This window comes from Streptomyces sp. GDS52 (assembly GCF_052246875.1).
Taxonomy (GTDB): domain Bacteria; phylum Actinomycetota; class Actinomycetes; order Streptomycetales; family Streptomycetaceae; genus Streptomyces; species Streptomyces cathayae.
Map to the genome: position 1 here is coordinate 6,245,001 of NZ_CM125966.1, position 110,735 is coordinate 6,355,735.

General features: G+C 71.7%; 109 protein-coding genes, 2 rRNA genes, 4 pseudogenes and 1 riboswitch (2 of these 116 cut by a window edge). Of the genes and pseudogenes, 71 read left to right on the forward strand and 44 right to left on the reverse strand.

Going from position 1 to position 110,735, the window contains the following annotated elements; translation table 11 throughout:
• The 12 genes from ACTWJ9_RS28510 to ACTWJ9_RS28565 all read left to right on the forward strand — a co-directional run.
• Nucleotides 1-2,649: ribosomal RNA gene (locus ACTWJ9_RS28510) — 23S ribosomal RNA — on the forward strand; it begins 474 nt to the left of the window's first position.
• Between the two features lie 88 nt (nt 2,650-2,737).
• Nucleotides 2,738-2,854 (forward strand): 5S ribosomal RNA (gene rrf / locus ACTWJ9_RS28515).
• 109 nt (nt 2,855-2,963) lie between these two features.
• The gene (locus ACTWJ9_RS28520; protein ID WP_279337133.1) at nt 2,964-3,572 is read left to right on the forward strand and encodes a CDP-alcohol phosphatidyltransferase family protein; all 609 of its coding nucleotides are present in this window, start codon (nt 2,964-2,966) and stop codon (nt 3,570-3,572) included.
• 115 nt (nt 3,573-3,687) lie between these two features.
• Nucleotides 3,688-6,183, forward strand: coding sequence for a mannose-1-phosphate guanyltransferase (locus ACTWJ9_RS28525; RefSeq protein ID WP_279337134.1), 2,496 nt, complete (start codon nt 3,688-3,690; stop codon nt 6,181-6,183).
• A 119-nt stretch (nt 6,184-6,302) separates the two neighbouring features.
• The gene (locus ACTWJ9_RS28530) at nt 6,303-7,217 is read left to right on the forward strand and encodes a DUF881 domain-containing protein (RefSeq protein WP_279337135.1); all 915 of its coding nucleotides are present in this window, start codon (nt 6,303-6,305) and stop codon (nt 7,215-7,217) included.
• Nucleotides 7,214-7,546: a small basic family protein gene (locus ACTWJ9_RS28535; RefSeq protein WP_003988855.1), complete on the forward strand. Its 333-nt coding sequence runs from the start codon at nt 7,214-7,216 to the stop codon at nt 7,544-7,546. The genes ACTWJ9_RS28530 and ACTWJ9_RS28535 overlap by 4 nt, the downstream gene beginning before the upstream one ends.
• A gap of 5 nt (nt 7,547-7,551) precedes the next feature.
• The gene (locus tag ACTWJ9_RS28540; protein WP_279337138.1) at nt 7,552-8,463 is read left to right on the forward strand and encodes a DUF881 domain-containing protein; all 912 of its coding nucleotides are present in this window, start codon (nt 7,552-7,554) and stop codon (nt 8,461-8,463) included.
• A gap of 61 nt (nt 8,464-8,524) precedes the next feature.
• A complete protein-coding gene (locus tag ACTWJ9_RS28545) occupies nt 8,525-9,448 on the forward strand; it encodes an FHA domain-containing protein (RefSeq protein WP_443294921.1) in 924 nt (307 codons plus the stop codon).
• Between the two features lie 46 nt (nt 9,449-9,494).
• Nucleotides 9,495-10,238: a transcriptional regulator FtsR gene (ftsR, locus tag ACTWJ9_RS28550; RefSeq protein WP_443294922.1), complete on the forward strand. Its 744-nt coding sequence runs from the start codon at nt 9,495-9,497 to the stop codon at nt 10,236-10,238.
• Between the two features lie 84 nt (nt 10,239-10,322).
• A complete protein-coding gene (locus ACTWJ9_RS28555) occupies nt 10,323-10,796 on the forward strand; it encodes a bifunctional nuclease family protein (RefSeq protein WP_003988851.1) in 474 nt (157 codons plus the stop codon).
• Between the two features lie 218 nt (nt 10,797-11,014).
• Nucleotides 11,015-11,701 carry a MerR family transcriptional regulator gene (locus ACTWJ9_RS28560; protein ID WP_443294923.1) on the forward strand — a complete coding sequence of 229 codons (687 nt, stop codon included), beginning with the start codon at nt 11,015-11,017 and terminating at the stop codon, nt 11,699-11,701.
• A gap of 108 nt (nt 11,702-11,809) precedes the next feature.
• Entirely contained in the window at nt 11,810-13,246 is a 1,437-nt protein-coding gene (locus ACTWJ9_RS28565) for a DNA polymerase IV (protein WP_388708213.1), read from the forward strand.
• 37 nt (nt 13,247-13,283) lie between these two features.
• On the opposite strand, the gene ACTWJ9_RS28570 is transcribed toward ACTWJ9_RS28565, so the two are convergent.
• Entirely contained in the window at nt 13,284-13,661 is a 378-nt protein-coding gene (locus tag ACTWJ9_RS28570; protein ID WP_279337143.1) for a PRC-barrel domain-containing protein, read from the reverse strand.
• A 118-nt stretch (nt 13,662-13,779) separates the two neighbouring features.
• Nucleotides 13,780-13,876, forward strand: a riboswitch (glycine riboswitch).
• 172 nt (nt 13,877-14,048) lie between these two features.
• On the opposite strand from ACTWJ9_RS28570, the gene gcvP reads away from it, so the two are divergent.
• Nucleotides 14,049-16,934: an aminomethyl-transferring glycine dehydrogenase gene (gene gcvP, locus ACTWJ9_RS28575; RefSeq protein ID WP_387040475.1), complete on the forward strand. Its 2,886-nt coding sequence runs from the start codon at nt 14,049-14,051 to the stop codon at nt 16,932-16,934.
• 96 nt (nt 16,935-17,030) lie between these two features.
• Here gcvP and ACTWJ9_RS28580 read toward each other — a convergent pair whose 3' ends face one another.
• From ACTWJ9_RS28580 to ACTWJ9_RS28590, 3 genes are all read right to left on the reverse strand, one after another.
• Nucleotides 17,031-17,426 (reverse strand): TOBE domain-containing protein, encoded by a 396-nt coding sequence (locus tag ACTWJ9_RS28580; RefSeq protein ID WP_388708209.1) that lies wholly within the window; start codon nt 17,424-17,426, stop codon nt 17,031-17,033.
• Nucleotides 17,427-17,482: 56 nt separating this feature from the next.
• Entirely contained in the window at nt 17,483-17,686 is a 204-nt protein-coding gene (locus ACTWJ9_RS28585; RefSeq protein WP_279337146.1) for a DUF5999 family protein, read from the reverse strand.
• A gap of 403 nt (nt 17,687-18,089) precedes the next feature.
• Nucleotides 18,090-18,674, reverse strand: coding sequence for a hypothetical protein (locus ACTWJ9_RS28590; protein WP_279337147.1), 585 nt, complete (start codon nt 18,672-18,674; stop codon nt 18,090-18,092).
• A gap of 554 nt (nt 18,675-19,228) precedes the next feature.
• Between ACTWJ9_RS28590 and ACTWJ9_RS28595 the strand changes: the two genes are divergently transcribed.
• Both ACTWJ9_RS28595 and ACTWJ9_RS28600 read left to right on the forward strand, forming a co-directional pair.
• Nucleotides 19,229-20,746 (forward strand): glutamate-cysteine ligase family protein, encoded by a 1,518-nt coding sequence (locus ACTWJ9_RS28595; RefSeq protein ID WP_279337148.1) that lies wholly within the window; start codon nt 19,229-19,231, stop codon nt 20,744-20,746.
• A gap of 92 nt (nt 20,747-20,838) precedes the next feature.
• The gene (locus tag ACTWJ9_RS28600) at nt 20,839-21,639 is read left to right on the forward strand and encodes a CPBP family intramembrane glutamic endopeptidase (RefSeq protein ID WP_279338127.1); all 801 of its coding nucleotides are present in this window, start codon (nt 20,839-20,841) and stop codon (nt 21,637-21,639) included.
• Nucleotides 21,640-21,708: 69 nt separating this feature from the next.
• Here ACTWJ9_RS28600 and ACTWJ9_RS28605 read toward each other — a convergent pair whose 3' ends face one another.
• Complete coding sequence (locus tag ACTWJ9_RS28605) at nt 21,709-22,524, reverse strand: PhzF family phenazine biosynthesis protein (protein WP_279337149.1); 816 nt, start codon at nt 22,522-22,524, stop codon at nt 21,709-21,711.
• Nucleotides 22,525-22,699: 175 nt separating this feature from the next.
• Between ACTWJ9_RS28605 and ACTWJ9_RS28610 the strand changes: the two genes are divergently transcribed.
• The 4 genes from ACTWJ9_RS28610 (at nt 22,700) to ACTWJ9_RS28625 (ending at nt 26,345) form a co-directional block, all read left to right on the forward strand.
• A complete protein-coding gene (locus tag ACTWJ9_RS28610; RefSeq protein ID WP_279337150.1) occupies nt 22,700-23,329 on the forward strand; it encodes a PadR family transcriptional regulator in 630 nt (209 codons plus the stop codon).
• A 185-nt stretch (nt 23,330-23,514) separates the two neighbouring features.
• The gene (locus ACTWJ9_RS28615; protein WP_279337151.1) at nt 23,515-24,054 is read left to right on the forward strand and encodes a Clp protease N-terminal domain-containing protein; all 540 of its coding nucleotides are present in this window, start codon (nt 23,515-23,517) and stop codon (nt 24,052-24,054) included.
• 75 nt (nt 24,055-24,129) lie between these two features.
• Nucleotides 24,130-25,143 (forward strand): EamA family transporter, encoded by a 1,014-nt coding sequence (locus ACTWJ9_RS28620; RefSeq protein ID WP_387037893.1) that lies wholly within the window; start codon nt 24,130-24,132, stop codon nt 25,141-25,143.
• Between the two features lie 248 nt (nt 25,144-25,391).
• Entirely contained in the window at nt 25,392-26,345 is a 954-nt protein-coding gene (locus tag ACTWJ9_RS28625) for a DMT family transporter (RefSeq protein WP_279337153.1), read from the forward strand.
• Between the two features lie 54 nt (nt 26,346-26,399).
• Here ACTWJ9_RS28625 and ACTWJ9_RS28630 read toward each other — a convergent pair whose 3' ends face one another.
• A complete protein-coding gene (locus ACTWJ9_RS28630) occupies nt 26,400-27,086 on the reverse strand; it encodes a pyridoxamine 5'-phosphate oxidase family protein (protein ID WP_279337154.1) in 687 nt (228 codons plus the stop codon).
• A 35-nt stretch (nt 27,087-27,121) separates the two neighbouring features.
• Here ACTWJ9_RS28630 and ACTWJ9_RS28635 point away from each other — a divergent pair, with 35 nt between their 5' ends.
• Complete coding sequence (locus tag ACTWJ9_RS28635; protein ID WP_387037890.1) at nt 27,122-28,459, forward strand: aminotransferase class I/II-fold pyridoxal phosphate-dependent enzyme; 1,338 nt, start codon at nt 27,122-27,124, stop codon at nt 28,457-28,459.
• Between the two features lie 34 nt (nt 28,460-28,493).
• Here ACTWJ9_RS28635 and ACTWJ9_RS28640 read toward each other — a convergent pair whose 3' ends face one another.
• Nucleotides 28,494-28,964, reverse strand: a complete 471-nt coding sequence (locus ACTWJ9_RS28640) for a pyridoxamine 5'-phosphate oxidase family protein (RefSeq protein WP_279337156.1) — start codon at nt 28,962-28,964, stop codon at nt 28,494-28,496.
• Nucleotides 28,965-28,994: 30 nt separating this feature from the next.
• The gene (locus ACTWJ9_RS28645; protein WP_443294924.1) at nt 28,995-29,492 is read right to left on the reverse strand and encodes a Rieske (2Fe-2S) protein; all 498 of its coding nucleotides are present in this window, start codon (nt 29,490-29,492) and stop codon (nt 28,995-28,997) included.
• A gap of 630 nt (nt 29,493-30,122) precedes the next feature.
• Here ACTWJ9_RS28645 and ACTWJ9_RS28650 point away from each other — a divergent pair.
• From ACTWJ9_RS28650 to ACTWJ9_RS28675, 6 genes and pseudogenes are all read left to right on the forward strand, one after another.
• The gene (locus ACTWJ9_RS28650) at nt 30,123-30,428 is read left to right on the forward strand and encodes a Chromate resistance protein ChrB (protein ID WP_443294925.1); all 306 of its coding nucleotides are present in this window, start codon (nt 30,123-30,125) and stop codon (nt 30,426-30,428) included.
• 32 nt (nt 30,429-30,460) lie between these two features.
• The gene (locus ACTWJ9_RS28655; protein WP_387037900.1) at nt 30,461-31,621 is read left to right on the forward strand and encodes an MFS transporter; all 1,161 of its coding nucleotides are present in this window, start codon (nt 30,461-30,463) and stop codon (nt 31,619-31,621) included.
• A gap of 232 nt (nt 31,622-31,853) precedes the next feature.
• A pseudogene (locus ACTWJ9_RS28660) lies at nt 31,854-32,348 on the forward strand (IS630 family transposase); the annotation flags it as partial.
• A gap of 58 nt (nt 32,349-32,406) precedes the next feature.
• Nucleotides 32,407-32,766 (forward strand): transposase, encoded by a 360-nt coding sequence (locus tag ACTWJ9_RS28665; RefSeq protein WP_387037885.1) that lies wholly within the window; start codon nt 32,407-32,409, stop codon nt 32,764-32,766.
• A 38-nt stretch (nt 32,767-32,804) separates the two neighbouring features.
• The gene (locus ACTWJ9_RS28670; protein ID WP_387037883.1) at nt 32,805-33,473 is read left to right on the forward strand and encodes an RNA polymerase sigma factor; all 669 of its coding nucleotides are present in this window, start codon (nt 32,805-32,807) and stop codon (nt 33,471-33,473) included.
• Nucleotides 33,470-34,567: a CU044_5270 family protein gene (locus tag ACTWJ9_RS28675; RefSeq protein WP_279337161.1), complete on the forward strand. Its 1,098-nt coding sequence runs from the start codon at nt 33,470-33,472 to the stop codon at nt 34,565-34,567. Before ACTWJ9_RS28670 ends, ACTWJ9_RS28675 begins: the two co-directional genes overlap by 4 nt.
• A 244-nt stretch (nt 34,568-34,811) precedes the next feature.
• Here the strand turns inward: ACTWJ9_RS28675 and ACTWJ9_RS28680 are convergent.
• Nucleotides 34,812-35,063 (reverse strand): annotated as a pseudogene (locus ACTWJ9_RS28680) (IS5/IS1182 family transposase); the annotation flags it as partial.
• 9 nt (nt 35,064-35,072) lie between these two features.
• The gene (locus ACTWJ9_RS28685) at nt 35,073-35,396 is read right to left on the reverse strand and encodes a hypothetical protein (RefSeq protein WP_279337162.1); all 324 of its coding nucleotides are present in this window, start codon (nt 35,394-35,396) and stop codon (nt 35,073-35,075) included.
• A 275-nt stretch (nt 35,397-35,671) separates the two neighbouring features.
• Here ACTWJ9_RS28685 and ACTWJ9_RS28690 point away from each other — a divergent pair, with 275 nt between their 5' ends.
• Complete coding sequence (locus ACTWJ9_RS28690; protein WP_387037898.1) at nt 35,672-36,070, forward strand: MerR family DNA-binding protein; 399 nt, start codon at nt 35,672-35,674, stop codon at nt 36,068-36,070.
• Nucleotides 36,071-36,160: 90 nt separating this feature from the next.
• Here the strand turns inward: ACTWJ9_RS28690 and ACTWJ9_RS28695 are convergent, their stop codons facing one another.
• Nucleotides 36,161-36,358, reverse strand: a complete 198-nt coding sequence (locus ACTWJ9_RS28695; protein ID WP_279337163.1) for a hypothetical protein — start codon at nt 36,356-36,358, stop codon at nt 36,161-36,163.
• A 205-nt stretch (nt 36,359-36,563) separates the two neighbouring features.
• Between ACTWJ9_RS28695 and ACTWJ9_RS28700 the strand changes: the two genes are divergently transcribed.
• On the forward strand, nt 36,564-37,328 hold the full coding sequence (locus ACTWJ9_RS28700) for a HipA family kinase (RefSeq protein WP_279337164.1): 765 nt from the start codon (nt 36,564-36,566) through the stop codon (nt 37,326-37,328).
• Nucleotides 37,325-37,708, forward strand: coding sequence for a DUF3037 domain-containing protein (locus tag ACTWJ9_RS28705; RefSeq protein ID WP_279337165.1), 384 nt, complete (start codon nt 37,325-37,327; stop codon nt 37,706-37,708). The genes ACTWJ9_RS28700 and ACTWJ9_RS28705 overlap by 4 nt, the downstream gene beginning before the upstream one ends.
• 37 nt (nt 37,709-37,745) lie before the next feature.
• On the opposite strand, the gene ACTWJ9_RS28710 is transcribed toward ACTWJ9_RS28705, so the two are convergent.
• Nucleotides 37,746-38,240: an excalibur calcium-binding protein gene (locus tag ACTWJ9_RS28710; protein ID WP_279337166.1), complete on the reverse strand. Its 495-nt coding sequence runs from the start codon at nt 38,238-38,240 to the stop codon at nt 37,746-37,748.
• A gap of 538 nt (nt 38,241-38,778) precedes the next feature.
• Between ACTWJ9_RS28710 and fabG the strand changes: the two genes are divergently transcribed.
• The 5 genes from fabG to ACTWJ9_RS28735 all read left to right on the forward strand — a co-directional run bounded on the left by fabG (nt 38,779) and on the right by ACTWJ9_RS28735 (nt 43,641).
• Entirely contained in the window at nt 38,779-39,543 is a 765-nt protein-coding gene (gene fabG / locus ACTWJ9_RS28715; protein WP_279337167.1) for a 3-oxoacyl-ACP reductase FabG, read from the forward strand.
• Nucleotides 39,544-39,555: 12 nt separating this feature from the next.
• A complete protein-coding gene (locus ACTWJ9_RS28720) occupies nt 39,556-40,314 on the forward strand; it encodes an SDR family oxidoreductase (RefSeq protein ID WP_443294926.1) in 759 nt (252 codons plus the stop codon).
• Nucleotides 40,315-40,592: 278 nt separating this feature from the next.
• On the forward strand, nt 40,593-42,185 hold the full coding sequence (locus ACTWJ9_RS28725) for an ABC transporter substrate-binding protein (RefSeq protein WP_279337169.1): 1,593 nt from the start codon (nt 40,593-40,595) through the stop codon (nt 42,183-42,185).
• 127 nt (nt 42,186-42,312) lie between these two features.
• Nucleotides 42,313-42,996, forward strand: coding sequence for a uracil-DNA glycosylase (ung, locus tag ACTWJ9_RS28730; RefSeq protein ID WP_279337170.1), 684 nt, complete (start codon nt 42,313-42,315; stop codon nt 42,994-42,996).
• A 108-nt stretch (nt 42,997-43,104) separates the two neighbouring features.
• Entirely contained in the window at nt 43,105-43,641 is a 537-nt protein-coding gene (locus ACTWJ9_RS28735) for a hypothetical protein (protein WP_279337171.1), read from the forward strand.
• Nucleotides 43,642-43,693: 52 nt separating this feature from the next.
• Here ACTWJ9_RS28735 and ACTWJ9_RS28740 read toward each other — a convergent pair whose 3' ends face one another.
• From ACTWJ9_RS28740 to ACTWJ9_RS28750, 3 genes are all read right to left on the reverse strand, one after another.
• Nucleotides 43,694-44,167: a hypothetical protein gene (locus ACTWJ9_RS28740; protein ID WP_279337172.1), complete on the reverse strand. Its 474-nt coding sequence runs from the start codon at nt 44,165-44,167 to the stop codon at nt 43,694-43,696.
• Between the two features lie 145 nt (nt 44,168-44,312).
• Entirely contained in the window at nt 44,313-44,822 is a 510-nt protein-coding gene (locus ACTWJ9_RS28745; protein ID WP_279337173.1) for a DinB family protein, read from the reverse strand.
• A gap of 44 nt (nt 44,823-44,866) precedes the next feature.
• Nucleotides 44,867-45,457 (reverse strand): TetR/AcrR family transcriptional regulator, encoded by a 591-nt coding sequence (locus tag ACTWJ9_RS28750; RefSeq protein ID WP_279337174.1) that lies wholly within the window; start codon nt 45,455-45,457, stop codon nt 44,867-44,869.
• A 129-nt stretch (nt 45,458-45,586) separates the two neighbouring features.
• Between ACTWJ9_RS28750 and ACTWJ9_RS28755 the strand changes: the two genes are divergently transcribed.
• A complete protein-coding gene (locus ACTWJ9_RS28755) occupies nt 45,587-46,825 on the forward strand; it encodes an FAD-dependent monooxygenase (protein WP_387037875.1) in 1,239 nt (412 codons plus the stop codon).
• Nucleotides 46,826-46,891: 66 nt separating this feature from the next.
• Nucleotides 46,892-47,800 (forward strand): Gfo/Idh/MocA family protein, encoded by a 909-nt coding sequence (locus ACTWJ9_RS28760; RefSeq protein WP_279337176.1) that lies wholly within the window; start codon nt 46,892-46,894, stop codon nt 47,798-47,800.
• Here the strand turns inward: ACTWJ9_RS28760 and lnt are convergent.
• Nucleotides 47,721-49,298 carry an apolipoprotein N-acyltransferase gene (gene lnt, locus ACTWJ9_RS28765; RefSeq protein WP_279337177.1) on the reverse strand — a complete coding sequence of 526 codons (1,578 nt, stop codon included), beginning with the start codon at nt 49,296-49,298 and terminating at the stop codon, nt 47,721-47,723. The genes ACTWJ9_RS28760 and lnt overlap by 80 nt on opposite strands.
• Before the next feature lie 245 nt (nt 49,299-49,543).
• Between lnt and ACTWJ9_RS28770 the strand changes: the two genes are divergently transcribed.
• Nucleotides 49,544-50,284 carry an SDR family NAD(P)-dependent oxidoreductase gene (locus tag ACTWJ9_RS28770; protein WP_279337178.1) on the forward strand — a complete coding sequence of 247 codons (741 nt, stop codon included), beginning with the start codon at nt 49,544-49,546 and terminating at the stop codon, nt 50,282-50,284.
• Between the two features lie 65 nt (nt 50,285-50,349).
• On the opposite strand, the gene ACTWJ9_RS28775 is transcribed toward ACTWJ9_RS28770, so the two are convergent.
• The 4 genes from ACTWJ9_RS28775 to ACTWJ9_RS28790 all read right to left on the reverse strand — a co-directional run bounded on the left by ACTWJ9_RS28775 (nt 50,350) and on the right by ACTWJ9_RS28790 (nt 54,350).
• On the reverse strand, nt 50,350-50,529 hold the full coding sequence (locus tag ACTWJ9_RS28775) for a hypothetical protein (RefSeq protein WP_279337179.1): 180 nt from the start codon (nt 50,527-50,529) through the stop codon (nt 50,350-50,352).
• A gap of 90 nt (nt 50,530-50,619) precedes the next feature.
• Nucleotides 50,620-51,495 (reverse strand): undecaprenyl-diphosphate phosphatase, encoded by an 876-nt coding sequence (locus tag ACTWJ9_RS28780; protein ID WP_279337180.1) that lies wholly within the window; start codon nt 51,493-51,495, stop codon nt 50,620-50,622.
• 226 nt (nt 51,496-51,721) lie between these two features.
• A complete protein-coding gene (locus tag ACTWJ9_RS28785) occupies nt 51,722-52,537 on the reverse strand; it encodes a TVP38/TMEM64 family protein (protein WP_279337181.1) in 816 nt (271 codons plus the stop codon).
• A 571-nt stretch (nt 52,538-53,108) separates the two neighbouring features.
• Nucleotides 53,109-54,350: an RNA-guided endonuclease InsQ/TnpB family protein gene (locus ACTWJ9_RS28790; protein ID WP_443294927.1), complete on the reverse strand. Its 1,242-nt coding sequence runs from the start codon at nt 54,348-54,350 to the stop codon at nt 53,109-53,111.
• Nucleotides 54,351-54,658: 308 nt separating this feature from the next.
• Here ACTWJ9_RS28790 and ACTWJ9_RS28795 point away from each other — a divergent pair, with 308 nt between their 5' ends.
• The gene (locus ACTWJ9_RS28795; RefSeq protein WP_387042389.1) at nt 54,659-55,504 is read left to right on the forward strand and encodes a spermidine synthase; all 846 of its coding nucleotides are present in this window, start codon (nt 54,659-54,661) and stop codon (nt 55,502-55,504) included.
• Here ACTWJ9_RS28795 and ACTWJ9_RS28800 read toward each other — a convergent pair.
• Both ACTWJ9_RS28800 and ACTWJ9_RS28805 read right to left on the reverse strand, forming a co-directional pair.
• Nucleotides 55,466-56,758: an MFS transporter gene (locus ACTWJ9_RS28800; RefSeq protein ID WP_387042386.1), complete on the reverse strand. Its 1,293-nt coding sequence runs from the start codon at nt 56,756-56,758 to the stop codon at nt 55,466-55,468. The two genes, ACTWJ9_RS28795 and ACTWJ9_RS28800, sit on opposite strands and share 39 nt — an antisense overlap.
• Before the next feature lie 106 nt (nt 56,759-56,864).
• A complete protein-coding gene (locus tag ACTWJ9_RS28805) occupies nt 56,865-57,890 on the reverse strand; it encodes a hypothetical protein (RefSeq protein WP_443294928.1) in 1,026 nt (341 codons plus the stop codon).
• A 180-nt stretch (nt 57,891-58,070) separates the two neighbouring features.
• Between ACTWJ9_RS28805 and ACTWJ9_RS28810 the strand changes: the two genes are divergently transcribed.
• Nucleotides 58,071-58,508: a DUF4442 domain-containing protein gene (locus ACTWJ9_RS28810; protein ID WP_279338129.1), complete on the forward strand. Its 438-nt coding sequence runs from the start codon at nt 58,071-58,073 to the stop codon at nt 58,506-58,508.
• A gap of 43 nt (nt 58,509-58,551) precedes the next feature.
• Here ACTWJ9_RS28810 and ACTWJ9_RS28815 read toward each other — a convergent pair whose 3' ends face one another.
• On the reverse strand, nt 58,552-59,016 hold the full coding sequence (locus tag ACTWJ9_RS28815; protein WP_279337185.1) for a cyclic nucleotide-binding domain-containing protein: 465 nt from the start codon (nt 59,014-59,016) through the stop codon (nt 58,552-58,554).
• A gap of 274 nt (nt 59,017-59,290) precedes the next feature.
• On the opposite strand from ACTWJ9_RS28815, the gene ACTWJ9_RS28820 reads away from it, so the two are divergent.
• Nucleotides 59,291-60,199: a universal stress protein gene (locus ACTWJ9_RS28820; RefSeq protein WP_279337186.1), complete on the forward strand. Its 909-nt coding sequence runs from the start codon at nt 59,291-59,293 to the stop codon at nt 60,197-60,199.
• A 47-nt stretch (nt 60,200-60,246) separates the two neighbouring features.
• Here the strand turns inward: ACTWJ9_RS28820 and ACTWJ9_RS28825 are convergent, their stop codons facing one another.
• Nucleotides 60,247-60,780 (reverse strand): gamma carbonic anhydrase family protein, encoded by a 534-nt coding sequence (locus ACTWJ9_RS28825; RefSeq protein ID WP_387040849.1) that lies wholly within the window; start codon nt 60,778-60,780, stop codon nt 60,247-60,249.
• A gap of 108 nt (nt 60,781-60,888) precedes the next feature.
• Between ACTWJ9_RS28825 and ACTWJ9_RS28830 the strand changes: the two genes are divergently transcribed.
• The 3 genes from ACTWJ9_RS28830 to ACTWJ9_RS28840 all read left to right on the forward strand — a co-directional run bounded on the left by ACTWJ9_RS28830 (nt 60,889) and on the right by ACTWJ9_RS28840 (nt 63,029).
• Entirely contained in the window at nt 60,889-61,716 is an 828-nt protein-coding gene (locus tag ACTWJ9_RS28830) for an acyltransferase (RefSeq protein ID WP_388708164.1), read from the forward strand.
• A gap of 139 nt (nt 61,717-61,855) precedes the next feature.
• Nucleotides 61,856-62,428, forward strand: a complete 573-nt coding sequence (locus tag ACTWJ9_RS28835; protein WP_279338130.1) for a helix-turn-helix domain-containing protein — start codon at nt 61,856-61,858, stop codon at nt 62,426-62,428.
• A 43-nt stretch (nt 62,429-62,471) separates the two neighbouring features.
• Complete coding sequence (locus ACTWJ9_RS28840) at nt 62,472-63,029, forward strand: YbaK/EbsC family protein (RefSeq protein ID WP_443294929.1); 558 nt, start codon at nt 62,472-62,474, stop codon at nt 63,027-63,029.
• Between the two features lie 45 nt (nt 63,030-63,074).
• Here ACTWJ9_RS28840 and ACTWJ9_RS28845 read toward each other — a convergent pair whose 3' ends face one another.
• Complete coding sequence (locus ACTWJ9_RS28845; protein ID WP_279337190.1) at nt 63,075-64,100, reverse strand: cation diffusion facilitator family transporter; 1,026 nt, start codon at nt 64,098-64,100, stop codon at nt 63,075-63,077.
• A 61-nt stretch (nt 64,101-64,161) separates the two neighbouring features.
• Between ACTWJ9_RS28845 and ACTWJ9_RS28850 the strand changes: the two genes are divergently transcribed.
• From ACTWJ9_RS28850 to pspAB, 3 genes are all read left to right on the forward strand, one after another.
• Entirely contained in the window at nt 64,162-64,512 is a 351-nt protein-coding gene (locus tag ACTWJ9_RS28850; protein WP_388708160.1) for an ArsR/SmtB family transcription factor, read from the forward strand.
• A 146-nt stretch (nt 64,513-64,658) separates the two neighbouring features.
• Nucleotides 64,659-65,573 carry a zinc metalloprotease HtpX gene (gene htpX / locus ACTWJ9_RS28855; protein ID WP_279337192.1) on the forward strand — a complete coding sequence of 305 codons (915 nt, stop codon included), beginning with the start codon at nt 64,659-64,661 and terminating at the stop codon, nt 65,571-65,573.
• Between the two features lie 30 nt (nt 65,574-65,603).
• Nucleotides 65,604-66,206, forward strand: a complete 603-nt coding sequence (pspAB, locus tag ACTWJ9_RS28860; RefSeq protein WP_279337193.1) for a PspA-associated protein PspAB — start codon at nt 65,604-65,606, stop codon at nt 66,204-66,206.
• Nucleotides 66,207-66,235: 29 nt separating this feature from the next.
• On the opposite strand, the gene ACTWJ9_RS28865 is transcribed toward pspAB, so the two are convergent.
• On the reverse strand, nt 66,236-66,643 hold the full coding sequence (locus ACTWJ9_RS28865; RefSeq protein WP_279337194.1) for a CoA-binding protein: 408 nt from the start codon (nt 66,641-66,643) through the stop codon (nt 66,236-66,238).
• 114 nt (nt 66,644-66,757) lie between these two features.
• Here ACTWJ9_RS28865 and ACTWJ9_RS28870 point away from each other — a divergent pair, with 114 nt between their 5' ends.
• The 9 genes from ACTWJ9_RS28870 to ACTWJ9_RS28910 all read left to right on the forward strand — a co-directional run bounded on the left by ACTWJ9_RS28870 (nt 66,758) and on the right by ACTWJ9_RS28910 (nt 73,773).
• The gene (locus ACTWJ9_RS28870) at nt 66,758-67,522 is read left to right on the forward strand and encodes a hypothetical protein (protein WP_279337195.1); all 765 of its coding nucleotides are present in this window, start codon (nt 66,758-66,760) and stop codon (nt 67,520-67,522) included.
• A 23-nt stretch (nt 67,523-67,545) separates the two neighbouring features.
• Nucleotides 67,546-68,085 (forward strand): SixA phosphatase family protein, encoded by a 540-nt coding sequence (locus tag ACTWJ9_RS28875; protein ID WP_279337196.1) that lies wholly within the window; start codon nt 67,546-67,548, stop codon nt 68,083-68,085.
• A 9-nt stretch (nt 68,086-68,094) separates the two neighbouring features.
• Nucleotides 68,095-68,721: a YigZ family protein gene (locus tag ACTWJ9_RS28880; RefSeq protein WP_387040864.1), complete on the forward strand. Its 627-nt coding sequence runs from the start codon at nt 68,095-68,097 to the stop codon at nt 68,719-68,721.
• 1,051 nt (nt 68,722-69,772) lie between these two features.
• Nucleotides 69,773-70,129 carry a rhodanese-like domain-containing protein gene (locus tag ACTWJ9_RS28885; RefSeq protein WP_279337198.1) on the forward strand — a complete coding sequence of 119 codons (357 nt, stop codon included), beginning with the start codon at nt 69,773-69,775 and terminating at the stop codon, nt 70,127-70,129.
• Nucleotides 70,126-71,526, forward strand: coding sequence for an MBL fold metallo-hydrolase (locus ACTWJ9_RS28890; protein ID WP_443294930.1), 1,401 nt, complete (start codon nt 70,126-70,128; stop codon nt 71,524-71,526). Before ACTWJ9_RS28885 ends, ACTWJ9_RS28890 begins: the two co-directional genes overlap by 4 nt.
• The gene (locus ACTWJ9_RS28895; protein ID WP_279337200.1) at nt 71,523-72,104 is read left to right on the forward strand and encodes a rhodanese-like domain-containing protein; all 582 of its coding nucleotides are present in this window, start codon (nt 71,523-71,525) and stop codon (nt 72,102-72,104) included. The genes ACTWJ9_RS28890 and ACTWJ9_RS28895 overlap by 4 nt, the downstream gene beginning before the upstream one ends.
• A 5-nt stretch (nt 72,105-72,109) precedes the next feature.
• Nucleotides 72,110-72,970, forward strand: a complete 861-nt coding sequence (locus tag ACTWJ9_RS28900) for a sulfite exporter TauE/SafE family protein (protein WP_279337201.1) — start codon at nt 72,110-72,112, stop codon at nt 72,968-72,970.
• Nucleotides 72,971-73,142: 172 nt separating this feature from the next.
• Nucleotides 73,143-73,511: a thioredoxin gene (trxA, locus tag ACTWJ9_RS28905; protein ID WP_443294931.1), complete on the forward strand. Its 369-nt coding sequence runs from the start codon at nt 73,143-73,145 to the stop codon at nt 73,509-73,511.
• A 19-nt stretch (nt 73,512-73,530) separates the two neighbouring features.
• Nucleotides 73,531-73,773 (forward strand): metal-sensitive transcriptional regulator, encoded by a 243-nt coding sequence (locus tag ACTWJ9_RS28910; protein WP_443294932.1) that lies wholly within the window; start codon nt 73,531-73,533, stop codon nt 73,771-73,773.
• Nucleotides 73,774-73,793: 20 nt separating this feature from the next.
• Here ACTWJ9_RS28910 and ACTWJ9_RS28915 read toward each other — a convergent pair whose 3' ends face one another.
• Nucleotides 73,794-74,189 (reverse strand): DUF302 domain-containing protein, encoded by a 396-nt coding sequence (locus ACTWJ9_RS28915; RefSeq protein WP_279337204.1) that lies wholly within the window; start codon nt 74,187-74,189, stop codon nt 73,794-73,796.
• Between the two features lie 563 nt (nt 74,190-74,752).
• Between ACTWJ9_RS28915 and ACTWJ9_RS28920 the strand changes: the two genes are divergently transcribed.
• The 3 genes from ACTWJ9_RS28920 to ACTWJ9_RS28930 all read left to right on the forward strand — a co-directional run bounded on the left by ACTWJ9_RS28920 (nt 74,753) and on the right by ACTWJ9_RS28930 (nt 80,043).
• Nucleotides 74,753-75,916: an exonuclease SbcCD subunit D gene (locus ACTWJ9_RS28920; protein ID WP_443294933.1), complete on the forward strand. Its 1,164-nt coding sequence runs from the start codon at nt 74,753-74,755 to the stop codon at nt 75,914-75,916.
• Nucleotides 75,913-78,906, forward strand: a complete 2,994-nt coding sequence (locus tag ACTWJ9_RS28925) for an SMC family ATPase (protein WP_279337206.1) — start codon at nt 75,913-75,915, stop codon at nt 78,904-78,906. Before ACTWJ9_RS28920 ends, ACTWJ9_RS28925 begins: the two co-directional genes overlap by 4 nt.
• A gap of 291 nt (nt 78,907-79,197) precedes the next feature.
• Nucleotides 79,198-80,043 (forward strand): SDR family oxidoreductase, encoded by an 846-nt coding sequence (locus ACTWJ9_RS28930; protein ID WP_443294935.1) that lies wholly within the window; start codon nt 79,198-79,200, stop codon nt 80,041-80,043.
• Nucleotides 80,044-80,053: 10 nt separating this feature from the next.
• Here ACTWJ9_RS28930 and ACTWJ9_RS28935 read toward each other — a convergent pair whose 3' ends face one another.
• Together ACTWJ9_RS28935 and ACTWJ9_RS28940 are read right to left on the reverse strand one after the other, a co-directional pair.
• A complete protein-coding gene (locus ACTWJ9_RS28935) occupies nt 80,054-81,742 on the reverse strand; it encodes a DUF885 domain-containing protein (protein ID WP_279337208.1) in 1,689 nt (562 codons plus the stop codon).
• Between the two features lie 32 nt (nt 81,743-81,774).
• Nucleotides 81,775-82,266, reverse strand: coding sequence for an Lrp/AsnC family transcriptional regulator (locus tag ACTWJ9_RS28940; protein ID WP_279337209.1), 492 nt, complete (start codon nt 82,264-82,266; stop codon nt 81,775-81,777).
• A gap of 60 nt (nt 82,267-82,326) precedes the next feature.
• Between ACTWJ9_RS28940 and ACTWJ9_RS28945 the strand changes: the two genes are divergently transcribed.
• On the forward strand, nt 82,327-83,553 hold the full coding sequence (locus tag ACTWJ9_RS28945; protein ID WP_279337210.1) for a trans-sulfuration enzyme family protein: 1,227 nt from the start codon (nt 82,327-82,329) through the stop codon (nt 83,551-83,553).
• Between the two features lie 74 nt (nt 83,554-83,627).
• On the opposite strand, the gene ACTWJ9_RS28950 is transcribed toward ACTWJ9_RS28945, so the two are convergent.
• From ACTWJ9_RS28950 to ACTWJ9_RS28960, 3 genes are all read right to left on the reverse strand, one after another.
• Nucleotides 83,628-84,938 carry a GNAT family N-acetyltransferase gene (locus ACTWJ9_RS28950; RefSeq protein ID WP_279337211.1) on the reverse strand — a complete coding sequence of 437 codons (1,311 nt, stop codon included), beginning with the start codon at nt 84,936-84,938 and terminating at the stop codon, nt 83,628-83,630.
• A gap of 94 nt (nt 84,939-85,032) precedes the next feature.
• Entirely contained in the window at nt 85,033-86,619 is a 1,587-nt protein-coding gene (locus tag ACTWJ9_RS28955; RefSeq protein ID WP_443294936.1) for an alkaline phosphatase D family protein, read from the reverse strand.
• Nucleotides 86,620-86,854: 235 nt separating this feature from the next.
• Nucleotides 86,855-87,685: an alpha/beta fold hydrolase gene (locus ACTWJ9_RS28960; protein ID WP_279337213.1), complete on the reverse strand. Its 831-nt coding sequence runs from the start codon at nt 87,683-87,685 to the stop codon at nt 86,855-86,857.
• Between the two features lie 169 nt (nt 87,686-87,854).
• Between ACTWJ9_RS28960 and ACTWJ9_RS28965 the strand changes: the two genes are divergently transcribed.
• A complete protein-coding gene (locus tag ACTWJ9_RS28965; RefSeq protein ID WP_279337214.1) occupies nt 87,855-88,745 on the forward strand; it encodes an RNA polymerase sigma-70 factor in 891 nt (296 codons plus the stop codon).
• Between the two features lie 186 nt (nt 88,746-88,931).
• The gene (locus ACTWJ9_RS28970; protein ID WP_279337215.1) at nt 88,932-89,693 is read left to right on the forward strand and encodes a GntR family transcriptional regulator; all 762 of its coding nucleotides are present in this window, start codon (nt 88,932-88,934) and stop codon (nt 89,691-89,693) included.
• An 85-nt stretch (nt 89,694-89,778) separates the two neighbouring features.
• Here the strand turns inward: ACTWJ9_RS28970 and ACTWJ9_RS28975 are convergent, their stop codons facing one another.
• From ACTWJ9_RS28975 to ACTWJ9_RS28985, 3 genes are all read right to left on the reverse strand, one after another.
• On the reverse strand, nt 89,779-90,936 hold the full coding sequence (locus ACTWJ9_RS28975) for an ROK family transcriptional regulator (protein ID WP_279337216.1): 1,158 nt from the start codon (nt 90,934-90,936) through the stop codon (nt 89,779-89,781).
• Between the two features lie 127 nt (nt 90,937-91,063).
• Nucleotides 91,064-91,726, reverse strand: coding sequence for a response regulator transcription factor (locus ACTWJ9_RS28980; RefSeq protein ID WP_279337217.1), 663 nt, complete (start codon nt 91,724-91,726; stop codon nt 91,064-91,066).
• 14 nt (nt 91,727-91,740) lie between these two features.
• Entirely contained in the window at nt 91,741-92,910 is a 1,170-nt protein-coding gene (locus tag ACTWJ9_RS28985; RefSeq protein WP_443294937.1) for a sensor histidine kinase, read from the reverse strand.
• Between the two features lie 109 nt (nt 92,911-93,019).
• Between ACTWJ9_RS28985 and ACTWJ9_RS28990 the strand changes: the two genes are divergently transcribed.
• The 4 genes from ACTWJ9_RS28990 to ACTWJ9_RS29005 all read left to right on the forward strand — a co-directional run bounded on the left by ACTWJ9_RS28990 (nt 93,020) and on the right by ACTWJ9_RS29005 (nt 97,223).
• A complete protein-coding gene (locus ACTWJ9_RS28990) occupies nt 93,020-93,940 on the forward strand; it encodes an ABC transporter ATP-binding protein (protein ID WP_279337219.1) in 921 nt (306 codons plus the stop codon).
• A 2-nt stretch (nt 93,941-93,942) separates the two neighbouring features.
• On the forward strand, nt 93,943-94,665 hold the full coding sequence (locus tag ACTWJ9_RS28995; RefSeq protein WP_279337220.1) for an ABC transporter permease subunit: 723 nt from the start codon (nt 93,943-93,945) through the stop codon (nt 94,663-94,665).
• A 605-nt stretch (nt 94,666-95,270) separates the two neighbouring features.
• Nucleotides 95,271-97,037, forward strand: a complete 1,767-nt coding sequence (locus tag ACTWJ9_RS29000) for a sodium:solute symporter family protein (protein ID WP_279338131.1) — start codon at nt 95,271-95,273, stop codon at nt 97,035-97,037.
• 57 nt (nt 97,038-97,094) lie between these two features.
• Nucleotides 97,095-97,223, forward strand: coding sequence for a putative transporter small subunit (locus tag ACTWJ9_RS29005; protein ID WP_279337221.1), 129 nt, complete (start codon nt 97,095-97,097; stop codon nt 97,221-97,223).
• A gap of 45 nt (nt 97,224-97,268) precedes the next feature.
• Here ACTWJ9_RS29005 and purB read toward each other — a convergent pair whose 3' ends face one another.
• From purB to ACTWJ9_RS29040, 7 genes and pseudogenes are all read right to left on the reverse strand, one after another.
• Entirely contained in the window at nt 97,269-98,711 is a 1,443-nt protein-coding gene (purB, locus tag ACTWJ9_RS29010; RefSeq protein ID WP_384209990.1) for an adenylosuccinate lyase, read from the reverse strand.
• A 133-nt stretch (nt 98,712-98,844) separates the two neighbouring features.
• A complete protein-coding gene (locus ACTWJ9_RS29015) occupies nt 98,845-99,621 on the reverse strand; it encodes an SGNH/GDSL hydrolase family protein (RefSeq protein ID WP_279337223.1) in 777 nt (258 codons plus the stop codon).
• A 58-nt stretch (nt 99,622-99,679) separates the two neighbouring features.
• The gene (locus ACTWJ9_RS29020; RefSeq protein WP_279337224.1) at nt 99,680-100,693 is read right to left on the reverse strand and encodes a hemolysin family protein; all 1,014 of its coding nucleotides are present in this window, start codon (nt 100,691-100,693) and stop codon (nt 99,680-99,682) included.
• Complete coding sequence (locus tag ACTWJ9_RS29025; protein WP_387036658.1) at nt 100,690-102,144, reverse strand: hemolysin family protein; 1,455 nt, start codon at nt 102,142-102,144, stop codon at nt 100,690-100,692. The genes ACTWJ9_RS29020 and ACTWJ9_RS29025 overlap by 4 nt, the downstream gene beginning before the upstream one ends.
• Before the next feature lie 150 nt (nt 102,145-102,294).
• Nucleotides 102,295-102,615, reverse strand: a pseudogene (locus ACTWJ9_RS29030) (GNAT family N-acetyltransferase); the annotation flags it as partial.
• 33 nt (nt 102,616-102,648) lie between these two features.
• Nucleotides 102,649-103,068, reverse strand: a complete 420-nt coding sequence (locus ACTWJ9_RS29035; RefSeq protein ID WP_279337226.1) for a GNAT family N-acetyltransferase — start codon at nt 103,066-103,068, stop codon at nt 102,649-102,651.
• A 159-nt stretch (nt 103,069-103,227) separates the two neighbouring features.
• On the reverse strand, nt 103,228-103,761 hold the full coding sequence (locus ACTWJ9_RS29040; RefSeq protein ID WP_279337227.1) for a nucleoside-triphosphatase: 534 nt from the start codon (nt 103,759-103,761) through the stop codon (nt 103,228-103,230).
• Nucleotides 103,762-104,783: 1,022 nt separating this feature from the next.
• On the opposite strand from ACTWJ9_RS29040, the gene ACTWJ9_RS29045 reads away from it, so the two are divergent.
• A complete protein-coding gene (locus ACTWJ9_RS29045; protein WP_279337228.1) occupies nt 104,784-105,431 on the forward strand; it encodes a CBS domain-containing protein in 648 nt (215 codons plus the stop codon).
• A 60-nt stretch (nt 105,432-105,491) separates the two neighbouring features.
• Here ACTWJ9_RS29045 and ACTWJ9_RS29050 read toward each other — a convergent pair whose 3' ends face one another.
• Both ACTWJ9_RS29050 and ACTWJ9_RS29055 read right to left on the reverse strand, forming a co-directional pair.
• Complete coding sequence (locus ACTWJ9_RS29050; RefSeq protein ID WP_279337229.1) at nt 105,492-105,878, reverse strand: hypothetical protein; 387 nt, start codon at nt 105,876-105,878, stop codon at nt 105,492-105,494.
• 308 nt (nt 105,879-106,186) lie between these two features.
• Nucleotides 106,187-106,633, reverse strand: coding sequence for a DUF1772 domain-containing protein (locus ACTWJ9_RS29055; protein WP_279337230.1), 447 nt, complete (start codon nt 106,631-106,633; stop codon nt 106,187-106,189).
• A gap of 91 nt (nt 106,634-106,724) precedes the next feature.
• Here ACTWJ9_RS29055 and ACTWJ9_RS29060 point away from each other — a divergent pair, with 91 nt between their 5' ends.
• The 5 genes and pseudogenes from ACTWJ9_RS29060 to ACTWJ9_RS29080 all read left to right on the forward strand — a co-directional run.
• Nucleotides 106,725-107,303, forward strand: a complete 579-nt coding sequence (locus ACTWJ9_RS29060; RefSeq protein WP_279337231.1) for a TetR/AcrR family transcriptional regulator — start codon at nt 106,725-106,727, stop codon at nt 107,301-107,303.
• Between the two features lie 918 nt (nt 107,304-108,221).
• Nucleotides 108,222-109,178: a zinc-binding dehydrogenase gene (locus tag ACTWJ9_RS29065; RefSeq protein ID WP_279337232.1), complete on the forward strand. Its 957-nt coding sequence runs from the start codon at nt 108,222-108,224 to the stop codon at nt 109,176-109,178.
• A gap of 154 nt (nt 109,179-109,332) precedes the next feature.
• On the forward strand, nt 109,333-109,527 hold the full coding sequence (locus tag ACTWJ9_RS29070) for a hypothetical protein (protein WP_279338174.1): 195 nt from the start codon (nt 109,333-109,335) through the stop codon (nt 109,525-109,527).
• Nucleotides 109,509-109,619, forward strand: a pseudogene (locus ACTWJ9_RS29075) (IS6 family transposase); the annotation flags it as partial. The gene ACTWJ9_RS29070 and the pseudogene ACTWJ9_RS29075, both read left to right, overlap by 19 nt.
• A gap of 665 nt (nt 109,620-110,284) precedes the next feature.
• On the forward strand, nt 110,285-110,735 hold the 5' portion of the coding sequence (locus tag ACTWJ9_RS29080; protein ID WP_279337233.1) for a Ppx/GppA phosphatase family protein. The gene runs 449 nt beyond the window's last position; only the first 451 of its 900 coding nucleotides appear in the window; its start codon is at nt 110,285-110,287; its stop codon lies beyond the right edge, outside the window.

A 110,735-nucleotide genomic window follows, 5' to 3' on the forward strand; every position in this document is an offset into this window, starting at 1 on the left:
AGAAATCCCGTGTGAATCCGGCGGGACCACCCGTCAAGCCTAAATATTCCCTGGTGACCGATAGCGGACAGTACCGTGAGGGAATGGTGAAAAGTACCGCGGGAGCGGAGTGAAATAGTACCTGAAACCGTGTGCCTACAAGCCGTGGGAGCGTCGCATGCAGGCTTGCCTGCATGTCGTGACTGCGTGCCTTTTGAAGAATGAGCCTGCGAGTTTGCGGTGTGTTGCGAGGTTAACCCGGGTGGGGAAGCCGTAGCGAAAGCGAGTCCGAACAGGGCGCTTCAGTAGCACGCTCAAGACCCGAAGCGGAGTGATCTAGCCATGGGCAGGTTGAAGCGGAGGTAAGACTTCGTGGAGGACCGAACCCACCAGGGTTGAAAACCTGGGGGATGACCTGTGGTTAGGGGTGAAAGGCCAATCAAACTCCGTGATAGCTGGTTCTCCCCGAAATGCATTTAGGTGCAGCGTCGCGTGTTTCTTGCCGGAGGTAGAGCACTGGATAGGCGATGGGCCCTACCGGGTTACTGACCTTAGCCAAACTCCGAATGCCGGTAAGTGAGAGCGCGGCAGTGAGACCGTGGGGGATAAGCTCCATGGTCGAGAGGGAAACAGCCCAGAGCATCGACTAAGGCCCCCAAGCGTACGCTAAGTGGGAAAGGATGTGGAGTCGCACAGACAACCAGGAGGTTGGCTTAGAAGCAGCCATCCTTGAAAGAGTGCGTAATAGCTCACTGGTCTAGTGATTCCGCGCCGACAATGTAGCGGGGCTCAAGCGTACCGCCGAAGTCGTGTCATTGCGATATCAACCCCCAACGGGGATCGTGATGGGTAGGGGAGCGTCGTGTGCCGGGTGAAGCAGCCGCGGAAGCGAGTTGTGGACGGTTCACGAGTGAGAATGCAGGCATGAGTAGCGATACACACGTGAGAAACGTGTGCGCCGATTGACCAAGGGTTCCTGGGTCAAGCTGATCTGCCCAGGGTAAGTCGGGACCTAAGGCGAGGCCGACAGGCGTAGTCGATGGACAACCGGTTGATATTCCGGTACCCGCTGTGAAGCGCAAGACATCGAACCAGGCGATGCTAAGTCCGTGAAGCCGCCCCGATCTCTTCGGAGTTGAGGGGAGTGGTGGAGCCGACGGACCAGACCTGCAGTAGGTGAGTGATGGGGTGACGCAGGAAGGCAGTCCAGCCCGGGCGGTGGTTGTCCCGGGGTAAGGGTGTAGCCCGAGTGGTAGGCAAATCCGCCACTCATCCAGGGTGAGACCCGATGCCGAGCCGATTGTGGCGAAGTGGATGATCCTATGCTGTCGAGAAAAGCCTCTAGCGAGTTTCATGGCGGCCCGTACCCTAAACCGACTCAGGTGGTCAGGTAGAGAATACCGAGGCGTTCGGGTGAACTATGGTTAAGGAACTCGGCAAAATGCCCCCGTAACTTCGGGAGAAGGGGGGCCATCACCGGTGAGCACTCTTGCAGTGTGAGCTGGGGGTGGCCGCAGAGACCAGCGAGAAGCGACTGTTTACTAAAAACACAGGTCCGTGCGAAGCCGTAAGGCGAGGTATACGGACTGACGCCTGCCCGGTGCTGGAACGTTAAGGGGACCGGTCAGCTCCATTTCGGTGGGGCGAAGCTGAGAACTTAAGCGCCAGTAAACGGCGGTGGTAACTATAACCATCCTAAGGTAGCGAAATTCCTTGTCGGGTAAGTTCCGACCTGCACGAATGGCGTAACGACTTCTCGACTGTCTCAACCATAGGCCCGGTGAAATTGCACTACGAGTAAAGATGCTCGTTTCGCGCAGCAGGACGGAAAGACCCCGGGACCTTTACTACAGTTTGATATTGGTGTTCGGTTCGGCTTGTGTAGGATAGCTGGGAGACTGTGAGCCCGCCACGCCAGTGGTGGGGGAGTCGTCGTTGAAATACCAGTCTGGTCGTGCTGGATGTCTAACCTGGGTCCGTGATCCGGATCAGGGACAGTGTCTGATGGGTAGTTTAACTGGGGCGGTTGCCTCCTAAAGAGTAACGGAGGCGCCCAAAGGTTCCCTCAGCCTGGTTGGCAATCAGGTGGTGAGTGTAAGTGCACAAGGGAGCTTGACTGTGAGACCGACGGGTCGAGCAGGGACGAAAGTCGGGACTAGTGATCCGGCGGTGGCTTGTGGAAGCGCCGTCGCTCAACGGATAAAAGGTACCCCGGGGATAACAGGCTGATCTTCCCCAAGAGTCCATATCGACGGGATGGTTTGGCACCTCGATGTCGGCTCGTCGCATCCTGGGGCTGGAGTCGGTCCCAAGGGTTGGGCTGTTCGCCCATTAAAGCGGTACGCGAGCTGGGTTTAGAACGTCGTGAGACAGTTCGGTCCCTATCCGCTGCGCGCGCAGGAGTCTTGAGAAGGGCTGTCCCTAGTACGAGAGGACCGGGACGGACGAACCTCTGGTGTGCCAGTTGTCCTGCCAAGGGCATGGCTGGTTGGCTACGTTCGGGAGGGATAACCGCTGAAAGCATCTAAGCGGGAAGCCTGCTTCGAGATGAGGGCTCCCACCCACTTGATGGGGTAAGGCTCCCAGTAGACGACTGGGTTGATAGGCCGGATATGGAAGCGCCGTAAGGTGTGGAGTTGACCGGTACTAATAGGCCGAGGGCTTGTCCTCAGTTGCTCGCGTCCACTGTGTTGGTTCTGAAACCACGAACGACCCCATGCCGGGCCACGGCGTGGTGCGGTTGAGTGTTTCATAGTGTTTCGGTGGTCATAGCGTAGGGGAAACGCCCGGTTACATTCCGAACCCGGAAGCTAAGCCTTATAGCGCCGATGGTACTGCAGGGGGGACCCTGTGGGAGAGTAGGACGCCGCCGAACTTCTTTTAGAGCTCTGGCTCTTGGGCACGCAGCCCAAGAGCCAGAGCTTTTTTGTATTGAGGTAGGGTCAGTGAGCATCATTGGTACGTTTCCCACAGGAGGCCCCCGGGTGGAGGTCCAGGAGACTCGCGTCCAGACGGACCGTGTCCTCACCATCCCGAACATCCTCAGCATGGCGCGGCTTCTCGGCGTCCCTCTCTTCCTGTGGTTGATCCTCAGGCCTGAGTTCGGCGGCCCGAAGAGCGACGGCTGGGCGCTTCTGGTGCTCGCGCTGAGCGGTGTCAGTGACTACCTGGACGGCAAACTCGCGCGACGGTGGAATCAGATCAGCAGCCTCGGCCGGCTTCTTGATCCTGCGGCCGACCGACTCTACATCCTGTCGACTCTGCTCGGACTCACCTGGCGCGAGATTCTTCCGCTCTGGTTGACGGTCGTACTACTGGCACGTGAGCTGGTTCTGCTGGTGATGGTGGGTGTCCTCCGGCGGCACGGCTATCCGCCGCCGCAGGTGAACTTCCTCGGGAAGGCGGCCACCTTCAACCTGATGTATGCCTTCCCCTTGCTTCTGCTCAGCGACGGCAGCGGCTGGATCTCGTCACTTGCCGCTGTTTTCGGATGGGCGTTCGCCGGATGGGGTACAACGCTGTACTGGTGGGCAGGAGTCCTCTATGTGGTTCAAGTCCGCCGCCTGGTGCGTGCGGACGCCATGGCCGGCTGAACTCGCTGACTGGCACGCGCAGAGTGGCGCGATGGCCCGCAGTCGAAACGTGCGGGACAATCTTGGTGGGTGAAGTCGGCTAGACCGTCGTCTCTTAGAGGAGGGCGCTTCCGACATGAAGGCCGTCGTGATGGCCGGGGGTGAAGGCACACGCCTTCGCCCCATGACCTCAAGCATGCCCAAGCCGCTCCTGCCGGTGGCCAACCAGCCGATCATGGAGCACGTTCTGCGGTTGCTCAAAAAGCATGGGCTCAACGAAACCGTTGTGACCGTCCAGTTCCTGGCATCGCTGGTCAAGAACTACTTCGGTGACGGCGAAGAGCTCGGAATGGAGCTCACCTATGCCAATGAGGAGAAGCCACTCGGTACCGCGGGAAGCGTCAAGAACGCCGAAGAGGCATTGAAGGACGACACCTTCCTTGTCATCTCCGGTGATGCTCTGACGGATTTCGACCTCACTGAGCTGATCAATTTCCACAAGGAAAAGGGCGCGCTGGTCACGGTCTGCCTGACCCGGGTGCCCAATCCGCTGGAATTCGGTATCACCATCGTGGACGAGCAGGGCAAGGTCGAGCGTTTCCTGGAGAAGCCGACCTGGGGGCAGGTCTTCTCCGACACGGTGAACACCGGGATCTACGTCATGGAGCCCGAGGTCTTCGACTATGTCGAGCCGGATGTGCCCGTCGACTGGTCCGGTGACGTCTTCCCGCAGCTGATGAAGGAAGGCAAACCCGTCTACGGCTTTATCGCCGAAGGCTACTGGGAAGATGTCGGCACCCATGAGAGCTACGTGAAGGCACAGGCCGACGTCCTGGAGGGCAAGGTCGACGTCGATATCGACGGTTTCGAGATCTCGCCGGGTGTATGGGTGGCCGAGGGTGCCGAGGTGCATCCCGATGCCGTCTTGCGCGGTCCGCTCTACATCGGTGACTACGCCAAGGTCGAGGCCGGCGCCGAGATCCGTGAGCACACGATCGTGGGATCCAACGTCGTCGTGAAGAGCGGGGCCTTCCTGCACAAGACCGTCGTCCACGACAACGTGTACGTCGGCCCGCACAGCAACCTGCGGGGCTGTGTCCTGGGCAGGAACACCGACGTCATGCGCGCGGCGCGGATCGAGGACGGCGCCGTCATCGGCGACGAATGCCTGATCGGCGAGGAATCGATCGTCCAAGGGAATGTGCGGGTCTACCCGTTCAAGACGATCGAGGCGGGCGCCTTCGTCAACACCTCGGTCATCTGGGAGTCCAGAGGGCAGGCACATCTCTTCGGAGCCCGTGGGGTCTCCGGAATCCTGAACGTCGAGATCACTCCGGAACTCGCCGTGCGGCTGGCCGGTGCCTACGCGACGACGCTGAAGAAGGGGTCGACGGTCACCACGGCCCGGGACCACTCCCGTGGTGCCCGTGCCCTGAAGCGTGCGGTCATCTCCGCGTTGCAGGCCAGTGCCATCGACGTACGGGACCTGGAGAACGTACCGTTGCCCGTGGCCCGGCAGCAGACCGCGCGGGGCAGCGCGGGCGGCATCATGATCCGCACCACACTCGGCGTGCCCGACTCGGTCGACATCATGTTCTTCGACGGACAGGGCGCCGACCTCTCGCAAGGCAGCCAGCGCAAACTGGACCGGGTGTTCGCGCGACAGGAGTACCGGCGTGCGTTCCCGGGAGAGATCGGTGATCTGCACTTCCCGGCGAGTGTCTTCGATTCGTACACCGGGTCACTGCTGCGGAACGTCGACACCACGGGAATCGCGGAGTCCGGGCTGAAGGTCGTCGTGGACGCGTCGAACGGCAGCGCGGGGCTCGTCCTGCCGAGTCTGCTCGGCAAACTCGGTGTCGACTCGCTGACCATCAACCCCGGCCTGAACGAGTCCAGGCCGACCGAGACGGCCGATATGCGACGCTCGGGGCTGGTGCGGCTCGGTGAGATGGTGGCGTCCTCCGGTGCCGCGTTCGGTGTGCGGTTCGACCCCGTCGGCGAGCGGCTGTCCCTGGTCGACGAGAAGGGGAGGATCGTCGAGGACGACCGGGCGCTGCTCGTCCTGCTCGACCTCATCGCGGCCGAGCGGCGCAGCGGCAGGGTCGCGCTCCCCGTGACCACCACCAGGATCGCCGAACAGGTGGCGGCCTACCACGGCACGCAGGTGGAGTGGACGACCACCTCGCCCGACGACCTGACGCGCGTGGGCGGGGAAGAGGGGACGATCTTCGGCGGTGACGGCAAGGGCGGTTTCATCGTCCCGGAGTTCAGCCGGGTCTACGACGGCACTGCGGCCTTCGTCCGGCTCATCGGTCTGGTGGCGAGGACGCAGCTCACGCTCAGCCAGATCGACGCGCGGATCCCGCGCGCGCACGTGATCAAGCGCGATCTGGCGACTCCGTGGGCCGTCAAGGGACTGGTGATGCGGCGGGTCGTCGAGGAGGCCGGTGAACGCTTCGTGGACACCACGGACGGTGTACGCGTGGTGGAGCCCGACGGCCGCTGGGTGATGGTGCTGCCCGACCCGGCGGAGGCGGTCACCCACCTGTGGGCGGAGGGACCCGACGACGCCTCCGCCCAGGCCCTGCTCGACGAGTGGGCGGCCGTCGTGGACAGCGCGGGACGATAGGCGGAACGGCAGAACCAGCGGTACACGTGCGTGCCGGACAAGTGCCCCCAACGGGGCCTGTCCGGCACGCCGGTAGGGCCGTTCGGAGGTAGTGGCCGTGGCGTGCGACGATGTGCGGCATGCCGCAGCAATCCCCCGTTCGGAGCACACCCCAGCGGCCTCCGCGCCCGGACGCGTCCATGTCGTTGCTCACCAACGTGATGGACCACAGCCTCGACGAGGGATACGCCGAGGCCGCCGCGCGAAAGCAGGCCGACGGCAGCGGCGGTATGCCGAAGACCCTCAGGGCGAAACTGGGGCTCGCCGGTGGTCTGGTGCTCGCCGCTCTGGTCGTGACCGTCGGAGCCGCGCAAGCCAGGGTGGCGGCCCCCGTCGTCGCCAAGGAGCGCGAGGAACTGATCGACAGGATCGACCGCGAGACCGAGGCGGCGGACAAGCTCAAGGACGGCGTCGACGCACTCCGTGACGATGTGGGCGCGCGGCAGCGCGAGGCGCTCAGGCACAGCGGTGAGGGCGACCGCACCGAACTGGTGGGCGTCCTGGCGGGTGCCGTCGCGGTGCACGGCCCCGGAGTGAAGCTCGTGGTGAACGACGCCAAGGACACGAGCGTGGGCGGGGACGGCGACGCGCGGTCGACCTCCGGTTTCTCCGACACCGGGCGGGTCCGCGACCGTGACATGCAACGCGTGGTCAACGGGCTGTGGGAGTCCGGTGCCGAGGCCGTCTCGATCAATGGGCAGCGGCTGACCGCTCTGTCTGCGATCAGGGCCGCGGGAGACGCGATACTGGTCGACAACAGGCCGCTGGTACCGCCGTACACGGTGCTCGCGGTGGGGGACGGCCGACAGCTGAGCAGCCGGTTCCAGAACAGTGCGGACGGGCTGTATCTGCAGGCCCTGGAGGAGAGCTACGACATCCGCACCGAACTTTCGGTGGAGGACGCCCTCCGGCTGCCCGCCGCGCCGAGTGTGATCGTACGAACCGCACAACCGATGACCGAGACGACATCTGCAACTGAGAAGGGCACATCGTGATCGCCGTACTGGGCCTCGTCGTGGGAGTCGTGGCCGGCCTGTTGGTCCGGCCCGAGGTTCCGGCAGTCGTCGAGCCTTACCTGCCGATCGCCGTCGTGGCGGCGCTCGACGCCGTCTTCGGCGGGCTGCGGGCCATGCTCGACGGCATCTTCGACGACAAGGTCTTCGTGGTGTCGTTCCTGTCGAACGTGGTGGTGGCCGCGCTGATCGTCTTCCTCGGCGACAAGTTGGGCGTGGGAGCCCAGCTGTCCACCGGGGTCGTGGTCGTCCTCGGCATCCGGATCTTCTCCAACGCCGCGGCGATCCGCCGGCACGTGTTCCGGGCGTGAGGGCGATGAGCGATCACGAGCACGACAGGACGACGCCCGAGCCGGCAGCCGGACCACACTCGGTACCCGGACCACGCCCGGCAGCCGGTGGCAGCCTCCGCAAGGAGCTGCCCGACGAGGTGCCCGCGCCCGTGTCCGCGCCCACGCCGACGGTCGAGGACGGGGGGACACCGCCGGAGCCGCCCGGATCCGATCTGACCGGACGGCAGCGACTGGTGAAGGGATTGTGGCCGCCACGGATCACCCGGGCTCAACTCATCGTCGCCGTGTTGCTGTTCGGCCTGGGTTTCGGCCTGGCCGTCCAGGTCGCCTCGAACAGCGAGGGTGACAGTGCGCTGCGCGGCGCTCGTCAGGAAGATCTTGTCCGTATCCTCGATGAACTCGACGACCGCACGGAGCGTCTTGAGGATGAGAAGCAAGGGCTCGAGAAGCAGCGTGACGAGCTGGAGAACAGCTCGGACCAGGCCGAGGAGGCCCGGAGACAGACAGCCGAGAAGGAACGGCAACTCGGCATCCTGGCGGGCACCGTGGCCGCGCAGGGGCCCGGCATCACGTTGGTCATCGAGGACACGAAGGGGATGGTGAAGGCGAACATGCTGCTCGACGCCGTCCAGGAGCTGCGCGCGGCCGGTGCCGAGGCCATCCAGTTGGACGGCGTGCGGGTCGTGGCGGGCACCTACCTGTCCGATTCCGGCAATGGGGTGAGTGTCGACGGGAACAAGATCACTGCCCCCTATCGTTTCAAGGTCATCGGCAAGCCGCAGGATCTCGAACCGGCGCTCAACATCCCAGGAGGTGTGGTGCAGACTCTCGAGAAGGAACAGGCCACCGCCTCCGTGGAGAGGTCGGCCAAGATCGTCGTGGATGCCTTGCGGCCGGCGAAGCAGCCTGACTACGCTCGGTCGTCCTCCCCGTGAACCGGGGGTGCATGGGGGGTGACCGGCGAGGGCAAGAGGTTGCGGGGGGTCGGCGCACCGAATGGGTGGTGCGTGGTGGAAACTGTCTGGTGGATACGGACGTTGTGAAGATGTCCGGGTCGGCCAATGTGTTCAGTCAGGGTTCGTCCTGCCCCACGGGCGGGTCTGTTTCGGTCAAGGGGAATCGCCCGTGAAGTTGTTTGGGAAGTTGTTCGGCAAGAGCGCACGAGAAGGCCGCGACAGTGAGGCTGCCCGGCATCGTGCCCAGCCGGAGACGGAAGGTTCGCGTCCGCTGTTCCGGGACCAGGTGGACGGCCAGGGCGCGCCGTCGGTTGACCTTGCGCAGTCGAGCGGCATAGGTTTCGGGCAACCGTCAACCTCAGGTACGGGTGGAGGGTTCTCCGACCCGTACGCGTCCCAAGCCCCCGGTGGGCAGGAGGATCCGTCCATGTCGGTCCTGGTATGTGCGAGGTGCGGTAACCGCAACCCGGAGAACAGCCGGTTCTGCTCCAACTGTGGAGCTCCGCTCCGGCCCGGAGTCGCCCCGGAGCGCCCCTCCGAGACGACCTCCACCATCTCCATCTCCGGTCTCGAGGCCTACGACGCGGAGGTCACCGGCCAGACGCAGATGCCGATGCTGTCGCCCGAGGCGCAGGCGGCCGTCGACGCTCTGCCGGTGGGTTCGGCGCTCCTGGTCGTGCGCCGCGGGCCGAACTCGGGAAGCCGCTTCCTGCTGGACGGAGATCTGACGACGGCCGGCCGGCACCCGCAGAGCGACATCTTCCTGGACGACGTGACGGTCTCGCGTCGGCACGTGGAGTTCCGCCGCGGCCAGGACGGTTCCTTCACCGTGGCCGACGTGGGCAGTCTGAACGGCACGTACGTCAACCGTGAGCGCATCGATCAGGTCGGTCTGTCGAACGGTGACGAGGTGCAGATCGGCAAGTACCGGCTGGTGTTCTACGCGAGCCAGCGGGGCTACTGACCCTCCCCGGGTTCCGTCCGGGGCACCCTGACCCCAGGGAAGGTCCATGCTTCACACACCGAGCGGCGGTGCCGGGCACGGCGCCGCCGCAGCGGAAACCGGACTGATGAGCATCGGCACGGTGCTGAACACGCTGCGCGAGGAATTCCCCGAAGTCACCATCTCCAAGATCCGCTTCCTGGAGTCGGAGGGGCTCATCGAGCCGCGGCGGACCCCCTCGGGGTATCGCAAGTTCAGCGCGGCGGACGTCGAGCGGCTCGGTCATGTCCTGAGGATGCAGCGGGACCACTACCTGCCGCTCAAGGTGATCCGTGAGCACGTGGAGGCGATGGAGCGCGGCGAGGCCCTCCCGCTGCCGGTGCTGTCCCGGCAGCGGGAGGGGGAAGCCGGCCCCGAGCCGTCCGCCGATCCTGCCTCCACGGCGGCCCGGATCGGGCGGGCGCAGCTGCTGGCGGCCGCCGGCATCGACCAGGAGCAGCTCGCGGAGTGGGAGTCGTACGGGCTGCTCGCTCCCGTCGAGGGCGAGGTGTACGACGCCGAGGCGGTCACCGTCGCCGGTCTCATCACCGAGTTGGGGCGGTTCGGGATCGAGCCGAGACACCTGAGGGCGATGAAGGCCGCCGCGGAGCGGGAGGCCGGGCTGGTGGACCAGGTCGTCGCCCCGCTCAAACGCCACCGCAATCCGCAGACCAGGGCTCATGCGCAGGCGCGTGCGAAGGAGCTCGCCGGTCTCACGGTGAAGCTGCACGCCGCGTTGGTGAGCTCGGCGCTCGGAGTGCGGCTGCCCTGAGGGGCACGGGGCCGGGGGACCGGATCGGCCACCTGATCCCGGCCCGACTACCCAAACGTCCCGGGCACGGCCTAGGGTTGCTGTGTGAACGAGCTCGATGTCGTAGGTGTCCGGGTCGAAATGCCCTCGAACCAACCGATCGTGCTGCTGCGCGAAGTGGGAGGCGACCGGTACCTCCCCATCTGGATCGGGCCGGGGGAGGCGACGGCCATCGCCTTCGCCCAGCAGGGCATGGCTCCGGCGCGCCCGCTGACCCACGACCTCTTCAAGGACGTGCTGGAAGCCGTCGGTCAAGAGCTCACGGAAGTGCGCATCACGGATCTGCGCGAGGGGGTCTTCTACGCGGAGCTGGTCTTCGCCAGCGGCGTGGAGGTCAGTGCCCGGCCGTCCGACGCCATAGCGCTGGCGCTGCGCACGGGGACGCCGATCTACGGCAGTGACACGGTCCTCGACGACGCGGGGATCGCCATTCCGGACGAGCAGGAGGACGAGGTGGAGAAGTTCCGCGAGTTCCTCGACCAGATCTCGCCGGAGGATTTCGGCTCCAGCAGTCAGTGAGCGGCGGTGACCGTCCCGCCGGATTCCCGCTCGGGCCGGGGGCGCGCGAGGGCGTCGCACGGCCCGCACAGAAGGCATTCGGCTAGCCTTTCCCCGCGGTGGGACACGGGAAACCACTCTTAGGGTGATTATCACTCGGCGTGCCGAGTGTGGCGATCGTTGACGCACCCTTGGTGACTGCCTACCGTCGAGGAGGCAGGTCGAGGACGGAGGTCGGCGTGAGAAGCACCGGCGACGGTACGGCCGGGGGTGCCCCCGGACACGGTCTCGGGGCGAGAGGTCCGTACCCTCACCCAGGCCCTCAGCTCCGCGCGAGCGGGGCGTATGCCCATTACGGCAGTGTGGCCGATCATGCTCCGCAGCGGCCGTCGGCCGTGCCGAGCAGCGGAGGGGCGACGACGTCCATGGTGTCCGAGGAGATCGGTTATCGCGGCCCCACGGCCTGCGCGGCCGCCGGTATCACCTACCGGCAACTGGACTACTGGGCCCGCACGGGACTGGTCGAGCCCAGTGTGCGGCCCGCGCACGGCTCCGGGACGCAGCGGCTGTACAGCTTCCGGGACGTCGTCGTCCTGAAGATCGTCAAGCGGTTCCTGGACACCGGCGTGTCGCTGCAGAACATCCGTACCGCCGTCCAGCATCTGCGGGAGCGAGGCTTTCGTGATCTGGAGCGCATGACGCTGATGAGCGACGGCGCCACGGTCTACGAGTGCGACACGCCGGATGAGGTCCATGCCCTGCTCCAGGGTGGCCAGGGGATCTTCGGGATCGCCGTCGGTGTGGTGTGGCGGGACGTCGAGAGCGCGCTGTCCCAGTTGCACGGGGAGCGTGTCGACACCGGGGAGACGCTTATCGGGCCCAACCCGGCGGACGAGCTGGCGCGGCGGCGGAACCGAGCCGTTTGAGCCGTCGGTGCCGCTGAGCGGTCCGTGTCGTCCGGGACGCGTCCGGGGCGGCCGGTGGCCGGCCCGGGTGGCAGGGCATTGTCAGTGGCGTAGGGCAGCATCGAAGATGTGAGATCCGCGCCCACCATCCTGCATCTCGACATGGATGCCTTCTTCGCCTCGGTCGAGCAGGCGTCCAAGCCGAGCCTGCGGGGGAAAGCCGTGGTGGTGGGCGGGCTCGGGCCACGTGGAGTGGTCGCCACCGCTTCGTACGAGGCCCGGCTCTTCGGCATCCGTTCCGCGCTGCCCATGGCGCAGGCGCGACGGCTCGCGCCGAACGCGGCGTATCTCGTGCCGCGCTTCGCGTTCTACCGGTCGATCAGCGACCAGGTGATGGGGCTGCTGCGGGCGCTGTCGCCGCTGGTGGAGCCCTTGAGCCTGGACGAGGCGTTCGTGGACCTGGAGGCCGGCGGGGCGGCCTGGGACGAGCGGTCGGCCCGGCTGGCCGGGGCGAGACTGCGCGCGGACATACGGGCGGTCACCGGGCTCACCGGGTCCGTCGGGCTCGCCGCCTCCAAGATGCTGGCGAAGATCGCCTCGGAGCAGGCGAAGCCCGACGGGCTGGTGCTCATCGAGCCGGGGAGGGAGCGGTCCCTGCTGGCACCGCTCCCGGTCCGGACGCTGCCGGGGGTGGGGCCCGCCACCGGTGACCACCTGCGCAGGGCCGGGATCCACACGATCGACGAGCTCGCCGAGGCCGGGGAGGACGAGCTGGTGCGGTTGCTCGGCAAGGCACACGGACACGCGCTGTACGCCATGGCCCTGGCACGGGACGAACGGCCCGTGGTGGCCGAGCGGGAGACGAAGTCGGTGTCGGTCGAGGACACGTACGACGTGGACATTCACGACCGGGTGCGGGTCGGGACGGAGGTGCGGCGGCTCGCCGATCGCTGTGTGCGCAGGCTGCGGGGAGCAGGGCTGGCGGGACGGACCATCGTGCTGAAGGTGCGGCGCTACGACTTCTCGACGCTCACCCGGTCCGAGACGCTGCGGGGCCCCACGGACGATCCGACGGTGGTGCGTGAGGCGGCGGCGCGGTTGCTGGGGTCGGTCGACACGACGGGCGGAGTACGGCTGCTGGGGGTGGGGGTCAGCGGGCTCGCGGACTACACCCAGGAGGACTTGTTCGCGCAGGCGGCGGGGGGCCGGGGGGAGGAGTCGCCGGGCGAGGAGGCGCAGATGGCCGCACCCGCGGAGGAGGAGCGGCGGACGAGCGTGGAGCGGAGCTGGCCGGCCGGGCACGATGTACGGCACACCGAGTACGGGCACGGGTGGGTCCAGGGCAGCGGCCTGGGCCGGGTCACGGTCCGGTTCGAGACACCCGGCTCGGCGGTGGGACGGGTGAGGACCTTCCGCACCGACGACCCGGCCCTGCAGCCGGCGGATCCGCTGCCCCTGGTGGATCGAAGCCTCGGCGAGAGCGAGAGGCCGCAGGGTGGTGCGGAGACGAGCGATGGCTCGGGGGCGGGTCCCGGGGGCATGGATCCGGGGCACTCACAGGTGTGAGTGGGCCGCGGGCTTCGTGCTCCGGTTCCGGGGGCTCTCAGGCGTGGCGGTCGTCGCGGTCGGCGAGTTTGCCGAAGTCGCGGTCCGGAAGCGGGGGAGGCGCGGAGATGTCCAGACCGTAGTGGTGGTAGAGCTGGAGTTCCTGCTCCGGGGAGAGGTGGCGGCCCACGCCGAAGTCGGGGGCGTCCTTGATCAGGGCGCGTTCGAAGGGAATGTGGAGGCTGCCGTCGATCAGCTCGCTCGGCTCCAGGGGGACGAAGGCGTCCCTGCTGAACAGGCCGGTGCGTATCGCCGCCCACTCGGGTATGCCGGTGGCGTCGTCGAGATAGACCTCGTCGATGGTGCCGATCCGGGTCCCGTTGCGGTCGAAGGCCTTGCGGCCGATCAGGTTGCGCGGATCGATGTCGGTCTGCACGGGCCCTCCACTGGTCGCAATCCGCAGTCATTCGTCAGCACTACGAAACGGCACAATCGGTCCGGCGGCCACTCGAAGGTCCGGGGGTTGCCCTCGCTGGTACGCTGGCAGCGGCTGCTGACCCCGTGCGGGAGAGTCCTCCGGACACCATCGGAGGGCGCCGAAGGAGCAAATCCTCCCCGGAAACTCTCAGGCCCACGTACCGCATGGACGAGGTCACTCTGGAAAGCAGGGCGGGTGTCGACGGCTCCCGCTCTCACCGACGGTGAAAGCCGGACGCCCTGCGGCGGTCCGGTGAAGCTCTCAGGTTGAGATGACAGAGGGGGAGGCCGTCCGGGCACCCGTCATGGTGCCCCTCGAAGGTCGTCAGACCAGGAGGCCTCCACAATGACCGCCCACCGCATTCCCCTCTCCGAGCTCGAACAGGGAACGCCCTTCGAGCAGCGTCACATCGGCCCCGACCACGAGGCCCGCGCCAAAATGCTCGCGCAGGTCGGCTACGGCTCGCTCGACGAGCTGACGGCCGCGGCGGTCCCGGATGTGATCAAGAACGCCGACGCGCTCGATCTGCCGGGCGCCCGGACCGAGCCCGAGGTGCTGGCCGAACTCCGGTCGCTGGCCGACCGCAACGAGGTGCTCGGCTCCATGATCGGGCTCGGGTACTACGGGACCTTCACGCCGCCCGTCATCCTGCGCAACGTGATGGAGAACCCCGCCTGGTACACGGCGTACACGCCGTACCAGCCGGAGATCTCGCAGGGACGGCTCGAGGCGCTGCTGAACTTCCAGACCATGGTCGCCGAACTGACCGGCCTGCCGACCTCTGGGGCCTCACTGCTCGACGAGGGCACGGCCGCCGCCGAGGCGATGGCGCTGTCGCGGCGCATGGGCAAGAACAAGAACGGTCTGTTCCTGGTCGACGCGGACGCGCTGCCGCAGACGATCGCCGTGATCGAGACCCGTGCCGAGCCGACCGGCGTCGAGGTCGTCGTCGCCGACCTGAGCGAGGGCATCCCCGCCGAGATCGCCGAGCGCAAGATCAACGGCGTGCTGATCCAGTACCCGGGCGCCTCCGGAGCCGTACGCGACATCAAGCCGGTGATCGACCGGGCGCACGAGCTGGGCGCGCTGGTCACCGTCGCCGCCGATCTGCTCGCCCTCACACTGCTGACGTCGCCCGGCGAACTCGGCGCGGACATCGCGGTCGGCACGACCCAGCGCTTCGGTGTGCCCATGGGCTTCGGCGGGCCGCACGCCGGATACATGGCCGTGCACGAGAAGATGGCGCGCAGCCTGCCCGGACGGCTCGTCGGCGTCTCCGTCGACGCGGACGGCGACCGGGCCTACCGGCTCGCGCTCCAGACCCGTGAGCAGCACATCCGCCGGGAGAAGGCCACCAGCAACATCTGCACCGCCCAGGTGCTGCTCGCCGTGATGGCCGGGATGTACGCCGTCTACCACGGTCCCGAAGGACTGCGGACCATCGCGTGGCGCACCCACCGTTACGCGACCGTCCTGGCCGAAGGGCTCCGGGCCGGCGGCGTGGAGATCGTCCACGGCTCCTACTTCGACACACTGACCGTGCGGGTCCCGGGGCGGGGTGCCGAGGTCGTCGCCGCCGCGCGGGACAACGGGGTCAACCTGCTCCTCGTCGACGCCGACCACGTCTCGATCGCCTGCGACGAGACCACCACACGGGCCCGGCTCGCCGCCGTGTGGAGTGCTTTCGGGATCGAGGCCGACATCGCAGCTCTGGACGCGGCGGCGCCCGACACCCTGCCGGACGCCCTGCTGCGCACCGACGAGTACCTGACGCACCCCGTCTTCCACCAGCACCGCTCCGAGACCGCGATGCTGCGCTACCTGCGGCGGCTCGCCGACCGTGACTACGCGCTGGACCGCGGGATGATTCCGCTGGGCTCCTGCACCATGAAGCTCAACGCGACCACGGAGATGGAGCCGATCACCTGGCCCGAGTTCGGGCAGCTGCACCCCTTCGCGCCGGCCGAGCAGGCCCAGGGCTACCTCACGCTCATCCACGAACTGGAGGAGCGTCTCGCCGAGGTCACCGGCTACGACAAGGTGAGCCTCCAGCCCAACGCGGGTTCCCAGGGCGAACTGGCCGGGCTGCTCGCCGTGCGCGGCTACCACCGGGCCAACGGCGACGAGCAGCGCACCGTCTGCCTCATCCCGTCCTCCGCGCACGGCACCAACGCCGCCAGCGCCGTCATGGCCGGGATGAAGGTCGTCGTCGTGAAGACCGCCGAGGACGGCGAGGTCGACATCGACGACCTGCGGGCGAAGATCGAGCAGTACCGCGACGAGCTGTCGGTGCTGATGATCACCTACCCGTCGACGCACGGTGTGTTCGAGGAGCACGTCGCCGACATCTGCGCGGCGGTGCACGAGGCCGGCGGCCAGGTGTACGTGGACGGCGCGAACCTCAACGCGCTGGTCGGGCTGGCCAAGCCCGGACACTTCGGCGGCGACGTCTCGCACCTGAACCTGCACAAGACCTTCTGCATCCCGCACGGTGGCGGCGGTCCCGGTGTCGGCCCGGTCGGGGTGCGGTCGCACCTGGCGCCGTACCTGCCGAACCACCCGCTCCAGCCCGAGGCCGGGCCGAAGACGGGGATCGGGCCGGTCTCGGCCGCCCCGTGGGGTTCCGCGGGCATCCTGCCCATCTCGTGGGCGTACGTCCGGCTCATGGGCGGCGAGGGGCTCAAGCGGGCCACCCAGGTGGCGGTGCTCAGCGCCAACTACATCGCCAAGCGCCTCGAGCCGCACTACCCGGTGCTCTACACCGGCCCCGGCGGGCTGGTCGCGCACGAGTGCATCATCGACCTGCGCCCGCTGACCAGGACGACCGGTGTGAGCGTGGACGACGTGGCCAAGCGGCTGATCGACTACGGCTTCCACGCGCCGACGATGTCGTTCCCGGTGGCGGGAACGCTGATGATCGAGCCGACCGAGTCCGAGGACCTGGCCGAACTCGACCGGTTCTGCGAGACGATGATCGCGATTCGCGCGGAGATCGAGAAGGTCGGCTCCGGCGAGTGGCCCGCGGACGACAACCCGCTGCGCAACGCCCCGCACACCGCCGCCGCGCTCGGCACGGAGTGGGAGCACCCGTACAGCCGTGAGGAGGCCGTCTTCCCGACCGGTGTGAGCGCGGCCGACAAGTACTGGCCGCCGGTGCGCCGTGTCGACCAGGCCTTCGGCGACCGCAACCTGGTGTGCTCCTGCCCGCCGCTGGACGCGTACGACGACTGACGCGGAGGGCCCGGTCACCGGGACCGAGGAGTGGAAGGGCTCCGCTTCGGCCGCAGGGCCGAAGCGGAGCCCTTCGGCGTACCGCTTCCGCTTCCGTCAGACGCGATCGATATGGACGTTTGTCGACTTCACACGGGCGGTGGCCTCCATGCCGATCTCCAGTCCGAGCTCCTCGACGGCCTCGCGGGTCAGCAGCGAGACCAGGCGGTGCGGACCCGCCTGGATCTCGACCTGGGCCGCCACGTCGCCGAGTGTGATCGCGGTGACGATGCCGGGGAAGGCGTTGCGGGCCGAGGTGTACGGCGTGCCCTCCTCGGTGGCGCCGGCCTTCGCGAGGCCGACGGAGAACGCGGCCAGGGCCCGCCCCTCGATGAGCCGTCGTCCGCCTTCGTCGCGGTGGGTGGTGAGCCGGCCCGCGTCCGCCCAGCGTCGGGCGGTGTCCGGGCTGACGCCGAGCAGCCGTGCTGCCTGGCCGATCGTGTAGGACTGCATGCCGATCACGATAGGCGGCGAGCGGAACCGGGCGGCGCGGAGCCGCCCGGTGGAGCTCAGGCGGAGGTCATCACCGCGGGGCCCCCGGGACGCTGCGGGGCGATGCTCCTGCCGTCGGGCAGGAGTTCACCGGTGTCCTCGAAGAGCACGACACCGTTGCACAGCAGGCTCCAGCCCTGCTCCGGGTGGTGCGCCACGAGACGGGCGGACTCCCGGTCGGCGGATTCGGCTGAGGGGCACGGTGACGGATGCTGGCACATGGATGGGATCTTTCGCTCTGTGGTGACCTGTGGGTTGGCTGTTGTCTCTGTTGCGCGGCGTGAAACCTCGTTCATGGCCGCCCCCCGTTGTCCTAGGTCGGTCGGAAACAAGTGTTGCCCTCCGGACGGCGATCCGCAGGGATTTCGCGGCACCGCCCCTCACAGGTCGATGACGCGTCACCCGCGCGGACGGTTCACCTCAACTGCACTGTCACTTCGGGTGGTTCCGTATGGCCGGATGAGGCTAGTCCGAGGGCTCGGAGCGCTCGGAGCGCTCGGAGCGCTCGGGGCAGCTCGGGCCGGGGAGGCTCGGGGCGTGCGCGTGCCCCGCCGCGGGGATCGGGCGGCGGGGCACGGGAGTGGTCGTGCGGGAGGGGCGGGGACGCGTGCGATCGCGTGTCGGTCAGGCGGGTGAGCCGAGCAGGCGGTCGGGCGTCGCCCGGTGGGTCAGCACCGGGAGGAGTTCCGCGACCAGGTGCGGGCGGTGGGCCGCGATACCGGGCGGCGCGGGGGCGAGCGGGACGAGCAGGTCGGTGGCGGCGGGATGGCCGGTGGCGCCGTCCGCGGTGCGGTCGCCGTGCAGCCAGAGGGTCAGCATGTAGAGGCCGGGCACCGACAACAGCCGGGGCTGGTACGGCTGCGACAGGGACTCGGCCTGGCGCAGGGCCAGTTCGGTGGAGGCGATGTACGGACCCTCGAAGAAGCGGGAGAAGGTCCAGCCGTCGGGGGTCAGTACGGTGTCGGCCGCGGCCACCGCCCGGTCGCCGCAGCGGATCAGGAAGCGCCAGCCGGCCAGTCGCGTCGCGGACACGCCCTCGGCGGTGATCCGGTCCAGGACGTGCACGGGCAGAGGCAGTTCGGGTGAGACCGGACCCTGGGCACCGAGGAGGGAGGGGGTTCGGGCCTCGCTGACCGCGGTGGGGGAGGAGAGTGCGGTCAGGACGGAACGCAGTGCGGGCGCGGGGGCCGGGGGGACATGAAGGGGCATGGTGGGTCGCCTCTCATTCGAAGGCACGGTGGCACGAGGGCGGGGCGGACGACGCTGTCAGCTCGCGAAGGGTCGGAAGGCAGGGGCCGGGGGCCTGAGCGCGGGAGGTGGGGGTGAGGACTGCCGCACGTCACCTCGAGGGCTGGATCACTCGACCGTGGGCGCCAACCTTCTGCCCTGTCCACGGAGTTTATACGAAGCGTGTTCGGGCTGTGTTTCCACTAGCTGTTTTCGACCCGTTGAACAAGGGTACTTCTGGTCGACGAAAAGGGGGAATCATCCCGATTTAGAGCCGGGTGCACAGCGATGACCTCGATAAACGGCTGTGAAGTGGTAGGCCTATTTTCATCGGCGTTTTTCACGAGTCAGTCATCGCGTTGTTGCGTGCCCTGTCGGCCATGCCGCGTGAATGTGCCAGTGGACACATTCGACCAGCGTAGCGGTCCGCAGATCGGTCCGGGGCGTTATCGATCGCATCCACGGGGCATCCTCCCCTGTGGACCGGGACCCCGGCGGCCGATCATCGGGCCGCCCAGCCGAGGAAGGACGCTTCGATGGGGGAGAAGGTGGTGGCAGGCGGGTTCGACCTGTCCGATCGCCAGCGCTACCGCGACAAGCTCCGCAGGTGCCTGGCGGGCTTGGAGCGACTCCTGGCGGAGAAGCGGTTCGACCGCCCCAAGAACCTTGTGGGGCTGGAGATCGAATTGAATCTCACGGGCGCCGACGGCATGCCGAAAATGTTGAACGGACAAGTCCTCGAACGGATCGCGAGCCGGGACTTCCAGACAGAACTCGCCATGTTCAACCTGGAAGTCAACATAGCTCCACACCGTTTGGACGGGCGGGTATTCGACCGGCTCACCGAGGAACTGCGCACCTCACTCGCGTACGCCGACCGGAAAGCCGCCGAGGTGGACGCCGGGATCGTGATGATCGGTATTCTGCCGACGCTGGACCGCGACGACCTCGTCTCCTCGAATCTCTCCGAAGTCGACCGCTACACCCTGCTCAACGACCAGATCGTGGCCGCCCGTGGGGAGGACTTCAGCCTCGACATCGACGGGGTGGAACACCTCAGCTGCACCTCCAAGTCCATCGCGCCCGAGGCCGCCTGCACCTCGGTGCAACTGCACCTCCAGGTCACTCCGGCCCGCTTCGCCGACGTGTGGAACGCGGCCCAGGCGGTCGCCGCCGCCCAGATCGCCGTCGGCGCCAACTCGCCCTTCCTGTTCGGCCGCGAACTGTGGCGCGAGTCCCGGCCGCCGCTGTTCCAGCAGTCCACCGACACCCGGCCGCCCGAACTGCAGGCACAGGGCGTACGGCCGCGCACCTGGTTCGGGGAGCGCTGGGTCACCTCGGCGTTCGACCTCTTCGAGGAGAATCTGCGCTACTACCCGGCCCTCCTGCCCATCTGCGACGACGAGGACCCGCTCGAGGTGCTGGACAAGGACGGCACCCCCACGCTCGCCGAACTCGTCCTGCACAACGGCACCGTCTACCGCTGGAACCGCCCGGTCTACGGCGTCGCCGACGGCGTCCCCCACCTGCGGGTGGAGAACCGGGTCCTGCCCGCCGGGCCCACCGTCGTCGACGTCGTCGCCAACGCGGCGTTCTACTACGGTCTGGTCCGCGCCCTCGCGGAGGACAGCCGCCCGGTGTGGACCCGGCTGCCCTTCGAGGCCGCCGCCGCCAACTTCGACGCCGCCTGCAGGCACGGCATCGAAGCCCGCCTGACCTGGCCCCGGCGCGGGCGCTACGGCGGTACGGCCGAGGTGGACGCGGTCACCCTCGTACGCGACGAGCTGCTGCCGCTGGCCGAGGCGGGACTGGACGCGTGGGGCATCGAGCCGGTGGACCGGGACCTGTACCTGGGCGTGATCGAGGAGCGCTGCCGGCGCCGGCAGAACGGCGCGAGCTGGCAGGCCGCGACCTTCCACCGGGCCCTGGACGGCGGCCTGGCCCGGGATGCGGCGCTGGCCGCCACCACCCGGCGCTACCGCGAGCTGATGCTGAAGGGCGATCCGGTCCACACCTGGCCCGTCGGCCTCCCGGACCCGGTACCCGCGGCCTGACGACACCGGGGCGGGCCCACCGCGGACCGCCCGTCGGGCCGTCGGAGGCTGCCCGCATACTGATCGGACGGATCGGTGATGTGGAGGCAGCTGTGCAGGCGGAGGCGGGCCCGCGGGCCGATGAGTATCCTCAGCGGCGGCTCACGCGGACGATGCTCCGCAACGAGACGCTGCTCGTGCTCGCGGTGTCGCTCGGGGCGAGCGGAGTGTCCGCGCTGATCAGCTTCATCGGCTCGGTCACCCGGCCGGGCGGCCTGAAGGACCAGGCGGCCACCCTCAACGCCTCGGCGGCACCGGGCCGTCCCTGGCTCGACCTGGCCTGGCAGCTCTTCGGGATCACCACCGCGCTCGTTCCCGTCGCGCTCGTCGCGCACTTCCTGCTGCGCGAAGGCGCGGGACTGCGCGTGCTCGGGTTCGACCGCACCCGGCCCTGGTCCGACCTCGGCCGCGGGGCGGCGGTCGCGGCGGTCATCGGCAGCAGCGGCATCGCCTTCTACCTGGCCGCGCGCGAGCTCGGCTTCAACCTCACCGTGGTGCCCGAGGCGCTGCCCGAGGTGTGGTGGAAGTTCCCCGTGCTGATCCTCGCGGCACTGCAGAACTCGATCCTCGAGGAGGTCATCGTCCTCGCGTACCTGCTGCGCCGGCTCGAGCAGCTGGGCTGGACACCGGGCGCCGCGACGGCGGCGAGTGCGGTGCTGCGCGGTTCGTACCACCTCTACCAGGGCATCGGCGGTTTCATCGGCAACATGGTCATGGGTGTGGTGTTCGTGTTCCTCTACCGCCGCTGGGGCCGGGTGGGTCCCCTGGTGGTCGCGCACACGCTGCTCGACATCGGTGCGTTCGTGGGGTACGCGCTGCTCGCGGGCAAGGTGGGCTGGCTGCCCACGGCCTGAACGACCCGGAGACCGCGAAGGGGCGCACCGGCACGGCCGGTGCGCCCCTTCGCGGTCTCCGGTGCCCGGTCAGGCCAGGAGCTCGCCCTCGATGACCGTCACCGCCCGTCCGCCCAGCAGGGTGCGCTCGCCGCACAGCTCCGTACGGACGCGGCCGGAGCGGGGTGATGCCTGGAGGCCGGTGAGGCCGGGGCGTCCGAGACGCTCGGACCAGTAGGGGGCCAGTGCGGTGTGGGCGCTGCCGGTGACGGGGTCCTCGTCGATGCCGACGTTCGGGAAGAAGCAGCGGGAGACGAAGTCGTAGTCCCCGGACGGATCCGCTGCGCGGGCGGTGGCGATGACGCCGCGCTCGGAGTGGGCGCCGAGGGCCTTCAGATCGGGCCGCAGGGCGTGGACGGTCCGCTCGTCGGCGACCTCGACCAGCAGGTCTCCGACGTTCGGGCCGGTGTCGAAGGCCGTGAGCGGTTCGGTGCCCAGCGCGTCGGCGATCCCCGCGGGGACGTCGAGCCGGGTGAGCGGCGCCGTGGGGAAGTCGAGGGTCACGGAGCCGTCCTCGGCCGGCGTCGCGACGAGGACACCACTGAGGGTGGCGAACCGGACGGGGCCCTCGTGGGCGCCGGTGGTGTGCAGGACGTGCGCGGTGGCCAGGGTCGCGTGGCCGCACATCGCGACCTCGGTGGCGGGGGTGAACCAGCGCAGCGCCCAGTCGGCCGTGCCGCCCGCGGGCAGCGGGTGCGCGAAGGCGGTTTCGGCGTGGTTGACCTCCAGGGCGACGTTCTGGAGCCAGGTGTCGTCCGGGAACGCCTCCGTGTCCAGGAGCAGGACTCCGGCGGGATTGCCGGAGAAGGGCCGGTCGGTGAAGGCGTCGACGATTCGAATGCGCATGCCCTGACGGTACGGGCTGAGCAAAGCCGCAGGCCAAGGCCGATGCGGGCGCGTCGGACCGGCCGCACGGGTCCCTCCGCCCGGAAACAGGCAGCCGAGGGGTTGTTCGACGACAGTCACCGATATATCGTTGGAGTATCGCGACAGATCGACGATGGAATGGAGAGTGGTTGCGATGCGTACCCATGGTGGCGAGCGCGGCCAGGGCGGCCCGCGGGGCGGCCGGGGCGACTTCGAGCGGCTGCGCGCCGCGTTCGGGCCCTTCGGCCCCCCGGGGTCCGGTGGTCACGGCGGCCCCGGCTTCGGCCCGGGTTTCGGACACGGCCCCTGGAGCGGTGGCCGAGGGCGTGGCGGGCCGAGGGGAAGGGCGCGGCGCGGTGACGTGCGCGCCTCGATCCTCGCCCTGCTGAAGGAACGCCCGATGCACGGCTACGAGATGATCCAGGAGATCGCCGAGCGCAGCGGCGGGGCGTGGAAGCCCAGTCCCGGCTCGGTGTACCCCAACCTGCAGCTGCTGGAGGACGAAGGGCTGATCGTCAGCGAGTCCGAGGGCGGCAAGAAGCTGTTCGCACTCACCGACACCGGTCGCACGGCGGCCGACGAAGGCCCCGAGGCGCCGTGGGAAGAGGCCTCGCGCGGGGTCGACTGGGAGGCGCTGGGCGAGATCCGGCAGGCCGGGTTCGGTCTGATGGAGGCCTTCGGGCAGGTCTGGAAGACCGGCAGCAAGGAGCAGCGGGAGAAGGCGCTCATCGTCATCAACGAAGCCCGCAAGAAGCTGTACCTGATCCTCGCCGACGACGACTGAGGGCGGACGCGCGGCCCTGAGGGAACTCGGGGAAACCCGGGGAAACCCCAGGAAACCTGGGAGAAGCAGCCCGGCTCTCCTCCTCGAGGAGGAGAGCCGGGCCCTGCGTGTCCACTTCCCGTGGGACGGGAAGATGCTCCTCGCCGGGGATGACCCGGACCTGCGGGACTGATGGGGTGGAGGACGTGCCATCCCGTATCCCCCGGCAGTCGGCCCACGAGGCCCAGAAGCAGGGCGCTCGCCACGCGGACCACCACGCCGGGCTCGGCGCGGAGCTGGCGGCTGTGGTCACCGGTGCCCGCCGCAGGGCGCTCAGGGACGCGGACCGGCAGATCGACACCGCCCATCTGCTGCACTCGTTGCTGGAGTCCGATGCCGAGGTGCGCGCGGTCTTCGGCGAGGGCCCGCGGACCGCCCGGCTGCTCGGCTATCTGGTCCAGCGCAGCATCGGCTACGGCCTGCGCTGGCAGAGCGCCGTCGAGGACTCCGGTGCGGTCCCGGTGGTGGCGGAGGCCGCCGGTTTCTCGCCGCTCGCCGCGGCCGGCATGACGTACGCCCGTGAACGCGCGGTACACCGGGGAGGGGTGCCGGGGGGTGCGGACCTGCTCGCGGCGATCATCGTGGACCCGCAGGCCCGTGCCGTCGAGGTGCTCGAGCGCGCCGGGATCGACTCCCGCGCCCTGCTCGCCCGGCTCGAGACGTGGACCGGCGACCCGGCTCCCTGAAACGAAAGGGAGCCACTGTCCAGCCTGTGAGACAGGAGCCATGGGGGTGACGCTCCTGTCAACGCCTGACATCATGTGCCGGTGTCCACCTCTGTCAGCACCCGGAACACCCGGGGCACCCGTGGGAAAGGCCTGGGACTCGGCCTCGCGCTGTTGTCCGCGGTGGCCTTCGGCGGATCCGGTGTCGCCGCCAAGCCGCTGATCGAGGCGGGACTGGACCCGCTGCACGTCGTCTGGCTGCGGGTGACGGGCGCGGCCCTGGTCCTGCTGCCGCTGGCGGTACGCCACCGGGGGCTGCTGCGCAGCCATCCGGCGCTGCTCGCGGGGTTCGGGCTGTTCGCCGTCGCCGGTGTCCAGGCCTGCTACTTCGCGGCCATCTCCCGCATCCCCGTCGGCGTCGCCCTGCTCGTCGAGTATCTGGCGCCCGCGCTCGTCCTCGGCTGGGTGCGGTTCGTCCAGCGGCGGCCGGTGACCCGGGCGGCGGCGGTCGGTGTGGTTCTGGCGGTGGGCGGACTGGCCTGCGTCGTGGAGGTGTGGTCGGGCCTCGGTTTCGACGCCCTCGGACTGGCGCTCGCGCTCGGCGCCGCCTGCTGTCAGGTCGGGTACTTCGTCCTGTCCGACCAGGGCAGCGACCAGGGCGACCGGGCGCCGGACCCGCTCGGGGTGATCGCCTACGGTCTGCTCGTCGGCGCCGCCGTACTCACCCTCGTCGCCCGTCCGTGGTCCATGGACTGGTCGGTGCTCGGCGGCGACGCGAGCATGGACGGCACCCCGGTCGCGGCCTTCGTGCTGCTGGCCTGGATCGTCCTCGTCGCCACAGTCGTCGCGTACGGCACCGGAGTGCTCTCGGTGCGGCGGCTCTCGCCGCAGGTCGCGGGGGTGGTGGCCTGCCTCGAAGCGGTCATCGCCACCGTGCTGGCCTGGGTGCTCCTCGGCGAACACCTGTCGGCACCGCAGCTCGTGGGCGGTGCGGTGGTGCTGGCGGGCGCGTTCATCGCCCAGTCCTCCGCGCCGGCCAGGAACTCCGAGGAGCCGGTGGCGAGCGGAGAGCCCGAAAGGGAGTTGTCCACGCCCGGAACTGCCGCCTAAGGTGCTGATCATGCATGCGCGCGCACTCGTTCTTCCGCCTCCCACCGCCTGAGGCGGGTCCACGGCTCCCTTCGCCCGGCGCGCCGCCGGGCCTTGCGGTGCTGCCCGCAGACGCAGTCCGCGGACCCCGTCGGCCCGGCTCGACCCGGGCCTGATCCGGGGCTTCCCACCGTCCCTTCGCGCAGTGCGCGCACCGCCGCGAGCGGTGCAAGCCCGCGCGTATCCGTGCGCACCTGCGGAGAGAACACGTGTCGAACGCCGTATCCGGCCTGCCCGTCGGGCGAGGCCTGCTCTATCTGATCGTCGCCGGTGTCGCCTGGGGCACCGCCGGCGCTGCCGCGTCGCTGGTCTACCGGGCCAGTGACATGGGCCCGGTCGCCCTCTCCTTCTGGCGCTGTGCGGCCGGACTCGTCCTGCTGCTCGGGGCCCGGGCGCTGCTCCCGCGCACCCGGACCGTGCCTGAGCCCCTGGGCCGCAGGGTGTGGCGGGCCGTGGCCACCGGGGTCGCGCTCGGCGTGTTCCAGACGGCCTACTTCGCCGCCGTCGCCGCCACCGGGCTCGCCGTGGCCACCGTCGTCACCCTCGGCGCGGGACCCGTTCTGATGGCGCTCGGCGCACGGCTGCTCCTGGCGGAGCGGCTCGGCCGGGGCGGAGGCGCCGCCGTCGCCGGGGCGCTCGCCGGGCTGGCCGTCCTCGTCCTCGGCGGCGGGGAGGCGGTCGTGGACCTGCGGGGCGTACTGCTCGCGCTACTGGCCGCGGCGGGCTACTCGGCGATGACGCTGCTCACCCGCTGGTGGGGACGGGACGGCGGGCTGGACGCCTCCGGCACGACGGTCGGGGCGTTCGCCGTCACGAGTGTGCTGCTGCTGCCGTTCGCCGCGGTCGAAGGGCTGGTCCCGCACACGGACGCCCCCGGTCTGCTGCTGTGCCTGGTGGTGTACGTCGCAGCGGTTCCGACCGCTCTCGCCTACGGCCTGTACTTCGCGGGCGCGGCCGTCGTACGGTCGGCCACCGTGTCCGTGATCATGCTGCTGGAGCCGGTGAGCGCGGCGGTGCTCGCGGTCGCCCTGCTCGGGGAGCGGCTCACCTCGGCCACGCTGCTCGGCACCCTGCTGATGCTGGGCGCGGTCGCGGGGCTCGCGGTGGGCGAGGCACGGCTCGCGCGGGCCCGCAGGACGGAGGGCGAGGCGGTCCCCGCGTGACGGCGGACACCCAGGGCCCCGTGCGGCGCGGCCGCGGGGCGGGGCGGGACCGGGTCACAGGGCCGCCAGATACTCCGGCAGCTTTGTGCCGGGAGCCAGAGCGGGGTCGGCGAGCGGGGTGCCGTAGCCGCGGCTCAGGGGGACGACGCCCGCCCAGTGGGGGAGAGCGAGGTCCTCCGGTTCGTCGTTGACGCCGCCGGTGCGGAGCTTGGCGGAGACCTCGGTCAGGTCGAGACGGATCACCGCGGTGGCGGCCAGCTCCTTCTTGTCGGCCGGGCGGGAATCGGCGGCGCGGCCGGGGACGACCTGATCGACCAGGGCGTCCAGCGACTGCCGCTTCTCCTCGGGATCGGTCACGTCGTGCGCGAGGCCGTGCACCATCACGGAGCGGTAGTTGAGCGAGTGGTGGAAGGCGGAGCGGGCCAGCACCAGCCCGTCCACATGGGTGACGGTCAGACAGACCGGGAGGCCGGACTCGGCCCCGCCCGCCGCGCGCAACGGACGCGAGCCCGTCGAACCGTGCACGTAGAGGCGCTCGCCGACCCGGGCATACAGCGTGGGCAGCACCACCGGTGCGCCGTCGCGGACGAAACCGAGGTGGCAGACGTACCCCTCGTCGAGTAGCGCGTGCACCAGCTCCCTGTCGTACGCGGCGCGATGGGGGGAGCGGGTGGGGACGGTGCGCTCGGTGGGCGGGTAGCTGGTGGCGGGCTGCTGCTGCGGCGGCCGGGTCCCCTGCATGGCGCTCTCCATTGCACTAGTGCATAATTGGCTTTGTGCTAGGAGAGTATCGGATCAGTGGGCGGCGTGCAGCGGAAATTTCGGCGAGCATCGAGCGCGCGGTGGGTGAAGGGGATCTCAGACCGGGCGAACTTCTGCCCCCCATGAGGGAGTTGGCGGAACGGCTCGGGGTGAACGCCAATACCGTCGCGTCCGCGTACCGGACCCTGCGCGAGCGCGGGGTGATCGAGACGGCGGGCCGACGGGGGAGCCGGGTGCGGCCCAAACCGGCCACGACGGCGCGCGACTTCGTCCGGGTGGAGGTCCCGCCGGGCGTACGGGACGTGTCCGACGGCAACCCGGATCCCGCGCTGCTGCCCCCGCTGGCCGGGGCGTTCGCGGCCGCGGCCGGGCAGGGGGACCGGGAGCCGGTGCTCTACGGGCACGCTCCCGTGGAGCCCGGACTGGTGCGGCACGCACGCGCCGGGCTGGACGCCGACGGCGTTCCCGACGGCCCCGTCGCCGTCGCCTCCGGCGCCCTGGACGCCGTGGAGCGGGTGCTCGCGGCCCACCTCAAGCAGGGGGACGCGGTCGCCGTGGAGGACCCGGGATGGGGAAGCGTGCTGGACCTCGTCCCGGCGCTCGGGCTGCGGACCGTCCCGGTCGGTGTCGACGACGAGGGGCCGCTCCCCGAGGACGTACGGCGTGCGCTGACGGCCGGGGCGCGTGCGCTGATCGTGACGGACCGGGCGCAGAACCCGACCGGGGCCGCACTGAGCGCAACGCGCGCGCGTGCCCTGCGGGCGGTGCTCGCGGACCATCCGGAGACACTGCTGATCGAGGACGATCACGGGCACCACATCGTCGACCTGCCCCTGCACCCCCTCGCCGGCCCCACCCGGAGCTGGGCCTTCGTGCGTTCGGCGGGCAAGGCGTACGGCCCCGACCTACGGCTCGCCGTGCTCACCGGGGACGCGGTCACCCTCGACCGGGTGCGCGGACGGCAGCGGCTCGGGCCGGGCTGGGTCAGCCGCACCGTCCAACGTGCGGTGCTCCGGCTGTGGACCGACTCAGCGGTGGATCCGGGCGCGGTGGCGGCGGAGTACGGGCGGCGCCGGGACGCCCTGATCGGGGCGTTGGCCCGGCAGGGCGTCACGGCGCACGGGCGCAGCGGTATGAACGTGTGGGTGCCGGTGCCGGACGAGACCGGCGCCGTCGCACGGCTGCTGCACGCGGGCTGGGCGGTGGCCCCCGGCGCCCGCTTCCGGACGAGCGCACCGCCGGGCATCCGCATCACCGTGTCGACGCTCACGAAGGACGAGATCGGCCCCCTGAGCAAGGCGGTCACCGCGGCGATCGGACCGGACGCACCGGAGTCCAGGACGTACGTGTAGGACCCTCCGGTACGGACAGTCCCTCAGGCCGGCACTACGGGCGAGCGCCCAGTTTGCGGAAGTCCCAGGAGACGACCTTCTCCGGGGTCAGCCGCAGCCAGGCGTGCCGGCCGTCGTGCGGCATCTCGTCCAGGCCGAAGTTCTTGCGCGCGAACAGGGTCTCGGGGACGTCGAGTTCGGCGCGGAGTTCGCCGGTGCGCGGTATCTCGCCCACGAACTCCATCCGCCCGGACAGCTCCGCACCGCGCAGTTCGTCGTACTCCTCGCCGGTGTCCACCACGATCGCCACCCGCGGGTCCCGGCGCAGGTCGGTCCAGCGCTTGGAGCGCACCACGGAGTACAGCCACAGCGAGATGCCGTCCCAGGCGAACCAGAGCGTGCTCACATGCGGCGCGCCGTCGGCCGACACCGTGGCGACCCGGCAGGTGCGCTGAACGGTGAGGAAGTCGTCCAGCTCGCCCGGCGTCATCATGATCTTCCGGCCCCGGCGCTGCGTGGCGGTCATGCGGTCCCTCTTTTCTCCCAGGAACCAGGCTCAGGCGAGCCTGATCGAATCCCCGTCGACGGTGATCTCCACGGGGGACAGCGGCGCGGTCGCCGGGCCGCCCTGCACACTGCCGTCGGTGATCGAGAAATTACTGTTGTGGCAAGGGCAGTTGATGACTCCGTCAGCGACGCTCTTCACCGCACACCCCCGGTGGGTGCAGGTCGCCGAGAACGCCTTGAACTCGCCCGCCGTCGGCTGGGTCACCACCACCTTGCTGTCGGCGAAGACCTTGCCGCCCCCCTCGGGGATGTCGGCGACCGCGGCGAGCTCGGCCCCGGCCGCGTTGTCGCCGCCGCCCGAACCTCCGCTGCTCGCGTCATTGTTGTCCTGCGGGCCGCTGGCCGCGCCGGGGCCCGCGGACGAGCCGGCGGCGTCGTCGGAGCCTCCGCAGGCGGTCAGCGCGGCGGCGAGGCCCGCCGCTCCGGCCGCCGCCACGACGGTACGACGGGCAGGTCCCGATGCGAGCTGATGAGATGCGCTGGTCATGCGGGTGTGTCCCTTCCGGGAGATTGCGTGATCTGGCAGGAGGTACGGCCAACGGGCCCACGTCGTTCAGGCCGTGCAGAGAGCTTGACCCGCGCCCGGTCGGAGTGGCGTAAGGCACAGCCGTCGTTTCGCTGTCGGCGTGACGGGATGTACCGCCGTACCGCCGTACGGAGACGAGAGCCGCCCGCGCCGGCTGTCACGCTCGGTTACTATGCTCACTCCATGCCGGAGACCACGAGCGAGGGGCGTACCACCATCGACGGGGTGCCCGGAAGGCAGCGGGACCGGCACACCGGTCGAAACGCCCCGGTTCCACCCGGTCGGGTGGGGGGAAACAGAGGAAACACTGACCGGGGTCACCGCCACCCGCTGCACCCCGCCTTCCAGCCGGGCGGCACCGGCGCGGCGCGGGCCGAAGAAGTACCAGCCCAACGCGCCGATCAGCACGGCCGAGGCCGCAAGGACGACGACTTCCACGGCACCCGCGGGTTGTCCCTCCCCTCTGGGTCCGCTCTCCAACCTGCGCCCGGGTACCCCCACCCAGTAGGGGCTGAACGGCCCACTGGTCTGGGACCGTCCGGCCCCGGACCGCCATGCCCAGCGGCGGCACGATGCAAGGGAAGGCAAGAAGTGCTGTTCACCGCTGCCCGGTCCGAGGAATGGAAGGAGTTCCTCGCCGACTGCGACAAGTTCGAGGCGGAGTTGGAGAAGGAGATCCGCATCGGCAAGTTCACCCTGGCCGAGCTGGAAGAGGAGGAGCAGTCGCTGGAGCGGCTGCGGCGCTGGCATCGTGACCTGACGGCCCGCGACGTGTTCGGGGCGCCGGAGGCGGCAAAAGCGGGCAAGCGGCTCAAGGAGTGCGCCGCGGCCTGCGAGGACTACGCGGAGCGCGTCTTCGCGGCTCTCCACGAGGTGCCGGAGGCCGCCGACCGATGAGCGGGACGACTTCGGCGGCCCCGGCCCGGCAGATGTGGCCGCTGTACGCGGCCGGGTTCACCACGGCCTTCGGCGCGCACGGCATCGCCGCGAACCTCGGCGGCTTCTCCGCGGACGCGGTCACTTCGCTGCTGGTGCTGGGCGGGCTGCTCGCCCTGTACGACGGCGCCGAAGTACTCCTCAAGCCGGTCTTCGGCACCCTCGCCGACCGGATCGGTGCCCGCCCGGTGCTGCTGGGCGGTCTTGTCGCGTTCGCGGTGGCGTCCGCGCTGTACGTGGTGGCGGACAGTCCCGGCTGGCTGTGGGCGGCCCGGCTCGGCCAGGGCGCCGCGGCCTCCGCCTTCTCGCCCTCCGCGTCCGCGCTGGTGGCCCGGCTCAACCCGGCGGCCAAGCACGGCCGTGCCTTCGGCAGCTACGGCTTCTACAAGGCCATCGGCTACACGCTCGGCCCGCTGCTCGGTGGTGTCCTGGTCTGGGGCGGCGGTCTGCGGCTGCTGTTCGCCGTCCTCGCGGTGCTCGGGGTGGTGGTCGCCGTCTGGGCCGCGCTCGCCGTTCCCGTCGTGCCGCCGCTGCCGAAGGTCCGGCAGACGGTGCTGGACCTGGCCCGGCGGCTCGCCGACCCGGCCTTCCTCGCCCCGACCGCCGCGCTCGCCGCGGCGACCGCCGCCCTCTCGGTCGGTGTGGGCTTCCTGCCCGTCTCCGGCCGCGCTGCCGGGCTGAGTACGGTGGCCACCGGAGCCGCGGTGTCGGTGCTCGCCGCATGCGCCGCCGTCGTGCAGCCGCGCGCCGGGCGGGCCTTGGACGAGGGACGCCTCACGACCCGTTGCGGTCTCGCCGTGGGACTCTTCGTCACCGCGGCCGGTCTGACCTGTGCCGTGCTGCCCGGCCTCACCGGTGTCCTGCTGGGGGCCGCCCTGATCGGCGTCGGCACGGGGCTGATCACCCCGCTGGGCTTCGCCGCCCTGGCCTCGTCGACCCCTCAGGAGCGCCTGGGCCAGACCATGGGCACCGCAGAACTCGGACGCGAACTCGGTGACGCAGGTGGCCCGTTGCTGGTCGCCGCCGTTGCTTCCCTTGCCACGCTGAGCTACGGCTTCGCCGCGCTCGGACTTCTCATCGGGGCGGGTGCGGTGGTGGCGTTCGCCCACCGCCGCTCGGTGCCGGCCGGGCCCGTGACCGGGACCGACGGCTGAAGGGGCGCCGGGGCGGGGGCCGGGGGCTGCGACGCGGCGGGCGCCGGGCGAGGAGCGGGGTGGCACCCGACTGGTCGGGTGGAGCCGGTAGTGCGTGAATGCGTCGTGGACGGCGGTGATGTGCAGTGTCACTGCCCAAAGACGGCACGTTCGATGCGATGGCCCGACCGATGTCGATGAACGCTGCTGTCAGGTACTGGACTCAGGAAGAGGGCGGAGCGGAGGGACGGGGCTGCCGATGACGCCGGGGATGCCCGAGCGGCGCACCCACGACTACGTCCGCAACGGGATGACCACGCTGTCTGCCGCGTTCGACGTCGCCACCGGCGAGGTCATCAGCTCCCTGCGCCGCCGGCACCGGGCGACGGAGTTCAAGAAGTTTTTGGTCCGGATCGACAGGGAGATGCCGGCGCGTCTGCAGATCCACCTGATCTGTGACAACTACGGCACCCACAAGACGCCCGCGATCAGGGCGTGGCCGGCCAGGCATCCACGCTTTCACATGCACTTCACCCCCACCGGCTCCTCATGGATCAACCAGGTCGAGCGGTGGTTCGGCTTCCTGGCCGACCAGATGATCCGCCGTGGTGCCCACAAGGACGTCCAGGCCCTCGAAGCCGGTATCCGCGCCTGGGCCAAGGACTGGAACACGGATCCCAAGCCGTTCATCTGGACCAAGGCCGTCGAGGAGATCCTCGAGTCTCTCGCCCGCTTCTGCCGACGGATCTCCGGCGCAGGACACTGGGCCGTTTCGTCTACATCATCATCGGGCCGTTGGTCTGGTCGTGCCGTTGACCGACGCCCAGTGGGCGCGGATTGAGCCGCTTTTGCCGGGCCGGACGGCGAGGCGAGACGGCCGGCGGCGGGACCACCGTGGGGTGATCGACGGGATCGCCTGGAAGTTCCAGATAGGTGCGCAGCAGGTGCGGATGCCGGGGCTCCTGCCCCCACGGCCGGGTCTGGGCCCGGCGAAACGGGTGCCGCGCCGCCGCAAGTGCCTGCTCCCGGTCCCCGGCCGCCTCAGCCGTGGGGACAGCAGCGGGAGGGCTGTGTCTGACCGGTGGTCTGTGGATCCGCGTCCGGTATCAGCGGCCCCGTGGTGTGGTGCGGGTCACGGGAACTCCTCGGCCCGGCCGGAGAGGTAGGTGGTGTGAGATGTGATGAACAGGAAGATCGGGAGCGCATGCGCGCACGGATCAGGGCGGGCGACCGCGAGGCGTTCGCCGCGCTCTACGAGGAGTACGCGCGGTCGGTCTACAACCACGCCTACCGGCTGACGGGCGATTGGTCCACGGCCGAGGAGGTTCTGTCCGAGACCTTCCTGGCCGCCTGGCGCACCCGTCACGCCGTCGAGCCGGAGGGCGACTCACTGCGGCCGTGGCTGCTCGGGATCGCCACGAACAAGGCACGCAACGCCAACCGCGGTATCGGGCGGCGCCTGGCCTTCCTGGCCCGCCGCCCCGCCCCGGAACCGGTGGCGGACATCGCGGACGCCACGGCCGGACGCGTCGACGACACACGGCGGCTCGCCGCGATCCGGCAGACACTGGGCGGACTCCGCCGCCAGGAACGCGAGGTGCTGGCCCTCTGCGTCTGGTCCGGGCTGGACTATGCCGAGGCCGCCGAAGCCCTCGGTGTCCCGGTGGGCACCGTGCGGTCGCGGCTGTCCCGCGCCCGTAAGCAGCTGCGACGGCTCACCGACGAGCAGCTCCGCCGGACACCGGACGGGTCCGCGCGGGAAGCGCGACCCGGAGAGGCGGTCCGATCCGGAAGGGAACCCCGCCCCCGCCGCGGAGAGGCAGAGAGCAGGGCCGCGTTCGTGGCCCTGCCCATCCAGGAGGAAGCCCGATGAACGACCGCACCTCCGGCCCCGAGCGGGCCGAACACGAGGAACTGGCCCGGCTGCTGCCGGCCCCGGCCGAACGGGACCTGCCTCCGGGCCGTCATCTCCACCACAAGGACACCCTGATGCGTCTGATCGACCAGGACGGCGACCGCACCACCGCCCTCCCCCGCCCCCGGCCCCGCCTCCTGCGCCCCACTGTCCTGCTGCCCGCCGCCGGACTGGCCCTGGGCGGGGTACTGCTCACCACGCTCACCGTGACCGGCCAGGACCGCGCTCCGGCACCGTCCGCCGCGGGCACGGGTTCTCGGGCCACGGCCCCGCGTGGCGCGGCCGTGCTGCTCGACCGGGTCGCCTCGGTCGCCGCGAAGAAGGGCGAACAGAAGGTCACCGACGACCAGTTCGTGTACGTCAGGACACTGCAGACCGAGAACGAGGGCAAGTTCGACGGCCCGGTGAAGCTGACCGAGCCCCGCGAGCGTGAGGTCTGGATCACGCAGAAGTCGGGGCCGGTGATCGATGAAGGCCTGATCCACCAGGGCGGCTCGTACATCCCGATCACCGTCGGGGTCCCGGACGGCGAGGCGGCCGTCGGCTACCCGGCGGGCCTCAGCCGGCCGACGTACACGTGGCTGGCCTCCCTGCCCACCGACCCCGACGCCCTGCTCCAGCGGCTCGCCACCGAGATCACCGCGGACCAGGACGCGCGTGACACCCCGGCCGAGGACCGGGACCCGGACCAGGACGCCTTCGACGCCATCGGTGAGCTGCTGCGGGAGACGGTGATGCCGCCGAAGACCGCGGCCGCCCTCTACAAGGCCGCGGCGAAGATCCCCGGCGTGACCGAGGACTCCGACGCGGTGGACGCGGCCGGCCGGCACGGGATCGGCGTGGCCCGCGACAACACCCGGGCCGGTTGGCGCACCGCCTGGATCTTCGACTCGACCACCCTGGAGTACCTGGGCGAACGGAGCTACCTCATCAAGGACACCTCCATGGGCAAGAAGGGCACCCTGATCAACCGGTCGGCGGTCCTGGAGCGCGCGGTCGTCAACGCCCTCCGCGAAAGGCCGTCGACCGAGAAGCCGTCAACGACGACCTGATCCCGACAGGGAGCTGCCGGGGTGTGGCTACGCGCCCCGGCACCGGTCGCTCTCTGCACGATCCCCGCCAGGCACGCCGAGCACCAGGATCCGTGCGCGGGAGAGGCTCGACTGACGCCCCGTACATTCCCATTCGCCTCAGACGGGGCGCGGCAGCGGGAGTGTGCAGGCCAGGAACCCCGGGCCGCCTCCGCGTCCCGGCCGGCCGGTGGGCCACCGCGGCCAGGCAGCCGTCTCGTTTGGATCAGTGGGCTGACCACAGGAAGATGCCTGCGATGCGGAGACCGGCCAGGTAGATCGTGGCGGTCTTCTCGTAGCGGGTCGCGATGCCTCGCCACTGCTTCAGGCGGTGGACGCATCGCTCGACGGTGTTGCGCTGCTTGCAGGTCTCGCGGTCGAAGGCCGGTGGCCTGCCGCCCTGTCTGCCGCGTCGCAGCCGGTGTCCGCGCTGGTCCGCCGGAACCGGGATGACCGCCCGGATGCCCCGCTTGCGCAGGTGATCTCGTCACGCGGGGTGCAGTCCGGGCGTCGCCGCCCCGGCAAGGGCCTGGCGCAGGGCGATCTCGTCCGGCACGCCGGACACGGTGCCGTCGGCGTTCCGGTACAGACGGCACGACAGGCTGGGCGCGGCGCCGGGTGGCGCGAACGGGTCGGTGCCGTCGACCAGGATCGTCGGAGACCCGTACATGCCCAGCCGGGCGGCCTCCGCCTCATCGGACACCTCGAGCAGCTCCATCCGAGCTGCTCGTCCGTCCAGCGCGGCGGTCACCCGCTCCAGCGCGGGTCGTGCGTTCGGGCAGTCCGCCACCGTGAGTACCGTGATCCGCATCCGCCTCGTCCTCCCAGCCCACTGCTCGATCTTCCACACCCGACGGTAGACCTTCCAGTGCACAGGAAGGTCAAGGGCCGGCCTGGAGAAATGCGCACCGGCGACCTCGCTGCCCGCACCGGGCTGACGACCAAGACCCTTCGCTTCCACGGGGACAGTGGTCTACCGCCTGCGCCCCCCGCACCCCGGGCGGCTACCGTGGCTGCCCCGACCACACCGTCACCCGGCTCTCGTTCGTCCGCGACGTCCAGCGCGCGGGCCTCACCCTCGCCGAGATCCGCTCGATCCTCGCCCAGCGCGACGACGGCCATGCACCCTGCACCCACGTCACCGAACTGATCCCCGCACACCTGGACGACATCGACCGGCGCCTGGCCGAACTCGTCACCACCCGCGAAGCGCTGCGCGCCCTCGTGGGCCGCACCGCGACCACCGCCCCGGCCACCTGCGGCGCAGACGACATCTGCCCAGTCTCAACTCCACACGGCTGTAGGCGCCGGCTCCCGTCGCGCTGTCCGCTCTCCCGCCGATCGCTGGCATCGCAGTGCTGCCGGTGGCCGTGGACATCGAGAGGGCGCGTGCTGACGCGCAGGGTGCCCCGGTCGGCGCCGCCTGCCCCGGATGCGGAGCGCGGCCGACCCGGATCACGGATCCTGCCTGCGGTTTCCCGCTGACATGCCGAGTGTCGTACTCCGGCCGCCCGGCGGACAGGACGGCTCCCGCGGTGCAGCCCTCGTTGCCATCGCCGTGAACAGGTGGAACACCTACACCCGGAAGCCCGCGTTCGCCGAGGCCGGGATCATTCCACCGCGTGCCAAGGATGCGAAGCCGTGGCAGGGGGAGGCGGCGCCGAAGGACGGCTTCCACGTACCGCGTCCCACCTGTGCCCCGATCATGCTGGAGGCGGGGGAGTCCGTGGTGACGTTGGCGCGATGGCTCGGGCGCTTCTCGCCGGCCGTCATGCTCGGTCACTTGCTCACTTCAGGCCGGAGGCCGGGAGCGAGGGGCGCACCGTGATCGACGGACTGCTCGGAGAGCAGGGAGATGAGTGCGTAGGCCGAAACTTCCCAGATTCTCCCCCGGGCTGATCGTGGCCGACTCCTCGGAGCACAGGGATCTGGAGGAGGTCGTGGATTGCAAGGCCAAGGGATCGCGTAGCCTGGCGAAATGCTGACCGAGGTCACCGCCACCCGCTACATCACGCCCCTGCGTGAGGGCGGCTCGCTGCCGGGACTGGTCGAGGCCGACGACCTCGGCACCTACGTCCTCAAATTCACCGGTGCGGGCCAGGGGCGCAAGACCCTGGTCGCCGAGGTCGTCTGCGGGGAACTAGCCCGCCGGCTGGGGTTCCGGGTGCCGCGCCTGGTGACGGTCGAACTCGACCCGGTGCTGGGGCTGGGTGAGCCCGACGAGCAGGTTCAGGGACTCCTCAAGTCCAGCGGGGGCACCAATCTGGGCATGGAGTTCCTCTCCGGCGCGCTCGGCTTCGACCCGCTCGCCTTCGAGGTGAGCCCCGAAGAGGCCGGGCGGGTCGTCTGGTTCGACGCGCTGGTGAACAACGTCGACCGGTCCTGGCGCAACCCCAACCTGCTGCGCCGGCACGGCGAGCTCTGGCTGATCGACCACGGCGCCACCATGATCTGGCACCACAACTGGCCCGGCGTCGAAGCGTCCGCCGCCCGCCCCTACGACGCCTCCGACCACGCCTTGAAGACGTTCGCGCCGGATGTGGCCGCCGCGGCGGCGGATCTCGCGCCGCGCGTCACCGAGGACCTGCTCGGCGAGGTCACCGCACGGATTCCCGACGTGTGGCTGGTGGACGAGCCGGGGTTCGAGACCCCGGACGAACTCCGGCGGGCCTACGCACGGCCCCTGCTCGCCCGCGCGGCCACCGTCCACCAGCGCGTCCACGGTCTCGGGGAGAACGAGTGAGCGACCGGCACGTCTTCGAGTACGCGCTGCTGCGGGTCGTACCGCGCATCGAGCGCGGCGAGTGCGTCAACGCGGGAGTGCTCGTGTACTGCCGTCACGAGGCGTTCGTCGGGGTACGCACCCATCTCGACGCGTCCCGGCTGCTGGCCCTCGACCCGCACGTGGACCTGGCCGGCGTACGGGCCGCGCTGCGTGCCGTCGAGGGGGTGTGCGCCGGTGGGGAGGCGGCGGGCCAGGCCGCCGGGGACGACGCCGGGCGGCGCTTCCGCTGGCTGGTCGCGCCCCGCTCCACCGTCGTCCAGCCCGGGCCCGTGCACACCGGGCTCACCGCCGACCCGTCGGCCGAGGTGGAGCGGCTGCTCGACCTGCTCGTGCGCTGAACCGGCGACCTCCTTGTGGCGGGCGCCGGTCCGGGGGTCAGCGCCGGCGGCGCCTCACCACGTAGCCGGCCGCGGCGGCGGCACCCGCCGCGAACGCCAGGCCGATTCCGATGTCCCAGTCGCTGGGCCCGGTGCCCGACGAGCCACCCAGCCCGCCCTCCACACCCCGTGTGGGTGTGACCGAGGCGGGTGCGGTGAGGGCCGGAGGTGCCACCGCGGGGGCCGTGGGCGTCAGGGGGGTGGTGGGGGCCGCGACGGGAGTCGCGGTGGTGGGCACGGGCCGGGGAGAGCTGGTGGAGGAGGTGACGGGGTCGCCCCGGTGGGGAAGCGCCTCGCAGGCGATGTCGTCGTCCGGGCCCTGTTCCTCGTCGAGTCCGTTGGGATCGCTCCGGTCCAGGTTGAACAGGGCCTGTGCCTCCTCCTGGTAGGTGAAGTCCCGGCAGTTCAGATCCTGTGCGTGAGCGGTGGGGGCCGACGGCACGGTCGCGGCGAGCGCGATCAGTATGCCGAGAGCACCGGTGCGACGGCACATGGAGCGCCTCCTTTCCGGCCGGGAGCGGCTGCTCCGGCCGTGAGTGGCTCGCGCTTCGACGCTAGGGCCTGTCCGGCGGATCAACCCGCAGACGCGAGGGCCGGCCCGCTCGTCCGCGGTGTCGCCGTCACTCACCGGCGCCCCGCGCCGACGTCATCCTCCGCGGTGCGGCCGGACACGTCAGCCCCCGCTCACCTGCGCCGATGGGCGCCGCGGGTTTCCCGCTGCCTGATCCGCCGGACAGGCCCCCGGGGCGCCCCCCACCGGGGCGCGCAGCCGTAGGCCGTTCGGGTGGCGTGGACGTGGTCGCGGGGCCGGTCCGGGCGGGGCTTCGGGGCGGGGTCCCGGGGCGGGACGGCGCCGAGCGGGGCGTGGTCCGCACGGGGGCGGCGGTCCGGGGAATGGATCACACAGCAGGGTGTGCCGTTGACACCGGGTGCCAGGGCTTCTAGCGTCACGTCTGCTGAAGGTACTAAGCGGTTGCTCACTGACGGGGCAGGCCGCAGGAGCCGCATCCCAAGGGCGAGGAGAAGCAGCAATGTCCACCATTGAGCAGCAGCGGGTCGCGGTCGTCACCGGTGCCGCGCGCGGTATCGGCGCCGCCACCGCCGTACGGCTGGCGGCCGAGGGCCACGCGGTCGCCGTGATCGACCTCGACGAGGGCGCGTGCAAGGACACCGTCGAGAAGATCACCACCACCGGTGGCAAGGCTCTCGCGGTCGGCTGCGACGTCTCGGACGAGGCGCAGGTCGAGGCCGCCGTCGCGCGCATCGCCGAGGAACTCGGCGCGCCGACCATCCTGGTCAACAACGCGGGTGTGCTGCGCGACAACCTGCTGTTCAAGATGAGCGTCGCCGACTGGGACACCGTCATGAACGTGCACCTGCGCGGCGCCTTCCTGATGTCGAAGGCCTGCCAGAAGCACATGGTCGACGCCGGCTTCGGACGGATCGTCAACCTGTCCTCCTCCTCCGCGCTGGGCAACCGGGGCCAGGTCAACTACTCCGCCGCCAAGGCCGGTCTGCAGGGCTTCACCAAGACCCTGGCCAAGGAGCTCGGCAAGTTCGGCATCACCGCCAACGCCGTCGCCCCCGGCTTCATCGCCACCGAGATGACCAAGGCCACCGCCGACCGCGTCGGCATGGGCTTCGACGACTTCAAGGCCGCCGCCGCCACCCAGATCCCGGTCGCCCGCGTCGGCGAGCCGGAGGACATCGCCAACGCGATCGCCTTCTTCGCCGGCGAGGCCGCCGGATTCGTCTCCGGACAGGTGCTGTACGTGGCCGGCGGACCGCTCGACTAGGGAAGACGGGACATGACTTCAGTGGAACTCTCGGGCAAGGTCGCCCTGGTCACCGGCGCCAGCCGCGGCATCGGCCACGGCGTCGCCGAGGCGCTGGTCGCGCGCGGCGACCGCGTCTGCATCACCGGCCGCAACGAGGACGCCCTCAAGGAGGCCGTCGAGCAGCTGGGCGCCGACCGGGTCATCGGAGTGGCCGGCAAGGCGCACGACGAGGCGCACCAGGCCCTCGCCGTCGAGCGGACGATGGAGGCCTTCGGCCGGATCGACTACCTCGTCAACAACGCCGGCACCAACCCGGTGTTCGGGCCGATCGCCGACCTCGACCTGAACGTGGCGCGCAAGGTCTTCGAGACCAACGTGATCTCGGCGCTCGGTTTCGCCCAGCGCACCTGGCACGCCTGGCAGAAGGACCACGGCGGAGCGATCGTCAACATCGCCTCCGTCGCGGGCATCGCGCCCTCGCCCTTCATCGCCGCCTACGGCGTCAGCAAGGCGGCACTGATCAACCTGACCGCGCAGCTGGCCCACGAGTTCGCGCCCGGGGTACGGGTCAACGCGATCGCCCCGGCCGTGGTGAAGACCAAGTTCGCCCAGGCGCTGTACGAGGGCAGGGAGGAGGAGGCCGCCGCGTCCTACCCGCTGGGCCGGCTCGGCGTGCCCTCCGACATCGGCGGCGCCGCCGTGTTCCTCACCTCGGACCAGGCGGACTGGGTCACCGGCCAGACGCTGGTGGTCGACGGCGGCATCTTCCTGAACGCCGGCGTGAGCTGAGACCGCGCCGGCCGCGTCGCCGGAGTGATCCGCCGGGCGGCCCGGGGCCGGATCGACGAGGCTGAGCCATGAGGATCCCGGTACGGGCGTTCGTTGACGAAACGGCGTCCGTACCGGCGTTTTCGAAGACAAGTGGACCCATGACAACGTAGTCAACGCAGAGTGACAACATCATCTACAACGAGTTGATCTCAACAAGCGTACGAGGGAGGGCCACAGAGCGGAAGAGCGCGGTATCGTCTGCCGACTCTTGGGACGGCAGATCGAGGAGTGTGCGCGTGTTCAAGCGGAATCGATGCCTGCGAGGGGTGGCGGTCATCGCGTCCATCGCGTCGATATCGTCCTTGGCCGGATGCGGTGTACTGGCGTCCGACACTCCGGACGATCAAGGGCCGATCGTCATGGGGACCACCAGCTCGCCCAGAACGCTGGACCCGGCAGCCTCCTGGGACAACTCCTGGGAACTGTTCCGCAACGTCTACCAGACGCTGCTGAGCTATCCGGTCGGCGCGAGCACGCCCCAGCCGGACGCAGCCGAGAGCTGCGAATTCTCCGACGATTCCCACCAGGTGTTCCGCTGCGAACTGCGGAAGGGCCTGAAGTTCTCCGACGGCAGTGCCCTCGACGCCAAGGCGGTCAAGTACTCCATCGACCGGATCCGCAAGATCAACGTCAACGGCGGCCCGGCCGGCCTGCTGGGCAGCCTCGAACGGGTACAGGCGCCGAGCGACCGTGAAGTGGTCTTCCACCTCAACAAGCCCGACGCGACGTTCCCGTTCGTGCTCGCCACGCCGGCCATGTCGATCGTCGCCCCGGACGCCTACCCGGCCGACGCCCTGCGCGAGCAGTCCGGCATCGTCGGCTCGGGGCCGTACGCCCTCCAGTCGTACAAGGAGGGCGAGGAGGCCCGACTCGTCCGCAACGACCATTACGAGGGCTTCGCCGACCGCAAGAACAGCGCCGTGACGGTCCGTTATTTCCAGGACTCCGCCACCATGGTCAAGTCGCTGCGCGACGGGCAGATCGACCTGACCTACCGCGGTCTCGCCGCGGACGACATCGTCGAACTCCAGGGCCAGGCCTCCAAGAAGGAGGAGCTCCAGCTGGTGGAAGGCGCCGGGAACAGCATCAACTACCTGGTGTTCAACCCGAAGGACCCGTGGGCCGGCAAGAAGCCGGTGCGCCGGGCGATCGCCCAGATCATCGACCGCGCGGCGATCGCGCACATGATCTACAAGGACACCGTCGACCCGCTGTACTCGATGGTCCCCAAGGGGCTCACCGGCCACACCACCGGCTTCTTCGACGACTACGGCGATCCCAACGTCGACAAGGCCCGGAAGATACTCACCGAGGCGGGCATCAACGAGCCGGTGCCGCTCACCTTCTGGTACACCACGGACCGCTACGGCTCCGAGACCAAGCTGGAGTTCAAGGAGCTGGAGCGCCAGCTGGAGGCCTCCGGGCTGTTCGAGATCACCCTCAAGAGCCGGCCCTGGAAGACGTACGTCGCGGGCTACCAGAAGGGCGAGTACCCGGTGTTCGGGCGCGGCTGGTCCCCCGACTTCCCGGACGCCGACAACTTCATCGCCCCGTTCATCGGCAAGCAGAACGCGCTCGGCACGCCCTACGAGGCGAACGAGATCAACAATGTGCTGCTGCCGAGGTCCCGCCGGGAGAGCGACCGGGGCAACGTCGTGAAGGACTTCGAGGAGGCCCAGCAGATCCTCCTGGACGACGCCCGGCTGCTGCCCCTGTGGCAGGGCCGGCAGTACGTGGCGGCGAGCCGCGACATCGCGGGCGCCGAACGAGCGCTGGATCCGTCGACGATCATGATGGTGTGGCAGCTCTCCCGCAAGACCAGCTGGTAGGAACCGTCGGCGGCGGCCCTCGCGGGACTGGCCCAGGGGCGGCCCGGGGCCGGTCGGGAAGGCGGGTGTCAGTGGTCACCTGTAGGTTTCGAGGCCTGGAAGTGACCACGATCGTGAGGACGTTGACGTGACCGACATCGCCATGCTGCCCGAGTCCTGGCGCGGGGTTCTGGGTGACGAACTGCAGCAGCCCTATTTCGAGCAGCTGACCGAGTTCGTCGAGGAGGAGCGGGCGAAGGGTCCCGTCTACCCGCCCCGCGAGGAGGTCTTCGCGGCACTGGACGCGACGCCGTACGACAAGGTGAAGGTCCTGATCCTCGGTCAGGACCCCTACCACGGCGAAGGCCAGGGGCACGGTCTGTGTTTCTCGGTGCGGCCCGGGGTGCGGATCCCTCCGTCGCTGCGGAACATCTACAAGGAGATGCACGCCGAGCTGGGCACGCCCGTCCCGGACAACGGTTATCTGATGCCGTGGGCCGAGCAGGGCGTGCTGCTGCTCAACGCGGTGCTCACGGTGCGCGGCGGCGAAGCCAACTCGCACAAGGGGCGGGGCTGGGAGCGGTTCACCGACGCGGTCATCCGCGCGGTGGCCGACCGGCCCGATCCGGCGGTCTTCGTGCTGTGGGGCAACTACGCGCAGAAGAAGCTGCCGCTGATCGACGAGAGCCGGCATGCGGTGGTCAAGGGGGCGCATCCGTCGCCGCTGTCGGCGAAGAAGTTCTTCGGATCCCGTCCGTTCACGCAGATCAACGAGGCGGTGGCCGCGCAGGGCCACGAGCCGATCGACTGGACCGTCCCGAACCTGGGCTGACGTCCTTCGGGGCGCGAGGTGTCACGGGGCGTCGCGGAGCGGCTTGGGCTGGATCGTCCCTGCCTGCCGTAGCGTCGGCGGGGACAGCCGGCGAGCGGTGCGGAGGGCATGGTGGCGGAGCGGCAGGGACAGGCGACGCCGGACGAGGTGCTGACGCGGATCGGGCAGGGCGTGATGCTGCACCACGCGGGGGACCGGGTGGAGGCCCGGCACCGCTTCCTCGTTCTGTGGGCGGAGCTCGGCGAGCACGGCGACCCCCTGCACCGCTGCACACTGGCCCACTACCTGGCCGACACCCAGGATGACCCCGGGGACGAACTGGCCTGGGACCTCAGGGCGTTGGCGGCGGCGGACGAGGCCGCCGACGCCCGCCCGGCCGGGTATGAGGGCGCCCCCGCCCTGCGGGCCCTCTACCCGTCCCTGCACCTGAACCTCGCCGCCGACTACGCCCGTCTCGCCCGCCCCGACGCCGCCCGCACCCACCTCGGCCGGGCCCGCGGAGCAGCCCGTACCCTCGCCGCCGACCCCTACGGCGACAAGGTCCGGGCCGCCATCCGGAACATGGAACTCCTCCTGGGCGAGGCGGGTGCGGAGGGGGAGGAGGGGGAGACCGGGGGATGGGGGCCGCCGAGGCGGCGTCCCTAGGGCACCCGGCGGTCCGGAGTCCCGTCGGACGTAGGTGGCGGCGACGAGCAGGTCAACGCCCGTAGGCCTGCTCGCAGATGGCCGACTGCGGGCTGTCCGCCTGCCAGCGGCCGTACTTCCTGCCCAGCGCGCAGACATCCGCCTGCTCCCGCATGTCGCGGCGCACCTTCTCCGAGGCTCCGGAAGCGTGGGGGGCGGGCCTCTTGGGGGGCGGGGTCCTCCCGGTGGCCGGGCGGGCGGGGGCGGTCCGCCGGTCGCGGGCCTCGGACGGCGCGGTCCGCTCCGGTGCGGGTGTGGGCGCGGATGCGGCGGGGGTGGCGCGGTGCGCGGGGGACGCGGGCGGCTCCGTCGGCCGGGACGGAGCGATCATCTCCAGAGCCTCACGGGCCGGCGCCTGCACGACCTGTGTCCGTGCCCTGCCGTCCAGGTGCGGCACCGTCGGGTGGGGCACGCCCGCCGGCGGGCCGGCCGCAGGGGGACGCTGGACCGTCACACAGCCCGCGAGAGCCGTGACCGCCACGGTCATCAGAAGCGTTGCAGTGGTCGTCTTTCGATGCACTCGCGTCACTTTGCTGGCTTTGGCCGTCCGGGGGACGGTGGACTGGCGGAGGATCCCCCGCACGAGTGATCTCCGTCCCCTTTCGGGGGTCGCGGGCGTGCCGGGGGTGACGTCAGTCACCGGTGGCGCCGTCGAGACGCTCGCGGATCAGATCGGCGTGGCCGTTGTGGCGGGCGTACTCCTCGATCATGTGGATGTGGATCCAGCGCAGGTTGAACTGCTTGCCGCTGTGGTGCCTGCCCTTGGCCAGGTCGTCCAGTGAGACGTCGGCCGCGTTGCGCCGGGCGATGTCGATCTCGGTCTGCCAGGTGGTGTGAGCCTCCTGCCAGGTGTCCGCCTCGGTGGGGTGGAAATCGCCGTCCGGGTCGGCCTCGCTGTAGTAGATCGGGCCGGGATCGTCCGCCGCGAGCACCTTGCGGTACCAGTGGCGCTCCACCTCCGCCATGTGCCGCACCAGCCCCATCAGGGACAGCCCGGACGGCGGCGCCGAGGCGGTGCGCAGCTGCTCGTCGGTCAGGCCCTCGCACTTGAGGGCGAGGGTCTGGCGGTGGTATTCGAGCCAGTCCTCCAGCATGGGGCGTTCGTCGGCGGTGGTGGCGGGGTCACGGCGCTCGGTTGTCATGGCCGCATCCTTTCCGGCGGGGGGCGGCCCGCGCCACACGTTTTTCAGACGGCGAGCATCCCGTGCAGCAGTTCCCGCAGGTCCGCCCGTACCTCCTCCAGGGACGGCACGCGAGCGCCGAAAGACCCGGCCACGCAGGAGAACATCAGCCCGTCGGCCCAGGCGATCAGCGACAGCGCGTGCCGGTCGGGGGAGGTGGAGCCGAGCCCGACGACCAGGGCGGTGAGCTGGTCGCGGAACCGGGCGCCGGCCGCGTCGAAGTGGGCTCGCAGCTCGGGGCGGCGGGTCGCTTCCAGGGCCAGTTCGTAGCGGGCGAGGATCAGTTCGCGATGACGCGTCAGGGCGCGGTGGGTGGCCAGCGCCATCGCGTCCAGCAGCGAGTCGGTCCCGGCCCGCGGGTCCGGCATCTCGTGCAGTGCGAGGACGCGTGCCTCCCGCTCGGCGAGCCGCCGTACCGCCAGCTCCAGCAGCGCCTGCCGGGTGCGCGCCACGTTCGAGGTGGAGCCCTGGGGGAGCCCGGCCGCCTGGTCGACCGCACGGTGGGTGAGGCCGCGCATCCCGCGCTCGGCGAGCAGGGCGAGGGCGGCGTCGGCGACGAGGTCGGCGCGGGAGGGGCCTGCGGTGCGTACGGACATGAACGTCAAACTACCCGCAGCACTACAGTCGTAGTACAGTCGGCCCATGAGGCGACTACATCTGTAGTCGCCCGGGTCTCGAAGCCGGCAGGCCGACAGACCGGGGAGCAGCGGAACCGAGGAGGAGCCGTGGCGCAGGTACTGGAGAAAGCCGTAGTGATCGGTGGTGGGATCGGCGGCCTGACCGCGGCGGCCGCCCTGCACCGGCGCGGGGTGAAGGTGACGGTGCTGGAGCGGGCCGGCTCCCTCGAGCCGGCCGGCGCGGCCATCTCCCTCGCCCCCAACGCGCTGCGCGGGCTGGACGTCATCGGCCTCGGCGACGGCGTCCGGGCGCTGGCCGCCTGGCAGGGCGACGGGGGACTGCGCGCACCCGGCGGGCGCTGGCTCTCCCGGTCCAGCGCGGCGGCCGCCACCGAGCGCTTCGGCGGCCCCCTCGTCCTGCTCCACCGTGCCACCCTCATCGACCGGCTGGCCGGGCTGCTCCCCCCGGACGCCGTCCGCACGGCCACCGCCGCGCACCTCATCGATCCGGGAGACCCCGGTGCCCCCGCCCGGCCCGCCCGCGTGAGCACTCCCGACGGCGAGTTGGAGGCCGACCTGGTGGTGGCCGCCGACGGCGTCCACTCCGCCGTACGCCACCTGCTCTTCCCGGATCATCCCGGGGCCGTGTACGCCGGCTTCACCACCTGGCGGACGGTGATCCCGCTGCCTGGTGTGCGGTTCGCCTCCCACGAGACCTGGGGCCGGGGCCGCCTGTGGGGCACCCATCCGCTCAAGGAGGGCCGCGTCTACGCGTACGCCGCCGCCCTGGCCCCCGCCGGGCAGCACGCCCCCGACGACGAGCGCGCCGAACTGCTGCGCCGCTACGGCGACTGGCACGACCCGATCCCCGCCGTCCTGGCCGCCGTCCGTCCCGAGGGCGTGCTGCGGCACGACGTCCATCACATCAGCGAACCGCTGCCCGCCTACCACCACGGCCGGGTCGCCCTGGTCGGCGACGCCGCGCACGCCATGCCCCCCACCCTCGGCCAGGGCGGCAACCAGGCCGTCGAGGACGCGGTCACCCTCGCCCACCACATGGGCGACCTGCCCGCCTACACCGCCGCCCGGCTGCCCCGCACCACCGCCATCGCCCGCCGGGCGGTGCGGGCGGCCCGCCTGAGCATGATGACCCACCGCGCCGGGACCGTCGTACGCGACACCGCGATCGCCGCGCTGTCGAAGGCCGGACCGGCGCTGCTCCTGCGGAGCTTCGACGACATCGCCGCCTGGCGGCCCCCGGCGGGGGACGCCGTATCCTTTCCGGCGTCCTTCCCCGCAGGCGAGGACAGAGCCCGCGCCGCGGACGACAACCGAGACCGAGACTGAGACCGGGGCCGGACCCCGGACCCCGGACCGGACCCGCGACGGACAACCGCTGGAGGAGAACACCCCGTGAAGGTCGGCTGCATCGGACTCGGCGACATCGCACAGAAGGCGTACCTCCCGGTGCTCGCCACCCGGCCCGGCGTGGAGCTGCACCTGCAGACCCGCACACCCGCGACACTCACCCGGGTCGCCGACGGCCTCCACCTGCCGCGCGGACAGCGGCACGCCGACCTCGACGCCCTGCTCGCCCAGGATCTCGACGCCGCCTTCGTGCACGCCCCGACCCAGGCCCACCCGGAGATCGTGACCCGGCTGCTCGAGGCGGGTGTACCGACCTACGTCGACAAGCCGCTCGCCTACGAACTCGCCGACTCCACGCGGCTGGTGGCCCTCGCCGAGGAGCGGGGCACCAGCCTCGCCGTCGGTTTCAACCGGCGTTTCGCCCCGGGCTACGCGCAGTGCGCCGACCACCCGCGTGAGCTGATCCTGCTGCAGAAGAACCGGGTCGGGCTGCCGGAGGAGCCGCGCACGATGATCCTCGACGACTTCATCCACGTCGTCGACACCCTGCGCTTCCTGGTTCCCGGGCCGGTCGACGACATGACCGTGCGGGCCCGCACCGAGGACGGACTGCTGCACCACGTGGTGCTCCAGCTCGCCGGGGACGGATTCACCGCGCTCGGCGTGATGAACCGGCTCAGCGGCTCGGCCGAGGAGATCCTCGAGGTCTCCGGCCAGGACAGCAAGCGGCAGGTGGTCAACCTCGCCGAGGTGATCGACCACAAGGGCCAGCCGACCGTCCGGCGGCGCGGGGACTGGGTGCCGGTGGCCCGGCAGCGCGGCATCGAACAGGCGGTGCTCGCCTTCCTCGACGCGGTGGGCGAGGGCAGGACGCTCAGTGCCCGGGACGCGCTGGCGACCCATGAGCTGTGCGAGCGTGTGGTGCGTGCGGTGCGGGAGCGGGCCGCCGCCTGAGCCGCAGGGCCCGTGTGCCCTCGGCCGCACCCCAGAGGGCCAGCACCAGCAGCGCCGCCTGCGGCGGCCAGTCGCCGAAGCGGACGTAGGGCGTGGTGCCGTGGGCGAGCGGGACGTCGTACACCTGCGCCGCGCTCACGTCCGTGCCGAGCCGCGGGCCCACGCGCTCGCCGTCCGGGCCGTAGACGGCGGACACGCCGGTCAGCGTCGCGTGCACCATGGAGCGGCCGGTCTCGGCGGCGCGCAGCGCGGCGAGCGAGGCGTGCTGCCAGGGTGCCCAGCTCTGCTGGAAGGTCGACGTCGACGACTGGGCGAGCAGGACGTCGGCGCCGTCCCCGGCCAGATGCCGGCTCATGTCCGGGAACGCGGACTCGAAGCAGATCATGGGGCCGATCCGCAGCCCGTTCCCCGCGTCCATCAGCACCTGCTCCGCACCGCGCCTGCGGTCCTCGCCCGCCGCCTTGCCGACGGAGGTGGCCCAGCCCAGCAGGGAACGGGCCGGGATGTACTCCCCGAACGGAACCAACCGCATCTTGTCGTACCGGTCACCGGTGAGTCCGTCCGGGCCGACCAGCACCGAACTCTTGTAGATGCCGGGCTGGTCGGAGCGCCGCGCGTCCACGTTGACCAGGAGCTCGGCGCCCGTCGCGCGCGACAGCGCGGCAAGGCGCCGCGCCAGGTCGGGCCGGGCACCGAGGTCGAAACCGACGCTGCTCTCACCCCAGACGACCAGGTCGACGTTCCGGCCGGCGAGCTCCCGGGTGAGCCGCTCCTCGAGGTCGAAGCGCCGGTCCGGGCTGTCCGGCCCGGAGACGACGCCCGGCTGGACGACCGCGATCCTGGCCCGGCCGTCGGTGCCCGGGGAGGGTGTCCCCACCCATGCGGCGGAGGTGACCACGCCCGTGGCGACCAGAGCGGCCACGGCCGCCACCCGGGCCCGCCGCACCACGAGGAGCACGGCCACGGCCACGTTCAGCACCACCAGCAGAAAACTGAGCAGCCATACCCCGCCCACCGACGCCAGCCGCAGCGCCGCGCCCACCTGCCACTGGCTCGCACCGAGCACGCCCCAGGGGCCGCCCAGCGCCTGCCAGGAACGCACCAGTTCGATGGCCAGCCAGCCCGAGGGCAGCACGACCAGCGCGGCCCCGACCCTCCCTGGGGACGGTGCCCCGCCCAGCAGCCGTCGCACCAGCCACCCCCAGGGCGCCCACAGCGCGCCGAGCAGGGCCGCGAGGACGAACGTGAACACATGCAGGTTCGGCAGCAGCCAGTGGTGCATCGCGAACATGAAACCGAACCCGCCCCACCAGCCGTCGTACGCGGCACGGCGGCCCGTGGGCGCGGAACGCGCCAGCAGGATCCAGGGCACCAGCGCGACGTAGGCGAACCACCACAGGGACGGGGCGGGGAAGGCGAGGACGGGCAGGGCTCCCGCGCCCGCGGCGACGGCCGAGCGCCGCCACGGGGAGACCAGCCAGTGGCCGGACGACTTCAACGGCGCCTCCCTGTCCCGCGTATGCCTTCAGTGTGCGCCTCGGGCAAGATCCGGGACAGGGCGCGTCGGGCCCAGTGGACCACAGGCGCCGCCGGCCGGCCGGATGGACGCCGCCGGGCCCGTGTCCGGGCCGAGACCCGCCCGGAGCCAAGGGGGGTGCGCGGATGTCCGCATCCCCACGAGGAATTCCCGCGGGTCTGGGAGTCTGGTGATCTTCGGTTCGGGCTCCAGTCCGGGAGGACTTCATGAAACGTCTCGTCACCGTGGTCACCGGTGGTAGCCGGGGGATCGGGGCCGCGACCTGTCTGCGGCTCGCGGGGGAGGGGCACGACGTGGTGGTGGGGTATGTGCGGGACGCCTCGGCCGCACAGAGCGTGGCCGACGGGGTGCGGGCGGCCGGTGCGCGGGCCGTCACCGTACGGGGGGACACCGCCGACGAGGAGGACGTCGACCGCCTCTTCGGCGTGGCGGAGCGGGAACTGGGGCCGGTCACGGGGCTGGTGAACAACGCCGCGGTGACCGGGCCGCTGGGGCGGTTCACCGACGTCGACACCGCGACGATACGCCGCGTCGTCGACGTCAACCTCATGGGGACGCTGCTGTGTTCACGCCGCGCCGCACAGCTGATGACCCCCCGGGGCGAGGGGACGATCGTGAACATCTCGTCGGGGGCCGCCACCCTCGGCAGCCCCGGCGAGTACGTCCACTACGCGGCGACCAAGGCCGCCGTCGACGCCCTCACGGTCGGACTGGCGAAGGAACTCGGTCCGGTCGGCATCCGCGTCAACGCGGTCGCTCCGGGTGCGATCGACACGGACATGCACGCCGCCATGGGCGCCCCGGACCGGGCGTGGGAGGTGGCCGCCACGGTCCCGCTGCGCCGCCCGGGGCGGGCCGAGGAGATCGCCGCGGCGGTCGCCTGGCTGATGTCGCCGGACGCCTCGTACACGACGGGGGCGGTGCTGCGGGTGGCGGGCGGACGCTGAGACGCGCGTTCCGACGCGCGAACAGGGGGCCGCGGTACGAGGGCCGGTGGCGGCGGGGCGGGGGCTCAGGCCGCCTTGACGACCTCGCCCCGGATCGCCGCCGCCCACTCGACCACCAGGAGCTCGTACTCCGCGCGCTCATGCGCCGACAGGGATCCGCCCGCGCGCAGCCACAGTGCTCGGATGCGCTCGTTGACCTCAGCGGCGGACCGCACGGAACCAGGGGTCACGGATTCGGGGGACATGCCGACCAGCCTAGGGCCACGCGCTGACAGCGCGCTACCGGACGGCTACCCGTCCCGTATGGGTTCGGTCACGTCCCCCCATGAGGGTCCTCAGCCCGACGACTCCGCCGCGTGCGGGCTCAGCACACCCATGCTGACCAGGACGATGATGACGATGCCGAGTGCGATGCGGTACCAGACGAACGGCATGAAGCTCTTGGTGGAGATGAACTTCATGAACCACGCGATCACCGCGTACCCGACCGCGAAGGCGACGACCGTCGCGAAGATCGTGGGGCCCCAGGTGACGTGACCGCCGTCGGTGGCGTCCTTGAGTTCGTAGAGTCCGGAGGCGAGCACCGCGGGAATCGCGAGCAGGAAGGAGTAGCGGGCCGCGGCCTCACGCCGGTACCCCATGAACAGGCCGCCGCTGATGGTGGCGCCGGAGCGGGAGACACCCGGGATGAGCGCCAGGGCCTGACAGAATCCGTAGATCAGGCCGTCCTTGACGGTCAGGTCCTGGAGTTCCTTGCCCTGCTTGGGTGTGCGGTGCCGGCCGCCGCTCTCGTCGCGCGCCGCCAGCCGGTCGGCGACACCGAGGACGATGCCCATGACGATCAGCATGGTCGCGGTGAGCCGCAGGTCGCGGAACGGCCCCTCGATCTGGTCCTTCAGCGTCAGGCCGAGCACACCGATCGGGATCGAGCCGACGATGACCAGCCAGCCCATGCGCGCGTCGTGGTCCCGGCGCATCTCCTTGTCGGTGAGCGAGCGGGTCCAGGCCGACAGGATCCGCCCGATGTCCTTGCGGAAGTAGATGAGCACGGCTGCTTCCGTACCGATCTGGGTGATCGCGGTGAAGGCCGCGCCCGGGTCCTCCCAGCCGGAGAAGGCCGCGGTCAGCCGCAGATGCGCGCTGGAGGAGATGGGCAGGAACTCGGTCAGCCCCTGGACGAGTCCGAGGATGAGAGATTCAAACCAAGACATGAGGCAGCGGTGTCCAAGTGCCGATCGCGGAAAAAGCGGAAAAAGGTGACGGGCACGCCGAAGCACGGTGTGCGGTGATCAGGCGCGCCGGGGTCGAAGCGTAGCGCCCCAAGATGAACGAACGATGCCAGGTGTCGCACGGGCTTTCGGCCCCTGAAGCCGACGCGGTGCTGCGGGAACGACCACGGCGGGGCGGCGGTGGATCCCACCCGGAGTGCCCGAGGCGTCAACGGCGGCGCAGCCCGCGCCGCTTGCGCCACGCGATCACCGCGCCCAGCAGGCCCGGCACGGTGATGCAGGCCAGGGCGATCAGGAAGGCGGGGGAGGTCGGTGCCGATGCGCGGGCGCCGGCGACGGCGTAGGCAGCGGTGTTCGGGATCGAGCCGAGCCCCGTCGCCAGCAGGAACGGCAGCAGGCCCATCCGGGAGACGGCGGCGCAGTAGTTCGACGCGGCGAACGGCACCCCCGGGAAGAGCCGTGCCGCCAGCATCGAGCGGAAGCCGTGCCGGCTCAGCTGCTGGTCGGCCGCCTTCAGCCAGCGCCCCCGCAGGAGCGGACGCAGTGCGTCCTGGCCGAGTGCCCGGCCGAGGCAGAAGGCCAGCCCGGCGCCGAGCACCGTGCCGGACAGGGCGGCACCGAGCCCCAACTGGCTGCCGAACAGCGCACCCGCGGCGAGGTTCAGCAGCGGGCGCGGCACGAACGCCACCGTGCACACCCCGTAGGCCGCCGCGTACACCGTGATCGCCGCGGCTCCGCCGAGCTGCGACGGCCAGCCGTCGGTCAGCAGCTTCTGCGGTTCCAGGAGCAGCATCGCCGAAGCCGCGGAGGCGAGCAGCACGAGCAGCAGGGACAGCCGTGACCAGGGCGACAGCAGGGCTCTGGCGCAGCGGGCGGGCAGACCCGTGGCGGGTCCGGGCGGGAGCACGGGCGCCGGGGCCGGGGCGGCTGTGGGGACGGAGACGGCGGCAGCGGCGAGTTCCGTGGCGACGGCCCGGGGAGAGGCCGTCGCGGTGCCCCCAGAGCGGTCGGTGGCATCGAGCATCCGGTGACATTAACCGACGCATGTGTCCGGTCGCCGTAGTGTGCGTCTCATGGGCGCCACGGGGGCCGCAACACCCGGGGTGCCGGGGAGCGGAATCGCCGACACCGGGCCGGAGGGCCTGCCCCGGCCCGACCGCGCCGCCGTGCGCGCCACCGTTCCTCCGGGTTCCTGCCCGTCGCCCGGCACCTCCTGCCCGCCGTCCCGTGGCGGGACACCGGCGCGTGACCGCCCGGCTCCCCGTGACCTCGTGGAAAACCATTCGACGCGGGGCGGGCCGTCGGCAATGATCGACGCCATGTTCCGGTACGCCTTCCACCTTGCAGCATCCGCGGTCGCGGATGCCCCGAAGGCCGCCGTTCCCGCTTTCCCCGCCGCTGTCGACGGCGCCCGAAGCTGACCCTCCCCGGATCGTCCGGCGGACCCCCCAGGGGGAGGGTCGGCCAGGTTCCCGGGGTCCCCGTCCCGCCGCGCGCCGATCCGCCGCGCGGCCGGGACCGCTCACGCATCACCTTCGAGAGGCTTCGAGGTACCGCCATGTCCAAGACGGCGTACGTCCGCACCAAACCGCATGTCAACGGACCCGGGACCGAAGTCCCGGGCTTGCAGAACGGGCGCCACTGGCGGTGATGCTGCGTCTGCGTCCAGCCCCGCCCCGCGGACGCGGGAGCGGGTCTGGGGCGGTTGACTGCGCCCCGCGTCGCCACAACTCCCACGCCCGGGCGCGGATGTTGCGGGAGCCGTTCCGGTCCGCGTGATCAACGAATCCGCAGGACCGGCAGGCGAACCGGGCCTGGGAGACCCGGTTCGCCTGGTCGAGGTGCCCGCACTCGGCGCAGGTCCGGGAGGTGTACGCCGGATCGACATACACCACCGGCACCCCCGCCCGGCGGGCCTTGTACGCGATGAACTGCCCCAGCTGGGCGAAGGCCCAGCTGGAGTGGGCGGCCCGTTGGGGCCTGCGAAGCCGTACCCTCTGCCGGATGCCCGTCAGGTCCTCCAGGGCGATTCCGCGCGAGGTGCGTTCTGCCTCGGCCACCACATGTTTCGCGATCTTGTGATTGATGTCCCGGGCCCGCCGGGCCTCCTTGCCGCGGCGCTTCTTCAGCCGCCGCCGGGCGGACGGGGTGTTCTTTCGCTGCAGCTTGGTCCGCAGTGTGCGTTCCCGCACCCGGATCCGGTTGAGTCCGTGCCCGGCCATGATCTCGCCGTCCGAGGTGGTGGCGATGTTGACGATGCCCAGGTCGATGCCGAGGAAGTCCACCGGCTCCGTGTTCAGCGGCGCCTCGGGCACCTCACAGGTGGCGTTCAAAAACCACCTGCCGTCCCGGCAGACGAGATCGGACTCGCCCCTGCGGTAGAGGGCCAGGGTGGCCAGCTGCTCCGGTGAGGCGGTAGACGCCACGTCCTTCACCCGCCCGGAAGTCGTCCAGATCGACACCCGGCGCCGGTCGGTCTGCCAGGACAGCATCCGGTCGTCGAAGGGCTGGGCGCCCGTCGGCCGGAAAGCGATCGGCTTCTGCGTGGCCCGCCGGTACCGGTGCGAGCCCGGTCGGCCCAGATTCCCGGCCTTCAGGTTCGCCCGCAGCGTGGCATAGGCGTCGCAGGCCTTCTTGATCGTGTGCTGGGCCGCCTGGGCGCCTAGGTTCCACCGCGACCTGACCTGCCCGTAGGTGAGCCTGCGCAGGGCGAAGTTCTTGAACTCCCCGCTGTCGAAGGCGACCTCGCTGACCCACGTGGCGGCCTCGTTGCAGGCCCGCAGGGCCGCCGCCTGCACCGGCGTCGGCACCAGTCTGACCTGCACCACCAGCTTCACGATCACCGAACCTACCCACCCGTACGACCGGCCACCGCACATTCACCCGTCATCACCCGGCCGAGTGAACCCACACCGGCACAGCAGCACGGTCCCACCGGACACGACACCCGGCCGCTCCGCAGCCGGGCCCGCACGAGCGATACCGCGGCGCTCCGCGCCGCGACCACGAGGATGCGATTCCCCCCGGGGCTGAAGCCCTGGGGTTCCTCGCAAGAATCTGCTGAAGCGGCGCCGGGTGTCCGTCCCATCCCGCGCGCGGGATGGGACGGACACCCGGCCGGTGCCACGGCGGCACAATGGGGGCTGTGAACGAGCCGATACCCGTGACCCGTGCCGTCGGTCACGGCACCGCGAAGCTGATGCCCGACGTCGACCGTGAGCGGGCCTGGCTGCTGACGGTCGACGGGGCGCCGCAGTCGTACGTCGACCTGGACGATCCGGCTCATCTGGAGTTCGAGTACGTCCGGCGGCTCGGGCACGTCCTGGACACCCTCGCCGAGCCGGGGCACCCGCTGGACGCGATCCACCTCGGTGGCGGCGGGCTCACCCTGCCCCGCTACCTGGCCGCGACCCGCCCCGGCTCCCGGCAGGACGTCGTCGAGTTCGACGGGGAACTGCTGGACCTGGTCGCCGAGCAACTGCCGCTGCCCGAGGGGGCGGACGTCACGCCGCACGCGGCGGACGCCCGCACCTGGCTGGAGGCCGCCCCCGACGCCTCGGCGGACGTCCTCGTCGCCGACGTCTTCGGCGGTTCACGGGTCCCGGCGCACCTGACCTCCGTCGCCTACGCCCGCGAGGCGGCGCGCGTCCTGCGGGCCGGCGGCGTCTACCTCGGCAACCTCGCCGACGCGGCCCCGTTCGCCTTCCTGCGCTCCCAACTGGCCACGCTCGGCACGGTCTTCGAGGAGCTGGTGCTGATCGCCGAGCCGGGGGTGCTGCGCGGGCGCCGCTTCGGCAACGCCGTACTGGCCGCCGCGCACCGCCCCCTCGACATCGCCGCCCTGGCCCGGCGCACCGCCGCCGACGTCTTCCCCGCACGCGTCGAGCACGGCGCGGCCCTGCGGGACTTCACCGGCGGGGCGCGGCCGGTGCGGGACGAGGACGCCGTACCGTCACCCGAGCCCCCCGACGGGGCGTTCGGCATCGGCTGACTCGGTGCCCCGGACCGCCCCGGCGACGGGCACGGTCCGGCGGCGCAGGGTGCGCACGTCCGGTACACACAGCACCGCCGCCGTGACCACGACGACCAGTGCGGCGCAGCCCCACAGCGCCTCCGTGCGGCCGAACACCGACTGGACGGGGCCCGCCAGCGCCATCGCGGCCGGCACCAGCGCCACCGAGCCGAACCAGTCGTAGGCCGAGACCCGGGAGAGCTTCTCCTCCGGTATCTCCTGGTGCAGGGCCGTCATCCAGGAGACGCCGAACACCTCCACACTCACGCCGGTCACGAACATCACCGCGCACAGCACCGTCACCGGTACCGGCACGGCGAGCGCGGCGGACGGCAGGGCCAGCGGGAACACACAGAGGGTGCCGACGAACAGCAGGCGGCGCGGTTTCCAGCGGGTCATCACCAGCGCGCCCACCACCGTGCCCCCGCCGAAGAAGGCCAGGGCCAGGCCCCACGGCGCGGCACCGCCCAGATGGTCCCGGGCGACGAGCGGACCGTAGACCGCGTCGGCGGCACCGACGACCGCGTTGGCGAGGGAGAACTGGATGACGATGCTCCACAGCCAGGGCCGGCCGGAGAACTCCCGCCATCCGTCCCGGAGGTCGGCGAGCAGACCGCCGCCCGGCGCGCGCGGCGGGATGTGCCTCACGTCGAGGAAGGCCCGCAGCGCCGCCGCGACGGCGAAGGCGGCCGCGTCCGCCGCGAGCACCCAGCCCGGTCCCATCGCGGCGATCATGAGGCCGCCCAGGGCGACGCCGCCGAGCGTCGAACCCTGCATCGCCATCCGGAACACCGCGAACGCCCGGCCGGCCTGTTCGCCCTCGACCGAGGAGAGCAGCATGCCCTCGGCGGCGGGGCCGAAGAACGCCTGGCCGACTCCGCCCAGGCCGCTGAGCAGCATCATCTGCCACAGCTGGGCCTCCCCGGCCAGGACGAGGGCCGCGAACGCGGCCTGCGAGAGGCAGTTCAGGACATTGGCCGCGACCATCACATGGTGGCGCGGCAGCCGGTCCGCGACGGCACCGCCGATCAGCAGGAACAGCACCAGCGGCAGGGTGCGGGCGGCGGCCACCAGGCCCACCTCGCCGGCGTCCCCGCCCGCGGCCAGCACCGCGAACGCGGAGGCGATCAGCGCACCGTGACTGCCCAGGCTCGTCACCACCGCGGACGCGGTCAGCAGCGTGTAGTTGCGGCCCGCCCAGGCGGGACGGCGACGGGAATCGATGGTCGGCACACCGTGACTATCGCCGGGGGGCGGCCGACTTGCCAAATGTGCCGAGGGCCGCTCCGTTCGTTTCCCGCTGCCCGCCGTTCGTTCCCCCCCGCCCGCTACGGCTCGGTCACGACTCGGTCGGTGCTTCCTCGGTGAGCCGCACCGTGCTGAGGATCTTCTGCACGGTGGCCTCCGGGATCTCGTCCTTGACGCCCTTGGCGCCGTACAGGTTCCAGGTGACGAAGTCCCCGGCGCCGTTCTTGAACGCGAAGGTGATCGCCTTGCCCTCGCTGTCGCACTTGCCGTTCTGCGGCGTGCCCTCCGAGTACGCGGTGACGACGCTGCCCTCGAGACCCGAGGCGGTCGTGTAGGCCTTCGGCTTCCCGGCCTTCACGCTCTTCTTGTCGGGCTGCGTGTAACCGCCGAAGATCCACCACGGCACACGGGTCTCCGCCGCCATGTCGGTGTTCTTGGCGCCGTTCTCACCACGGGTTCCGGCGGTGACGAGGGAGGTCTTCTCCTCGCGGCCGTCCTTGTCGTCGTCGCTCGTGCACCACTTGGACTTCAGGTAGGCCGGGGCGGTGACGGTGGTGCGGCCCGTCTCACCGTCCTTCTCCTCCCATTCGAAGCCCACACTGGTGCCGGGGGTCTCGATCTCCCAGTCGGCCGGGACGTCGAACGTGGTGCCGAAACGGGTGTTCGTGACGACCTGCCAGCCCGGAACGGTCGCCTTCTCCGCCTCACCGCCCCGCGGGTTGTCCTCGGAGCCGGATGAGGATGTGCTCGGCTCCGCGGACGGGTCCGCGGGCGCGCTCACGGGCGGCTTCTCGTCCTTCTTGCCGGCCGTGTCGCGCTTGTCGCCGTTGTCGCCGCCCAGCACCAGGAAACCGGTGACACCGGCGGCCACGACGACAGCCGTCGCCGCCACGACGGCCACCAGCTTCGTCCGGTTCCCGCCGCCCCCGCCCTGCGGCGGCTGGGGCATGCCCACGGTGGTCGGCGTCCCCCACTGCTGGTGCTGCTGCGCGTAGGGGTTGGGCTGCTGGGCACCGGGCTGCTGATACGGATTCGGCTGCTGGTACCCCGGCTGCTGATACGGATTGTCCGACTGCGGGTTCTGCTCGCCCCCGGGCGGCTGGTTTCCTGGCCACATGGTCAGCCACCCTAGTCCTGCCAGTGACACGATCAGGTCACTGCCTTTTGACGGGGACGTAGCAATCAGGGGGTGAGTGCCGCGGCGGCGGGCCGCCGGTCCGGGGCGTCGGAGGGCGGCTCCGGATCCTGGCCGACATGTTCTACCCATGGGTAACATGCGGCCATGAGCCAAGACCAGATGACCATCGGCGAGATGCTCGCCGCCACGGTGCCCATGGCCCGGACCCTCAACCTCGAGTTCCTGGAGACCACTTCGGAGCGGGCCGTGGTGTCCCTGCCGGACCAGGGCGACTACCACAACCACGTGGGCGGCCCGCACGCCGGCGCCATGTTCACCCTCGGTGAGTCGGCGAGCGGCGCCATCGTGCTCGCCGCCTTCGGGGACCAGCTCGCGCGAGCCGTACCCCTGGCGGTCCGCGCCGAGATCGCCTACAAGAAGCTGGCGATGGGCCCGGTCACCGCCACCGCGACCCTCGGCCGCCCGGCCGCCGAGGTCGTGGCGGAACTGGACGGGGGCCGGCGTCCCGAGTTCCCGGTGACGGTCGCCATCCGGCGCGAGGACGGTGCCGTGACCGGGGAGATGACGGTCGTCTGGACGCTCCGTCCCAACGGCTGACCGAGGGGGCGGGCCGACGGCGGGCGGCGGTGGAGGGTTCGGTTCAGACTCCGCTGCCCGCCCCGTAAGGGCCGTACAGGTCCAGCAGCCGGACCCGGGCGGCGTGCAGCCGGTGGGAGACCACGCTGCCCACCCACTGGGAGAGGTCCCGCCCGAGGGCCGGCTCCTCCTTGCTCAGCGCGTGGACCGCCCCGGCGTCGAACTCGTAGGCCCGCACCGGAGTGACCGCCTCGGCGCCCAGATGCCAGACGTGCGGGCTGTACAGCCAGGACCAGCCGACGAGTTCGTTGTGGCCGAGACGTTCGATGACGGCGGCCCGGCGGCCGGGCACGTGCATGTCGAGCTCGATGGTGCCGGTACGGATCACCCAGAACCGGTCCGCGTGGCCACCCTCCTCGAACAGCCGGGCCCCTTGCGGAAAGGACACCTCCCGAGCGTTCTGCAGGAGTTTCACCCGGTGTTCGGCGGGCAGAGCGCGCGGCATGCTGGGGGACGGGGGAGCGAACATCGCGGACCTCCCATACGGGGTGCGGGAACTGCCGTGGTGGTCTAAGCCTCCTGCGGAAACCCGTCCGTGGCCATGGGCCGTACGGCCCTGATGCGTCACGTCCGCCCCGTGCCGGGCTGGTCCCGCACGCCGTACGGGACCCGGTGGTCCGGGCGCTCCCTCCCCCGCGGGAGCAGGACCTTCGGCACCCGCGGGGGACCCGCGGTCCCTGTCGTCAGGCTATTCTCCGGCCCGACGCTGTGGATGATCCCACCGACAACAGGAGGCGCACGTCATGTCCCGCACCATCACGGTCGGTTTCGACGGTTCGGCCGAGAGCCGGGCCGCGGCCGAATGGGCGGCCCGCGAGGCGAAGCTCCGTGGTCTGCCGCTGCGGCTGCTCGAGGTCCGCGAGCCCCTTCCGGATCCTGTGTCCCAGGCCCTGTCCCTCGGCGGGGAGAACTCCTCCGCCGACGGCGGGGACCGTGCGCGCAGTGAGGCCGCCGAGGGGCTGCGGCTGCGCCACCCCGGCATCGAGGTCACCGCGGAGCAGGCCACCGGCCGGCCCTACGAGGTGCTCGTCAAGGCGGCCGAGGAGGCCGAACTGCTCGTACTGGGCTCCCGGGGGATGGGAGCCTTCGCCGGGTTCCTGGTCGGCTCCGTCGGCCTCGCCGTCGTGGCCCGTGCCGAGCGGCCCGTCGTCCTGGTCCGCGCCGGGGAGCAGGCCACCGACGAACACGAGCCGGACCCCGCGGGCATCCCGTCCGCCGCGAGCCGCTACCGGCCCGTCCTCCTCGGCGTGGACACGGACCGGCCCGACGAGGCGGTGATCCGGTTCGCGTTCGCCGAGGCGGCCCGGCGGGGCACCGGCCTGCGCGTCGTGCACGGCTGGAACCTGCCGCCGTACTACGTCCACGGGCTGCCGGCCGACCCGGAGACGTACCAGAAGGTCAGCGCGGAGCAGGCCGCGACGCTGACGAAGATCCTCGTCCCCTGGCGGGCGGAGTTCGGGGACGTCGAGGTGACGGAGGAGTCCTTCGGCGGCAGCCCCTCCATCCGGCTGATCGAGGCGTCCCGGGAGTCCTCGCTCGTCGTGGTCGGACGCCGCGTCCGACGGAACCCGTTCGGCATCCGCGTCGGACCCATCGCCCACGCCGTGCTGCACCACTCCGCGGCACCCGTCGCCGTCGTCGCGCACGACTGATCCGGCGCAGGCGGGACCGGGGCACCGGCCGGTGCCCCGGTCCCGCCTCAGGGCGTACCGTGCGCGTCGCGGTGCGCCTTCGCCAGTTCCGCGTACATCGTCCCGTTGAGCGTCAGTCCCGCACGCTCCTCCTCGGTGAGCTCCCGCCGCACCTTCGCCGGGACCCCCGCGACGAGGGAGCCCGGCGGCACCTCCATGCCCTGCGGCACCAGCGCCTGTGCGGCCACCAGGGAACCGGCGCCGATCACCGCGCCGTTGAGCACCGTGGCACCCATGCCGATCAGGCAGTCGTCCCCGACCGTCGCCCCGTGCACCACGGCGTTGTGCCCGATGGAGACCCGCTCGCCGACGGTGACGGGGAAGCCCGGATCGGCGTGCAGCGTGCAGTTGTCCTGGACGTTGCTGCTCGCGCCGACGGAGATGCCCTCCACGTCACCGCGCAGGACCGCGCCGTACCAGACACTGGTGCCCGCCCGCAGCGTCACGTCCCCGATCACCGTGGCGGTGGGTGCCACGAAGGCCTCCCGGTCCACCTGCGGCTCCCTGCCACCGATCCCGGTGATCAGTGCCCTGTGCGTCATCGTCGCCTCCTGGTCGGGTGATGTCAGGCACCGTACGCCGACACGGTGGGGTGAAGATCACAGGGCCTCCGGCTCTTCGACGGCACGCCCGCCGACTACGGTGAGCGGGTGCCGAAGAGCAGGAACACGTTCTCGTCCTGGCTGCGCCGCCTCGCGCAGCGCGCCGTCCACGCGGGCTGGGCGTGGGCGCAGCGCACGGGCTCGGTGACCGCCGAGCACCCCGGCCGCCTCCGGTTCGGGGCGATGGGAACGGGCACCAGGCTGGCCTTCCCGCTCGGCACCGTCTTCGGTGAGCCCTGGATCCATCTCGGCGCCCACTGCATCATCGGCGAACAGGTCACCCTCACCGCCGGCCTGATGCCCGGTCTGGAGCTGGGCCCCGCCCCGATCCTGCGCCTCGGTGACGGCGTCGTCCTGGGCCGCGGCAGCCATGTCATCGCCGACACCACCGTCACCATCGGCAGCGACTGCTACTTCGGGCCGTACGTCTACGTCACCTCCACCAACCACTCCTACGACGATCCCCACGAGCCCATCGGCAGGCAGTGGCCGCGGATGGACCCGGTGGAGATCGGCCCGGGCTGCTGGATCGGCACCGGGGCGGTGATCCTGCCGGGCGCGCGGATCGGACGGAACGTGGTGGTGGCCGCGGGCGCGGTGGTCCGGGGCACGGTGCCCGACCACGCCGTGGTCGCGGGCGCCCCGGCCCGCGTCGTACGCCGCTGGACCCCGGCCGACGGCTGGCAGCCGCCGCTGCGCACTCCGGCACCGGTGCCGATCCCGGAGGGCGTCACCCCGGAGCAGCTGCGGGCGCTGGCGACGCTGGACGCCGAGTGCGTCGAGGACGCCGAGGATGCCGGGGACGTCAAGGAGGCCCCGGTTCTCAAGGACCTCAAGGAACCGGTCCGGCTGGTCGAGCTGGAGCCCGAGAGCTGACCTCCGCCCCCGGCGGGCCGGCGGCCAGGGCGAGGACCGCTGCCACGGCGAACCGCACAGTACAGTTCGGTGGACGATCGGGTGCACCGCACCGCAGTCGAACGAGTTGAACGCTGTCATCCGGAACATGGGACGGAACGTGTCGGATCTCGACCTGCTGACCCAGTCGCTGGCGCGCAACGTCAAGCGCTGGCGCACCGAGCGGGCCTTCACCCTGGACGCGCTCGCGGCGCGGGCCGGAGTGAGTCGCGGCATGCTCATCCAGATCGAGCAGGCCCGCACCAACCCGAGCATCGGCACCGTCGTCAAGATCGGCGACGCGCTCGGTGTCAGCATCACCACCCTGCTCGACTACGAGCAGGGCCCCAGGGTCCGTATCGTCCCCGCCGACCGGGCCGTACGGCTCTGGCACACCGAGGCCGGCAGCTGGAACCGGCTGCTCGCGGGCACCGAGGCCCCCGGACCGGTGGAGATGTGGGACTGGCGTCTCATGCCGGGCGAGAGCAGCGACTCCGACCCGCACCCGGTCGGCACGGTCGAGCTGCTCCACGTCACGGCCGGGGAACTGACGCTCACCGTCGACGGCACGGAGCACCGCGTCCCGGCCGGCGCCAGCGCCTCCTTCGAGGCCGACACCCCGCACACCTACGGCAACCAGGGCGCCGAACCCATGGAGATGATCATGGCGGTCTCGGTCCCGCCCGTGCGCTGAGACGACCCGCCGGCGCCCGCCGAGCGGCTGTTACGGTCCCGCCATGCGCGCACCCATCGGCTCCTTCGACCACGCCACCCCCGCCCCCGACTGCCTCGACGATCTCGTCGCGCCGGTCGCCGCGGCCGTCCACGCCTGGAACGGCAGCGTCCCCGCCGGGCAGATCCTCTACGTCGACACGGACCCGCGCCGGGCCGACACCGCCGTCTTCGTGGAGCACTACGGCCAGGACCTGCTGGAGCGGTCGGCGAACTGCGTGGTGGTGGCGGGCAAGCGCGGAGGCGGGACCACCCTCGCCGCATGCGTCGTCCTGTCCACCACCCGGGCCGACGTCAACGGGGTCCTGCGCCGCCGGCTCGGCGCCCGCAAGGCGTCGTTCGCCCCGATGGACACGGCCACGGGGGAGACCGGCATGGAGTACGGGGGCATCACCCCGATCGGGCTCCCGGCCGACTGGCCGGTGCTGGTGGACGCGGCCGTCGTCGACCTGCCGTACGTGCTGGTCGGCAGCGGGCGCCGCCGGGGCAAACTCCTCGTGCCGGGCAAGGCCTTCGCCGAACTGCCGGGCGCGGTCGTGCTGGAGGGCCTGGGGGTGGCCTGAACGGGGGCGTAGCGGCCCGGCCCGGGCGGAGCAGGGGTGCCGCGGTCACGCCGTCGCGTGGTGGGCCAGGGGCAGGTGCGGGTCCCGCTCGCCGGGGACGGGTTCCGGGTCGGCGTGGACCAGGGCCGCGGTCAGCCGGGGCACGGCGTGCAGCAGGGCGTGCTCGGCGTCGACCGCGATGCGGTGGGCCTCCCGCACCGTCGCCCCGCCGTCCACCACCACCGCCACCTCGGCGCGCAGCCGGTGCCCGATCCAGCGCAGCCTCAGCTCGCCCACGCCGCGTACCCCGGGGACCCGGGTCAGTGCCTGCTCCGCCCGGTCCACCAGCGCCGGGTCGACGGCGTCCATCACCCGCCGGAACACCTCCCGCGCGGCGTCCCGCAGCACCAGGGCGATCACCGCGGTGATCACCAGTCCCACGACCGGGTCCGCGAACTGCCACCCCAGAGCCGATCCGCCGGCCCCCAGCAGCACGGCGAGTGAGGTGAACCCGTCCGTCCGGGCGTGCAGCCCGTCGGCGACCAGCGCGGCCGAGCCGATGGCACGGCCGACCCGGATGCGGTAACGGGCCACCCACTCGTTGCCCGCGCACCCGGCGAGTGCGGCCGCGGCGACCGCCGGAACGTGGTCCACGGGACGCGGGTCGAGCAGCCGGTCCACCGCCGTCCAGCCGGTGAACACCGCGGAGGCGGCGATCGTCAGCACGATCGCGATGCCGGCCAGGTCCTCGGCCCGGCCGTAGCCGTAGGTGAAACGGCGGGTGGCGGCGCGCCGGCCCAGCACGAAGGCGAGGGCGAGCGGTACGGCGGTCAGCGCGTCCGCGGTGTTGTGCACCGTGTCGCCGAGCAGCGCGACCGAACCCGAGACGGCCACCACGACCGCCTGGGCCAGCGCCGTCACACCGAGCACCGCCAGCGAGATCCACAGCGCCCGCAGGCCGCGGGCCGAGGACTCGAGGGCGGAGTCGAGCTTGTCCGCGGTCTCGTGGGAGTGCGGGGCGAGCAGGTGGCGGAGGCGGTGGCGCGGGGACGTTCCGGGGTGCGGGTGCTTGTGCTCGTACCGGGCGCACATGGGGATCCCCTTCCGGTGGGCGGGGTGGACGCGGTGCCGCCCAGGGGGCCATTATGTGCGTATGAGCGCACGCATGCACCTGTCACCTGCGCACCCACGCATCCCCGGCGACCGGCGGTTCGCGCTCGCGGCGGAACTCCTCGCCCTGCTCGGTGACCGCACCCGGCTGACCCTGCTGCACGCCCTGAGCGGCGGCGAGGCCGACGTCAGCACGCTCACCGAGGCGTGCGGGGCGGCGCGACCCGCGGTCAGCCAGCACCTGGCACGGCTGCGCCTCGCGGGACTGGTGGACACGCGGAAGGAGGGCCGCAGGGTCATCTACTCACTGCGCGACGGACATCCGCGCCGACTGGTGGACGAGGCGCTGAACGTGGCCGGCCACCGGATCGGCGGCCGTCCCCCGCACGACTGACGGCAGCAGCGGGTCCGGACCCCCGTGCCGTGCACACCGGCCCGGGCCGACGGGTTCCGCGCCGGGCCCCGCCGCACGCAAAAGGGGCACACTGGCAGGAGAGGGATGTGCAGTGTGGCAGTGCACGTTCACTGGAGGTGATCCGGATGCCCAGGACCCGGTCGCATTCGCGGTACGCCCCGGACCGGGGCCTCACCACCCGCATGGTGACGACGATGTTCCTGATCGGGCTGCTCTACGTCGTCTTCGTCGGGGTTCTGCTGGCCCTCGTGAAGAACGCGTGGCCCGTCATCCTGCTGTTCGCGGGCATCCTGTTCGTCGCGCAGTTCTGGTTCAGCGACCGGATCGCGGCCTTCAGCATGGGGGCGCGCGAGGTGACCCCCGAGCAGGCTCCCGGGCTGCACGGTTCCGTGGACCGCATCTGCGCCCTCGCCGACATCCCCAAGCCGCGGGTGGCGATCGCCGACAGCGACCTGCCGAACGCCTTCGCCACCGGCCGCAACGAGAGAACGGCCCTGGTGTGCGTCACCACGGGTCTGCTCCGCCGCCTGGAACCGGAGGAACTGGAGGGCGTCCTCGCCCATGAGCTGTCGCACGTCGCCCACCGGGACGTCGCCGTGATGACCATCGCCTCGTTCCTGGGCGTCCTGGCCGGCTTCATGACCCGCGCCGCGCTCTACACCGGCCTCGGCCGCACCAGCCGCGACAGCACCACCGCCCTCGTGGCGGTCCTGATCCCCCTGGTCAGCGCCGTCGTGTACGTGATCAGCTTCCTGCTGACCCGGCTGCTGTCCCGCTACCGCGAACTGTCCGCCGACCGCTCCGCCGCGCTGCTCACCGGCCGTCCGTCCGCACTCGCGTCCGCGCTCACCAAGGTGACCGGAGAGATGGCGAGGATCCCGACGAAGGACCTTCGCCGGGCGGAGCCGTTCAACGCCTTCTGGTTCGCACCGGCCTTCTCCTCCCGGGAGAGCCTGAGCCGGCTGCTCTCCTCCCACCCCACCCTCGAACAGCGCCTCGACCAGCTCGGCCGGATCTCGGCCCAGCTCGGCCGGGCATGACGATCCGACGAACCATGGAGGTGCCGTGCCGTGGGACTCCTCGACACCATCCTCGGCCGCAGCAAGCCGGTGCGCCCGGACCTCGACCAGCTCTTCAGCCTGCCCTCGGCCGCGATCACCGTGCAGGCGGGGGCGGGGTTCACCCCGACCGGGAGCGGATCGGTCTGCTTCGCGAGCGTGGAGGGCGGCGCGTTCGACCGGCTCCGGCAGGAGGTACGGGACCTGCTCGACGCCGACACCGGCCGGGGCGGCACACCCGTCGAGTACACCAGGGACGCGTACGGGTACACATGGATCCTCGTCCATCACCCCGCCGACGACACCGCCTCACTGGTCAACGACCTGCACGCCGTCAACACGCTCCTCCAGGACGCGGGCTTCGGCCCGCAACTCCTCTGCTCCCTGGTCGGGTTCCGGGCCACAACGGACCCTCGGGTCCTGGCGCTGGTCTATCTCTACAAGCGCGGTACCTTCTACCCCTTCGCGCCGCTCCCCGACGGCACGGAGCGGCGCGACAACGCGTTGGAACTCCAGATCAGGGCGCTCCTCGCGGACGACCTGCGCATCGAGGACGATCTGGCCCGCTGGTTCCCGGTGTGGGGCGCCCCGGGTCTCACCGGGCCCCGGCCCTGAGGCCCGGGGCCCGTGAAGCCCGACTCCGGCTAGCCCAGGCGCGGTATCTCGATCGCCGGGCAGCGGTCCATCACCATGTCCAGGCCCGCCGCGCGGGTCCGCTCGTAGGCCGTCTCGTCGACGACGTCCAGCTGGAACCACACCGCCTTGGCGCCCTTGGCGACGGCCTCGTCCGCCACCGCTCCGGCCAGTTCGCCGTTCACGAACACGTCGACGACGTCCACCTCGAAGGGGATGTCCGCGAGCGAGGCGTACCCCTGCTCGCCGTGCACCGTCTCGGCCTTCGGATGCACCGGCACCACCCGCTTGCCGAAGCGCTGCAGCACCTGGGCGACGCCGTACGCCGCGCGCTGCCGGTTCGACGACAGGCCCACCACGGCCCAGGTGTCGCCCAGCCCGGTGAGGATCTTGCGGACCGTTGCCTCGTCGCCGTACACCGTCAGGCCTCCTGAAGGGTCGTGGAAGAGCAGTTGCTCCGATGCTCCGACAACGGCCGAGTGGGTGCGGAGATTCCCGGCTCGGAACCGCGGCAGCCCCGAAAAGCGTGCGAGATGCCTGCGCGGGCCCGCTTGTGCGCCTACGCTCGCCTCGTGCTGCGCATCACCGACGCCCGGACCGGCGAACCCGTGGACGCCACCCCCGCCCGGCGGGGCCTCACCCGCGTCGAGGCCCACACGCGCGGATTCGATCCGACGAACCTGAGAGTGCTGCTCGTCGCCGACCTGCTCGTACGTGCCCTGGAGCTCGGCGGCACCCCGGTGTGGGCGCTGCTCGTGGGCGAACGGGACCTGCCCGAACTGCGCGCGGCGGGCGCGGCCCTCGGCGTACGGCCCTTCGAGGACAGCCGGGACGCCGGCACGGGACTGGGCGAGGCCCAGGTCCTGCACGTGGTGAGCGAGGGCGGCGGGACACCCGACGGGGTCCGGGTCGCCGTCGCGCCCGTCCGTCCAAAGGCCCCCGGCGTGTCGGACGGCACCGACCCGACCGTTCTGCGTCTGGCCCTGCTCGCGCACCCCAGGAGCAGTCCGCTGCGGCTCGACCCGGCCGCCCTGGACGACGCCGCCGGCACCCTCGCGCGCTGGCGCGGCGCGGTCGCCGCCTGGGCGCACCGGCCCTCGCGGCCCGTCCCCGACGCGGTGCGCGCGGACCTGCGCACCGCCTGGGAGGACGACCTGGACACGGCCGGCGTCCTCCGGGTGCTGCGGGACGTGGAGACCGCACCGGACCTGCCGGACGGCGCCCGCTTCGAGACGTACGCCTACGCGGACCGGCTGCTCGGCCTCGACCTCGCCCGAGACCTGGGATCCCCGGCGTGAGCGGGGCGGCGGGGGCGAGCGGGATGACCGGGCGCACCGGCGCGGGACGGGAGCGGCGGCTGGTCGTCCTGCGGCACGCCAAGTCCGCCTGGCCCGACGGCGTCGCCGACCGGGACCGCCCGCTGGCCGCGCGCGGCCGCCGGGACGCGCCCGCCGCCGGACGCGCGATCGCCGGGACCGTCGGCCTGCCCGGTCTCGTGCTGTGCTCCACCGCCGTCCGCACCCGCGAGACCTGGGAGCTGGCGGCGGCGCAGTGGGACACCTCCGTGCCGGTCCGGCACGAACCAAGGCTGTACGCCGCCGACGCCCCCGCGCTCCTGGCCGTGCTGCACGAGGTGCCCGCCGATATCGGCACCCTGCTGCTGATCGGCCACAACCCGGGCCTGGCCGACCTCGTCCTGACCCTGGCCGGCGACGGCGTGGACGACACGCTCGACCGGGTCCGCACCAAGTTCCCGACCTCCGCGATCGCTGTGCTGTCCTGGCGTGGTGCCGGCTGGCCGGACCTCGTCCCCGGCACCGCCCTGCTGACCGCCATGACCGTGCCCCGGGGCGCCGCATAGGCTGGCCGGATGCAGGACGAGTACCGCACCGTCGCCCGCGCGGGTGTGCACGAGACCGAGATCAACCGCTCCCGCTTCCTGTGCGCCCTCGCCCCGGCGGCCACCGAGCAGGAGGCGCAGGAGTTCATCGCCGGCGTCCGCAAGGAGCACGCCGCCGCCACCCACAACTGCTGGGCGTACGTCATCGGCGCGAACGCCTCCGTCCAGAAGGCCAGCGACGACGGGGAACCCGGCGGCACCGCGGGCGTCCCCATGCTCCAGATGCTGCTGCGCCGTGACATGCGGTACGTCGTCGCGGTCGTCACCCGCTACTACGGCGGCGTCAAGCTCGGCGCGGGCGGGCTGATCCGCGCCTACGGCGGCGCCGTCGGCGAGGCACTGGACGACGTCGGCACGCTCACCCGCCGCCGGTTCCGGCTGGCCACGGTGACGGTCGACCACCAGCGGGCCGGCAAGATCCAGAACGACCTGCGCTCCACGGGGCGCACGGTGCGGGACGTGCGCTACGCCGAGGCGGTCACGATCGAGATCGGCCTCCCCGACTCCGACGTCGTCGCCTTCCGGTCCTGGCTCGCGGACGCGACCGCCGGAACCGCCCGCCTCGAACTGGGCGGCGAGGCATACGGGGACGCGTGACCACCGCCGGGTCGCCTGAGAGGGACTCCGTTTCGCTGAGGAAGTGAAGGGACACGGCGCGCGGGCCGGTCTGGATGCTCAAGGCGGAGAGCCGTACCGGGCCGGGTGCGGAACCCGGCCCTGCGGACGCAGGGCCCGGGCCTGCCGGCACGGCCGGTGTCCCGTGCTCCGCGCGTTCCGGCGTCGGCGGCGGCGCGGACGGACGGGAGCCGTCGCGGGCGAAGACGTGTCGGAAGTAACCCCTTTGCCGCAGTGTCCGGTGTCCGGTGTCCGACGACGAGGGGCCGGCGGCCTCGTGGAGGGCGACGGCCTCGCTGACATCGGTGCTGCCCTGCTCCGCGGCGGCCTTGTCCACGAGGGGTCCTGCCGCGAACCGTGCGTCGGCCGTGGCGGAGGCCGGTTCGGCGCGGATGGATTCCGCCGCGGACTGCCCGGCCGCGCATGGGGACGAGACCGGCACGGCGACCAGCACCGGAAGGCAGCGCAGCACGGAACCCGCTCCGTGGTGTGAAGAGGGCGCTGCCATCGTGAGGGCTCCATGAGGCGGTACCGCATTCGGGAGTCACGGCAGGGCATACGGGCGGGGGTATGTGCTCGTGGGTCGTGAAGACGCCACTCGCGCCGGGGCGGCAGTGGTCCGAGGTGCCGCCCCGGCGAACGCCGAACCGCGTCCCGGCCGTGATCCGCCTCGACCTCGCGACAGGGCGGTGGGATCGGCGGCGGGGCCGCCCGGGCCGAACCGTGCCGCACGTCGGCGCGACTCGGGTCCGGCCGGGCGGCCGGGGCGCCGCTGAGGTCACGGCAGCGGTTCACCTCCGGGGTGTGAGGGTCGTCGGGCACGGAAGGCCGGACGACTGCGCCACCCGCAGGCTCCCTCCCGGGGCGGCGCAGTGCCCCGTCGCCTCCCCGTTCCGCGGTGGGGACGAAGGTCCGGCATGTGAGGCGCGTCACTCCCATATACCCCCCGGGGCATAAGCCGGGTCCTGTTACGGTTGAGCTCAGGCATACCCCCCAGGGTATTTCTGAAGGCAAGTGAGCAGGAGTTCCCCGCATGGTTCCCGAGATCGACCAGCAGAGCTTCGCCGAGGCGCACGCGGCAGGCGCCCTCGTCGTCGACGTCCGCGACAGCGGCGAGTACCGGGCCGGTCACGTCCCCGGCGCCCGGTCGGCACCGCTGCCCCATCTCCCCCTGATCCTCAGCGAGCTGTCCAAGGACCGCCGGGTCCACGTGATCTGCCAGAGCGGCGGCCGCAGCGCGCAGGCGACCTCCCTGCTCCGCGACCTGGGCTACGACGCCCACAGCGTCAGCGGCGGCACCGCCGCCTGGATCGAGGCCGGCCGCCCCGCGATCACCGGTGCCGAGCCCGGCACCCGCACCGTCCCGACCACTTCCGAGGAGACGCGATGATCACCGTTCTGCCCATCGAGACCCCTGGCCTGGGGGACCGCACCTACCTCGCCCACGACGGTTCCGTGGCCCTGGTGGTGGACCCCCAGCGCGACTACGACCGCGTCACCGCGCTGGCCGCCGCCGCCGGAGTGCGGATCACCCACGTGTTCGAGACGCACATCCACAACGACTACGTCACCGGCGGCCTGGCCCTGGCCCGCGAGGTGGGCGCGCAGTACCTGGTGAACGCCGACGACGAGGTCTCCTACGAGCGGACCCCGGTGCGCGACGGTCAGGTGATCGAGGTCGGCGACAGCCTGCGGGTGCGGGTGATCCACACCCCGGGGCACACCCACACCCACCTGTCCTACGCGCTGGAGGCCGCCGGAGAGCAGGTCGCGGTGTTCACCGGCGGCTCCCTGCTGTACGGCACCACGGGACGACCGGACCTGCTGGGCCCGGACCACACCGACACCCTGGTGCGGGCGCAGTGGCGCTCGGCGCACCGGCTGGCCGCGGAACTGCCGGACGAGACCGCCGTCTACCCGACCCACGGATTCGGCTCGTTCTGCTCCGCGACCCAGGCCGCCGGACTCTCCAGCACCATCGGCGAGGAGAAGCGGACCAACGCCGCGCTGACCGCCGACGAAGAGGCCTACATCGAGCAGCTCCTGGCGGGCCTGGACGCCTACCCGGCCTACTACGCCCACATGGGCCCGGCCAACTCCGGCGAGGTGGGCAAGCCGGACCTGTCCGCGCCGTCCGTGGCGGACCCGGCCGAGTTGCGGCGCCGGATCGAGGCCGGCGAGTGGGTGGTGGACCTGCGCGAGCGCACCGCCTTCGCCGCCGGGCACCTGGCGGGCAGCCTCAACTTCGGCCTGGACGGCCAGTTCGTCACCTACCTGGGCTGGCTGATCCCGTGGGGCACCCCCCTCACCCTGCTCGGCGAGACCGCCGAGGACGTGGCCGAGGCCCAGCGCGAGCTGGTCCGCATCGGCATCGACCGCCCGGCCGCCATGGCCACCGGCGGCCCCGAGGACTGGACCGGGGGCGAGGCGCCGGTCTCCTACGAGCGCGCCACCTTCGGTGACCTGAAGGACGTCCTCGGCGGCGACGGCCTCGTCCTGCTGGACGTGCGCCGCAACCAGGAGCGCGCCGAGGCGCACATCCCGGGCTCGGTGCACATCCCCATCCACGAGGTGCCGGGCCGCCTCGAGGAGATCCCCGCGGGCCGTGTCTGGGTGCACTGCGCCGGCGGCTACCGCGCCGGCGTCGTCGCCGCCCTGCTCCACGCCCGCGGCCGTGACGTCGTCGCCGTCGACGACAGCTTCGACAACGCCCTCGACCTGGGGCTGTGCTCCCTCACCCCCGACATCCCCGCCCCCCGCGACAACCGACAGGAGACCAACGCATGACCACCCCCACCACCCCCCGCAGCCTGACCACCGACGAACTGCGCACCCGGCTCGACTCCGCCCGTCCGCCGCGCCTGCTCGACGTCCGTTCCCCCGCCGAGTTCGAGGGCGCGCACATCCCCGGCTCCTACAACGTCCCGCTGGGCACCCTGCGCGAGCACCGCGAGGAGCTGACGAGGCACCTGGACACCGACGTGGTGCTGGTGTGCCGCTCGGGCCAGCGTGCCGGCCAGGCCGAACGCGCCCTCGCCGAGGCAGGACTCCCCGGCCTGACGGTCCTGTCGGGCGGCATGACCGCCTGGGAGAAGTCCGGCGCGCCGACCGACTACGGCCAGGAGCGCTGGGACATGGAGCGCCAGGTCCGCCTGGCCGCCGGCTCCCTGGTGCTGGTCGGCGCCCTCGGCAGCTTCCTCGTCCCCGGCCTTCAGGCGCTGTCCGCGTTCGTCGGCGGCGGGCTGGCCTTCGCCGCCATCAGCAACACCTGTGCCATGGGGGTGATGCTGTCGAAGATGCCGTGGAACCGCATCCCGTCCTTCGACCCGCGCAAGGCCGTCGCCCAGCTCGCCGACGGCAGGTGAGCGTCATGACGCTGACGATCGTCCTGATCCTCGCGCTGCTGGTCGGCGTCTCCCTCGGGCTGCTCGGGGGAGGCGGGTCGATCCTGACCGTGCCGCTGCTGGTCTACGTCGCGGGCATGGACGCCAAGGAGGCCATCGCCACCTCCCTGTTCGTCGTCGGCGTCACCTCCGCCGTGGGCATGATCAAGCATGCCCGCGACGGACGGGTCCGCTGGCGCACCGGCGTCCTGTTCGGAGCGGCCGGCATGGCCGGTGCCTACACCGGCGGACTCGTCGGCGGCCACATTCCCGACGTCATCCTGCTGATCGCCTTCGCGGTCATGATGATCGTCACCGCCGCCGCCATGCTCCGGGGCCGCCGGGGTGTCGACCCCGACCGGGCCCACCGGCAGGTGCCGGTGGGGCGGGTCCTGCTGGACGGCGCGGCCGTCGGCCTGGCCACCGGCCTGGTCGGCGCCGGCGGCGGCTTCCTCGTCGTCCCCGCCCTGGCCCTGCTGGGCGGCCTGCCCATGCCGGTGGCCATCGGCACCTCACTGCTGGTCATCGCGATGAAGTCCGCCGCGGGCTTCGCCGGCTATCTGTCGAGCGTCCAGATCGACTGGACCCTGACCCTGGCCGTCACCGGATTCGCGGTCGTCGGCAGTCTGGCCGGAGCCCGGCTGGCCGGACGCGTCCCCGCCCACGTCCTCTCCCGGCTCTTCGCCTGGTTCGTGCTGGCCATGGGCACCTTCGTCCTGGTCCAGCAGGCTCCCGCCCACATAGCGGTCCCGGTCCTGGCGGCCATCGCCTCGCTGGGCGCCGGTGCGGGCGTCTGCTACGGCTTCATCGCCCGCTGTCCGCTGCGACGCGCCGTCCACCGGACCTAGCAGGTCACCGGACCCAGCGGCCCCTGGCCCCGCTGCCCCGGCGCACCGCTCTTCGGTGCGCCGGGGCAGCGGCATGCCGTGCCGTCCGGGGAGTGCCCCGCCCCGTTCCGGTGTCGTATACCCCGGGGGGTATCAAAAGCCACTACTTAGGCGAAACGGAAGGGACCGTCCCATGAGCACCGTCACACTCACCGCCGCGGACTTCGAGAACACCGTGTCCGGCAACGACATCGTCCTCGTCGACTTCTGGGCCTCCTGGTGCGGACCGTGCCGGATGTTCGCCCCCGTCTACGAGAAGGCCTCCGAGGCCCACTCCGACATCGTCTTCGGCAAGGTCGACACCGAGGCCGAGCGGGCCCTGGCCGCCGCGGCGGACATCACCTCGATCCCCACCCTGATGGCCTTCCGTGAGGGTGTCCTGGTGTTCTCCCGGCCCGGCGCCCTGCCGCCCCAGGCGCTGGACCAGTTGATCACCACCGTCCGCGGGCTCGACATGGACGAGGTCCGCGCCTCCCTCGCCACCCGGAGCCCCGGCCGGTGACCGCTTCCCCGCCGACCAGGTGCGGTCGGCCGCCGACCGGCTCAAGCGCGCACAGGGCCGGCTCGCCGGCGTCGCGCGCATGCTGGAAGAAGGGCGTGACTGTGAGGAGGTCGTCACCCGGCTCGCCGCGGTCAACCGCGCGCTGGACCGGGCCGGTTTCGCCATCGTCGCCGGCGGCCTCGAGGAGTGCCTGAGCCAGGAGGGCGGCGCCGACGGCCTCGACACCCAGAAGGTGGAGAAGCTCTTCCTGTCCCTCTTGTGACGCCCCGGCCCCGGCGCGGGTCAGGTGGCGGACAGGGCGTTCAGAGCGGCGTCCAGGCGGGCGGTGGCGTCGTCGGCGACGGGCTTGAGGGTGTCGAGGCCGGTGAGGGTGACCATGGTCCCCGGGTCGAGGGCCTGGACGAGCGTGCTGTCGCCGTCGCGGCGGACGACGACGTTGCACGGCAGGAGCAGGCCGATGGAGCGGTCGGCCTCCAGGGCCCGGTGAGCGAGCGGCGGGTTGCAGGCGCCGAGGATCAGGTAGTCCTCCATGTCGTGGCCGAGCTTGGCCTTGAGGGTGGCCCTGACGTCGATCTCGGTGAGGACGCCGAATCCCTGATCCGCCAGTGCCTCGCGGACGGCGGCGACGGCGGCGTCGAAGTCGGAGGTGGCCAGGCGGACGGTGCGGTCGTAGGACACGGTGAACTGCTCCTTCGGTGCGGAATGCCTGACTCCTTGATACCCCGCTGGGTACACGTCGGGGTGGAGGCGATACCGGGCAGGTTCCCGATTCCTCATGAATACCCCCCTGGGTATTTTTGTCCGGGGGAGTGACCTGGATCCGATGCTCTCGGCATCTGCCGGTTCTGGCGCGACATCGGCTGTGCCGCCGGCGCACTGACAGCCGACAAGGAGGAGGTATTTGACGCAAGGTGCCATCACTCTTCGGGTGCCGGTACCGCACCCGTTACGCCGGGTATTGTCCACAGAACCGGCGCTGAGCTGCAGCGATCTGCTCCGCCTCGCCTCGCGCTACGGTCGCTGTCCCGGAGAACCCGCTGTCCAGGGGTGTGGGGAGAACGCCTCCACGCGGATTCCGCAGACATTCGGTGTATGGGCTGACGCGAGATCGCGATGTGAGGCAGTGGTCAACCAGGTACCGGTAGGCGCTAGCGTGGTGGGCGCCGACCTGGGTTTCCCATGCCGGATTGTGCTGGTTTTTGGCGTGTTACCGAGAAAGATATGCAGGTCAGGGCCATTTTATGAGATTGCTGCACACTTCCGACTGGCACCTCGGCCGGTCGTTCCACCGGGTCGGCATGCTCGGTGCCCAGGCCGATTTCATCGGACACCTGGTGGCGACCGTGCGCGAGTACGCCGTCGACGCGGTGGTCGTGTCGGGAGACGTGTACGACCGGGCGGTGCCGCCGCTCGCCGCGGTGGAGCTGTTCGACGACGCCCTGCACCGCCTCGCCGGCCTCGGTGTGCCGACCGTGATGATCTCCGGGAACCACGACTCGGCCCGCCGTCTCGGCGTCGGCGCCGGGCTCATCGGGCGCGCGGGCATCCACCTGCGGACCGACCCCGCGGCGAGCGGCACCCCCGTGATGCTGTCCGACGCGCACGGGGAGGTCGCCTTCTACGGGCTGCCCTACCTGGAACCGGCGCTGGTCAAGGACGAGTTCGAAGTGGAGAAGGCAGGCCACGAGGCGGTGCTCGCGGCCGCCATGGACCGGGTCCGCGCCGATCTCGCCGCCCGTCCGCGCGGCACCCGGTCCGTGGTCCTCGCGCATGCCTTCGTCACCGGCGGCGCACCGAGCGACAGTGAGCGGGACATCACCGTCGGCGGGGTCGCCGCCGTGCCCGCCGGAGTGTTCGACGGCGTCGACTACGTGGCGCTCGGCCATCTGCACGGCTGCCAGACCCTCACCGAGCGGGTGCGCTACTCCGGCTCGCCGCTGCCGTACTCCTTCTCGGAGGCGGACCACCGCAAGAGCATGTGGCTCGTCGACCTGGACGCCGGCGGAACGGTCACCGCCGAGCGGCTCGACTGCCCGGTGCCGCGTGCCCTCGCCCGGATCCGCGGCACCCTGGAGGAGCTGCTCGCCGACCCCGCCCTCGCGCGGCACCGGGAGGCGTGGGTCGAGGCCACGCTCACCGACCCGGTCCGCCCCGCCGACCCCATGGCCCGGCTCACCGAACGCTTCCCGCACACCCTGAGCCTGGTCTTCGCACCCGAACGCGCGCCCGACGACCCGTCGGTGTCCTACGCCCGGCGCCTCGCCGGGCGCGACGACCAGCAGATCGCCGAGGACTTCGTCGCCCATGTGCGCGGCACCGGCCCCGACGAGCACGAGCGGGCCGTCCTGCGGGACACCGTCGACGCGGTCCGCGCCGCCGAGGCCGTGAACGAGGTGGCGCGATGAGGCTGCACCGGCTCGACATCACCGCCTTCGGCCCCTTCGGCGGCTCACTGACCGTCGACTTCGACTCACTCTCCGCCGCGGGCCTCTTCCTGCTGCACGGCCCCACCGGCGCCGGAAAGACCTCGATACTCGACGCCGTCTGCTACGCGCTGTACGGCTCCGTCCCCGGGGCCCGGCAGAACGGGCAGGGCACGGCGCTGCGCAGCGACCACGCGGCCCCCGCCACCCGCACGGGGGTCACCCTCGAACTCACCGTCGCCGGCCGCCGGCTGGAGGTCACCCGGCAGCCGCCCTGGCAGCGCCCGAAGAAACGCGGCACCGGCACGACCCTGGACAAGGCACAGAGTCGGCTGCGCGAACACGATCCGGTGAGCCGGTCCTGGAAGGACCTCAGCCGCTCCCACCAGGAGATCGGTGAGGAGATCACCCAGCTCCTCGGCATGAGCCGGGAGCAGTTCTGCCAGGTCGTCCTGCTGCCCCAGGGCGACTTCGCGCGTTTCCTGCGCGCCGACGCGGAGGCGCGCGGCAAACTGCTCGGCCGGCTCTTCGACACCCGCCGCTTCGCCGACATGGAGAAGCGCCTGGCCGAACGCCGCCGTGCCGCCGAGTCCCGAGTGCGGGACGGCGACGCCGAACTGCTCGCCGACGCGCACCGGATGCAGCAGGCCGCGGGCGGGGCCATGGAGCCGGCAGACCTCGTGCCGGGCGAACCGGGACTGGCCGAGAGCGTGCTGAGTGCGGCCGCCGTGGCCCGCAGCACCGCCCGCGAACAGCTCACCGTCGCCCGCTGCCGCCTCGCCGCGGCCGAGTCCGCCCAGACCGCCGCCGACCGGTCACTGGACGAGGCACGCGAACGGGACCGGTTGCAGCGGCGGTTCGCCGAGGCACGGCAGCGCGCGGCACGGCTGGCGGAGCGGGCCGAGGACCGGCAGGAGGCGCAGACGCGCCTGGACCGGTCCCGGAAGGCCGAGACGGTCGCCCCCGCCCTGGAACTGCGGGAGTCCGCCGACGCCGAACACCGGCGGGCGGCCGACGCCGAGGCGGATACCCGCGCCCTGCTTCCCCCGGCCCTCAGGGACGCGGGTGCGGCCGGGCTCGCGGCCGCCGCCCGCCGGGCCACCGAGGAACTGGGCGGGCTGGAGTCGGCCCGCCGCGCCGAGCGACGGCTCACGGAACTCCTCGGGGAGCGGGTGGCTCTGGACCGCCAGGAGCGCGCCGACGACGACGCGCTCGACGAGTCCGAGGCGTGGCTCACCGGCTGGGAGGAGACCCGCGCCGGCCTCCAGGACCGTATCGAGTCCGCGCAGGAGGCCGCGGCCCGGACCGGTGAGCTCGCCGTGCAACGCGACACCGCGCACAAGCGGTTGACCGCCGCACGGCTGCGGGACCAGCTGGCCGAGGACACCGAGGACGCCGCCGAACAGGCCCGCGCGGCCCGGGAACGGGCCCTCGAGGCCAAACAGCACTGGCTCGACCTCAAGGAACAGCGGTTGGCCGGCATCGCCGCCGAACTCGCCGCGGGCCTCACCGACGGCGACCCGTGCGCCGTCTGCGGTGCCACCGAACACCCCGCCCCCGCCCGCAAGGTCGCCGGCCACGTCGACCGCGAGGCGGAGGAGCGGGCCCTGGCCGCCCACCAGAGTGCCGAGGAGCACCGGGCCGACCAGGAAGGCCGTCTCGGCGCCGTACGCGAGGCGCTGGCCGCCGCCGGAGCGGAGGCGGGAGACACGCCGGCCGCCCACCTCGCCCGAGAAGCGGAGGAGTCGGAGCGGCGGTACGCGCAGGCCCGAGGCGCCGCCTCCGATCTGCACCCCGCCCGGGAACAGCTGCGCCAGGCGGAACACGAACATGAACGACGCGTCGCCGCCCAGCGGGAGGCGGCGGTGCGGGCCGCCGCCCGGGCGGGCCACCGGGAGCGGCTGGACCATGAACAGGACGCGCTGGAGGAGGAGTTGACCCAGGCGCGGGGTGACGCGGACAGCGTGGCCACGCGCGCCGCGCAACTGGAGCGGCACGCCGCACAGTTCACCGACGCCGCCGACGCGGCCCGCGTCGCCGACGGCACCGCACAGCGGCTCAAGGAGGCCGACGGCCGGCTCGCCGACGCCGCCTTCCGGGCGGGCTTCGCCACCCCGCGGGCGGCGGCCGAGGCACTCCTCGACGCGGCCGCCCACCGCGCACTGCAGGACCGGCTGGAGGCCTGGCAGCAGGAGGAGGCCGCCGTACGCGCGGTGCTCGCCGAGCCGGGCACCGCGGCCGCCGCCCAGCAGCCCCCCGCCGGCCTCACCGTCGCACAGCGCACCGCCGAGGACGCGGACCGCAGGACGCGCGAGGCGGCCTCCGCACGTGATGCCGCAGCCCGCCGCTGCGCCGAACTCGACCGGCTCTCCGCGCGGGCCACCGCCTCGGCGCGTCGGCTGGCGCCGCTGCGCGAGGAGTACGACCGGGTGGCCCGCCTGGCAGGCCTCACCGCGGGCACCTCGGCCGACAACGAACGCAGGATGCGCCTGGAGTCCTACGTCCTGGCCGCCCGCCTGGAGCAGGTCGCCGCCGCGGCGACCGCCCGGCTGCACCGGATGTCCTCCGGCCGCTACACCCTGGTGCACTCCGACGACCGCACCGGGCGCGGGCGCAGCGGCCTCGGACTGCACGTCGTGGACGCGTGGACCGGCCGGGAGCGGGACACCGCGACCCTCTCGGGCGGCGAGACCTTCTTCGCCTCGCTGGCCCTCGCGCTCGGACTCGCCGACGTCGTCACCGACGAGGCCGGCGGGGTCCGGCTGGACACCCTCTTCATCGACGAGGGCTTCGGCAGCCTCGACGACCAGACGCTCGACGAGGTCCTGGACGTCCTGGACTCCCTGCGGGAACGCGACCGCAGCGTGGGCATCGTCAGCCACGTCCCCGACCTGCGCCGCCGGATCCACGCCCAACTCGAGGTGGTGAAGGGCCGGTCGGGCTCGACGCTGCGGCAGCACGGAGTCACCTGAGCCGAGTCCGCGGGCCCACCACAGCAGTCGGGCCTCTCAGGTGTCGCACAGGGTGCGACCAGGCACGGTGGAGCGGGTGGAATCGGACGGCGGCCCCCTCAGGGCGGCACCGCAGAAGGCACCGCCCTTACGGACGGGCCGCCGACGGCAAGGAGACGGCCTCCGGCCACGACCGGGCCCGCGAGGCGGGCGGACATCCGTCGGGCTCCTCCCGTCGGGCGACTCCACGGCCCTGGCCCGGCAGGGATATCCACGTGCGCCGGCCGCCGGCGCCCCTCATGATGGGCGACCATGCCCAAGTTCCCGCACCCCGCCCCCGAAGCCCTCCGCCGTGACCCCCTGCCCCTGCGCGGCCGGACCGCCCTGGTCACCGGGGCCAGTCGGCGCGCCGGCATCGGGCACGCGGTCGCCCGCCGTCTCGCCGCCCACGGAGCGAGCGTCTATCTCCACCATCACGTCCCGCACGACGCCGCCATGCCCTGGGGCGCCGACCGGATCGAGGAGGTGACCGCCTCCGTACGGGAAGCGCTCGGCGACCCCTCGGCGCGGGTGGCCGCCGGACCGGGCGACCTCGCCGACCCGGACGTCCCCGCCGAACTGCACGCCCGGGCCGCCACCGCGCTCGGCGGGCGGCTCGACATCCTCGTCGCCAACCACGCCCTCAGCGGCTCCGACGGCGACCTCGACACCGTCGACGCCGCCATGCTCGACGCGCACTGGGCCGTCGACGCCCGCTCGGTGCTGCTGCTCGTCCAGGCCCACGCCCGGCACCGGGCCGCCCTGCCGCCGCGCACGCCGGGCGGCCGCGTGGTGATGACGACGTCCGGCCAGGACATCGCCGGCGGCATGCCCGGCGAGATCGCCTACGCCCTGCAGAAGGGCGCGCTCGCCTCCCTCACCCGCTCCCTGGCGACCACGCTCGCCGGGCACGCCGTCACGGTCAACACCGTCAACCCCGGCCCGGTGGACACGGACTACCTGACCGGCGACGCCTACGAGGCCGTCGCCGCGCGTTTCCCCGGCGGGCGGTGGGGGATGCCCGACGACCCCGCCCGCCTCATCGCGTGGCTGGCCACGGACGAGGCGGACTGGATCACGGGTCAGGTCGTCAACTCCGAAGGGGGTTTCATGCGCTGACCGGGGCCGCCTACAGCGCCGACAGTTCGTCCACCAGGTCGTCCAGGCCCAGCGAGCCCTGGGACAGCGCCGCCATGTGCCACGCCTTGGGGTCGAAGGCGTCGCCGTGCCGCTTGCGGGCGTTCTCCCGGCCGAGCAGCCAGGCCCGCTCGCCGAGTTTGTAGCCGATCGCCTGGCCGGGAATCGTCAGATAGCGGGTCAGCTCGCTCTCCACGTAGTCCGCGGGACGGCTGCTGTGCGCCCCGAAGAACTCCTCGGCCAGCTCGGGCGTCCAGCGCTCGCCCGGGTGGAACGGCGAGTCCGCCGGGATCTCCAGCTCCAGGTGCATGCCGATGTCCACGATGACCCGGGCCGCCCGCATCATCTGCGCGTCCAGGTAGCCCAGCCGCTCCTCCGCGTCCGCGAGGAACCCGAGCTCGTCCATCAGCCGCTCCGCGTACAGCGCCCAGCCCTCGGCGTTGGCGCTCACCATGCCCACGGAGGCCTGGTAGCGGGACAGGTCCTCGGCCACGTGCGCCCACTGCGCCAGCTGGAGGTGATGGCCGGGGACGCCCTCGTGGTACCAGGTCGACACCAGGTCGTAGACGGGGAAGCGGGTCAGTCCCATGGTCGGCAGCCAGGTGCGGCCCGGCCGCGAGAAGTCCTCCGACGGAGGCGTGTAGTACGGTGCCGCCGCGCTGCCCGGCGGGGCGATCCGCGACTCCACCTTCCGTACCCGCTCGGCGAGTTCGAAGTGGGTGCCGTCCAGGGACTCGATCGCCCGGTCCATCACGCCCTGGAGCCACTCGCGGACCTCGTCGACGCCCTCGATGTGCCGGCCGTGCTCGTCGAGGTGCGCGAGCGCCACCCACGGCGTCTCGGCGCCCGGCAGGATCTTCTCGGCCTCCTTCCGCATCTCGCCGAGCAGACGGTGGTACTCGGCCCAGCCGTAGGCGTACGCCTCGTCCAGGTCGAGGTCGGTGCCGTTGAAGTACCGGGCCCAGCGGGCGTACCGCTCCCTGCCCACGGTGTTCGGGGCGCCCTCGATCGAGGGCGCGTACACGTCGCGCATCCAGTCCCGCAGCTCCACCACGGCCGCGGTCGCGGCGCGGGCGGCCTCGTCCAGTTCGGCGCGCAGCGCGTCCGGTCCCGCCGAGGCGAAGTCCTCGAACCAGCCGCGGCCCTCGCCGGTGTCCGCCCACTCGGTGAGCTGCCCGACGAACGCGGCGGTCGGCCGCGGAGCCGCGTACCGCTTGCGCTCCAGGCCGAGCGCGAGGGACTCCCGGTAGCCCGCCAGCGCGGCCGGTACCGCGCGCAGCCGCTCGGCGACCGCGGCCCAGTCCTCCTCGGTCTGCGTCGGTGTCACGGTGAACACCTCGCGCACCGAGTGGGCGACCGTGCCCAGGTTGCCGACCGAACGCAGCCCCTCGTCGGCCTCGTACACGGCGATCTCCGCGGTGAGCCGCTCCCGCAGCAGCCGGGCGCAGCGGCGCTCGATGCCGCTGTCCGCGCCGGGCCGGGCCTCGGCCTCGTCGAGCCGGGCGAGCGTGGCCCGCTGGAGTTCCGCGAGTGCCGCCTGGCCCGCGGGCGAGAGATCGGGCAGACGGCGGGAACTCTCCTGCACGCCGAGATACGTACCGGTGACCGGGTCGAGGGCGATGAGCTCGTCGACGTAGGCGTCGGCGACCTCGCGGGGCAGCGGGTTGTTGGTCTGTGACATGCGGCCCATCCTGGTACGCGGCCCGCCGTCCGTCACCCCGTTTGAGCCGAGGGCGAAGACGGCAGCAACGGGCCGCAGTCCCACTGCTGGAAGATCAGCCGGGTCTCCACGCGCGCGACCTCCCGCCGTGACGTGAACCCGTCCAGCACCAGCCGCTGCAGATCCGCCATGTCCGCGACCGCGACATGGATCAGATAGTCGTCCGGTCCGGTCAGATGGAAGACGGTCAGTGACTCCGGCAGCGCCCTGATCCGCTCCACGAACGGTCCCACCAGCTCCCGCCGGTGCGGTCTGACCTGTACCGACAGCAGTGCCTGAAGTCCCCGCCCCAGCTTGGCCGGGTCCAGTTTCAGCCGATGCCCGAGGATCACGCCACAGCGGCGCAGCCGGGTCACCCGGTCCAGGCAGGTCGACGGCGCGACCCCGACCTGCGCGGCGAGCTCCCGGTACGTCGTCCGGGCGTCGTTCTGCAGCAACCCCAGCAGACGCAGATCCACCGGATCCAGTACGACGGATTCAGCCATGGGCCGAACGTAGCACGGAGATATCCGCCGACCAGCCCTGCCGTGTTCACCCTTCGGTCCATGGACTGGGACAAGGACGCACGCACGCACACGCGCGGCACCACGAGAGCACTCGCCACCGAGGCCGTGCACGCCGGCCGGGACGACCTCGCCCGGCAGGGACTGCACGCCCCGCCGATCGACCTGTCCACCACCTACCCCTCCTACGACAGCCGCGGCGAGGCCGCCCGCATCGACTCCTTCGCCGCCACCGGCGCGGAACCCGACGGCCCGCCCGTCTACGGACGGCTCGGCAACCCGACCGTCGCCCGTTTCGAGACCGCACTGGCCCGCCTGGAGGGCACCGAGACAGCGGTCGCGTTCGCCAGCGGCATGGCCGCGCTCAGCGCCGTCCTGCTGGTGCGCGGCTCCATGGGGCTGCGCCACGTGGTCGCCGTACGCCCCCTGTACGGGTGCAGCGACCACCTGCTGACCGCCGGGCTGCTCGGCTCCGAGGTGACGTGGACCGACCCGGCCGGGGTCGCCGACGCGCTGCGCCCGGACACCGGTCTGGTCCTGGTGGAGTCGCCGGCCAACCCGACCCTCGCCGAGGTCGATCTGCGGGCCGTCGCCCATGCCTGCGGCTCGGTACCGCTGCTCGTCGACAACACCTTCGCCACCCCGGTCCTCCAGCGTCCGGCCGCGCACGGGGCACGGCTGGTGCTGCACAGCGCCACCAAGTACCTCGGCGGGCACGGCGACGTACTGGCCGGGGTGGTGGCCTGCGACGAGGAGTTCGCGGGGCGGCTGCGGCAGATACGGTTCGCCACCGGCGGCGTGCTGCACCCGCTGGCGGGCTATCTGCTGCTGCGGGGCCTGTCGACGCTGCCGGTACGGGTGCGGGCCGCGTCGGCCAACGCCGCCGAACTCGCCCGCCGGCTCGCCGCCGATCCGCGCGTGGCCCGGGTGCACTACCCGCGCATCGGCGGGGCGATGGTCTCCTTCGAGGTGCACGGGGACCCGCACGAGGTGATCGGCGGGGTACGGCTCGTCACCCCGGCGGTGAGCCTCGGCAGCGTGGACACCCTCATCCAGCACCCGGCGTCCATCAGCCACCGCATCGTCGACGCCGACGACCGCAGGGACGCGGGAGTGAGCGACCGGCTGCTGCGGCTGTCGGTCGGCCTGGAGGACGTCGACGACCTGTGGGCGGACCTGGACGGGGCGCTGGGGGAGCGGACCGGTGCACCGGAGGGCGGCCGCACGGGCGGGACGGCCGACCGGCCGGAGGCGCCGGCCCGGAACTGAGGCGGGGCCGTGCCCCGCGCGGATGCCGGACGGTCCGGCGGACACCGCCGGACCGTTCTGTCCCGTGTCCCGTGTCAGGGGGCCGGTGGCGCGGTGCTCCACGACCGGTGGCCGGCCGGTGAGCCGTGCTCCCGCCCCTCCCGCGCGTGGCGGGCCCGTGCCGGGTCCAGACGCGCGGTGACGACGAGGGTGCTCTCCTCGACCTGGTAGTCGAGGGGCAGGCCCAGCCCGCGCATCGCGGCGACCATCCCGGTGTTGGACGCCTGCGTCACGGCGTAGACGTGGGCGCAGCCCGCCTCGGTGGCCATCGACACCAGCCGGGCCAGGAGTTCGGTGCCGATGCCCCGGCGCTGCCAGGCGTCCTCGACGAGCAGTGCCACCTCGGTCTCGTCGCCGTCCCACAGCAGATGGCCGAGGCCGACGACGCGGCCGGAGGCGGTCCGTACGGCGAGCGTGCGGCCGAAGCGGGGGCCGAGCAGGTGATGCAGGTAGCGGTCCGCGTCGCCGACCGGTCCGTGGTACCGCCGGCGCAGGGTCTCGGGCGAGCACCGCTCGTGCATCGCCCGCGCCGCCTCCAGGTCGCCGGTGTCCGCCCGGCCCACGGTGATGTCGCTGCCCTCGGGCAGGGTGAGGACGTCCTGGCCGTGCGGGACCCGGGGGCCGAGCCGGGCGTCCAGTTCCACCAGGGCCCGCGCCCGGGCGAACTCGGTGGGCGTGAAGGGCGGATGCGGCCGCTCCACGGTGAGCACGCCGCCCTCCGGGGCGCGCAGCCGCATCACGGTGTCCTCCAGGGTCCCCTCCACCGGGACGCCCTCCGGCGCCGGCTGCCCGCCGCCCGGGGCGGCGGGCAGTGAACGGATGGTGCACCGGCCCAGCAACTGCCTTAGCGCCAGCGGAATTTCCGCGCCGTCCAGGGCCGTACGTGCGGCGAGTTCCAGCACCCGGGTCGGGGCGTCCACCAGATCGTGGGCGTCGGCCCGCTCGGTCCAGGTGTCCGTGCCCCCGGCACCCGTCACCGCCGTGGTGAGGCCGGTGGCGGTCAGGCCGGCCGGGGCGCGCAGCAGGAACTCGTCGACCGTGGCCTCGCCCAGCGGGTGCGTCTGCAGGCTCAGGATGTCGACCCGGTGCTCGGCCAGCGCCGTGCACAGTGCGGCCAGCGCGCCCGGTTCGTCCCGTACCGTCGTCCGCATCCGCCACAGGGTGCTCTCCGGGGACCGGCTTTCCGCGGCCCCGTCGGTATCGGGTGCGGGCGGTGCGTGACCGTGGCGGCGTGCCCACCAACTGTGGAACGCCGCCGTGAAGCGCGTGGTCGGTTCTCCCCCCGGATGTCCCTGCGCGGGACGGCCGTGCCGGGTGTACGTCATGTCGGACCTGTCTCGGCTCATGCGGCCACTGTGAAGGAATCGTGTTTCGCGGCCGCCAACACGCCATGACTGTCGAGTAAAGAGTTCTTATGGGGCTTATGGTCCGCTTGTCGCCTCACTGGCCGACGAGTCCCGGCCGCAGCCGCTTGGTGTGGAGCACGGTGCCGTCCTGCTCCCGCAGCCGTACGGTCAGCTCCCCGCTGCCGCCGTCGATGTCGACCTCGCCGAAGAACTGGTACCCACCGGCGGGCGAGACGTTCGACGCGGTCGGTGCCTTCACGAACACCCGCTCCGGGCCGAAGGTGCCGTCGAGAGCGCTCGCCGGGAAGGCGCCCGCGTTGAGCGGACCGGAGACGAACTCCCAGAACGGCTCGAAATCGTCGAACGCGGCTCGTGCGGGCTGGTAGTGCTGGGCAGAGGTGTGGTGCACGTCGGCCGTCAGCCACACCGTGCCGGTGATCCGCCGGTGCTTGATGAACCGCAGCAGCTCCGCGATCTGCAGCTCGCGCCCCAGCGGAGCCCCCGGGTCGCCCTGGGCCACCGCCTCGACGTGCTGGGCGCCCTCGGTGGTGTCGGACACGATCAGGCCGAGCGGCATGTCCGCGGCGATCACCTTCCACACCGCCCGCGACCGCGCCAGTTCCCGCTTGAGCCATTGCAGCTGCTCGCGTCCGAGGATCCCCTGCGGGTCCGCGGTCTGGTCGCCGGGGGAGTTGGCGTTGCGGTACGTCCGCATGTCCAGCACGAACACGTCCAGCAGCGGCCCCTGCCGCAGCACCCGGTACACCCGGCCCTCGCCGGCACCCGGCCGCAGCGTGGACATCGGGAAGTACTCACCGAACGCGCGGCGTGCCCGTGCCGCCAGTACATCGACGCTCTTCTCCGTGTAGCGGGTGTCCGTGTCCGTGATCCGCTGGCCCGGGTACCAGTTGTTGCGCACCTCGTGGTCGTCCCACTGCACGATGGACGGGACCTGGGCGTTGAACCGGCGGAAGTGCTCGTCGAGCAGGTTGTAGCGGAAGTTGCCGCGGAACTCGGCCAGGGTCTCGGCGACCTTGGACTTCTCCTCGGTGGTGATGTTCCGCCAGACGCTGCCGTCCGGGAGCGCCGCGGTCGCCGGGATCGGTCCGTCGGCGTAGACGGTGTCGCCGCTGAACAGGAAGAAGTCGGGGTCGAGCCGGGCCATCGCCTCGAAGATCCGGTAGCCGCCGAAGCCGGGGTCGATGCCCCAGCCCTGGCCCGCCAGGTCGCCCGACCACAGGAACCGCACACCGTCGCGCCGCCGCGCGGACGCCGTCCTGAACGTACCGGTGACCGGTTCGCCGGAGCGGCGCGGGTCGTCGGGGTCGGCGAGCCGCACCCGGTAGTGGATCTGTTCGCCGGCCGGCAGTCCGCGCAGCCGGACCGTCCCGGTGAAGTCGGTGCCGGGTCCGAGCAGCGGGCCGGGCAGGCGGCGCGGGTGCCGGAACGACTCGGTCGCCGACGTCTCGACGATCATCCGGGCCGGACGGTCGGAGCGCACCCACACCAGCCCGGAGTCATGCGTCACGTCACCGGTCTGCACGCCCCACTTCGCGTCCGGGCGCCCGGACCGGGCGAACGCGGGCGCCACCCCGACGGTGGTGGGCAGGGCCAGGGCGGCCGAGGCCGCGAGTGAGCCGCGCAGCAGGGCGCGACGGCCGGGGAGCGAGGGGTGTGACATGGATGCGCCTCCAGATGACGGGAGTTCCGGCCGGTGTGCGCTGCCACACGTACTCGTGCGGCGCGGCTCGCACGCAAACCCCGAGTGAACAACTCGCCGCGTCATCCTGTGGGTTGACACGCGGGCAGCTCAGCGTTCCATGCACCCCGTCACCCCGTCACCCCGTCACCCCGTCGCCTCACCGCCCCGGTCCGCCCGGCGCGGGGCCGCGCCCGGTCGGACAGTGCCGTGCCGTTCAGCGGCTGCCGTCGAGCAGGACGCGGGCGACCAGTGCCGGGTCGTCGTTCATGGGGACGTGACCGCAGCCGGGCAGCCGGACCAGCCGCGCCCGGGGGATCACCCGCTTGGCGCGGACCCCCTGACGGGGGATGAGCAGCCGGTCGCGGGCACCCCAGGCGACGGTGACCGGGACGCCGGGCACGTCGTCGGTGAAGCGCACCGTGGTGCCCGCCCGGAGTGTCTCGGTGAAACCGGTGGCGCCGGCCAGTGCGAGCGTCTCGGCGACCACCGCCTCGGGCGAACGGAGTCCCGGACGGGCGTAGATGGTGCTGGTCAGCGCCGCCCGCCCGGCCGCCGAGCGGGCGAGCCGCTCGACCAGCGGCAGCGGCATCCGCTCCGCGAGGCGCCGCATCCCGATCAGTACGCCGAAGGCGTAGCGTCGCTCGGCCTGCGTCCAGAACCCGGCGGGGGAGAGCGCGGTGACGGACCGTACGAGGTTTCGGCGGCCGAGCTCCAGCGCCAGAAGTCCGCCCAGCGAGTTGCCCGCGACATGCGGCCGGTCGAGCCCCAGCTCCTCGCACAGGGCGCCCAGGGCGGCGCTCATGGTGGGCAGGTCGTGGGCGAGGCCGCCCGGCAGCGCCGGGGAGGCGCCGAAGCCGGGCAGGTCCACGGCGATCACCTCGCGCTCGGTGGCGAGGATGTCCACGACCGGGTCCCAGGCCTGGCGGTGGTGACCGATGCCGTGCAGCAGGAGCAGCGGTTCGCCGCGGCCCACGCGCGCGTAGGACAGGGTCACGGTCTGCGGGCCGTGCGGAGAGGTGACCTCGAACGAGACGGTCGCGGACATGAAGGTGCTCCTCGTCTGGGACTCGCGGTGGGACGCCGCCTGACGTCGTGGACAGCTTGTCAGCAATCACTACCGGCGGGTAGCCCTCGCGCCCGGTTCCGGGCTGCGGCTCCGCGACGCGCCCGGATCCGTCTGGACACGGGCCGTACGGGTCGGCTGGGATGGGGAGGTGAGCACCGACACCGTGACCGATGCCTTCGAAGAGCACCGTCCCGTCCTCCAGGGGGTCGCCTACCGCATGCTCGGCCGGGTGGCCGACGCCGAGGACGTGGTGCAGGAGGCGTGGCTGCGCTGGGCGGGCGGGGACCGGTCCGATGTCCGCGAGCCGCGCGCCTACCTGGTACGCGTCACCACCCGCCTCGCCGTCGACCGGCTGCGTCAGATCAAGGCGCGGGGCGAGACGTACGTCGGCCCGTGGCTGCCCGAGCCGTACGCCACCGACTTCGGCGACACCGCCCCGGACACCGCCGAGCAGGCGGTGCTCGCGGACTCGGTCTCGCTCGCCGTCCTGGTCGTCATGGAGTCCCTGTCCCCGCTGGAGCGCGCGGTGTTCGTCCTGCGCGAGGCGTTCGGCTACCCCTACGCCGACATCGCCGCCATGCTCGACCGCGGCGAACCGGCGGTGCGCCAGCTCGCCACGCGGGCCCGCAAGCACGTCGAGGACCGGCGTCCGCGCTACGACGTCGACCCCGCCCGGCGCCGCGAACTGACCGAGCGGTTCCTGGCGGCGGCCGGCGGCGGTGATCTGGAGAAACTCCTGGAGCTGCTCGCCCCCGACGTGCGCCTCGTCAGCGACAGCGGCGGCAAGGTCTCCGCCGCGCTGCGCGTCCTGGAGACCGCCGACAAGGTGGGCCGCTTCGTGCTCGGTGTCACCCGCAAGAGCTTCCAGGAGGACCTCTCGGCCCGCTTCCTGGAGCTCAACGGGGGGCCCGCGGCACTGCTCCTCGTCGGCGGCACGCCCGACTCCGTCGTCCAGCTGGAGGTCGCCGACGGGCGCGTCCAGGCGGTCTACGTCATCCGCAACCCCGACAAACTGCGTTCGCTGGCGGCGGACCGGTAGGGGGCCGGTCACCCGGCGACGGGGGCCGCGGCGTCCGGTGTGGCCCCCTCGTTATGTCCGATTGGTATTGACCAAGTTGGTATTGACCAAGGGGGGAGGTCGCCATATGGTCGCAGATAAGTGAAACAACCTTTAATAAACAAGGGCGCGAAAACGCCGCCGGACCTGACGATCGCGGAGGACAGGGTGGGGACCACGCAATTGGACACGGTGCCGGAGCCGAAGTACTGGCAGCTCAGGACCGTGCTCAGCGAAGCGCTGGACTCGGAGTTCTCCGTGGGCGAGATCCTGCCCAACGAGCGAGACCTCGCCGCCCGCTTCGGCGTGGCCCGTGCCACGCTGCGCCAGGCACTGGAACAGCTGGAACTGGAAGGCAGGCTGGAGCGCCGCCGCGGTGTGGGCACCACCGTCGCCCCGCCGCGCATGGGTGTGGCCGTCGGTACGGCGCAGCACGCCTGGCCGGGCGGGCCCGACGACGCCTGGCAGACCCTGGACTGCACGCTCGAGACGCCGTCCGCGGCCATCGCCGAGACCCTGGTGACCGGCCGGGACGAGCCCGTGCACACCGTTCGGCGGTCCCGGGTGTCCCAGGGCCGGCCCGTCGCCGCCGAACTGCTGTACGTCCCGGCGGCCTCGGTGCCCGGCCTCTCGGCCATCGACGCCCCCTCCGGGGCGGCACGCGCGCGTGCGGTACTGCGGGAACTGCGCCACCTGGAGCTGGAGCGGCACGAGAACGCGGTGGAGCTCGGCTCCGCCCGCGCGGACGAGGCCAGGGAGCTGGACCGCCTGCCGGGCGCGCCCGTCCTCGTCGTCACCACCCGCTTCATCGCCCGGGGCCGGGTCTCCGCGCTCTCCGTGGCCACCTACCGCGCGGACACCTGCCGGCTGACCTTCGGCGACTCCGGGGGCGTGGAGATCCACGACGGCCCCGAACGCCGCGCTTCCTGAACGCCGGGCTCCCCGGGCGCCGGGCGTTCCGGGCGCCGGGCGGGGCCGACGGGGGAGACCGGTGGCGGGGCCACCGGACCGCCGCCTACCGGCGGGCCGTCACCGTGCCTTCCACGGCGAAGAGTTGTGCTTCCACATGGTCCAGAGCGAGCCGCACCGCGCCCGTCGCCACCGCCGCCTCCCCGAGACGGGACAGAGCGACCTTCGGCGGACGCAGGCAGTAGCGGGCCAGTTCACGCCGCAGCGGCTCCAGGACCCCGTCCAGCCCCGCCGCCCAGCCACCGATCACGACGAGTTCCGGGTCGAGGGCCAGCACCAGCGCCGCCACGTCGTGGACCAGCCGCTGGATGAAGCGGTCCATGGCCGCGAGGGCCCGCTCGTCGCCCTCGCGGGCCCGGGCGAAGACCTCGGCCACCGCCTGCTCGTCGAGCGGGTGCAGCGGCTCGTCCGTGGTGGACAGCAGCTTCTCGGGGGTCGCCCCGCGGCCCAGCAGATGCAGTGCCCCGATCTCGCCGGCCGCCCCGCCGTACCCCCGGTGCAGTCGCCCCCCGATCAGTGAACCGGCGCCGGGGCTCAGGCCGGCCAGCACGAACACCACGTCGTCGGTCCCGGTGGCGACGCCCTTCCAGTGTTCGGCCACGACCGCCGCGTTGGCATCGTTCTCGACCAGCACCGGGCACGTGAAGGACCGGCTCAGCCGCTCGCCCAGCCCCAGCCCCGTCCACCCGGGCAGCGCCGTGCCCAGCCGTACCGTGCCGTCCGCCTCGACGATCCCGGGCGTGCCCACGCCCACGGCCCGCAGCGAGTCGCGCGGCACCCCGGTCCGGCGCAGCAACTCGGCGACGGCGGCGCGCAGCCGCTCCAACCGCCCGTCGGCGTCGACCCGTTCACCGACCTCCTTGGCCTGGGCGCCGATCACCCGGCCGTCCAGATCGGCCAGCAGCGCGGCCACCCGGTGCGGCCCGATCTCCAGGCCCAGGAGATGCCCGGCCTCGGCCCGGAACCGGAACCTCCGGGCCGGCCTTCCCTGCCGCCGCGCCGTACCCTCCTCGGCCGCCGCCTCCACGACGAGGCCCGCCTCGATCAGGCCCTCCACGACGCCCTCGACGGTGGGCCGTGACAACCCCGTCACCCTGGTGACCTCGGTCAGCGTCGCGCAGTCCGTGGCCCGCAACGCGTGCAGCACCACCGCGGAGTTGATCCTCCGCAACAGCGAGGGAGCCCCGCCGGTCAGCCGACTCACCGTCCGTCCTCCCCGCTCGTGCGCGTGTGGGGCGGATGGTACTCGGCACGGCACACCCCGGCGACCTCCGGGGGAACCCCGCGGTCCGCCCCGCGGGCAGCCGCTCCGGCCCGCCCAGGAAGGCGGCTCATCCCGGCGCCACGAACCCCGACTCGTACGCCGCGATCACCGCCTGCGTGCGGTCGCGCGCCCCGAGCTTCGCCAGCACGGCGCTCACATGCGTCTTCACCGTCTCCGTGCCCACCACCAGCCGGGCGGCGATCTCCGCGTTCGACAGCCCTCGGGCCATCAGCCGCAGCACCTCCGCCTCACGCTCGGTCAGCCGTGCCCGCTCCAGCACGTCCCGCGCCGCGCGGTTGCCGCCGTCGTCGCCGTACTCGGCCGCGAGCCGGCGCACCGAGGCGGGGAACAGCAGCGACTCGCCCTCCGCGACCAGCCGCACCGCGTGCACGATCTCCGCCGGTCGCGCCCGCTTCAGCAGGAACCCGTCGGCCCCGGCGCGCAGCGCCTCGTACACGTACTCGTCGTTCTCGAACGTCGTCACCACGAGGATCTTCGGCGGCTCCTCGACCGTCCGCAGCAGCGCGCGCGTGGCCTCGATCCCGTCCAGCAGCGGCATGCGCACGTCCATGGCGACCACGTCCGGCCGCAGCCGCCGCACCAGCGGGATCACCGCCGCCCCGTCGGCCGCCTCCCCGACCACCTCGAGGTCGGGCTGCGCTTCCAGAACGGCGCGTAACCCCGCGCGCACGAGGGGCTCGTCGTCGACGAGCAGAACGGTGACCGGCATCCGGCCAGCCTAGATCAACTCATCTCGGCTCCGGCCAGCGGCAGTTCGACCCGCACCGCCCAGTCGCCCCCGTCCGGACCCGTCCGCGCGCGGCCCCCGAGCAGGGCTGCGCGCTCCCGTATGCCGCGCAGCCCGCTGCCGCGCCCGGGGCCGGGCACGTCCCCCGACAGCGGGTTGCGGACCTCCAGGAACAGGGTGCCGTCGGCGACACGGATCCGTATCCGCACGGGGACCGTCCCCGCGTGCCGCAGCGCGTTGGTCAGCGCCTCCTGGAGGATGCGGTAGCCCTCGCGGGAGACAGGGCCGGGCACGGTGTCCACCGGGCCGGTCACCTCGGCGTCGACCTTCGCCCCGGAAGCCCGGGCGGACTCCAGCAGGCGGTCCGCGTCCGTGAGCGTGGGCCGGCTGCTCACCGGCTTCCGCGCCTCGCGCAGAACGCCGAGGACCCGCTCCAGGTCCTCCAGGGCGGCCCGGCCGGTCTCCTCGATGGCGGCCAGCGCCCGGTCGGTGAAGGCGGGGTCGCCCGCCGCCCGCGCGGCGCCGGCCTGCACGACGGCGATCGTCAGGGCGTGGCCGATGGAGTCGTGCAGCTCGCGTGCGATGCGGGTGCGCTCCAGGAGCTGCTCGGTCCTGGCCTCCAGGGCGGCCAGGCGTTCGGCGGGGGAGGGGCCGAGCAGACGGCGCGCGGCGGCGGTGACCAGCTCGCCGATCCCCACCATCAGCGGCCCCGCCGCGAGCAGGGGGATCGGCACCAGCAGGGCGTAGGCCCAGTGCGGCTGCGCGCCCCCGAGGAAGGGCAGTTCCTCGGGCCCGTGTCCCATGGCGCTCTCACCCAGGAGGTACGCCAGAAAGAACGGCCAGACCGTGGCGTACCCCACCACCACCATCAGCACCATCCGCACCGCCAGCCACAGTACGGTCCGCAGCCGGTCCTGCCATGTGGCAGACGGCTTCTGGGAGATCCCCGGCTCCCGTTCGCCGGGCGTCAGCATCAACTGGGCCTGCACGCCCTCGACCCTGCGCACCGAGGGAATCAGGCCCAGCGGGAGCAGCACGAGCGCGGGCACCCAGGGTGCGTCCGGGTAGATGAATATCCAGATGCTGAACGGCAGCCAGGGCACCCACAGGTGGAGCAGGCGCGAGTACGTCGCCCCACGCAGGAGCGCCCGCAGAACGGTGACCATCGCGTCATCGTGCCAGCCGCCACCGGCGACCGGCCTCCCCCGCACGGGGGAGCCCCTCTCCCCGCCCGGGGGAGGTGTCGGCCCCCGGTCCGCCGTCACGCTGGTGCGCATGACCAGCATCGACGTCCAGAACCTCACCAAGGAGTACGGCACCCGACGCGCCGTCGACCACCTCACCTTCCGCGTCCCGCCCGGCCGCGTCACCGGGTTCCTCGGCCCCAACGGCGCCGGGAAGTCCACCACTATGCGGCTGGTGCTCGGTCTCGACCACCCGACGTCCGGCTCCGCCACCATCGGCGGGCGCGCCTACGTCACGCTGCGCGAGCCGCTGCGCCACGTCGGCGCCCTGCTCGACGCGCAGGCCGCGCACGGTTCCCGCACCGGCCGTGACCACCTGCGTGTCCTGGCCGCGAGCAACCGCATCCCGGACCGCCGGGTCGACGAGGTGCTGGAGGAGACCGGCCTGGTACCGGCGGCCCGCCGCCGGGTGCGGACGTACTCCCTGGGCATGCGCCAGCGGCTGGGCATCGCCGCCGCGCTGCTCGGCGACCCGGCGGTGGTCATGCTCGACGAGCCCTCCAACGGCCTGGACCCGGAAGGCATCGTGTGGATCCGCACCCTGCTGCGCCGCCTCGCGGACGAGGGACGGACCGTCCTGGTCTCCAGTCACCTGATGAACGAGACCGCCGCCTTCGCCGACCACCTGGTCGTCCTCGGGCGGGGCCGGCGGCTGGCCGACACCCCGGTGCGGGAGTTCATCCGCGCACGGGTGCGGCCCACCGTCCGCGTCCGCACCTCCGACGCCACCGCCCTCAAGGACGCGCTCGCCCGGGAGGGCCACGCCATGGTGGAACACCCGGACGGGCACTGGACCGTGCCGGACGCGCGGGTGGACGACATCGGACGCCTCGCCTCCGCCGCAGGGGTGCCGATCCTCGAACTCGCGGCGGACGAGGGGACGCTGGAGCAGGCCTATCTGGACCTGACCGCGGCCGAGACCGAGTTCACCGCACAGCCCCAGGAGGTCTGACCATGCAGTTCGCACCCGTACTCCGGTCCGAGTGGCTGAAGATCCGCACGCTCCGCTCGCTCCCCGGGGCCCTCCTGGCGCTGTTCGCCGTGAGCACGGCGTTCTCCGCGCTCTCCGGCATCTCGGAGACGCCGGACGACTTCGACCCGCTGTACGTCTCCCTGTCCGGCGTCCTGGTGGGCCAGATCGCCGCGATCTCCTTCGGCACCATGGCCGTGTCGTCGGAGTTCCAGAACGGCGCCCTGCGGCTCTCGCTGGCGGCGGTTCCGCGGCGCGGCCGCTGGCTCGCCGCCAAGGTGGTGGCGATCGCCGTACCGGCGCTCGTCGCCGGGCTGCTGACCGCCCTCGCCGCGCTCCTCGCGGCACGCGCGGGACTGGGTTCCCTGGCGGACGGCCTGACCGGGGGCGAACAGGTGCGCGGGGTGGTGGGCTGCGGTGTCTACCTCACGCTGATGGCCCTGTTCGCCGCGGGCCTCACGGTCCTGCTGCGCAGCGGGGTGGCCACGCTGTCCGTGCTGATCCCGTTCATCGTCGTGGTGTCCTTCGTGATCGGCGACGCGGCCGGTCCCGTCGTCGACTTCCTGCCCGACCGGGCCGGGCAGTTGGTCCTCCAGCAGACCCACGAAGGACCGCTGGGCCCCTGGTCGGGGCTCGCGGTGACCGCGCTGTGGACCGCGGCCGCCCTGTTGGCGGGGGCGTGGAGCCTGCGGCGCCGGGACGCCTGACGGCCAGTGAGCTGGCGGACCGTCAAGTGCCGTTGGTGACGGGGATCCCGTGGATCCACGGGCATCGCGCAACGCGTCGCCGTCAACGACGGGCCGTGCTCCGCCCCTTCCCGGTGGAGCACGGCCCGTCGGGTGGCGGTGGTCATGAAGACACCACCGCCCTGCGTACGGCCGAGCGCTCAACCCGATCCGCATACCGGATGAATAGCGGGAAATCAGGCGACCCATCGCAGTTGCGACTTGTAAAGAAAGAGCTGCAAAGAAGGTGATGTGATCACCGTAAAGGTAGACAGAAAGAGTATTGCAGTGTAGACATCTGCTGTCTGCCTGGCAGGGCTTGAGGGCGGCCAGCCGCGTATCTCGGTGCGACCGAAGAACGCCGCCGCCAGTGGAGGTTTCCGCCCTGCGGTTGGTTTGCGGACCCAAAGGGGTCCGCAGTTTTTGTGAGCTCCCCCGGCTCGCGCAATGACGCGCCGAGTGGCGGGGGTGGAGCACATTCTGCGCCCGCGGCGTGCGGATGCGTTCGGCATGCCCCGAGCGAGACCTTCCCTGCCGTCGCCGGCGCCTGGCTCCGCGAGACGAAGGAGGTACGTCTGTTGGACGGCATGGAAACGGCCCAGTTCAGCGCCGTGATTGTCGTTGGCCTGCTGGTCTTCTTCTACGGTGGGACCTTTTTGATCTCGACCCGGATCGGCAAGAAGGAGGAGAACGCCGACGGGTACATGACTGCTGGTAACAACATCGGATTCGGCGTTTCGGCCGCCAGTATGACGGCGACGTGGATCTGGGCGGCCTCGATGTACGCCTCCGCCACCTCGGGTTACACCTACGGCATCTCGGGCCCCATCCACTACGGGCTCTGGGGCGCCCTGATGATCCTTTTCATCTACCCCTTCGGCAAGCGCATCCGCGCCGTCGCCCCCAAGGCGCACACCCTGGCGGAAGTCATGTACGCCCGCCACGGGCGCTCCAGCCAGCTGATGCTCGCGGGCTCCAACGTCGTCGGCAGCCTCATCAGCCTGATGTCCAACTTCATCGCCGGCGGCGTGCTGATCTCTCTCCTGTCGCCGTTCAACTTCATCCAGGGCGTCCTCTGCGTCGCCTCGGGTGTCCTGCTCTACACCCTGTGGTCCGGGTTCCGCGCCTCCGTCATGACCGACTTCGTGCAGGTCGTGGCGATGCTCGGCGCCGTTGCCGTGATCGTTCCGTTCATCTTCTTCGCGGCCGGCTTCCCGGCGGCCTTCGAGACCGGCGCGGCGAACCTGACCCCGCAGCAGGGGAACTTCTTCTCCAGCGAGGCCTTCATGGGGCAGGGCGCCCCCTACATCGCCGCGGTGCTGGCCTACGCGATCGGCAACCAGACCATCGCCCAGCGCCTGTTCGCGGTGCGGGAGAGCCTGATCAAGCCCACCTTCATCACCGCGACCATCGGCTACGGCGGCATGGTGATCGGCGTCGGCATGCTCGGTGTGCTCGCCCTCTACCTGGGCTTCGAGCCGTCCGGCGGCGACATGAACAACCTCATCCCGGAGATGGCCGCCACCTATCTGCCGTCCGCGCTGCTGGCTCTCTTCTTCATCATGATCGTCGGCGCGCTGTCCTCCACCGCCGACTCCGACCTCGCCGCCCTCTCGTCGATCATGATGGCCGACGTCTACGGCCGGGGCGTGGCAGGCAAGGAACGGGCCAACCCGAAGACGATGCTGCTGGTCGGCCGGCTCACCATGGTGGTGGCCACCGCGCTGGCAGTGGCCTTCGCCAGTCTTCAGCTGAGCATCCTCGATCTCCTGGTCTTCGTCGGCGCGCTGTGGGGCGCGCTCGTCTTCCCGGTGCTGGCCAGTTTCTACTGGGAGAAGGTCACCAGCAAGGCGTTCACCACCTCGGTGCTCGCGGCGCTCGCGGTCTTCCTGCCCGTGCGCTTCAGCTGGATCCCCGTGGACGGTGTCTTCGGTTACGTCGTGGACGTGCTCGCGGTCATCGGCATCGGTGTCGTCCTCGGTCTGATGGTGTTCGGCTTCTCGAACCTCAGGGCGGCGAAGATCACCGGTGCGCTGGCCATGGCGGTCTCCGCACCGTTCGCGATCGGATCCCTGCACGAGTACGCGACACTGTGCGGTTCGCTCGTCGCCTACTCGGTGAGCACCGTCATCTGCTGGGCCATGTCGGCGCGCCAGGGAGAGAGCTTCGACTTCTCCGTCATCGCGGAACGCGCCGGCAACTTCGACGACGGGGACGCTGCCGCGGCGACCCCCGACGGGACCGGGGAAGCGCTCGACGGGACCGGGGAAGCGCTCGACGTCCCGAGCCCGCGGCCGGCCGGCACAGACGTACCGGACGGACACGAACCCGAGCCCGCCGCACCCGCCAAGTAGGCCTCAATAAAGGCCCAGTAAGGCCCAGTAAGGCAAAGCGAGACTAAAGGAGGCACAGTGACCGCAGTCCTGAGCATCTACGTCCTGATGTGGCCCGTCGTCGTGGCCGCCACCCTGTTCGTGATCAGCCGTGGATTCTTCCGGGAGTGGGCCGAAGCCCGCCGCAACGGCCACGACCTGGTCTGACCCCGAACGCGCGCGAGCCGGACCTTCAGTCCCGGCCGATACGGTTCAGAGGATCGCCCCGGGGGCGTAACCGGCGGCTTCCGGGTGCTGCTTGACGAGGTCGTCGACACGGCCGACGACGGCGGCGACCTGGGCGCCCGCGGCGCCCGTGAAGGACAGCTTGTCCGCCATCAGCGCGTCGAGCTCGGACCGGTCGAGCGGGAGACGCCCGTCGGCCGCGAGCTTGTCGAGCAGGTCGTTGCGCTCGGCGCCCTGCTCACGCATCGCGAGGGCCGTCGCGACGGCGTTCTCCTTGATCGCCTCGTGTGCGACCTCCCGGCCGACGCCCGCGCGCACCGCGCCCATCAGCACCTTGGTGGTGGCCAGGAACGGCAGGTAGCGGTCCAGCTCCCGGGCGACGACCGCCGGGAACGCGCCGAACTCGTCGAGCACCGTCAGGAACGTCTCCAGCAGACCGTCGAGCGCGAAGAACGCGTCGGGGAGCGCCACCCGGCGCACCACCGAGCAGGACACGTCGCCCTCGTTCCACTGGTCGCCCGCCAGCTCCCCGGTCATCGAGGCGTAGCCGCGCAGGATCACCATCAGGCCGTTGACGCGCTCGCAGGAGCGGGTGTTCATCTTGTGCGGCATGGCGGACGAACCGACCTGGCCCGGCTTGAATCCCTCGGTGACCAGCTCGTGCCCGGCCATCAGCCGGATCGTCTTCGCCAGCGACGACGGCGCCGCCGCCAGCTGCACCAGCGCGGTCACCACCTCGTAGTCCAGCGACCGCGGGTAGACCTGGCCGACCGAGGTGAACACCTCCGCGAAACCCAGGTGACCGGCGGTCCGCCGCTCCAGCTCCTCGAGCTTCGCCGCGTCGCCGCCCAGCAGGTCCAGCATGTCCTGCGCCGTACCGACGGGGCCCTTGACGCCCCGCAGCGGGTAACGGCCCAGCAGCTCCTCCAGCCGGCCGTACGCGACGAGGAGCTCGTCGGCGGCGGTGGCGAACCGCTTGCCGAGGGTGGTGGCCTGCGCCGCCACGTTGTGCGAACGGCCGGCCATGACCAGCTCGCCGTACTCACCGGCCAGCCTGCCGAGCCGGGCCAGCACCGCCACCGTACGGTCGCGCATCAGCTCCAGCGAGAGCCGGATCTGCAACTGCTCGACGTTCTCGGTCAGGTCGCGGGAGGTCATCCCCTTGTGCACGTGCTCGTGCCCGGCGAGGTCGTTGAACTCCTCGATCCGTGCCTTCACGTCGTGCCGGGTGACCTTCTCGCGCTCGGCGACGGAATCCAGGTCGACCTGGTCGAGGACACGCTCGTAGTCGGCGATCGCCGCGTCCGGCACCTCGATGCCGAGGTCCTTCTGGGCCCGCAGCACGGCGAGCCAGAGCTGCCGCTCCAGCCTCACCTTCTGCTCGGGCGACCAGAGCGTGGCGAGCTCGGCGGAGGCGTAACGTCCGGCGAGGACGTTCGGGATACGGGGCTTGGCGGGCGCAGCAGTCACGTGTACGGAGTCTACTGGCGATTCGTGCAGGTCGGCGCCGCGGGGTGGTGCGGAGGAAGCTACGAGACGGACCCCGGGGAACGGCGAGCGCCCCCGATGTCCCGGTGCCCTCGGCCCGTCGGCGCCCTCGGTGTCACCGGTCGGCGTACGGCAGCAGTTCGGGGCGCTTCGGCGGCAGGCCGTCGCCCGAGGAGCGGCCGGTGAGGCGGCGGCCGATCCACGGAAGCAGGTGCTGCCGTGCGAACCGGGCGTCCGCCGCCCGGCGCGCCGGCCAGCTCGGCGGCAGCGTGGCCTCCGGGGGCAGCTGCCACTCGGGGTCCTCGGGCGGATACCCCAGCGTCTGCCACACCGCCTCGGCGACCCGGCGGTGCCCGTCGGCGGTCAGATGCAGCCGGTCCACGTCCCACAGCCGCTGGTCGCCGAGCGAGGGCGCCCCGTACAGGTCGACGACCAGGGCGCCGTGCCGTTCGGCGAGCTCGTCGACGCAGGCGAACAGCGCCTCCATACGGGGGCGGAAACGCTCCTGCACGGGCCCCTGGCGGGCCGGGCTGCGCATCAGCACCAGCTGCCCGCAGTGCGGGGCCAGCCGCTCCACCGCCTCGGTCAGCAGATCCCGTACCAGGACCATGTCGCACTTGGGCCGCAGGGTGTCGTTGAGCCCGCCGACCAGGGTGATCACGTCGGCCCGCATGGCCGCCGCCGTGTCCACCTGCTCCTCGACGATCTGCCGGATCAGCTTGCCGCGCACCGCGAGGTTGGCGTACCGGAACCCGGGGGTGACGGCCGCCATCCGCGCGGCGAGGACATCGGCCCAGCCCCGGTACGTGCCGTCGGGCAGCAGGTCCGACATGCCCTCGGTGAAGGAGTCGCCGACCGCGACCAGGCTGGTGTGAGTGGGGTTCGTCTGCATGGCGACAGAGATGATATCCCGTGCACATACCCGCCGGTCGGTCGGTTCCCCGTCCCGCTCAGGCCCGCTGCCCGAACAGCTCCTGCAGTACGTCCTCCATCGTCACCAGCCCGGCCAGCCGTCCGTCCGCCCCGAGGACGGCCGCCAGATGCGTACGGCTGCCCCGCATGGCGGTGAGGACGTCGTCCATCGTCGTGTTCTCCCGCACCCGGGCGATGGGGCGCATGTCCCGCAGCAGGAACGGCATGTCGCGCGGTGAGGCGTCCAGGGCGTCCTTCACGTGCAGATAGCCGACGATCCGCCGCCCTTCGTCCACCACCGGGAAACGGGAGTACCCGGACTGCGCCGACAGCTCCTCCAGACCCTCCGGGGTGACGCCCACGCGTGCGTAGACCACGCTCTCCAGCGGCAGCACCACGTCCCGCACCGGCCGGCGGCCCAGCTCCAGCGCGTCGTTCAGACGCTCCTGCGCGCGGTCGTCGATCAGGCCCGCCTCGCCGGAGTCCTTCACCATCTGCGCCAGCTCCGCGTCGGAGAAGGACGCCACGACCTCGTCGCGCACCTCGACCCGCAGCAGCCTCAGCAGCGTGTTGGCGAAGGCGTTGATCGTGAAGATCACCGGGCGCAGCCCCCGGGACAGCGCCACCAGCGGCGGACCCAGCACCAGCGCACTGCGCACGGGCTCCGCGAGCGCGATGTTCTTCGGCACCATCTCGCCGAGCAGCATGTGCAGATACGTCGCGAGCGCCAGAGCGATCACGAAGGACACCGCGTGACCCGCGCCCGGTGGCACGCCCACCGCGTGGAACACCGGCTCCAGCAGATGTGCGATGGCGGGTTCGGCCACCACGCCGAGGACCAGGGTGCACAGCGTGATGCCGAGCTGCGCCGCCGCCATCAGCGCGGACACGTGCTCGAGACCCCACAGCACGCTCCTGGCACGCCGCTCGCCCTGTTCGGCGTACGGCTCGATCTGGCTGCGGCGCACCGAGATCAGCGCGAACTCGGCGCCCACGAAGAAGGCGTTGACGACCAGCGTCGCCAGACCGATCAGCAGCTGTACGACCGTCATCGCCGTGCCCCCTTCTCGTGCGCCGTGCCGTTCGACCGGCCGCTCACCCGGCTGGCCGGCGCGCCGGCAGCCTTCCTGCCGGCCTTGCCGGCCTTGCTGTCCTTGCCGTCCTCACCGTCCGCCCTCCCGTCCGGCGGGCGCGGGCCGGCGAGTGGCGCGTGCAGCAGGACGCGCGCCGCGCGGCGGCCGCTCGCGTCCAGGACCTCCATCCGCCAGCCGGCGACCTCGAGGGTGTCGCCGGCGGCGGGGATCCGGCCCAGCTCGGTGGCGACCAGCCCGGCCAGGGTCTCGTACGGCCCGTCCGGCACGCGCAGGCCGACCCGCGCGAGCTGGTCCACGCGCGCGGAGCCGTCGGCCGAGAACAGGGCGTGGCCCTCCTCGTCCGAACCGGTCCGGGCCAGGTCGGGAGTCTCGTGCGGATCGTGCTCGTCGCGGACCTCGCCGACGACCTCCTCGACGATGTCCTCCAGGGTGGCCACGCCCGCCGTGCCGCCGTACTCGTCGATCACCACGGCCATGGTGCGTCCCTCGGAGAGCCGGTCCAGCAGCCGGTCGACGGTGAGCGACTCCGGGACCAGCAGCGGCTCGCGCATCATCTCCGACACGGGAACCCGGGCCCGGCGCTCGGCCGGCACCGTCAGCACGTCCTTGACGTGCGCGGTCCCGACCACCGAGTCGAGGGTGCCGCGGTACACCGGGAACCGGGACAGCCCGGTCGCCCGGGTCGCGTTCGCCACGTCCTCGCAGGTCGCCTGGACCTCCAGCGCGACGACCTGCACGCGCGGGGTCATCACGTTCTCCGCGCTGAGGTCGGCGAGATTCAGGGTGCGGACGAACAGCTCCGCGGTGTCGGCCTCCAGCGCACCCAGCTTGGCGGAGTGCCGGGCGAGAGCCGCCAGCTCCTGGGGGCCGCGCGCGGACGCCAGCTCCTCGGCGGGCTCCACCCCGAAGCGGCGCACGATGCGGTTGGCCGTGTTGTTGAGGTGCGTGATGAAGGGGCGGAAGGCGGCGCTGAACCAGCGCTGCGCGTTGCCCACGTTCTTGGCGACGGCCAGCGGCGACGAGATCGCCCAGTTCTTGGGCACCAGTTCGCCGACCACCATCAGGAAGACGGTCGACAGGGCCGTGCCGAGCACCAGGGCCAGGGAGCTCGCCACCGAGGCGGGTATGCCGATGTCCCGCAGCGGGCCGGAGATCAGTGCGGCGATCGACGGTTCGGAGAGCATGCCGACCACCAGGTTGGTGACCGTGATGCCGAGCTGCGCCCCGGAGAGCTGGAAGGTCAGGTTCCGTACGGCCTTGAGCGCGCCGGCGGCGCCCCGTTCGCCGCGCTGGACCGCCCGCTCCAGCTCCGCCCGCTCGACCGTGGTGAGGGAGAACTCGGCCGCGACGAAAGCGCCGCAGGCGAGGGAGAGCAGGATCGCGACCAGGAGAAGGAGCACTTCCGTCATCGGGCCGCTCCCGTCCCGTGGCCGGATGGGAAGTGGACTATCGCGCGACGTCGCGTACGGCTCTGTCGGGGACCGCGATGTCGCGTACTACTGGGAGGCTCGCCCATGGGCGGACGCACACAACCTTTCATGGAAAACCGAGTGACCCTCCTAGCGTAAAGGGTCAGCAAAGGTGTCCCGCGGGGGTCGCCCGATGTCCGCCGCCGTGCCCGGCCCCTGCCTCCGGCCGTCCCCCTGGAGGGGCATGACCCAGCGCCGCCGGCGCTCCTCCGGCGCGTGCCCGGCGGCGTCCCACGCGCGGTGGGCGGTCTCGTTGAGCCGCAGCACCATCGCGTCCGCGCGGTGCCCGCAGAGCCGCGCGAACCGTTCCTCGGCGGCGGCCGGCAGCGCGGACCCTGTGCCCTGCCTGCGGTGGCCCGGGTGCACCGCGAACCGGTACGGATGGCAGCGCCAGCCGTCGCATCTCGGTTGCTCACGGACACCGCCGAGCGCTGCCCGTGCTGCCTACAGGGGCTTGACCCAGCGTCGCCAGTGGTCCTCGCGGTGGTAGCCGGCCGCGGCCCAGGTGTGGTGGGCCTGTGCGTTGGCTTCCAGGACCATGGCGTCGACGCGTCGCCCGCCGAGGGTGGCGAAGCGTTGTCCGGCGGCTTCCAGCAGGGCGGTGGCGATGCCCTGCCGGCGGTGGGCGGGGTGTACGGCCAGTCGATAGGCGGAGCAGCGCCATCCGTCGAAGCCGGCTATGACGGTTCCGGTGAGCAGACCGTCACGTTCTGCGAGGAGCAGGGCTTCGGGGTCTCGTGTGATGAGGCGGGCGACTCCGTCGTGGTCGTCGCTGATGCTCGTTCCTTCCGCGGCGTCGCGCCAGAACCGCAGCACGGTGTCGATGTCCGAGAGGGTGGCGTGGCGGATGTGAAGATCGCTCATGGGGTGAGCCAAGCAGAGCGCCGGTCTGTCCGGCGAACGGTTTCCGTGCCTCCTTCCGACGACCGGTGTGGTCCTTTCCCGGTGCGCACGTCTGATACGACGGGTGAGACCGGCCCGAGCGACTCGGGTGGAGCCACGGCTGTGTCCGGGTGACGGTCGTCACGGCCCCTCGAGCCGGGCTGCCAGATCCTCGGGCAGGGCGTCCCGACCGGCACGGGTCACTTGGACGAGCGTGATGTCAGGGCGCTGCTTCAGGGCGTCGGTGAACGGGTCACTGTGGGCGTGGACCGTGGCGAGGATGTCGATGTCGGACTCGAACAGGCACCGGACCGTGTCCCGGAACGCGGTGCACGCCAGCTCCATACGCCCGAGCTCGTCGATGAGCACGAGATCTCCAGGAGCAGGATCCGCTGCAGCCGACCTGAGCGGCGGCAGCGCGAGCCGCTCCATGACGCCCAGATCGACGCCGTACCGGCCCACCCGCGGTGGACCCGGGAAGTCGACATGGGCCAGTACGGCTCGCAGACCGCCCTCCAGTGTCTCCAGCGCGAAACCGCTCCGGGTACCGCCGTGCCGTATCTCCTCCGTGGTGAAGCCGACAGCCCCACGGGTGCGCAGGAGCGCGGCCAATCGGCGGACAATGGTCGTTTTGCCCGAGCCGGGGCGTCCCTCGAGCAGGATTCTTGTCGGCATCTCGTGCTCCATGTGGCCCTCGTACCGGTGGGCTCCCGTATTCGACTGTCGCCAGTTCCTCGTAGGGTCCAGCCTGTCGGTGACTGTGTGTGGTCTCCTGCGGCGTATCGGGCCCAGTGCCCTTCGGCCTGGTCGGCGAGTCGGGTCGTGGTGACGTGGTGCTCATATCGTTCCCCTGATCGGCCACCTCACCTCGCCGCGCCGTGAGGATGAGCACCAGGGCCACCACGCGGACGAGGGAGCGTCACAGGCGAAGTGGACGTGTGAGGCATGCGGGCGCCCCGTGGCGCAGGCCGAGGGGATGACGACGGCTTCGGCGGTGCGGACCCACGCCCGGCAGGCGAGGCACGACGAAGCGAGTGTGCGGCGTGTGATGCCCTACAGAGAGGGGGCGGCATGTTCGCGTCCGCGTCGTGTTCCTGCATCCTGGCGAACGCCTCCGCGTTCACGGTTATCGCCGGTCACGTATCGGGCTGGGCGTTGGTCGCGAGCATCGTGTCCCTGGTCGTGGCGGCGGTGCTGTAGGTGCGGCACCCTATTGCGCCGGGGGGAACGGACGCAGTGCAGCGTCGGCATCCTGCTGGCGGCTATGTCCACCGGAAGGCAGCTCAGGCGCAACACACGCGGCCCGTCATCCTCAACGCTGCGGTGGCGCGCTCCCCGTGGTGGCTGGTACGGCGGCGACGTCAGTGATGGCGGCGGCGACTGATGACCAGCCTTGACTGGTGAGGTCGCATGTCGAGGGGCGCGTGTGCGCGGCTGAAGCCCGCAGCTCAATGACGCTGAGTGAGCGGTCAGGGGGCGACCTGATCATCCCCGTCGCCAAGCGCAAGGGCCGGGCGCCCGGCGTCGCCGGCATCCACCGCGCACTCGGCCGCACTCCTGGCGGTGGGACCGTCGGCCTCCCCGTCAGGCCGAACGCCACTGGTCGCCGGAGCGGCGCGGTGCTGTCATGGGGAGGGAGGACGGCGTGGACGAGCCGGCAAGGGCGCGGCCGCCCCGTCGCACAGCGGAGGAGGCCGATGCCCATGCTGTACCGCCGCACGGTCGGTGACGTGATGACCGAGGAGGTCGTCACCCTCCGCCCCACCACACCACTCCAGGAGGTCGCCGCCCTGCTGGACGCGAACGACATCGTCGCGGCCCCGGTCGTCGACGAGGACGGCGCCCTCGTCGGCGTCGTGTCCGCGTCCGACGTGCTGCGGCACGAGACCGGCATGCCCGATCCGCAGGGGCAGGACGGGACCGACGAGCGCTCCTGGGGCAAGGCCCGGGCCCGGACCGCGGGCGCGCTCATGAGCAGCCCCGTCTTCACCGCCCGCGCCGACTGGACGATGCCCCGGGCCGCGCGGGAACTCCGCAGGCGGCACGTCAAGCAGCTGCCGGTGGTCGACGACGACGGGCTCCTCACCGGCATCGTCACCCGCAGCGACCTGCTCGACGCCTTCATCCGCTCCGACGTCGAGATCCGCGGCGAGGTCGAGCAGGACGTCCTGGAGCGCATCCTCGGCCTGGACGAGAGCACCGTCGCGGTCGAGGTCCGGGACGGGGTCGTCACCCTTCGGGGACACGTCCCAAAACCGTGGCTCGTTCCGGTGGTAGTGGGCCTCTGCCAGGGCGTCGACGGTGTCGCCGCCGTGGACGCCCACCTCGCCGCCGGGGCGGACTGAACGGCTCGGTCCGCGATTGAGGTCGTGGCGTGCCGGCCCGGCGGTTCGGCTGCTGGTTGATCAGCGGGCCGTCTGCCGGGCGAGTACCAGTTCGGTGCTCGGCTTGCGGCGAGTCGCCCGGCGGGCGGAGCGGTCCGAGACCAGTGAGGCGATCGCCCGGTGGGTTTCGGCGTAGTCCCCGCGCCGGCCGGTACAGCGCTGGAGCGGGCGCCACTGCCGCAGTTCGGCGTGGACGTTCTCGGCACAGACACGGGCGGAGGACTGCCGATGGCGCATCTCCCGCCAGGCACACGGCGCGCCGAGCGGCGCGTCCTCCTGCGGCTTCTCCGGTGAGGCGCTGACCTGCCAGGGGAACTCGTCGGCCAGGCCCCGGCAGCCCTCGTCGGCCTCGGCTCCCGTCCTCGGGCGGAGCCGGAACTGCTCGGCGATGCCCCCGGTGCGCAGCACAGCGGATCCGAGCCCTCGGCTCTGCCGGTGCGGAGCGAGGCAGAAGTGCTCCAGCCACTGCCTGCCTCCGGCGGGCCGGACCGTGACGCAACCTGCGCGTTCACCTGCGTGCCTCGGTGATCTGCGGCAAAGACCTCACCCGCACCAGACCCGAGAGCTGCGCAGGTCATCGAGGGGCGTGGCTTGTCGGGATCGCCAGGTGTGGGCTCCCAGCGGCAGCTGCATTCCCGGATGGCGGGATTTCGGCGGCCCGCTGCCGCCCGGGGAGCGGGGATGGTGCGCCACCTGCGCGGTGTCGGCCCGCGGGCTCAGGTGAGGGCGGCGACCAGCAGGACGAAGGCGGTGATGATGACGGCGACGCGGACGTGGTGGAGGCGGTCCCAGCGGTCCTTCTGCTGCTTCCAGTCGGCGGGCCGGCTGTCGGGGGTCCACGTCTTGCCCCGGTTGTTGATCGGGACGAGCAGCAGGACCGACATGATCACGCTGAGGATCAGCAGCGCGCCGGCGGTGACGACGAGGCCGGTGCCGTGGTACTGCCGTCCGGCGATGGCCCAGCCCGCGACGAGGACGAGCGAGGTGATGTACCAGACCGGCATCACGGCGCCGAGCATCCGGGCCCCGTGGGCGCGGCCGAGTACGCCGCTGTCCTCCGGGAGGGCGTTGAGGATCGGGTTGATGACGAAGGCGACGGAGGTTTCCACCCCCACCATCACGCCGACGACCACGGTGGTGACGACCTGGAGTGCGTTGAGCATGGTGACCCCTCCTGGGATCTAGCGTTGCTAGATGATGAGGCAACGCTAGTTCTGTCGCTGCTCGATTGTCTAGCGGTGCTAGGGTCGAATCATGTCGGTACAGGAACGCAAGGAGCGCGAACGGGCGGACCGCGAGCGCCTCATCGTGGCGACGGCCCGCGAACTCGCCGAGCAACAGGGCTGGGACGCGGTCACCACCCGCCGGCTCGCCGAGCGGATCGAGTACAGCCAGCCCGTCCTCTACAGTCACTTCCGCGGCAAGCGCGAGATCATCGGCGCCGTCGCCCTCGAGGGCGCCGCCGAGATGGCCGCAGCGCTGCGGGCCGCGGCCTCCGCCGCGGACGGCCCGTGCGCCCGGGTCACCGCCCTCGCCCGCGCCTACCTCGACTTCGCCGCACGCAGCCCGGCGGTCTACGACGCCATGTTCCAGCTCGACGGCGGCCTGGCGTTCGCGAACGAGGACACCCCGGAGCCTCTGCAGGACGCCTTCGCCGCCCTGCTGGAGAGCCTCGGAGAGGTCGCCGGCGACGGCGTCCACCCGGCGCTGTTCACCGAGGTGTTCTGGGCGGCCCTGCACGGGCTGGCGACCCTGACCCGGGCGGGGCGGCTGCCGCCGGAGGACATCGAGCGGAGGACGGAGCTGCTGGTGGACCGGCTCGCCGTGCTCTGACGCACCGTCCCGGCGGGCACACGGCAGGGGCCCTCGGGCCTCGCTGCCTGCCTGCGGCATCGCCTCCGGTCACTCGCGCCCACACGGCGCAGCCGCCGACCCCCGCCCGCCCGCACCGACCCCGCCCGACAGGGCGATCTCCCCGACTCCCCTCACCGCCCCGGCCCGGGGACGTGCGCGATGTCGGCGAGGGCCGGGGAGAGGCCTCCCGGGGCCGGGGTCGTCTCCGCGTGCGCGGGGAGCGGCCGACGGCGGACCGGGCCGGGTCCAGGTGGCCGCCGGTGCGTGCCGGCCGCCCCTGCCGCCGGGACGGGCTGCCGTTCCGTCTCGACCGGCGGCGGTTTCTCCCTGTCCGTCGATGCGGTTGAACTCTGCCGCGCGAAGGCCGCGGAAGGCCGGATTATTTCCCTCCGGGCGAGGCGACAGCGGTGAAATAGCCCACGTAACGGGAAGTTCATCTTTCAACAATGTCCAGGTAGTTTCTGTAATGGGCCCACCACCTCGGTGGCAGCCGCAGCGGGCACTGTGCTCGCCGCGGGCGGTACCGCCTCGGCATCGCCCCACTCCGACGCGCAGCGCGTCGTCACCGTCTCCTGCGCCACGGACAACGGCCGGCACGGCCGTGACCGTGATCGGGACCGCGGGGACGATCGCCGCTGACGGCGGGGGCCGGAACCACCGGTCCGCTGCCCAGCCGCACACACGCACCATCCGCATGGCTCATGTCCGACAACGACGTCGCGTATGAGCGACCGCGGCCGAGACACGGGCACCCGCACCGGGCCCGCCAAAAGAACCGTCCGGAGAGAGCCTCCATCGAGCGCCGTCCGGATCGGGAGACAAGAGAAAGCCCATCCAGCCCGGACGGCGTCATCTGGCGTCGTCCCCCGACGCACGTAGGCAAGGACACACGACACCATGAAATCTTGGCGCTTCCACGGAACCGACCAGCCGCTCACCCTGGAGGAGGTGGCAGCGCCGCACGCGGGACCGGGCGAGGTCGTCGTCGACGTCAAGGCCGCGGGTCTCTGCCACTCCGATGTCAGCGCGATGGACGACGCGGGCTGGATGTCGATGTTCCCGCGGATTCCGATGACGCTCGGGCACGAGAACGCCGGCGTGATCAGCGAGGTCGGCGAGGGCATGAACCACTGGAAGATCGGCGACCGCGTCGGTCTCTCGCCGATGATGCCGGACGGCGACGCCATCGGCTACGGCGCCTGGGACGGCGGCTACGGACCCAAGGTGCGCGCGACCGACGCGAATCTAGTGCGACTGCCGGACGAGGTGTCGTTCGAGCTGGGCGCGATGGCGACCGACGCGGGCCTCACCTCGTACCACGCCATGGTCACACTCGGCGGAGCGAAGAAGGGCATGCGGGTCGGTGTGATCGGCCTCGGCGGCCTCGGCTACATCGGCGCCCGCACCGCCGTCCTCAAGGGAGCGGAAGTGTACGCGGCCGACGTGAACCCGGCCACCCGGGAGCTCGCCGCCGAGGTCGGCCTGGCGGGCGTCGCCGAGTCGATCACCGAGTTCGCGGACAAGAACCTCGAGCTCATCGTGGACTACGCGGGCTTCGGCACCACCACCGCCGAGGCACTCGAGACACTCGGCGAATTCGGCACACTGGTGCAGGTCGGCATGGGCCGCCTCGAGTCCACGATCAGCACCGGCGCGATCATTCTGAAGCAGCTGCGGGTCCTCGGCTCCAAGTCGGGCACGAAGCGGGATCTCGAGGAGCTCTACGACCTCATGCGGTCGGGCGACCTCAACCCGCCGCTGAACCGCATCACGCCGGACCGGATCCCCGAGGGGCTGGAGCGCCTCCGCAAGGGCGGGGTCGTCGGCCGCATCATCGCCATGTACGAGGACTGAGCCGGCAGGCAGGCAAAAGTCTGCAGTGGCCCCGGACCGAAGCCGTTCGGGGCCACCCTGCCCGGCGAACGCGACCTGTGGGGCTCGTGAAGTCATCGCTGCAGGTGGGAGCACGCGTGCACAACCCCTCGGCGGTGGCCGGGACGCGGCACCAGTGATCGTCTCGCTGCTGTACCGGGCCACCCGGGCACTGCTGTGCGTGCCTGTGGTCCTGCTGCGCCGGGACACGGCCGAGGACGCCGAACCGCTGGTGCCGCGGCACGAGAACGCGGTGCCGCGACGGCCGGCCCGCCGGTCCGGTCCGCCCCGAGCCCGCGGACCGGTTCTGGCCGGCCGCGCCGTCACCTGATGACCGCCACCGACTACCGCGCCGAGATGACCATCTGCTTCGCGATCTGGGATCAGGTCACCGGCGTCGCCGGCCTGCCCGCCGTAGCCTGAGCCGCTGTCACCGCCGAAGCCGAAACGCGCCGAACCGGCTCACACCCTCGGGCATTCGCTCAACCTGACAACGCCAACGCCGCTGCACTCGCAGTCCGGAAAGACGACCGCGTCGGAGTTGAACGCCGGGAGTGAGCTGCGGCGGGATGTCGTGTACCGGCACACCGATCTCATCCGGGAGCTTCAAGCCCGAGCCGAGGCCCAGGACTCCACTCCGACTGCGATGCAGGAACTCGCCGATGAGAACCGGCAACTCAGGTCCGAGGCCGACGATGTGACGGTCGAGCTCCGTCAGGAGCAGGCGAGGTAGCAAGACCACGCGCATGATCATTGCTGAGTTCTCCCTCGAACTGGAACCGGCGCTGCCAGGGCCATCGAGGGAAAGGGCCACGGTGGGCGAAACCGTACGGTTCGAGGATCCGGGACCTCCGTGCGCATTCGGCGTGAGCGCGCCCACGGCTCCACCGCTGCGGGCCGGGGCGGAGGGTGCACGGGTGGTGACGGTATGCTCACGAGGCGGGCCGGAATCCCGTCGGGTCATCGTCCGGGCTGCCGGAAGGTCGGAGAAGGGGCCGGTCCGGTCGGGTGTGGGGCCAGGGGGAGGCGATGGGATGCGGCAGGCCGGTGTGCTCGATGTCGGGTGCCACAGTGCTCTACTGACGGTGGTGCGTCGGCGCCCGGGGACGGTGCTGGAGCCGGTGTTCTCCCGCAAGGTGCGGTTGAGACTGCACGAGACCCTCGACCGCAAGGGGCGGCTGGACAAGGCCGGCATGAAGAGCGTCGAGCGGGCAGTGGCCGAGGCCGTCGCCGCCGACCCGCGTCCGTGCGGACCGGAGGTGTTCGCGTTCGCGACCTCCGTCATCCGGGACGCGCCCAATCGCGACGAGATCATCGCGCGTGTGGCACGCACCACCGGCACCCGCCTGCGCGTGCTGAGCGGCGTCGAGGAGGCGCGGCTGGCCTACGTGGCCGCCCGCCAGTGGGCAGGACCGACGGCCGGGCAGCTGCTGGTCCTGGACATCGGCGGCGGCACCGTGGAGATCGCCTCCGGCACCGGAGACCAGCCCCGCGTCGTCCACTCGCTGCCCCTGGGTGCTCGCAGGATCACCCGGGACT

Coding starts and splice junctions, on each gene's coding strand:
- ACTWJ9_RS28525 (WP_279337134.1), top strand. CDS start 3,688: ATGAAGGCCGTCGTGATGGCCGGGGGTGAAGGCACACGCCTTCGCCCC.
- ACTWJ9_RS28530 (WP_279337135.1), top strand. CDS start 6,303: ATGCCGCAGCAATCCCCCGTTCGGAGCACACCCCAGCGGCCTCCGCGC.
- ACTWJ9_RS28540 (WP_279337138.1), top strand. CDS start 7,552: ATGAGCGATCACGAGCACGACAGGACGACGCCCGAGCCGGCAGCCGGA.
- ACTWJ9_RS28545 (WP_443294921.1), top strand. CDS start 8,525: ATGGGTGGTGCGTGGTGGAAACTGTCTGGTGGATACGGACGTTGTGAA.
- ftsR (WP_443294922.1), top strand. CDS start 9,495: ATGCTTCACACACCGAGCGGCGGTGCCGGGCACGGCGCCGCCGCAGCG.
- gcvP (WP_387040475.1), top strand. CDS start 14,049: ATGACCGCCCACCGCATTCCCCTCTCCGAGCTCGAACAGGGAACGCCC.
- ACTWJ9_RS28580 (WP_388708209.1), bottom strand. CDS start 17,426: ATGCAGTCCTACACGATCGGCCAGGCAGCACGGCTGCTCGGCGTCAGC.
- ACTWJ9_RS28585 (WP_279337146.1), bottom strand. CDS start 17,686: ATGTGCCAGCATCCGTCACCGTGCCCCTCAGCCGAATCCGCCGACCGG.
- ACTWJ9_RS28590 (WP_279337147.1), bottom strand. CDS start 18,674: ATGCCCCTTCATGTCCCCCCGGCCCCCGCGCCCGCACTGCGTTCCGTC.
- ACTWJ9_RS28595 (WP_279337148.1), top strand. CDS start 19,229: ATGGGGGAGAAGGTGGTGGCAGGCGGGTTCGACCTGTCCGATCGCCAG.
- ACTWJ9_RS28605 (WP_279337149.1), bottom strand. CDS start 22,524: ATGCGCATTCGAATCGTCGACGCCTTCACCGACCGGCCCTTCTCCGGC.
- ACTWJ9_RS28610 (WP_279337150.1), top strand. CDS start 22,700: ATGCGTACCCATGGTGGCGAGCGCGGCCAGGGCGGCCCGCGGGGCGGC.
- ACTWJ9_RS28630 (WP_279337154.1), bottom strand. CDS start 27,086: ATGCAGGGGACCCGGCCGCCGCAGCAGCAGCCCGCCACCAGCTACCCG.
- ACTWJ9_RS28640 (WP_279337156.1), bottom strand. CDS start 28,964: ATGACCGCCACGCAGCGCCGGGGCCGGAAGATCATGATGACGCCGGGC.
- ACTWJ9_RS28645 (WP_443294924.1), bottom strand. CDS start 29,492: ATGACCAGCGCATCTCATCAGCTCGCATCGGGACCTGCCCGTCGTACC.
- ACTWJ9_RS28655 (WP_387037900.1), top strand. CDS start 30,461: ATGTGGCCGCTGTACGCGGCCGGGTTCACCACGGCCTTCGGCGCGCAC.
- ACTWJ9_RS28670 (WP_387037883.1), top strand. CDS start 32,805: ATGCGCGCACGGATCAGGGCGGGCGACCGCGAGGCGTTCGCCGCGCTC.
- ACTWJ9_RS28675 (WP_279337161.1), top strand. CDS start 33,470: ATGAACGACCGCACCTCCGGCCCCGAGCGGGCCGAACACGAGGAACTG.
- ACTWJ9_RS28685 (WP_279337162.1), bottom strand. CDS start 35,396: ATGCGGATCACGGTACTCACGGTGGCGGACTGCCCGAACGCACGACCC.
- ACTWJ9_RS28695 (WP_279337163.1), bottom strand. CDS start 36,358: ATGACGGCCGGCGAGAAGCGCCCGAGCCATCGCGCCAACGTCACCACG.
- ACTWJ9_RS28700 (WP_279337164.1), top strand. CDS start 36,564: ATGCTGACCGAGGTCACCGCCACCCGCTACATCACGCCCCTGCGTGAG.
- ACTWJ9_RS28710 (WP_279337166.1), bottom strand. CDS start 38,240: ATGTGCCGTCGCACCGGTGCTCTCGGCATACTGATCGCGCTCGCCGCG.
- fabG (WP_279337167.1), top strand. CDS start 38,779: ATGTCCACCATTGAGCAGCAGCGGGTCGCGGTCGTCACCGGTGCCGCG.
- ACTWJ9_RS28720 (WP_443294926.1), top strand. CDS start 39,556: ATGACTTCAGTGGAACTCTCGGGCAAGGTCGCCCTGGTCACCGGCGCC.
- ACTWJ9_RS28735 (WP_279337171.1), top strand. CDS start 43,105: ATGGTGGCGGAGCGGCAGGGACAGGCGACGCCGGACGAGGTGCTGACG.
- ACTWJ9_RS28740 (WP_279337172.1), bottom strand. CDS start 44,167: ATGACCGTGGCGGTCACGGCTCTCGCGGGCTGTGTGACGGTCCAGCGT.
- ACTWJ9_RS28745 (WP_279337173.1), bottom strand. CDS start 44,822: ATGACAACCGAGCGCCGTGACCCCGCCACCACCGCCGACGAACGCCCC.
- ACTWJ9_RS28750 (WP_279337174.1), bottom strand. CDS start 45,457: ATGTCCGTACGCACCGCAGGCCCCTCCCGCGCCGACCTCGTCGCCGAC.
- ACTWJ9_RS28770 (WP_279337178.1), top strand. CDS start 49,544: ATGAAACGTCTCGTCACCGTGGTCACCGGTGGTAGCCGGGGGATCGGG.
- ACTWJ9_RS28775 (WP_279337179.1), bottom strand. CDS start 50,529: ATGTCCCCCGAATCCGTGACCCCTGGTTCCGTGCGGTCCGCCGCTGAG.
- ACTWJ9_RS28780 (WP_279337180.1), bottom strand. CDS start 51,495: ATGTCTTGGTTTGAATCTCTCATCCTCGGACTCGTCCAGGGGCTGACC.
- ACTWJ9_RS28785 (WP_279337181.1), bottom strand. CDS start 52,537: ATGCTCGATGCCACCGACCGCTCTGGGGGCACCGCGACGGCCTCTCCC.
- ACTWJ9_RS28805 (WP_443294928.1), bottom strand. CDS start 57,890: ATGTGGCCAGGAAACCAGCCGCCCGGGGGCGAGCAGAACCCGCAGTCG.
- ACTWJ9_RS28810 (WP_279338129.1), top strand. CDS start 58,071: ATGACCATCGGCGAGATGCTCGCCGCCACGGTGCCCATGGCCCGGACC.
- ACTWJ9_RS28815 (WP_279337185.1), bottom strand. CDS start 59,016: ATGTTCGCTCCCCCGTCCCCCAGCATGCCGCGCGCTCTGCCCGCCGAA.
- ACTWJ9_RS28820 (WP_279337186.1), top strand. CDS start 59,291: ATGTCCCGCACCATCACGGTCGGTTTCGACGGTTCGGCCGAGAGCCGG.
- ACTWJ9_RS28825 (WP_387040849.1), bottom strand. CDS start 60,780: ATGACGCACAGGGCACTGATCACCGGGATCGGTGGCAGGGAGCCGCAG.
- ACTWJ9_RS28840 (WP_443294929.1), top strand. CDS start 62,472: ATGCGCGCACCCATCGGCTCCTTCGACCACGCCACCCCCGCCCCCGAC.
- ACTWJ9_RS28845 (WP_279337190.1), bottom strand. CDS start 64,100: ATGTGCGCCCGGTACGAGCACAAGCACCCGCACCCCGGAACGTCCCCG.
- ACTWJ9_RS28850 (WP_388708160.1), top strand. CDS start 64,162: ATGAGCGCACGCATGCACCTGTCACCTGCGCACCCACGCATCCCCGGC.
- htpX (WP_279337192.1), top strand. CDS start 64,659: ATGCCCAGGACCCGGTCGCATTCGCGGTACGCCCCGGACCGGGGCCTC.
- ACTWJ9_RS28870 (WP_279337195.1), top strand. CDS start 66,758: ATGCCTGCGCGGGCCCGCTTGTGCGCCTACGCTCGCCTCGTGCTGCGC.
- ACTWJ9_RS28875 (WP_279337196.1), top strand. CDS start 67,546: ATGACCGGGCGCACCGGCGCGGGACGGGAGCGGCGGCTGGTCGTCCTG.
- ACTWJ9_RS28880 (WP_387040864.1), top strand. CDS start 68,095: ATGCAGGACGAGTACCGCACCGTCGCCCGCGCGGGTGTGCACGAGACC.
- ACTWJ9_RS28885 (WP_279337198.1), top strand. CDS start 69,773: ATGGTTCCCGAGATCGACCAGCAGAGCTTCGCCGAGGCGCACGCGGCA.
- ACTWJ9_RS28890 (WP_443294930.1), top strand. CDS start 70,126: ATGATCACCGTTCTGCCCATCGAGACCCCTGGCCTGGGGGACCGCACC.
- ACTWJ9_RS28895 (WP_279337200.1), top strand. CDS start 71,523: ATGACCACCCCCACCACCCCCCGCAGCCTGACCACCGACGAACTGCGC.
- ACTWJ9_RS28900 (WP_279337201.1), top strand. CDS start 72,110: ATGACGCTGACGATCGTCCTGATCCTCGCGCTGCTGGTCGGCGTCTCC.
- trxA (WP_443294931.1), top strand. CDS start 73,143: ATGAGCACCGTCACACTCACCGCCGCGGACTTCGAGAACACCGTGTCC.
- ACTWJ9_RS28920 (WP_443294933.1), top strand. CDS start 74,753: ATGAGATTGCTGCACACTTCCGACTGGCACCTCGGCCGGTCGTTCCAC.
- ACTWJ9_RS28925 (WP_279337206.1), top strand. CDS start 75,913: ATGAGGCTGCACCGGCTCGACATCACCGCCTTCGGCCCCTTCGGCGGC.
- ACTWJ9_RS28930 (WP_443294935.1), top strand. CDS start 79,198: ATGCCCAAGTTCCCGCACCCCGCCCCCGAAGCCCTCCGCCGTGACCCC.
- ACTWJ9_RS28935 (WP_279337208.1), bottom strand. CDS start 81,742: ATGTCACAGACCAACAACCCGCTGCCCCGCGAGGTCGCCGACGCCTAC.
- ACTWJ9_RS28940 (WP_279337209.1), bottom strand. CDS start 82,266: ATGGCTGAATCCGTCGTACTGGATCCGGTGGATCTGCGTCTGCTGGGG.
- ACTWJ9_RS28945 (WP_279337210.1), top strand. CDS start 82,327: ATGGACTGGGACAAGGACGCACGCACGCACACGCGCGGCACCACGAGA.
- ACTWJ9_RS28950 (WP_279337211.1), bottom strand. CDS start 84,938: ATGAGCCGAGACAGGTCCGACATGACGTACACCCGGCACGGCCGTCCC.
- ACTWJ9_RS28955 (WP_443294936.1), bottom strand. CDS start 86,619: ATGTCACACCCCTCGCTCCCCGGCCGTCGCGCCCTGCTGCGCGGCTCA.
- ACTWJ9_RS28960 (WP_279337213.1), bottom strand. CDS start 87,685: ATGTCCGCGACCGTCTCGTTCGAGGTCACCTCTCCGCACGGCCCGCAG.
- ACTWJ9_RS28980 (WP_279337217.1), bottom strand. CDS start 91,726: ATGCCGGTCACCGTTCTGCTCGTCGACGACGAGCCCCTCGTGCGCGCG.
- ACTWJ9_RS28985 (WP_443294937.1), bottom strand. CDS start 92,910: ATGGTCACCGTTCTGCGGGCGCTCCTGCGTGGGGCGACGTACTCGCGC.
- ACTWJ9_RS28990 (WP_279337219.1), top strand. CDS start 93,020: ATGACCAGCATCGACGTCCAGAACCTCACCAAGGAGTACGGCACCCGA.
- ACTWJ9_RS28995 (WP_279337220.1), top strand. CDS start 93,943: ATGCAGTTCGCACCCGTACTCCGGTCCGAGTGGCTGAAGATCCGCACG.
- ACTWJ9_RS29000 (WP_279338131.1), top strand. CDS start 95,271: ATGGAAACGGCCCAGTTCAGCGCCGTGATTGTCGTTGGCCTGCTGGTC.
- ACTWJ9_RS29015 (WP_279337223.1), bottom strand. CDS start 99,621: ATGCAGACGAACCCCACTCACACCAGCCTGGTCGCGGTCGGCGACTCC.
- ACTWJ9_RS29020 (WP_279337224.1), bottom strand. CDS start 100,693: ATGACGGTCGTACAGCTGCTGATCGGTCTGGCGACGCTGGTCGTCAAC.
- ACTWJ9_RS29025 (WP_387036658.1), bottom strand. CDS start 102,144: ATGACGGAAGTGCTCCTTCTCCTGGTCGCGATCCTGCTCTCCCTCGCC.
- ACTWJ9_RS29035 (WP_279337226.1), bottom strand. CDS start 103,068: ATGAGCGATCTTCACATCCGCCACGCCACCCTCTCGGACATCGACACC.
- ACTWJ9_RS29040 (WP_279337227.1), bottom strand. CDS start 103,761: ATGCCGACAAGAATCCTGCTCGAGGGACGCCCCGGCTCGGGCAAAACG.
- ACTWJ9_RS29045 (WP_279337228.1), top strand. CDS start 104,784: ATGCCCATGCTGTACCGCCGCACGGTCGGTGACGTGATGACCGAGGAG.
- ACTWJ9_RS29055 (WP_279337230.1), bottom strand. CDS start 106,633: ATGCTCAACGCACTCCAGGTCGTCACCACCGTGGTCGTCGGCGTGATG.
- ACTWJ9_RS29060 (WP_279337231.1), top strand. CDS start 106,725: ATGTCGGTACAGGAACGCAAGGAGCGCGAACGGGCGGACCGCGAGCGC.
- ACTWJ9_RS29065 (WP_279337232.1), top strand. CDS start 108,222: ATGAAATCTTGGCGCTTCCACGGAACCGACCAGCCGCTCACCCTGGAG.